Below are 111462 nucleotides of genomic sequence, written 5' to 3'. Positions count from 1 at the left end.
CCGAACATCCCGCCGCCGGGATTGCCGGCCCTTGGATCATTCATCCGCGGATCGTTCATGCGCGGGTCGCCGCCCATGCGGGCGTCGGCCTGATTGAGCGCCTGACCGCTGTTCCAGACCGGACCGCGCTGCGTGCCGTCACCGGGACGAACGCTCGGTACGGAACCGCGTCCCTGGCCGGGGCCGAGAATCGCATCGCGCATCGAATCGAGAAATCCGCCGGAGGGCTGCGGTTGCTGCGCTCCGCCTTCGAGTTCCTGGATGCGAGCCTCGGCGCGTTTGAGCGCTTCGTCCTGCACCAGCACGGTTTGCACGAGGGCGTAGACAGCGTTCGGTGCGCGGCGCAAACCCTGCATGATTGCGGCCTCCGCGTCCGGCTCGCGCGGTGAATTCTCGACCTTGGCGAGACGGTCGAACAGATCGTCAACCAGTTGGCGTTCCTGCGGTGTCATGATTCCCTCCTCAAGCATCCGGCATGCGAATGCGCGGAAAGATGTAACGCTGCATTGTGTCGGGGTAAGTCCCGGCGTGAATTAAATTTAGGAAAGTTGGCGCTTGCGGTGCGACAAAAAGCGCCTTCTCACCTCTCCCCGTTTACGGGGAGAGGTCGGATCGCCCTTGCGATCCGGGTGAGGGGCGTTTGAATTTCGAGTGATCTAGGTGGCCCCTCACCCCAACCCTCTCCCCGCGAGCGGGGAGAGGGAGCGCATCATGCACGGTCGAGCGTCACGTTGCTTGCTGCCAGCAGCCGGGGAAAGTCATCGCTGCTCAGAAACGCGAATTCGCGTTCGCGCTGATGCGTGACGTCATCGAGGCTGACAAGCGTTTCGTCGACGAAGCCGGGATGGCACATCACCAGGCCGCGGTCGGGAAGACCGTCGAGAAAGCCTTTCATCGCATCGGCGAATTCGCGGCCCCGGACCATGTTATACGCGCCGGAAAATCCCGGATTGAAGGCGATGCCAGCGCGCGCGCTCTTCTTGCGAAACGTTTCGCTCAGCACATCGAGCAGCAGCGCTTTCGGGCTGTCGAGCCGCTGCGCCAGCGGCAATGAGCGGCCGCACTGGCGAACCCATGCGCCGGGCGCAGCCTCCTTTACCGCGACGAGAAACGCATCGCGAATTTGCGGAAACAGTTGCACGTGCTGGTGTCCGTCGACGTAGTCCGGCGCGCGGCCGAACATTTGTCTGAAGGCGGCGATCTGAGCCAGCAACTCGGCCTGAATGATTTCCGGGTCGAGCCGCCGCAGCAGGCTCGCACGCAGCAGCCTGCCGAGGGGCAGAAACTGTCCGCCATTGAGAGGGTTGAAGTGCATGGTCAGCGGATGAAACGGCGCAGTCAGCGTCGCGTGCAATCCGATCGCGCAGTCGGGATTGGCCGCAACCGCCTGTGTCAGGGCTTCGATCTCGGTGCGATCCACGGCGGCGCCGACCACCATGACGGAGGTGGCGTTGATCCTTTTCTGAACGATCAGATCGCGGATTGCACGATTGACGCCGGGACTCATGCCGTAATCGTCGGCGCACAACCAGATGTGGCGCGGCGGCGAACCCACTCTCATTCAGCCGCGGTCTGCGGTGTCTTGTCGGCGGCAGCAGACGTGTCGGCGCTTTTCACGCTGTGCTCCGCGACGAAGTAGATCGGCCGCGCCTTGATCTCGGACAGGATCTTGCCGATGTATTCGCCGACCACCCCGATCATGATGAGCTGCACGCCGCCGATGGTCATCAGGCCGACCACCAGCGAGGGATAGCCGGGGACCGACTTGCCGTCGATAATCGTTTCCCAAAGTATCGACAGGCCGAACAGGAACGCGACGAACGCGAGCAGCAGCCCGAGCAGGCTCGCCACGCGCAGCGGCGCAACCGAGAACGACGTCAGTCCCTCGATGGACAGACCGAGCAGGCGGCCCGGACTGAAGCTGGTGACGCCATGCGCGCGCGCTTCGGGTTCATAGTCGACGCGAATCTGCTTGAAGCCGATCCATGTTGCGAGGCCCTTGAAGAAGCGATTGCGCTCGGGAAGCTGACGCAGCGCGGCTGCCGCTCGCGGCGACAGCAGGCGGAAGTCGCCGGCATCCTCGGGAATTTTCTGCCGTGAGCCCCAGTTGATCAGCGCGTAGAAGGTGCGCACGCCCATGCGCCGCAGGACCGATTCATTGTCGCGATGCGCCTTCGCGGTATAGACGACGTCATAGCCGTCATCGATCCAGTGGCTGACCAGCCGCTCCACCAGTTCCGGCGCGTGCTGGCCGTCGCCGTCCATGAACAGCACCGCGCCGCGCCGGGCATGATCGAGCCCGGCCATCAGCGCCGCTTCCTTGCCGAAATTGCGCGACAGCGACACCACCTGCACGTCGAGAGCGGTCGGCGGCAGCCCGCGCGCGATGCTCAGCGTCGTGTCGGTCGAGCCGTCGTCGACATAGACGACTTCGCAGGCAAGTCCGTACTTCTGCTTGAGCGCAGCGGCGAGGGCGCAGAGACGCTCGTGCAGCCGCGCCAGACCTGCCGCTTCGTTGAAGGCGGGCACCACGATCGAAAGGCCTTGCGCAGCCGTAGTTCGGCTGCTGCCTGACAGGTTCGATACATCGGCGCTCGGCGTCATCGGGTTGGTTTCCTCAGCATCCTTCAGGGGCATGATGTCATCCGGCATCACGCGCGCTCAAGTATCATATGGTAGTTGCCGGTTGCTGTCGCCACGGTGTGTCGGCAGCGTGCGCCGCCGCAATCTCCGAACCTTATTGTCCCAGGAATGTCTGGAGTTTGGCGAAAAGCGGATTGTCGCGGTCGAACACATATTCCAGCGATGCGATCGACACCGTCTCGGCGCCATAGTCGCGCAGGAAGCTGCTGAGCGCGTAGAGCTGCGTCGGCGGACAGTGCAGCGTCACCATGCCCGATGAGGTCGGCCCGCCGAACGGCGACACCACGCCGAACCGGCTGTGGGCCTCGGCGAGCAGGGCGTCGTTGCAGGCCGCGAAACGGGTGCGGACTTCCTTGTATTTACGGGCGCGGGCGCTGGCCGCGATGTGATCGAGGATAACCCGCGCGGTTTCCCGCGCGCTGTCCGACCAGTCGGCGTCGCGCGAGGCGACGAGGTTGGCATGGCTGCGCAGCATGACACCGTCGTCGAGCACCTTCAGTCCGTTGGCGGCAAGCGTTGCGCCGGTGGTGGTGATGTCGACGATCAGTTCAGCCGTTCCCGCCGCGGGCGCGCCTTCGGTGGCACCGGCGCTTTCCACAATGCGGTAATCGACCACGCCGTGGCTGGCGAAGAAATTGCGCGTCAGATTGATGTATTTGGTCGCCACCCGCATACGGTGATTGTGCTGGGCGCGGAACGAGGTCGCGACATCGTCGAGGTCCGCCATGGTGCGAACGTCGATCCACGCCTGCGGCACGGCCACAACGACATTGGCACTGCCGAAGCCGAGACTCTCGATCAGCATGACGCGCTTGTCGGCGTTGTGAATGTTCTCGCGGATCAGATCCTCGCCGGTAATTCCCATGTGCACCGCGCCGCGCGCGAGCTGTGCCGCAATCTCGCTGGCCGAGAGATAGGCGATCTCGACATTGGCGAGGCAGGACATGGTGCCGCGATACTCGCGCGAGCCGCGCGGTTTCGAGAGCGTCAGGTTCGCCTGCGCAAAGAAGGCTTCGGCGTTTTCCTGGAGACGTCCCTTGGACGGGACGGCGACAACGAACGGCGTGCTCATGCGGCGCTCCCCTGCGAAAGCGCTTCCATCCAGATCGAGAAACCCACGGCCGGGATCGGCTCGCGCGCACCGAGCCGGGTCAGCAGCCCGTCATAGCGTCCGCCGCCGACCAGCGGCTCCGAGCCGCCGCCTTTGGCGTGCAGCTCGAATTCAAAGCCGGTGTAGTAGTCGAGGCCGCGGCCGAATGCCGTGGAGAAGCGGATTGCCTTGGTATCGATGCCGCGCGCAGCCATGAAGCCGGTGCGGCTTTCAAACTGGTCGATGGCGGCGCCCAGATCGAGCTTCGCGTCCGCTGCGAGCGTGCGCAGTTGTGCCGCCGCGTCATCCGGCTCGCCGGCGATGCCGAGAAAACGCTCGATCAGTTGCAGCGCATGAAGCGGCAACGCGCCGCCCTTCAGTGTGGACTGCTCGAGAAAGCGGTCGGCGATTTCCGACACCGTGCGGCCGCCGACATTGCTGGTGCCTGCGATCGACATCAGGTCGGTGACCAGCGCCAGCGCCGCCTTGCGGTCGGAGCCGGCGAGCGCGGCCAGAACGCCTTCATATTCGTTGCGGGTCTTGCCGGTTTCCAGCGTCAGGCGCTGGAGATCCTGCGCGAGCGAAATCTTGCGGTTGAAATCCTTGATCAGGCGCCGCTTCCACACCGGATACAGGTCGAGCGCGTCGATCAGTGCGGCGAACAAGGCGACGTCGCCGGTGCGGATGTCTACGCCGGTCACGCCGAACGCTGCGGCGGCTTCAAGACCGAGCGCCAGCATCTCGGCGTCGGCAGCCGCGCGATCCTGACGGCCGAAGGATTCCACGCCGGCCTGGTTGAATTCGCTGGCCGCTCCGCCGCGATACCGGAACACCGGGCCGAGATAGTAGAATCCCGCCGGCGCGCCCGCGCGCGATGAGGCGAGGTAGTCCCGCGCCACCGGAATGGTGAGGTCCGGCCGCAGGCACAGTTCCTCGCCGCTGGCGTCGGTGGTCAGATAGAGGCTCTTTCGGATGTCTTCGCCGGACAGATCGAGAAACGGCTCTGCCGGTTGCAGGATCGGCGGGCGCGCATGGGTGTAGCCAGCCCGCGCAAATGTCTGCAGCAAGGCCTCCGCCCGTGCGGCGGACCCGGTCGCGGTTGCGGCACTGGTCTGGCTCATTCTTCGGTATCCAACGAGATGTAAAAGGCTTGAATCGGCAGTCCCTTAACACGGGAATACCCGGGTTTCGACGACGATCCGGAAAAGGGCTTAATGAGAGGTCTTCCGGAATGCAACCTCAGCGTGCATCTGGTCAGCCCCAGTCGCCGAGCGCGGTCTGTACCACGGCGAGCGCCGCGACCGCAGCGGTATCGGCGCGCAGAATCCGGGGACCCAGCGACAGTTGCACCAGGCGGGGCTGCTTGAGGAGAAGCGCGCGTTCCTCTTCCGCGAACCCGCCTTCGGGTCCGATCAGCACATCGATACCGCTGGCGCCGCCGTTGCCCGCCTGTGCGAGGGCGGCGGCGGGGTCGGCCGCCGGAGCGTCTTCATCGCAGAACACCAGCAGCCGCGCACCATTACGCGCGCCGAGCCAGCGCTCGAGCGGTTCGGGGTCGTGCACCTCGGCGAGGCTGAGAATGCCGCACTGTTCTGCGGCCTCGATGACATTGGCGCGCATCCGCTCGACATTGACGCGGCTTGCCTGGGTAAACCGGGTTGTCACCGGCCGCAGCGCCGAAACCCCCATTTCAACGGCTTTTTGCACCATGTAGTCGAGCCGCGCGTGCTTCAGCGGGGCGAACACGTAATGCAGATCGGGCAGGCCGTCCTGTGGCCGGGTCTGGCTGACGATCTCCGCGCGGTCCGGCCGTTTGCGGCCTGCGAGGGTCGCCTGCCACTCGCCGTCACGGCCGTTGAACATCAGGACGGTATCGCCTGCGGCGAGCCGCAGCACATTGCCGAGATAGTTGGTTTGATCGCGGTCCAGCGCGATACCGGCACCGGCCGCAAGCGGTGCATCGACAAAAAGCCGCGGGCTGCGGAAATCGAGTTTGGGCATTACGCCAATCCATTCATTTTTCAGACTTCTAGCCGAATGATTCAGGATTGGCAGCCGTTTGCATGACGAGCCGCCGCGCTGCTGCCAGATTCAGCGGGTTGTTAAGGGGCGGCGAGAATCGTAAAAGCCACCTTCGCTGTGGTGGCAAATCCGCATTGGAACCCGCCGGAGGAAAATCCGTGACCGCCTACCGTTCTATCGCATTGCTGGCTGCCGCCACCTTCGTCCTGCATGCTGCGGATGTCCGCGCACAGGGCGCCTTTCCGGCACCGCTGCCAGGACAGGCCGCACCGGCTCCAGCGAGCAATGCATCGCCGTTTCCTCCGGTGAACAGCGCACCCGCCACATCGCCATTTCCGCCCGTCAACGGTGCAACCGCTGCGCCGGTTGGACCGCAGCCGTCGCCGAGCGCTTTTAGTACCGGTGCTCCGCCCGTTGGCGGCGGCGGTTTCGGCGGGCCACCCCAGCAACAGGCCGGTCCGCCGCCGGGCGCGGAAGAGTGTCAAAAGGGCTTCCTGCCGCTGCGCGCGGATGTGGAAGCCAAGGGCAAGCTGGTTCAGGCCGCCGGCAAGCGCAAGGCAACGCCGCAGGAAGCCTGCAAGCTGATCGGGAATTTCGTGCAGGCCGATGCGAAGATGATCAAGTTCGTCGATGCCAACGCGCAGAAATGCGGCATCCCTCCTCAGGTCGGTGAGCAGATGAAGAAGGGGCATGCCAATTACACCCAGCTTCAGCAGCGGGTTTGTTCAGCGGCGCAGCAGCAGCAGGCAGGACCTGCGGGCCCGAGCCTGAGCGAAGCGCTCGGCTCCGCAACGTTGCCCGAGGCCAAGCCGTCCAAGCGTGGCGGCAGCACGTTCGATACGCTCAACGGCAACGTCCTGACCCGCTGATCTGAGAAGGGTTGCGATGAGCAACGCCGCAGCCCCCGTCGCCGACTCGACCGCCAACTGGGTCGATACCCATGCGCCGCTATGGGCGCGGCCTTACCTTCGGCTCTCGCGCTTCGACCGCCCGATCGGCTGGTGGCTGCTGCTGATGCCTTGCTGGTGGTCGGCGGCGCTGGCCGCGGGCATCGCGCATGACGTGCGCGGACTGCCGCTGGTTATCGTACTGTTCTTCATCGGCGCGGTGGTCATGCGCGGCGCGGGATGCACCTGGAACGACATCACCGATCGCAAGCTCGACGCGCAGGTTGAGCGCACCCGATCGCGGCCGATTCCGGCAGGACAGGTGACGGTCCGGCAGGCCGCAGCCTTTCTCGTGCTGCAGGCGCTGATCGGGCTCGCGGTGCTGCTGCAGTTCAACGGCTTTGCGATCCTCACCGGCATCGGCTCGCTCGTGGTGGTTGCGATTTATCCCTTCATGAAGCGGGTCACCTACTGGCCGCAGGTGTTTCTGGGTCTCGCGTTCTCATGGGGCGCGCTGATGGGATTTGCGGTTATCCTGGCGCGGATCGATGCCACGGCGCTTTTTCTCTACGCAGGCTCGATCGCGTGGGTGATCGCCTACGACACGATCTATGCGCATCAGGACACCGAGGACGATGTGCTGATCGGCATCAAGTCGACGGCGCTGCTGTTCGGGGAACGGACGCAGCTCGCGCTGACGATTTTCTACAGCATTGCTGTCGTGCTGATCGGCGTCGCGCTGTGGCGCGGCGGCTCGCAATGGCTCGCGTGGATCGGACTGGCGGCGTTCGCCGCCCATCTGGTCTGGCAGGTGCGGACCATCCGGATCGATGACTCAGCGCTATGCCTGCGGTTGTTCAAATCGAACCGCAACGCGGGATTGCTGCTGTTCGCCGGATTGCTCGCCGACGCCGTACTGCGAAGTTTGTAGATTTCAGTGACGGGCGATGATCTCGCGTTCGCCGCGATGAATGGATTGCTCCATCGCAGGGCGGCCCGCCTTGCGGCGCACGAGAAACTTCGGACGGCGATCCTTGATGATGTTGCGGCGGCGGCGGCGCGGCGCGGGCTCGCGGGTGTCGCCCGTTTCGTCTTCGATCTGCGGCAAGGCAAACAGATCGCCCCACATCTGCCAGGCCATGTCCAGATGCAGATCGTCCGCGGTGACCAGCAGCGGCACCGACAAGGACGGATCGCTGTGAACCAGAACCAGCGCGCGTCCGTCATTGGTTTCGCGGCAGGCGATGCCGAGAAATTCGCTGACGCGGACATTGATCGCCATGCGGATGCCGCCGACGGCACGGCGCACGGTGACGCGTTCGCGATTGATTTCGATATGCCTGACGCCGCCATCGGCGCGGCCATCGCGCGCTTCAAAGCTGACCGGCAAAGAATGGGGGTCGAGCTGCAACATGCAGCTCGACCCGACGGGTTGCACCCCGCCGACTCCGAATTGACGCCTCACGGCTTTATCTCCCACGCCGGAATTATGTTCCCGGTCGATGGGAGGAGCATGCCAGAGCCGCGTCCGAATCCGCTTAAGAAGGCTGGTTAATCGTCTCTCACTGTGTTTGCTTCAGTTCTCATGATTGACGAGACGTTGGCGCGGATGATTGACGAGACCTTGCCAGCGCCCCGAATCCGATGTTCGCCTCACGTGAAATATCTGCCTCGCGGGCCTCGAAAACGCTTGAAGTCCGCGTAAAACAGGCACATCTCATGATGTGTTGCATTCGTATCCAAGCCTCGGGAAATTGTTTGTGAACTCTTCACCAAACGCATCATTGTCGCCATCACCGAAATCAACGACATCCGGATTGCTCGATCAGACCGCGTTGAGCGATCTGGCACAGCGTCTCGTGGAAGCGGCGAAGCGTGCGGGCGCTGACTCGGCGGATGCCATCGCAGTGCGCGGCGTAGCGCAGAGCATTGAGGTTCGTGACGGCAAGGTCGAGGAATCGGAACGGTCGGAAGGCGACGACGTCGGCTTGCGCGTGTTTGTCGGCAAGCGGCAGGCAGTGGTTTCAACCAGCGACATCGGCGGCGATGTTGCAAGACTGGCCGAGCGCGCGGTTGCGATGGCGCGGGTCGCGCCCGACGATGAGTACGTCGGTCTCGCCGATCCGTCGCTGCTGGCGAAGCAGTTTCCCGATCTCGATCTGCTCGATCCGCAGGTGCCCTCTGTGGACGAATTGGAGCGGCGTGCGCTGGAAGCGGAAGCTGCGGCACTTGGAGTCAAGGGCGTGTCGAAGTCCGGCGGCGCCTCTGCTTCCGCGGGGATTGGCGGCATGGTGCTTGTGACCTCGACCGGGTTTCACGGATCCTATCTGCGTTCGAGCCAAAGCATCTCGACGGTGGCGATCGCGGGTGAAGGCACCGGCATGGAGCGTGACTACGATTTCACGTCGGCGATCCACGGCTCCGATCTCGAATCGCCGGCAAGCGTCGGGCGGCGTGCGGGCGAGCGCACCGTGGCGCGGCTCAATCCGCGCAAGGTGGCGACCTGCAAGGCGCCGGTGGTGTTCGACCCGCGTGTCTCGAATTCGCTGGTCGGTCATCTGGTCGGCGCGGTGAACGGGACATCGATCACCCGCAAGACGAGTTTTCTGAAGGATCGTCTCGGTCAGCAGTTGTTCGACAAAGGAATTCGCATTATCGACGATCCGCTGCGCGTGCGCGGGATGCGGTCGCAGGCCTTCGACTCCGAAGGCGTGGCGACCAGGAAGCAGGCCATCATCGACGACGGTGTGTTGACGACATGGCTGCTGGATTCCGCGACCGCGCGCGAACTGGGCCTGGCGACCACGGGGCACGCCCATCGCGGTGTCTCGTCGTCGCCCTCGCCCGGACCGTACAATCTTCACCTTGAGGCCGGTCAGCTTTCGCCCGCTGAGCTGATCGCCGATATCAAGGAAGGTTTCTATGTCACCGACCTGATCGGATCCGGCGTCAACGGCGTGACCGGCGACTACAGCCGTGGCGCTGCGGGTTTCTGGATCGAGAACGGCCAACTGACATATGCGGTGAGCGAAGTGACCATCGCGGGTCACCTGCTGGAGATTTTCAAATCGATGATTCCCGCCAACGACCTTGCGTTCAAGTACGGCGTCAACGCACCGACCGTGCGCGTGGGGGAACTGACGATTGCCGGTCGCTGATTCCGATATGATCAGCGATACCGCCCTGACGCGCGACGCTGAACTCCTGGCTGGCGTGGTTCGCGAAGCCGGTGCGCTGGCGCTCGATCTGTTTCGCACCGAGCTGAAAACCTGGATCAAGGGCAAGTCGTCGCCGGTGTCCGAGGCCGACATCGCGGTCAACGACCTGATCGAGACGCGGTTGCGTTCCGCGACGCCGGATTACGGATGGCTCTCTGAGGAAAGCGCCGACGATCCGTCGCGGCTCGGCAAATCGCTGACATGGATCGTCGATCCCATCGATGGCACCCGCGCCTATCTCGCGAAGCAGGACGACTGGTCGGTCTCTATCGCGCTGGTTGCAGACGGATCGCCGCTGCTCGGCGCGGTCTTCGCACCCGCGAGTAATGAGTTCTTTTTCGCAACGCGCGGGCGAGGCGCCGTGCTGAACGGAGCGCGGATAACAGCCGCGCCCGGCGCCGCGATCGATTTTCCGAAGATTGCGGGGCCCAAACCCCTGGTTGAGCGTCTCGGCGGCATGCGCGAGGGCGAAACCCTTCATCCGAGAATCGGATCTCTCGCCTTGCGGCTGGTGCGGGTGGCCGATGGGCGGCTTGATGCCGCATTTGCCGCCGGGCATAGCCGTGACTGGGACCTTGCCGCGGCCGATTTAATCGTGCACGAAGCGGGCGGGGAAATGACCTCACTGGCCGGAGAACGTCTGGTTTACAATCAGACCGACGTTCGTCACGGGTTGCTGGTGGCGGCGGGGCATGCGCGGCACGCGCATATCGTGAAACATTTTCGGGAAAACCCGATTCCGTGGTGATTGCGAGCATGGTTTTTGCTTGAATTCATCGGCCGGTCCTTGCTTTTTGGGAAAGCACCTCATGTCCGAAACTGTGCAACCGCAGTTGCTTCACCTTGTGATCGGCGGCGAGCTTCTCGACCTCGATCACGTGACTTTCAAGGATCTCGACAAGGTCGAGGTCGTCGGCCTGTTCCCGAACTACGCCACCGCCTATGCGGCCTGGAAGAGCAAGGCCCAGCAAACCGTCGACAACGCCCACATGCGTTACTTCATCGTCCATCTCCACCGGCTGCTCGATCCCGGTCAAGATTCAAAGTCGGCCCATTGAAACGATTTCTTCGAGATCTCGGCCGCTCGAGATGGGTGCAGCGTGCTGCGGGTACGACCGCGGCGGAATTTTTGCGTTTTGTGTGGTGGACGAACCGTTTCACCCTCGACCCGCCGAACGTCTATAAGTGCATCGAACCGGATATGCCGGTCATCATCGCGTTCTGGCATGGCCAGCACTTCATGATGCCGTTCCTGAAACTGAAGCAGTATTCCGCCAAGGTCCTGATCTCCCGTCATCGCGACGGCGAAATCAATGCGATCGCAGCGGAACGCCTCAATGTAGGGACGGTGCGCGGCTCGGGCGATCACGGAACGGAGTTTCACCGCAAGGGTGGTGTCGGCGCGTTCAAGATGATGCTGCGGACGCTGGAAGATAACATCAACATGGCGCTGACCGCGGATGTGCCGAAGGTTGCGCGCAAGGCGGGCCTCGGCATTATCATGCTGGCGCGCGAGTCCGGACGGCCGATCCTGCCGGTGGCGATCGCCACCAGCCGGTTCAAACGCCTCAACAACTGGGACCGCTCTGTCATTCATTTGCCATTCGGGCGTGGCGTCATTGCCGCGGGCGAGATTCTCTGGGTGCCGCGCGATGCGGACACCGAGACGATGCAGAAGCTGCGCCTGCAACTCGAAGAGCGGTTGAACGACGTGACGCGCCGCGCCTACGACCTGGTCGGCCTCCCGAACGAGGGTCTTCATGCCTAGCGCGCTCCCAGCGACGCTCGCGGCGTACCGGCGGCTGTCGGCTCTTGCCGCGCCGCTCGCAGCGCCGCTCATCGCGCGCCGGCTGAAGCAGGGCAAGGAAGATCCCGAGCGGCTCGGCGAACGCCGCGGCGTTGCCAGCGTGGAGCGCCCGCCCGGACCGCTGATCTGGATTCATGGCGCGAGTGTCGGCGAGGTGCTTGCGGCGGCGGGACTGATCGAGCGGCTGCGGGCGCTGAATGTCCGCATCCTGCTGACCTCGGGCACGGTCACCTCGGCCGCTATTGTGGCGCGGCGGTTTCCGCCCGACGTCATTCATCAATACATCCCGTTCGATTCGCCGCGCTTTGTGTCAGCCTTTCTCGATCACTGGAAGCCCGGCCTGGCGCTCTTCATTGAGTCGGACATCTGGCCCAATCTGATCCTGTCGAGCGCCGAGCGGCGCATCCCGATGGTCATCATCAACGGCCGCATGTCGCCGCGCTCGTTTCCGCGCTGGCAGAAACTGCGCGGCACCATCTCCACACTGCTGGAGTGCTTCGATCTTTGCCTCGCGCAATCCGACCGCGACGGCGAACGCTTCGCGGCGCTGGGCTGTCCGAACGTCGTGACATCCGGAAATCTGAAGCTCGATGTCGAGGGGCCGCCCGCAGACGTGAAGAAGCTGGAGCGCCTCAGGGAGGCGACGCAGCGCCGGCTGGTGTTCCTCGCAGCCTCCACGCATCCCGGCGAGGACGAAATCATTCTCGATGCGCATCGGCGTCTGGCGGCGCGGATGCCGAAATTGCTGAGCGTGATCGTGCCGCGTCATCCCAATCGCGGCGCGGCCATCGCGCGGATGCTGACGGATGGCGGCATGCAGGTGGCCCTGCGCTCGCAGGACGAACTGCCGGGCGCCGGGACGGACATCTACGTTGCCGATACCATGGGTGAACTCGGGTTGTTCTACCGGCTGGCGCCGGTGGTGTTCATGGGCGGTTCGCTGGTGGCGCACGGCGGGCAAAACCCGATCGAAGGCATCAAGCTGGGTGCTGCGATCCTGCACGGACCGCACGTGTTCAACTTCGGCGACATCTACGACGCGCTCAATCAGGCCGGGGGGGCTATTCGCGCCGAGACCGGCGAGGAATTCGTGAAGTCGCTCGGGCATCTCCTGGTGAACCCGATTGCGCGGCAGCGTTCGGTCGGTGCGGCGGAAACCGTTGTCAGCCGGCTTGGCGGCGCGCTCGACAAGACGCTCGCAGCGCTGGAGCCATATCTTCTGCAACTGCGGCTGGAGAGCGGGGGCTCCGATGCGTGAGCCGGCCTTCTGGTATCGGCCGCCATCATTGCTATCGCGATTGCTAGCGCCGCTTGGCGCGATTTACGGAGCGATCACCGCGCGGCGGATGTCGCGCGCCGGAGCGTCTCCAGGAATTCCGGTTCTTTGCGTCGGCAATTATCATCTCGGCGGTGCAGGCAAGACGCCGACGACGCTCGCGCTTGTGAAACTCCTGCGCGAGCTGGGCGAGCAGCCGTTCGTGGTCAGCCGTGGTTACGGCGGAACGCAGCAGGGACCCCTGCGCGTCGATCCGGCGTCGCATTCCGCTGCCGATGTGGGCGATGAGCCCTTGATGCTGGCCTCAAATGTGTCCGTCATCGTATCGCGCGACCGTGTCGCCGGCGCGTCACTGGCGCGAACGTCCGGCGCCAGTGTTGTGCTGCTGGATGACGGCTTTCAGAATCCGGCGCTTGCGAAGGATGCGTCGTTGATCGTGATCGATGCTGCGCGCGGTATCGGCAATGGCGGTGTATTTCCGGCTGGTCCGCTGCGCGCGCCTGTCGAGCCGCAGGTCGCACGCACCGACGCGCTGATCGTGATCGGCGCAGGCGATGCGGCCGATCATATCGCAGCAGTGCTGGCGAAGCGCGGCGCACCCGTGTTGCGCGCGCGGCTCGTGCCGGGTCAAGCCTCGGTCGATGCGTTGCGCGGTCAGCGCGTGCTGGCGTTTGCAGGGATCGGCGATCCGGCGCGGTTCTTTGCGACGCTGCGTGCCAGTGGCGTGGACGTGATCGAGCAAAGGGCCTTCGCCGACCACCATCCATTCACGCCGGACGAGATCGGGCGGCTGGTGTCGGACGCCACAGCAAAAACTCTTAAGCTGGTGACCACCGAAAAGGATATGGCACGCATCCGCAGCGATGCACGCCTCAAGGCCTATGCAGATCGCATCGCGACTTTCGCGGTCACGCTCAGGTTCGACGATGAAACAGCGTTGCGGGATTTCGTGACGGCGCGGCTGGCAAAAGCGCGCGCGATAAATCTTTAGGCCTTCTTCAACTGCGCGGGATAGTGCCGCTGCAACACGGCTTCCGGCGTCGCATAGGCTTCCTGCCGGTCGACGCTCCAGTACTTCAGCTCGTCCAGCGGAATGTGTTCGCCGGTGATGGCGCAGCGGACGTAGGAGCCGGGAGAGGTCACGCGAAAATCGCCGTCGAGATATTCGACCTGCGCTTCGCCCTGGCCGGAAGGCCCGAATTTATTGAGCACGATAACTGTCCTTGTGGAATCCGGCAGATTGTCGTCCGGAGAGATAGCTCAAATATAGGCATGATCCAGAAGAGTGGAAACCGGTTTTCGGAGAAGATCATGCCAGCAAAGCCGGCAGGAGAGGCGCTGAACCAGCTTTGGCAGATCAAAAAAGGTCGCCCTGAACCTTTTTGACGCCAAAATCGGTGGTCCGCTTCGATGCAGGCTTTGCCGGCGCGGCTTTCGGCTTCGCCGCGGCTGTTCCCTCGCCATCTGCGGTTGCGCCGATGCGTCCGTCGGCGAACTCAATGGTGAGATGCTGGCCGGAACCGACATGGGCCGCCGCATGCAGCGGCTGGCCGTGTTCGTCGCGCACCAGTGCGAAGCCGCGATCCAGCACGCCCTTGTAGGACAGTGCATTCAAAAGCTGCGCGACATACTTCAGCCGCGTCTCGCGCTGCTGGATATGCAGATCGGCGCAGCGCCGCGCGCTTGTGGCGAGCCGCGCGACCTTTTCCTTTCCGCGATCGATCTGCGCGCGAAGGGCCGTCACCGTCAGCCGTCCGCCGATCGCAGACAGCCGTCGCTCGTACAAATGAGCGTTGGCGCGCAAGGCGCGGGGCAGTTGCGCGCTGGCGCGATCGAGACGCTGGCGTGGAATGTTGAGCAGGTCGGTCGCCTTCGGCAACGCGCGCGCCGCCGCGCGCAGTTCGCTGCGGCGATGTTCCTGGCCGCGCTGCCAGCACAGCATGGTGCGACGTTCCAGTGATGAGACCTCGACGAACAATTCGGCGCGCACGGGCACTGCCATCTCGGCTGCCGCGGTCGGCGTCGGTGCGCGCTTGTCGGCGGCGAAATCGATCAGGGTGACGTCGGTCTCGTGGCCCACCGCTGAAATCAGCGGGATCATGCTCTCCGCCGCGGCACGCACCACGATCTCTTCGTTGAACGACCACAGGTCTTCCAGCGAGCCGCCGCCGCGTGCGACGATCAGCAAGTCAGGCCGGGGAATCCGGCCGCCCTCTTCAAGTGCGTTGAAGCCGCGAATGGCGGCGGCGATCTGCTCGGCGGAGCCTTCGCCCTGAACGCGCACCGGCCACACCAGCACACGGCGCGGGAAACGGTCTTCCAGCCGGTGCAGGATGTCGCGGATCACGGCGCCGGTCGGCGAGGTGACAACGCCGATGACCTCCGGCAGCCATGGAAGGAGTTGCTTGCGCGCTTCGTCGAACAGGCCCTCCGCGGCGAGTTTCTTCTTGCGCTCTTCCATCAGCGCCATCAGCGCGCCGACACCGGCCGGCTCGATCGCCTCGATCACGATCTGGTATTTCGACGAGCCCGGAAAGGTGGTGAGCTTGCCGGTGGCGATGACCTCCAGGCCTTCCTGCGGCTTGAACCGCATCCGGCCATGAACGCCCTTCCAGATCACCGCCTCGATCTTGGCGCTGTCGTCTTTCAGGGCGAAATAGCAGTGGCCCGACGAATGGGGGCCGCGAAAGCCGGAGATTTCGCCGCGCACCCGCACATGGCCGTAGGCGTCCTCAACCGTTCGCTTCAGAGCCGAGGACAGCTCCGAAACGGTAAATTCCGGTGAATTGGGCAGCGGTTCGGCGGCAGTGGCTTTCATCGCGACTCGAATCTATTGCGGTGATCAAACACCATGTTAAACCCTTCTATCATCCCAGAAACGCCGGTTCGACCCTTATCCATGAATATCCTTTTGATCGGTTCCGGCGGGCGCGAACACGCGCTGGCGTGGAAAATGGCGGCCTCGCCACTGCTGACGAAACTGTGGTGCGCGCCTGGCAATGCCGGCATCGCGCAGGACGCGGAGTGCGTCGCCCTTGATGTCGCGAATCATGCGGCGGTGATCGATTTCTGCAAGATGAACAAGGTCGACCTCGTGGTGGTTGGCCCTGAGGCGCCGCTGGCAGCCGGCATCGTTGATGATCTCGCCGCAGCCGGCATCAAGGCGTTCGGGCCGAGCAAGGCTGCGTCGCAACTCGAAAGCTCCAAGGGCTTCACCAAGGATATCTGCAAGGCGAACAACATTCCGACCGCGGCCTATGAGCGGTTTCGCGATGCGGACGCCGCGAAAGCCTATATCCGCAAGCAGGGTGCGCCGATTGTCGTGAAGGCTGACGGTCTCGCCGCGGGCAAGGGCGTCGTGGTGGCGATGACGCTGGCCGAGGCTGAAGCCGCCGTCGATGCGCTGTTCACTGCCGCGGGAGCGGAAGCGGTCGTTGAGGAATTCATGGAGGGCGAGGAAGCCTCGTTCTTCGTGCTGTGCGATGGTGACAACGCGTTGCCGCTGGCCGCCGCGCAGGATCACAAGCGCGCCTTCGACGGCGACAAGGGACCGAACACCGGCGGCATGGGGGCCTATTCGCCGGCGCCGGTGTTCACCGACGCGGTGCGCGAGCGGACGATGAGCGAGATCATCCTGCCGACGCTGCGCGCGATGAAGGCGATGGGCATGCCTTACAAGGGCGTGCTGTTCGCTGGCCTGATGATCACCAGGGATGGCCCGAAGCTGATCGAATACAATGCGCGCTTCGGCGATCCCGAGACGCAGGTGCTGATGATCCGTTTGATGTCAGACCTCGTGCCGGCGCTGCTTGCTTCGGTCGAAGGTGAATTGAAGCATTTCGACCTGCGCTGGTATCCCGAGCCCGCGCTCACCGTTGTGATGGCCGCGAAGGGCTATCCCGGCGACTATGCCAAAGGCACGGTCATCGAAGGTCTCGGTGATGCTGCGAAGATCGAAGGCGTCGAGATCTTCCATGCCGGCACCAAGGCCGCCGGAGATAAAATTCTCGCCAACGGCGGACGGGTGCTGAATGTCACTGCAACAGCCGGGACCGTCAGCGAGGCGCAACGCAGGGCCTATGAGGCCATCGATCGAATCCGGTGGCCGGAAGGCTTCTGCCGCCGCGATATCGGGTGGCAGGCGGTGGCGCGGGAGCAGAAGTCCTAAACCGGGTGCTGTTTCGTGCACGCATAGGACCCATAACCACGTTATCGAGCTGAAATTTTCGCCGCGGTGCGGTGTTGTTGCAGGACTGACGTTAGATCATTGAATTCAGTGAGTATGGGTCCCCGCAATAGCCGGGATAATAACAAGGGTACAGAAATCCCATGTCCGATCTCGCCGATCTTTTTCCTGGCTTCAAATCCGAATGGATCAGCACACGCGGCGGGCGCATTTTCGCCCGCGTCGGCGGCAATGGACCGCCGTTGTTGCTATTGCACGGCTATCCGCAGACCCATGTGATGTGGCATCGCGTCGCGCCGATGCTGGCTTCGAGGTTCACGCTCGTGATCCCGGATTTGCCTGGCTACGGCTGGTCGGACGTTCCGACGACCGACGAGAACCATACGCCGTTCACCAAGCGGGTGATGGCGCAGGTGATGGTCGAGGCGATGGAAAAGCTCGGCCATGTGCATTTCAGCCTCGCGGGTCACGACCGCGGCGGCCGCGTCGCTTACCGGCTGGCGCTCGATCATCCGGGGCGGCTGTCGCGTTTCGCGACGCTCGATATTCTGCCGACCTACGATTACTGGGCGAAGATGGATCGCGGTTTCGCGCTCCGGATCTATCACTGGGCGTTTCTGGCGCAGCCGCATCCGTTGCCGGAGAACCTGATCGCGTCGAATCCCGACGATTATTTCGGCCGCACCTTCAAGAGCTGGGCCAAGAAGGATGCGCCCAATCCGTTCGATCCGCGAGCGGTGGAACATTACCTGACGGCGTTTCGCGATCCGCTGCGCATTCATGCGGCGTGCGAGGATTATCGCGCCGGGGCCTATGCCGATTTCGATCAGGACAAGGCCGACGTTGAGGCCGGCAACAAGATCACGGTGCCGCTTTTGGCGCTGTGGGGCGGGGCGGGCATTGCGTCCTCGGCTTCGAGCCCGCTCGACACCTGGCGTAACTGGGCGACGAACGTCAGTGGACACGCCATCGATGCGGGCCATTTCCTTCCCGAGGAAAACCCGCAGGAAACGGCCAGCGCATTACTTGAATTCTTTCAGGGGCAGGATTGATGGCATTACGGGAGGCAAGGCGAGAAGACATCCGGCGGATTGTTGAAATGCTGGCGGATGATGAGATCGCGCGCGGGCGCGAGGATTTCTCCAGTAACATGGCGGCGTATTGTGCCGCGTTCGACGCCATCGCGGCGGACCCCAACAACACGCTTTATGTGTGGGATCACGAGGGCACGGCGATGGGGTGCCTGCAACTGACCTTCATTCCCGGCATGTCCTATCATGGTGCCTGGATTGCGAAGGTCGAAGGTGTGCGGGTCGACCGTTCACTGCGCGGGCTCGGCATCGGCGAACAGATGATGGAGGCGATGATCGCCAAGTCGCGTGCGCGCGGCTGCAAGCAATTGCAGCTCACCACCGACAAGCGGCGCGTCGATGCGCAGCGCTTCTATGCGCGGCTTGGCTTCGACGCCTCGCACGAGGGCATGAAGATCAATCTGATTTGAAATATTGCGGTTTCGTGCCACGGCCACGAGCGTTGTCATTGCGAGGAGCGATAGCGACGAAGCAATCCATCCTTGACTTGAGAATGGATTGCTTCGCTTCGCTCGCAATGACGGTTTGGCTTACCGCCGCGCCTTAAAGAAATTCGTCAGCAGCGCGGCGGCTTCGCTTTCGCCGACTGAGGGATAAATCTCCGGCGCATGATGACAGGTCGGCGAGGCGAAGAATCGCACGCCGCTGTCCACCGCGCCGCCCTTCGGATCGGCCGCGCCATAGTAAAGCCGCCGGATGCGGGCGAAAGAGATCGCCCCCGCGCACATGGTGCAGGGCTCCAGCGTCACGTAGAGATCGCAATCGGTCAGGCGCTCGCTGCCGGTGACGCGGGCGGCCTCGCGGATCGCCAGAATCTCGGCATGTGCGGTCGGATCGCGGTCGGTGAGGGTGCGGTTGCCGGCCTGCGCGATCACCGTGCCGCCCCGCACGACGACGCAACCGATCGGCACTTCCCCGGCGGTTTCGGCGATTTCGGCCTGTTTCAGCGCCAAATCCATGAAAGATCGTGCCGTCATGCCTCGTTTCCGGCAATAAACTCTGTTAGTACGACGCCTTCAGCAAACGCGAGAACCGGTTTTGCGCGAAAATGCGCCCTGATTTACAAGGGCGCGTGCCGCCAGCCAATTTCACGTTGTGCGACAGTCCGATATTCTGCCCAACGTCCTGAGAGATCATTCATGCCCCGCGACAACGATAAAAACAACGGCCGTCCGCCGCGCCGTGAAGGCGGAGCGGGTGGAGGCTACAAGGCCGGCGGCAGAGACCGCCCCGGTGGAGGCGCGCGCGGCGGAGGAAGTTCGCGCGACGAGCGGCCGGCACGATCCGGCGGCCCGCGCGGCGACAAGAAATTCGGTGACCGGAAGTTTGGCGACAAGCGTCCGTCCGGCGACAAGCGGCCCTATGCGCCGAAGCCCTATGCCGGCAAGCGCGACGATTTCCGCAAGGACGGACCGGATCGCGGTCCGCGCAAGGACTTCGGCTCGCGGGATCGGGGCGAAGCGCGGTCATTCAAACCGCGCGAGGATCGTGGCGAAGGCCGTCCGTTCAAGCCACGTGGCGATCGTCCCGAAGGACGTTCGTTCAAGCCGCGTGAGGATCGCGGAGAGGGCCGTTCCTTCAAACCGCGTGGTGATCGCAGCGAAGGGCGCCCGTTCAAGCCGCGTGAGGATCGTGGTGAAGGCCGTTCCTTCAAGCCGCGCGATCGCGACGACCGCGCACCACGCAGCGCCGGTGCCGGACGTTTCCAGGATAAAAAATTCGGAGACAGGAAGTTCGGCGAGAAGCGGCCCTACACGCCGCGCGGCGAAGGCAGAGATGACCGTCCCGCCCGCTTCAACCGGGACGACCGTCCGCAGCGTGACGAGCGCCCCCGTTTCAATCGCGGCGACCGGCCCGCGCGTGGTGCGCCGGATCGCGGACCGCGCAAGGATTTCAGCCGAGGTGAAGACCGCGGTGCCGACAAGCCCTGGCAGAAGCGCGGACCCTCGCGCGATGGTGACAGCCGTCCGCCGCGCCGTGAAGGTGCTGGTGGTTTCGACAAGCCCCGTTTCGACCGTGGCGATCGCGATTCCAGCGAGCGTCCGCGTTTTTCGCGCCCCCGCTTTGACAAGCCGCGCGAGGACCGCGCACCGCGTGGCCGCAGTGACTGGCAGGAACATCCACGCAGTGAAGCCGGTGAACGCCCTCGCCGCGACAACGAGGACGACAGCAAGGTCTTCGCCAAGCGGCCCGCGTTCGGCGGCCGCGGCGAATACCGCGAGCGCAAACCCGATTTCGACCGGCGCGCGCCGCGTGCGGCACCGGAAAAGAAAAAGACCGGCGAGCGCATCGCCAAGATCGTCGCGCGCGCCGGGCTATGTTCGCGCCGCGACGCCGAGGACTGGATTGTGCAGGGCCGCGTTGCGGTGAACGGCCGCGTGATCAATTCGCCGGCGCTCGACATCACCGACAACGATGTCGTCACCATCGACGGCAAGCCGTTGCCGGAGCGCGAGCGCACGCGGCTGTTTCTCTATCACAAGCCGCGCGGCCTGATGACGACCCACGACGATCCCGAGGGCCGTCCGACAGTGTTCGACAATCTGCCTGAGGGACTTCCGCGCCTCATCAGCGTCGGCCGGCTCGACTTCAACACCGAAGGCCTGCTGCTGCTGACCAATGACGGCGGGCTCGCCCGCGCGCTGGAACTGCCGGACACCGGCTGGCTGCGGCGTTATCGCGTCCGCGCCCACGGCGAAGTCACGCAGGCCCAGCTCGACGAACTGAAAAAGGGCGTCGAGGTCGACGGCGTGAAGTATGGTTCGATCGATGCGACGCTGGAGCGCGACAAGGCGGCCAACGTCTGGATCGTGTTTGCGATCCGCGAAGGCAAGAACCGCGAAGTCCGCAACGTCATGGCGCATCTCGGACTTGAAGTGAACCGGCTGATCCGCATTTCCTACGGGCCGTTCCAGCTCGGCGAGATCGAGGAAGGCCAGGTAGAGGAGATCAAGTCGCGGGTGCTGCGCGACCAGCTCGGCGAGAAGATCGTCGCGATGTCCGGCGCGCAGTTCGACAAGCCGGTGAAGCAGGCCGCGGAGGACGAAGACGCGCCTCGCATCAAGGGCCGCATCAAGCCTGCGGGAAAGAAGAGCGGACTGATCGCGGATCGCAAGGGCCGCAAGATTCTTGTGACCCGTGCGGGCAGCGACGAAGCTCGTGCGCGCAACGAGGAAGCAGCCGGCGGCTACGGCCCGCCGCGCCGTCCGCAACGCGGCTACAAGGGCAAGCGCGATCTGAAGCCCAAAGACGGCGTCACGGAAGACTGATGCATGATCCGGAAAAGTGGGAACCGGTTTTCCGATAAGATCATGCTCGGAGTCTAGCATGCGTGTCGTCGGTGGTCGTCTGAGAGGCCGCAACATTGCCTCGCCTTCGTCGAATGACATCCGTCCGACGCAGGATCGTCTGCGCGAGTCGCTGTTCAACATTTTGATGCATGCGTATGAGAACCCGATCGACGGCGCGCGGGTGCTCGATCTGTTCGCGGGCACCGGTGCGCTTGGTATCGAGGCGGTGTCGCGCGGCGCGGCGTTCACGCTGTTCGTGGACAACGGCGCGGAGGCGCGGGCGCTGCTGCGCAACAATGTCGAAGCGCTCGGGCTCGGCGGCGTCACCAAGGTCTATCGCCGCGATGCGACCAATCTCGGCCCCGCCTATCCGGTCGAGCCGTTCTCGCTGGCGTTCCTCGATCCGCCCTACGGGCGCGGACTGGCCGACAAGGCGCTGGCTTCCCTGCGTGACGGCAAGTGGCTGACGCCGGAGGCGCTGGTGGTGGTCGAGGAATCGAAGGCGGCGGCGTTCAAAGCGCCCGAGGGCTTCGAAGAACTCGAGCGCCGCGCCTATGACGACACGGAGTTTGTGTTTTTAAAGAGCGCTTAGATCAGGGCAGATTCTTCCAAATGCCGCGTGTTGAGGTTTTGTCGAGTTTTCCTTCACGAGCTAGCTGGTTTGATGCCCATCGCAATTCGTATTGCCATACGTAAAAGAAATCACCTGACGCTCTGAGGTCGGCTTCGTGGTGGTCCCATATATATCTACCAACCTCGGCTATCCGAGCCGTACCACCACGAGTCCGAATAGCATCAACAATAAGCCTCTTTAAGTCATCTCGCTTCATTCCGAGCAACTCCAAATAAGATCAATTACCGCCGTCCGAACAGCTTCTCAATATCCGCGAGTTTCAGTTCGACATAGGTCGGACGGCCGTGATTGCACTGGCCGGAATTCGGCGTCACTTCCATCTCGCGCAGCAGCGCGTTCATTTCCTCGGGCTTGAGGATGCGCCCGGCGCGCACCGAGCCGTGGCAGGCCATCGTGGCTGCCACATGCATCAGCCGCCGCTCAAGCGGCAATGCTTCGTCCCATTCCGCCATATGCTCGGCGAGATCGCGTAGCAATGAGGCTGCATCGGTCTTGCCGAGCAGCGACGGCGTTTCGCGCACGGCGATTGCGCCGGGACCGAACGACTCGATACTGAGCCCGAATTTCTCCAGTTCGTCCGCGCGCGCCACCAGCCTCTCCACAGTGGCCTCGTCCATCTCGACGATTTCGGGGATCAGTAAAATCTGCCGTTGCACGCCGTTGCGTTCGAGCGAGGCTTTCAGCCGCTCATAGACAATGCGCTCATGGGCAGCGTGCTGATCCACGATCACGAGGCCGTCGCGGGTCTGGGCGACGATATAGTTTTCGTGAATCTGTGTGCGCGCTGCGCCGAGCGGGCTGTCGATCAGGCTTGTCGCAGATGTCGGCTCATGGCGAACGTCGGCTGTCGGTGCGCCGGTATCGAACGCGGCCTGCGCGGCTTCCGCGAAAGCGTTCGAGGTAAATGCGTTGGTATAGGCGAGTGCAGCGGGAGCCGTCGGGAAACTCGGCGAGCGCCGCCAGTCCCAGCCGCGGCTGGACGGAATGCTTCCCGGACGAAAAGCCATGATCGCGGCGCCGTCGGAATTCGCAGCGGTGCGCCTGCCTTCGCGGGCGAGGCCGTCTTTCAACGCATGCACGATCAGCGCGCGGACAAGCCCGGCATTGCGGAAACGTACTTCGGTTTTCGCCGGATGAACGTTGGCATCGACCTCCTGGGTGTCGAGGGTGACGAACAGCGCCACCACAGGATGCCGGTCGCGCGGCAGATAATCGGCATAGGCCGCACGCACTGCCCCGAGGATCAGCTTGTCACGCACCGGCCGTCCGTTGACGAACAGATATTGTCCGAGCGCGTTGGCGCGCGTGAGCGATGGAGCGGCCGCAAAGCCTTCGACGCTTACACCATCGCGTTCGGCGCGCACCTCGATGGCGCTGGCGCGAAAATCCGCCCCCAGAATATCGCCGAGCCGTGTCAGACGGCCGGGAGCGCCGGGCAGCGCCGCCGCCCATGTGACCGGCGCGCGCTCCTCGCCGGACAATGAAAACGCGATATCCGGCCGCGCCATCGCCAGACGGCGCACGACTTCGCGAACAGCTTCCGCCTCGGTGCGGTCGGTTTTGAGAAATTTCAATCGCGCTGGCGTCGCGTAGAACAGATCGCTGACCTCGACCCGCGTTCCGGCAGTCAGGGCGGCGGGGACGATATCGGACTTCGCTCCGGCGTCGACACTGAGCGTCCATGCATGGGGCTCGCTGGCGTGCCGGGTGGCGATGTTGAGTTTTGACACCGCGCCGATCGAGGGCAGCGCTTCGCCGCGAAAGCCCAGCGTGCGGATGCGCAGCAGGTCCTCGTCGTCGAGCTTCGATGTTGCGTGACGGTCGACCGACAGCGCGAGATCGTCATGCGTCATGCCTGCGCCGTCGTCGGTGACGGCGATGCGGCGGCGTCCGCCACCTTCGGTGAAAATATCGATGCGCGACGCGCCGGCATCGATGGCATTCTCCACCAGTTCCTTCACCGCGCTCGCGGGCCGCTCAACCACCTCGCCGGCGGCGATGCGGTTGACGATTTGAATGGGGAGCTGGCGGACGGGCATGGGAATTCCGGGGCGATTCGATGATCCGGCGTATTTTACCCGGGGATCGGCTCGATTGTACGGCCGAACAGGTATGTTTTACCCGCTAATTCTCAATCGTCGAAACTGCGCGTATTGCGCTTTGCCTTGACGTCGCTGCGGCGCTTCTTGCCGTCGAGACGGCGCATCTTCGAGCCGAGGGTCGGCCGCGTGGCGCGGCGCGGTTTCGGGCGAACGGCAGCTTCGCGCAACAGCTCCAGCAACCGGTCGATGGCGTCGGCGCGGTTGCGCTCCTGGGTGCGGAAGCGCTGGGCGTGAATGACGATCACGCCGTCCTTGGTCATGCGCTGGCCTGCAAGCGTTGTCAGCCGCGTCAGCACGTCCGGTTCAAGCGCGATGCGCCCGACATCGAAGCGCAATTGCGCCGCGGTCGAGAGCTTGTTGACATTCTGTCCGCCCGGGCCTGAGGCGCGAACGAACGCAATGTCGAGGTCCTTCTCGTCAATGGTGATGTCGCGTGTGACCCGGATCATGCAGCACGCCTAGCACGGTCAGAGCCAACGGGCACCGGTTTTCGCGTCAGTGCGTTGCCGGGACCGCCGTCTCGCTGTGGATTCGCGCCACCATCTCGCCCGCGAGATAGATACCGAGCAGCAGCATCGCGATCAGAAACCAGCGCCGGAACGTATCCGCATCCATGCGCGAGCGGAGCAGCTGGCCGAGGTACATGCCGGCGAAGGCGGTCACCATCGCAACAAGGCCGGGAATGGCGACGGTCGCATTCAGCAGCCCCGCGCCAGTGAGGTTGAACGCCAGCGCCACGGTCGCGGTGGTGAAGAACACACCGAGCGCCTGGACAAGTTCGTCCTTCTCCATCCCGATGGCCTGCATGAAGGGCATCGAGGGAATGACCTGCACCCCGGTCGCCGCCGAGATCACGCCGGTGACCAGCCCGACGATGCCGCCAACCCATTTCTCGTTCCCGCGCGGCACGCTGAAGCGGACCCTGGACAGTCCGATGATGGCGTAGATCACCAGCAGCACGCCGAGCACGATGGTGCCGTAGCGCGCGTAGGGGCCCGTCATCAGGCCCCCGCCTGACAGGATGCCGAGCACGGTGCCGACCATCAGCGGCCACAGCCGGCGCACGATGTCGCGCAGGTATGGGCCGACGAAGGTCTGCCAGATGTTGGTGACGATGGCGGGCACGATCACGATGGCGAGCGCATGCGCGGGCGGCATCCGCGTGGCAAGGAGACCCATCGCCACGGTGGGCAGGCCCATGCCGATGGTGCCTTTGACGAAGCCCGCCAGCAGGAAGACCGCGGCAATGACGATCAGGAGAATCGGATCGGAGAGGGAGCTGGACATGGCGCGTACATTGACCGAGGGCGGCAAACTGCACAATCTGGAGGTTACGGAGCAAGCCTTCGGCTCTGGCCAAGGCAGTGTAAAGGGCCCTGGCCATGCATTTCGATCTGGTGGATATGCGGCTGTTCGTGGCGGTCGCCGAGGCGCGCAGCATCACCCATGGCGCCGAGCGGTCGGCGCTGGCCCTGGCATCGGCCAGCGCGCGCATCAAGGGCATGGAAGCGGCGCTGGGCGTGCCGCTGCTGGAGCGGCAGCGGCGCGGCGTCAGGCTCACGGCCGCGGGCGAAAGCCTGCTCGATCATGCCCGTATCGTGCTGCATCAGATGGCGGCGATGCAGGGCGAACTCAGCGCCTATGCGCGGGGCCTGAAGGCGCGCATCCATATGCTGGCCAATACGTCCGGCGCGAGCGAGCATCTGCCGAAGGCGCTCGCGTCGTTTCTGACGAAATATCCGGCGATCAGCGTCGATGTCGAGGAGCGCGAGAGCGTCGAGATCGCCACGGCACTGGCGTCGGGCGCGGCCGATATCGGTCTCGCGGTCGATGCGATGCTGCCCGAGTGGCTCGACCGGTTTCCGTTCTGTGACGATCGTCTGGTGCTGATCGTGAGGCCGGACGACGAGATTGCCCAGCGCCGTCAGACAAATTTCCGCGACGTCGCTGCCCGTGATTTCGTCGGACTGACCGAGGTCAGCGCGCTGCAAAGCCATATCGCCACTCATGCCGCGCAACTCGGAGTCCGTCTGCGGGTGCGGGCGCGGCTGCGAAGCTTCGATGCGATCTGCCAGATGGTGGAAGCCGGCGTCGGCGTGGCGATCATTCCGGAGGCTGCCGCGCGCCGATACAGCCGCTCAATCAAGATCAAGACAATCAGGATGACCGATCCATGGACCAGCCGCAGGCTGGCGATCTGCACGCGCGGCCGGCAGTCATTGCCCCGCCCGGTGCAGCAGCTTGCGGATCACCTCAGGATGTTTGCGAAGGTGTGATGCCGAAAGCTGCGGCGTCTTAGGTATTCAGGATCTTCAGCGCTTCGTCGTGGATGCGCTTGTCACCCGCTGCGACGATGCGGCCCCCTGACTGCGCGGGCTTGCCCTCCCACGTGGTGATAATGCCGCCTGCACCGGTGACGATCGGAATCAGGGCGGCGACGTCGTAGGATTTCAGCTCGGTCTCGATGATGAGATCGAGATGTCCGGCGGCAAGCATGCAATAGGCATAGCAATCGCCCCCGTAGCGGGACAGCCGCACGCCGGCTTCGACGCGCTCGAACTGCGCGCGGTCCGGCGCCTTCATCAACCGCGGACTGGTGGTGAACAGCGTCGCCTCTGCGAGCGACGCGCAGCGGCGCACCGACAATTTGCGTTTGCCGGAGGGGCCGTCATAACGCGCGGAGCCGCCGTCGCCGCTGAAGCGTTCGGCGATATAGGGTTGATGCATCATGCCGAACACCGGCGTGCCGTTGTGCATCAGCGCGATCAGTGTGCCCCAGATCGGCAGGCCGGCGATGAAAGACTTGGTGCCGTCGATCGGATCGAGCACCCAGACATATTCCGCGTCGGCGCGTTCGGATCCGAACTCCTCGCCGACAATGCCATGAAGTGGAAAGCTGTCCTTGATCATCCGGCGCATCACCGCTTCAGCGGCGCGGTCGGCTTCGGTGACCGGATCGAGATCGCGTCCAGTATTCTTGTTCTCGACGCTGAGCGAGGTGCGGAAGAAGGGAAGGATGGTGTCGCCCGAGGCGGTCGCCAGTCGTCCGATAAAAGCGGTGAAGTCGATGACCGTCACGGGGATTCCTTTAGAACGACCACGAAGCCGATGGAGTGTAAGTGCGAACCTGTTACGGCCCTATAAGAGTCCGGACAGGGGATCAATCGCCCGAAGTTCTGACAGCGCGCCACTAACCGGAGTGTTCATTCCTTACTTTCCGATTCCAAAGCGAAGGTGCAAATGAAAGCCTGATCGCCGATGAATAGAATTAATTATTCATTTCTTGGGCGCGCTTTCATGCTTTTTTGGCACCGTCCGCTTGTCATATTTCTCGATAAGCTGTTGTTATATCAGAAGAATGTAGTTTTTAGTTGAGCGGAAGGCCGCAAGTCTGTTATGCGCTGAGGGCATGACTAATTCTTTAAAAATACTTGCTCTGAGTGCGCTGCGGCTGCATATTGTTGCGGTGCGATAACGCCTCGCGTTATTGCTGCCCTCCTTGGGCGTTTCCTCCCTAGACTTGGGCCACTTGCTTTCGCGAGTGGCCCTTTTTTCTTGGGCGGGGGGAATCGGCAACGCCGAGGCGTCCTGTGCGAGGAGATTCGCATGAGGAAATTTATTCTGCCGCCGCCTGGAACGGTCCGAGGCTGTCGAGCGGGATCGCGGCCAGCGCCTCTGCGAGAACCATGAAATCATCGGCGACCTTGCGGAATTGCGGGCCACGCTCGCGCCGCCGTTCATCCATGTAGATTGCGCGATTGAGTTCAAGCTGGATTGTATGCAGTCCGCTGGCCGGGTTGCCATAGTGCTCGGTGATGAAGCCGCCGGCGTAAGGTTTGTTGCGGCCCGCCGAGTATCCCAGACCGGTGAGCGTTTCCTCGACCACATCTGGCAGCAGGCTCGCGCAACTCGTGCCGTAGCGATCGCCGATCACGACGTCGGGGCGTCTGGGCTCATCGCGCGTGACGCCGACCGATGGCATCGAATGGCAATCGACCAGAATGACCGTGCCGAAGGCCTGATGTGCCTTGTTGATGAGGCGGCGCAATGCGCGATGATAAGGCTTGTAGAGCGACTCGATGCGGTTCAGTGCGTCCTCGACGTCGAGGCGTTCGAAATAGATTTCCTGACCGTCGCCGACCACGCGCGGAATCGTCCCGAGGCCACCCGCGACCCGCATCGAGCGGGTGTTTGCGAAGCTCGGCAGCCTTCCGGCGAACATGCGCGGATCAAGCTCATAGGGCTCGCGATTGACGTCGACATAAGAGCGCGGAAAATTCACCCGCACGATCGGAAATCCTCGGCCGGTGAGATCCGCGATGATCTCGTCCATGAACGAATCTTCCGAACGTCGCAGCGCCGCCTGATCGATGCGGGAAGCGGCCAGAAATTCGCGCGGATAGACCGATCCTGAATGCGGTGAGTTGAAGATGATCGGCGCGCGCCAGACGGCCGGCTCGATGATCTCGAACGGAGGCGACAACTCGTCCTCGAACTGGGTCATTGCCACCTCTTTCCTCGCCATTTTCATCTGCGGTGTTATGCTCACCGCTGCTGAAATGCCTGCCCGGGCAACACATTTCGCCGGAAAAGCAGGTGTTTTGTTCGACATCATTGTCCGCAAACCTAACTGATCTGCCAATAGGAACTTCGCCTTCACCCGAAATTTACTCTCCATCGGCCAAATAGGCGGCGGGGACTTCTCCATTCACGATCAGACGACCAGTGACAGGCCATGCAGCACAAAATTCTCCTCGCCGAAGACGACAACGACATGCGCCGCTTTCTGGTCAAGGCGCTGGAGAATGCCGGTTTTCAGGTCTCGTCCTACGACAACGGGCTGTCAGCCTATCAGAGGCTTCGCGAAGAGCCTTTTGAAATGCTTCTAACCGACATCGTGATGCCGGAAATGGACGGCATCGAGCTGGCGCGCCGCGCGTCTGAACTGGATCCCGATATCAAGATCATGTTCATCACCGGCTTTGCCGCCGTGGCGCTGAATTCGGACTCCGAGGCGCCGAAAAACGCCAAGGTCCTGTCCAAGCCGGTCCATCTGCGCGAACTGGTCAGCGAAGTGAACAAGATGCTGGCGGCCTGAGGGCAGTCGATTCGGGGTTAATTTGCCCCCAAAACACGTCTTCCCGTCCTTGCCTGCGGCGATCCAAGCCGATATAGGGACGCATCCCGGCACTAATGGTTTTTAAGGGCGCGTAGCTCAGCGGGAGAGCACCTCGTTGACATCGAGGGGGTCACAGGTTCGATCCCTGTCGCGCCCACCATCGCTTCTCAATACACGCAGTCTCGTGGCATTGTGGAGACAGCGCGTATCTGAAGCCGCCGCTGGGACTTGCCGTAGATTGTCCCTTTCCAGACGTCGCAATAGGATTCCCCGGGGAACTGGGGGATTTCATGACCAAAACAGCCGTGTTTTCGGCGATTGCGCTGCTTGCCTTTTCGGCGCTCCCCGCATCCGCACAAACATCCGACCGTCAATCGTCAGCGCAGCGTGCCGCGGCGATCCAGAATTCGACCGCGCGCGACGCAATGGCCGCCCAGCCGGCGGTCCCTGCGGATCCGGCGGCTGCCAAGCTGTGGTCGTGGGGCGGCTTCTACTTCGGTGCGGGGTGGGGCCGCGAAAAGAAATCGCTCGATCAGGGAACGGCGTATCAAACGCTTGTACCCGGCGGGCCCGGCCAACCGTCGAACGAACCGGTTCGGCTGGATTCCATCAACTATCTCAATCGCGGTCACATCCTCGGTGGATACCTCTGGCAGTATGAGCGGTTTCTGCTCGGCGCGGAGGGCGATTATTCGTTCGGCGACCGTGTTCTGGCATCAATTCCGTTCGGACCCGAGCCCGGTTATTGCGGCGTCGGCACGACCGGCAATTATATCTGCGGAAGCCCGACCTCGTTCGGTTCGGTCGAGACCAGGGGGCATCTGCGCGGTGTCGCCGGCTTAGCCATTACCCCCGAATTGATGGCGTTTATCAGCGGCGGCGCTGCGTTCGGCCGAAGCGACACCGTCGGTTCTCATGTCGGCTTCGCGCTGGGGAGCAGCCCGTCTGCACCTGTCATCGTGTCCGGCACCTCGTTCGCTCCGAACAAGAACCTGGTCGGTACGTCAATCGGCGGCGGCATTCAGGTGAAAGCCAGCGATAACCTCATCGCAAGGCTCGAATATCTGAAGGATACGTACACCGATGTGGTGACGAGCGGCGCGACTGTTCAAGCCAACGTCAACGGCAACATCGTGACGATGACTTCTCCGAGCGAGAAGGTGAAAGTGACCAACGAAACCATTCGTGCGTCGCTGATCTATCGCTTCGATCCCAATGTCTCGCCGTCGGCGGCCGCGGCTCTCAACTGGAAGTCGTTCACGACCGATCCGAGGCTCTATGCCAACACATGGGCCGGCTTCTATGTGGGCGGCGGCATCACCCAGAACAACTACGAGGTCAAGCAGGAAGGCGGTATGACGATTACCGTCGACGACAACACCACGGCTGGCACGGATTTTTCAAGGCAAGAGGGCTTCTCGCGAAAAATGGATCGCACCGGCAATCATCTTCTTATCGGTTATCGCGCGCAGTGGAACAGGTTCTGGCTGGGTATCGAAGGCGACTTTGAGTTGAACTCGCTGTCCAGCCTCGTGAATGGCAAGAGTCCCGGCATGTTTGGAAGCGCTTGGGGAGCCAACATGACGTGCTACATATTTCCAACAGCAACCTCCTGCGTTGGTCTGGCGATGGCGGGCAACCTTTCCGTCGAGAGCAAGAATCATCTTCGTCTGATGGGCGGCTTTGTCATCACGCCTCAACTCTCGGGGTTCTTCAGTTACGGAAAGTCCTACGGCACGGTCGCGGGCAGCATCGGATCGAGTGCCGGCGGCTTCACGATCTCGCCGCCGAGTGCGCCGCTCCTTGGTGCGGCGTCGGTGACACAGACCTTTGCCCCCGAGAACCTGATCGGCACCTCCATCGGCGGCGGGTTTGAATTCAAGGCGACCGACGATCTGTCCATCCGCGGCGAATATCTGCGGGACACTTACACATGGAGCCATCTCCCGATTGGCGGAGCAGGCTTCGGCGGAACGATTGGCAATATTACGACCAACTCGTTCGCCGCGGCATCCAACGTCCATCAGATTGTGAACGAGGCCTATCGCGTCTCGCTGGTGTATCGCTTGCTGAATCCGCAGGGCGACCGGTTCTGTTCTTTCTGCTGGTGATCTTCCTACAGGTAATCGCGCCCGCCGGTCATTTGATCGGCGGGCGTTTTCGTGTCTGGAACTCTCGCAGCCTTACGGCGTTGCATGTGCTGGAGGACGATCATATGCGAACTCTTCTGGGAATGGTGCTGGGCTGCCTGCTGACCATTGGCGTGGTCTACATTCACGACTCGATGGCGACATCGACAGTGGCCAGCGGCGTATCCGCCGGCACATCACGCCAGATCGTGAACTGGGATGTGGCCGCCAGCGAGTGGGGACAGGTCAAGGAAAACGTCCGCACCACCTGGCTGAAGCTGAAAGCCAGCAGCGGCTGATAGTTTAACCGCTGATGATTCATGTGATCAAGGCCTGGCAGCAATGCCGGGCCTTTGTTCGCGCAAGGATCACACGTCCGTTGTTTTCTTTTCGAGCATGCGCGTGGCGCGGGAGCGGATCGTCGCCTGGATGCCATGCGCCAGACCTGCAAGCAGCCAGGGCAGCATCACCTCGAGCTTGACGTGATCTTCAGCCACCTCGATCGTTCCGCCGACCTGTTGCTTCAACGCGGTCAACTGGAATGCGAGGCGATCGCCGCTCCAGATTTCCTCATTGATCTGAAGAATCTTTCCGTACTCCGATCGCACGCTGCCGAGTCCGGTCTTCAGGCGGCGAGTCGCTTCTTCCTTCCCCAGCCTGTGGGGAATGGAGACGATGAACGGTTGAGCCAATGTCGTGCCTCGAGCGATAGGTTCGGAGGCCGACTATAGCAACCGAACCCGATGCGGGCTCAAGGAAATTTCAAGGTTCATTAACGCTGAGAGGCGCGGCCGCATGCGGGAAGGGCGGTTCCGTGATATTTTAAGGCATGCTCCGCCTTGTGACAGTCGCATCCGTGCTGTCGTCGAATCTCGGTGCGCGTCCCGCACCTGTGATCGATACGACGGATGACGCCTCCACCGGCTACTGGGCTTACCGTCTCAGTGTATCGCCGCAGGATCTTGCCGCCGCAATCGATGAGGTCGGCCCCTCTGTCGCCGCGGTGCGCCGGCATCTTGGCAAATAAGCGTTGAGCGGGCCAAGCAAAAGCCCGGCGCGAGGCCGGGCTATATTCGCAAGTCAGAATGACCGGCTGAGCGGTCGGATCAATCACATTGCTGGTAGCCGGACGATGCACACTTCTGCGCCCTTGCCCGTGCGTCTGCGATCTGCTGGGAGCTGAGCTGGCTGGACACGGCCGCGAGTTCTTTCTTGGCCTCGTCGTTCCCCTGCATCGCGGCGACGTCGTACCACATGTACGCCTTCTCGATGTCTTCGGATTCCTTGCCTTCGCCTGTGTAGTACAGGCTTCCGAGCAACACCTGAGCGTCCGCATTGCCCTGCTTCGCCGCGAGTCGGCCCCACTTCTGGGCCTGCTTGCGGTCCTTGGAAACCCCGAGACCCATTTTATGCATGAGGGCGATACGATACTGCGCGACGGCGTTCCCTTTTTCCGCCAGCGGTCGAAACAGCTTCGCGGCGGCGGCGTATTCCTTCTTCGCAAAAGCTTTCAGCCCGTCTTCCCATTTGCCTGCGTGCGCGGCAGAGGCATTCATCGTCAATCCGGCGGCAATGATAGCCGCAGCCAATCCAGTAAATCGGAACATTGCAAAGCCCCATCCCTAATAAACTATAGGACTTCCCTATATCGCGGACGCCGAGGCGGCACAACGCGAACACGCTCGTCCATTCGTTGGAGCGAGCAGCGGAGGACTCAGAGTGCAATGCAAAACATTCTCAATCTGCGCACGCGCGAAAGGCGCGCGTCGAAACGCACGCCTTTCGTTCAGTCCGATTTCGTATCAGTAGTAGCCGCGCAGCGGCCGCCTGCGGGGCTGCCGGTTCAGCATCAAGGCCAGCGCGAAACCGACCGCACCTGCGATCAGCAGGGCGCCGAGCGGTTGCTCCCGAACGGCAGAGGCGACCGCCTTGTTACCGTCGCGATAAATATCGCTGCCCGTATCGAGTGCCTCCTTGGCGTATCCGCTTGCTGCATCGCCGATATCGCGTGCCGCGTCCTTCGCCTGGCCGTACAGGTTCTGCACGGTTCCTGCCGCCTCGCGCGCACGTCCCGACGCCTCGGTCGATGCGTCGCCTGTTGCGCGGCCGAATGCACCTTCAACTTTTCCTGCGGCGTCTTTTGCTGCGCCTGTGATCCGATCCTTGTCCATCGTCATGTTCTCCGGGGGTGATGGACCAACAACAATCTGACCTGCCATGGGTTCCGTCGGATGCCGAAAATGCCGCAGCAGCCGAACATTTTTCGATTCGTCTCGTTGATAAGGGCACAGCAAGGGAGTTGCACATGGCAGACGTATCGAAAATCAAGGAACATATGGACGTGATCGATTCCACCGGTAAAAATATCGGTCAGGTCGATCACCTTGAAGGTAGCGACAGGATCAAACTCACCAAGAGCAGTTCGCCCGATGGGGTACACCATTTCGTTCCGGTCGCGTGGATCGATCATGTCGACACGCATGTTCATCTGAAGAAGCCGGTCAACGACGTCAGCGAGTTGCAAAGGGCGTCATAGTATTCTCAAACAGAAAAGGCCCGCTCATTGAGCGGGCCTTTCGCGTTGCGGCTGATTGGCCGTCAGCCCTTGATGAAGGCCAGCAGATCGTTGTTGATGACGTCCGCATGCGTGGTGATCATGCCGTGCGGATAGTCCTTGTAGGTTTTCAGCGTGCCTTTCTTTAGCAGCTTGGCGCTGAGCGGGCCGGATGCGACGTAAGGCACGATCTGATCGTCCTCGCTGTGCATCACCAGCACGGGAATGTCGATCTTCTTCAGGTCTTCGGTGAAATCGGTCTGCGAGAAAACGACGATGCCGTCATAATGCGCCTTGGCGCCGCCGATCATGCCCTGACGCCACCAGTTGCCGATTGTGCCTTCGTTGGGCTTCGCGCCAGGCCGATTGAAGCCGTAAAAGGGCCCTTCCGGCAGATCGCGATAGAACTTGGCGCGGTTGGCAGCGAGTTGCGCCTGCAGATCGTCAAACACGGACTTGGGCAGACCGAGCGGATTTGCGTCGGTCTTGACCATCAGCGGCGGCACCGCAGAGATAATAGCTGCTTTCGAAGCCCGGCTTGTGCCGTGACGTGCGAGATAATGCACAACCTCGCCGCCGCCGGTCGAGTGGCCGACATGGATTGCATCTTTCAGATCGAGATGAGTGACGACGGCGGCCAGATCGTCGGCGTAATGGTCCATATCATGACCGTCGCCCACCTGGGTGGAGCGCCCGTGGCCGCGCCGGTCGTGTGCAACGACGCGAAAACCCTTGGAGAGAAAGAAAAGCATCTGCGGATCCCAGTCGTCCGCAGACAGCGGCCAGCCGTGGCTGAACACGATGGGCTGACCGGAGCCCCAGTCCTTGTAGAAAATGTCAACGCCGTCTTTGGTTTTGACCATAGGCATATCGTTTTGTCCTTTCAGCTTCCCGAAAACGAGCCGGCTAATCGGGTGACACCCTTGATACGATAGCTCGTCCACTGTTTCGATGACATGGGCGGGTGCCGTTATTTGCGCGGAAAATCCAGGCAGTCTCCTGTTACGCCTGAAAATGTCATATTGGCCTCTTTTTGAGACGCGGGCTTTCGACAAACCTATCGTGTCTTTTTCTTTTTGCTCTTTCGTTTTTTTCGATGCAGGAGCATGAAAAAAAGCGGCGCTGTTGCCAGCGCCGCCTTTTGTTGCGTGTCTATGCCGCTTCGATCAGCCGTGCAGCTTCTTCGCGGTTTCCGCGATGGTCTTGCCCTGATAGCGGGCGCCGGCAAGTTCGTTCGCGCTCGGCTGGCGGCTGCCGTCACCGTCGGTGATGGTGGTCGCGCCGTAGGGCGAGCCGCCGGTTACTTCCTTGACACCCATCTGTCCGGCGAAGCCGTAGTTCAGGCCGACCACGACCATGCCGAAGTGCAGCAGGTTGGTGATGATCGAGAACAGCGTGGTCTCCTGGCCGCCGTGCTGCGTGGCGGATGAACTGAACGCGCCGCCGACCTTGCCGTGCAATGCGCCCTTCGCCCACAGGCCGCCGGCCTGATCGAGGAAGTTGGCCATCTGCGACGAGATGCGGCCAAAGCGGGTGCCGGTGCCGACGATGATCGCATCGTAGTTCGCAAGATCCTCGATCTTGGCAACGGGCGCCGCCTGATCGACCTTGTAGTACGACGCCTTGGCGACGTCGGGCGGTACCAGTTCGGGAACGCGCTTGATGTCGACAGTCGCGCCGGCTTCGCGTGCGCCCTCGGCGACAGCGTTCGCCATCGCTTCGATGTGTCCGTAAGCCGAATAGTAAAGAACAAGAACCTTGGCCATGATGGCCTCCTTCAGTTTTCAGGGTTGAATGGGGATTGGCGAGAGAGAATGGATGCGGCTTAAGCCGCATCCACGAGAACGAGTTCGGTGTCTTCGAGCGCGGTGACCTTCACCGACGCTTCTTTCTGGACCGCGACGCCGTCGCGGGCATTGGCGCGCACGCCGTTGACCTCAATGCTGCCGGCCGCCGGAACGAGATAGCCGTAGCGCGTCTCGCCGAGCGCATACTCAGCGGTCTCGCCGGCCTTCAGCGTTGTCGCCAGCACGCGGGCGTCGGCGCGGATCGGCAGGGCATCGTTGTCGGCCTTGAAGCCGCTGGCGATGGTGACGAACTTGCCGGAGCGGTCGGCCTTCGGGAACGGCTTGGCGCCCCAGCACGGCTGTCCGCCTTCCTGCGTCGGCTCGATCCAGATCTGGAAGATCTTGGTCGTTACCGGTTCAAGATTGTACTCGGAGTGGCGGATGCCCGAGCCTGCGCTCATCACCTGCACATCGCCGGCCTCGGTGCGGCCCTTGTTGCCGAGCGAGTCCTGATGCGTGATCGCGCCTTCGCGAACGAAGGTGATGATTTCCATGTTGGCATGGGGATGCGCAGGGAAGCCGGTGTTCGGCGCAATCTCGTCGTCGTTCCAGACGCGCAGGCTGCCGTGATTCATATTGTTCGGGTCGTAGTGGCTGCCGAACGAAAAGTGGTGCTTTGCCTTGAGCCAGCCGTGATTGGCGCTGCCGAGTTTGTTGAATGGCCGAAGTTCGATCATGGGATATTCCTTCGTTGAATGTGCTTGAGGTGACCGCCGGGTGCGTGGTGCGCCGTGGGTAACCTCGAATTCGATGGGTTATGGATAAGCGCTCCCGAATGGTGCATAAATAGAAACTATGGAAACTCATTGTTTCCATATATGACACATGAGGGATGGCTCGCATGCCCAGGCTTCCGGACTTCGAAGGGCTGGCGATCTTCGCCAAAGTCGTGGAAATGCGGTCGTTTGCAGGGGCCGCGACCGAACTGGCGCTGTCGAAGGCGACTGTTTCCAAGGCCGTCAGCCGTCTTGAGGACCGGCTCGGCGCACGGCTGTTCAACCGCACCTCGCGGCAACTGGCGCTGACCGATGCCGGCCAGAGACTGTCCGAGCGTGCGGCACGACTTCTGATGGACGGCGAGGCGGCGGAGAACGAAGCGCTGGCGCAATCGTCCGCGCCGCGCGGTCTGGTGCGCTTTGCTGTGCCGATGACCTATGGCGTCCGCGTCATTGCGCCGCTGCTGCCGGAGTTTCTGAGCGCCTATCCCGAAGTGTCGATCGACCTGCATCTGAGCGATGCCATGGTCGATCTGATCGGCGACGGCTTCGACGCCGGCATCCGCATCGCGCGCCTGCCGGATTCATCGCTCGTTGCGCGCCGGTTGAGCGACATGCGGCGCTACACGGTGGCGGCGCCGTCCTACCTGAAGAATTACGGCCGGCCGACGCATCCCATGCATCTCGCTCAGCACAAATGCTTCGGCTACGCATATCTCTCGACGCCGGGCGTGTGGCACTACGTCAATGCGGCGGGCGAGCAGGCGACGGTGCGGCCGTCGGGGCAACTGCGCGTCAACAACGGCGAAGCCACCATGCCGGCGCTGCTGGCCGGGCTCGGCATCGCCGATTTGCCGGATTTCATTGTCGGCGACGCCATTGCGTCGGGACAACTCGAAGTCATCCTCAAGGACTGGAAACAGCCCGAGGGCGCCGTGCATCTGGTGATGCCGCCGGGCGGCCCGCGCCCCGCGCGTGTCGAAGTGCTGGCGGATTTTCTCGCCGACAAGCTTGGCCGCACCAGACGCGCGGCCCGCTAAGTCCATCACGTTCCTGTTCCGCACTGGATTGGCAGGCCAAGTCTGCGTAACATGGGTTTCCATCCTCGAAGGTTTCCCTGAATGCGCAATTTCATCTCGCCGTCCCGCTCCATCGCAGTGGGGGAACGCGGCATGGCCGCGACCTCGCACCCGCAGGCGACTCTCGCCGCACTCGACATTCTGAAAGCCGGCGGCAATGCGATGGACGCTGCCATTGCGGCGGTCGCCTTGCAGGGCGTGGTCGAGCCACAGATGACCGGCATCGGCGGCGACTGCTTTGTGATCTATTCGCCGAAAGCAGGCACGCCGGTTGCGCTGAACGGATCGGGCCGTACACCCGCGAAGACCGATCTCGCTGCCACGATGGCCAAGGGCGCGAAGGCGCTCACACCGACCTCGATCGAAGGCGTCACCGTTCCGGGCGCGATCGATGCATGGTGCAAGCTTGCTGCGAAGCACGGCAGCAAATCGCTGGACGAGATCTTCAAACCGGCCATCGATGCCGCCGAAAACGGTTTCCGCATCACGCCGCGCGTGGCGTCGGACTGGTCGCGCAACCGTGCGAAACTCGAAAGCAATCCGGCGGCGACAGCGCATTATCTCCCCGGCGGTATCGCGCCTGCGATTGGTGACCGGCGCAGCCAGCCGGCACTCGGAAAGACGCTGCGCCGCATCGCGCGCGAAGGCCGCGCGGCATTCTATGAGGGCGAGGTCGCGGAAGAGCTTGCAAGCGTGCTGCAAGGCCTCGGCGGTGTGCACACGGTGGAAGACTTCGCCGCGAACACGCCCGAAGACGTGACGCCGATCTCTACGAGCTACGGCGGCCATGACATTCTCGAATGCCCGCCGAACGGGCAGGGCCTGGCGGCGCTGATGATCCTGCGCACGCTGGCGGGCTACGACATCAAGGCGCTCGCGGAAGTTGACCGCGTGCACCTCTTGGCGGAAGCGACCAAAGCGGCGTATCGCGCGCGCGATGCGTTCTTCTGCGACCCCGCACACGGCAAGGTCGATGCCGCGCATTTTCTTTCGGACCAGTATATCGGCGCGATCCGCAGCAAGATCGATATGACGCGGGCCAGCGCGGCTGTCGACTGGGACGACATCGAGCACAAGGATACGGTCTACGTCACCGTGGTGGACCGTGATCTCAACGCCGTGTCGTTCATCAATTCGCTGTTCCAGCCGTTCGGCAGCGGCATCTATGCGCCGAAGTCCGGCGTGCTGCTGCACAACCGCGGCTGGGGCTTCCGGCTTCAGCCCGGTCACCCCAATGCGCTCGGCCCGAACAAGCGGCCGATGCACACCATCATTCCGGGCATGGTGATGAAGAACGGACGCTGCATGATGCCGTTCGGCGTGATGGGCGGCCACTATCAGGCGACCGGTCACGGCAACTTTCTCTCCAACGTGTTCGACCTCGGCATGGACATTCAGGCCGCATCCGAAGCGCCGCGCTCGTTCGCGTTCGAGGGCGTGCTGTCCCTGGAGCCGACATTTGGAAAAGAGGTCGGCACGGAACTCGCGGCGCGCGGGCACGACGTGAAATGGGCCGATGTCGCCCTCGGCGGCTGTCAGGCGATCTGGATCGATCACGAACGCGGAGTTCTGCTCGGCGCCACCGACCATCGCAAGGATGGCGTGGCGCTCGGCATTTGAGCACTCGTTCCGGACGCACGTCGTGCGTCCGGCGGCACATCAACCGGCGCGGCTATCATCCGCGCACGATTGGCATTGTCACGTATTGCCGTACTTCATGAAAAAGCACCGCCTCTCACCCGAGAGGTTGTGGCATCGCCATGTCTTGCCGTCCTCGCTTGGCGTCGCCTGCTCGAACGGAACCAGTTCCTTGAATCGCGTCAGCCAGATTCCGTCGGGCCGGACCTGAACCTCGTCGGAACTCAACTGTTCGCAATCGCTCGGTCCGCAACAGTGAACGCCATCGGAACCTCTGTAGGCCCCTTCGGCGATCCAGTTCGGACGTCCATCCGCATCATGCGCGAAGCAGACGCGGGTTATCAGCAGTCCCACTGTCAGGAACAAGAAAATGACTGATCGCATCACATCACCTCCTTGAGGAAATGCGAAGCATCAATCGTGCCAGATGGAAGGCTTATCGATCTCCCGCGGCATGCTTGAACTGCGAAGACAGTGCCGGCGAATCAATTCGGCAACACCTGCGGCTTGCCCGCGATTTAGGGGTGTGCGGCGAGCAGTTTCGGCAAATCCGCCAGCGCGCCAATGCGATAGTCCGGTTCCCAGCCGAATTCATCCATCTGCATGCGGATCGCCTTGAACATCGACAACGGCCGCACGAGGTCGGCTTTCACAAATTCGGTAGCCATCGCCCGTGGTGTGACGCGTTCGATCCAGGCCACGTTCAGGCCGAACGCCTTGGCGCCGCAGGCATCGAACGGATTGGAGGAGACGAACAGCACCTCATGCGGTTTCACACTGAGATTTGATTCGATCAGGTCATAAGTGCGCGGCGACGGCTTGAAGACCTTCGTCGTGTCGATGCTGATGGTGGCGTCGAGAATGGTATCGAGGCCGGTGTTGCGCACCAGCGCGTTCAGCATATCGGTGCTGCCGTTCGACAGGATCGCGAGCTTGCGGTCTTTCATCGCCGCAAGAGCTTCCTTCGCATCGGGGTAAAGATCGAGGTGGACGTACTTCTCCATGATGCGCTCGAAGGCCTTCTCATCGAACGTCAGGCCGAGCGCCTTGAGGGTGAACGTCAGCGATTGCCGCGTGATGACCGAGAAATCCTCGTAGCGCCCCATCAGTGAGCGAAGCCAGGTGTATTCGAGCTGCTTCATGCGCCAGATCTGGGTGATCAGCTCGCCATAGCCGGGAAACGCCTCGTCGGTGACAGCGGCGACCGACTGCACGTCATAGAGCGTGCCGTAAGCATCGAATACAACGGCCTTGATCGTCATCTGCGCTTCCTTCAGGGTATGGCGACAAAGAATAAAAACAAATTCTCAGGGAGGCATCATGAATCGGCGCGAGCTTCTGAAAGCGGCTGCAGTTGTGCCGCTGTCACAGGTTGCATTGCACACGCTGTCCGGCAACGCCAATGCGCAGGCGGCATGGCCGTCGCGCAACATCACCATGATCGTACCGTTTCCCGCTGGTGGGCAGGCGGATCTCGCGGCCCGGCCGGTGGCGCTGGCACTGGAGCGCATTCTGGGAAAACCCGTTATTGTCGATAACCGCGCCGGCGGCGGCGGCGGTTCGGTCGGCAATGCTGCGGCTGCGCGCGCTGAGCCCGACGGCTACACGCTGCTGATGACACTCTCGTCGCTGGCGGTATTGCCGGAAGCCGACCGGCTGTTCGACCGCCCGGTGGCTTATGAGATGTCGCAGTTTGCGCCGGTGGCACGGGTGCTCGCCGATCCGACCATGCTGGCGGTACCCGCATCCGCGCCATGGAAAACGGTCAAGGAGTTCGTCGAGGACGCGAAGGCGCGGCCGGGCCAGATACCTTATGGCTCGTCCGGTCCTTACGGGACGCTGCACATCGCGATGGAAATGTTTGCGGCCAGCGCCGGGATCAAGCTGCTGCATGTGCCGTTCCGCGGCGCAGGTCCGGCATTGACGGGATTGCTGACCGGCACGGTGCAGGCGGTGGCCTCGGCGCCGGGCACGCTGCGCGCGCAGGTCGATGACGGCAAGATGCGCGTGCTGGCCGGATGGGGCGCAAAGCGCGTCGCAAGTTTCCCCGACGTGCCGACGTTTCAGGAGCTCGGTTACAAAGACGTCGAGTTCTACATCTGGGCGGGTTTGTTCGCGCAGACGGCATTGCCTGCACCGATCATGACCAAGCTGCGCGAAGCCATGGGCGAGGCGGTGCGCGCACCGGAGGTAGTGAAAACATTCGAGACCGCGGGCAGCCCCGTCGCCTACCTCGATGCGCCGGAGTTTACGAAATTCGTCGAAGCCGACAGCGCCCGGCTGATCGCGGCAGTGAAGAAGATCGGCAGGGTGGAGTAGCGCGTGCTTGCGCCATTATGCCACTTCGCTCTGCTCCCGGATTTCGCTCACGTCGATCCATTCGGCGCCGGTCAGTTCGGCCATGCGTGCTGGCGAGATGCGAACGGCGCTGTTGATCGAGCCGGCAGCCGGCACGACTTCACTGAAGGCTTTCAGTGAAATGTCGCAATAGACCGGCAGCGGCGTCTTCAGTCCGAAAGGGCAGATGCCGCCAACCGGATGGCCGGTGGCATCGAGCGCTTCCTCGGCGCTGAGCATGCGCGGCTTGCCGCCGAACACCGCGCGCGCCTTCTTGTTGTCGAGCCGGGCGGTGCCGCAGGTGACCACCAGCAGCACGCGGTCACCCACGCGCAATGACAATGTCTTGGCGATCTCCGCAGGTGTCACGCCATAGGCTTCGGCGGCCAGCGCCACCGTGGCGGAACTTTTGTCCGATTCAATGACGGTAATATCGGGCGCATTTTTCGCGAAAAACGCGCGAACCGTTTCGAGGCTCATGCTTTGTCCTGTCGGCAAACCTGTATTCCGACCGAGGACCTACCATGGCCAGAGCCGCGCGCAAATCGTCCGCAAGACGGACGCGAAAGACATTATCTGCAGGAAAAGCATCCTCAAGGAAGGCAGGTAAGAGGCGCACGTCGGCCAAGCGTTCCGTCCGTAAATGGTCGGGCCGTGTCACAGCCACCAGCGATGCGCTCGATCTCAAGCATCATCTGTTCAAGCAGCGGAGTCCTGCCGCCATCGCGCGTTCGTTGAAGCGCTCGGCGGAGCGCAGCCATCGCCGCAAGGCCAGCCCGTACCAGTCGGCGATGTCGATGCTGAATTTTTACATCAACCGGGGCGGCAAGAATCTGTCCGCAGCTCGCAAGCGCAAGCTCGAAGCGGCCAAGTCCGAGCTGCGGAAGGCGTTCGGGAAAAAGGCCGCCTGACGTCGGGTCAGCCATTGGCGGTGGTCTGGGTCCGGATATCCTGCGCGGTGCGCTTGAGCGCGACCAGAAATTTCTTCTTGGCTTCGGTCTCGGTCACAGTGCCCGAAATGGTGTTGATGCTGACAGCGGCCACGACATGGCCGGCCTGGTCGCGCACCGGCACCGCGATGCCGCAGATCGCAGGATCGAGTTCGCCGTCGATCCAGGCATAGCCCTGCTGCTCCACCCGCGTCAGTTCTTCACCAAGTTTGATCGGGCAGGTGAGGGTGCGGGGAGTCACCTGCTTGAATTCGATCTCGGAGATATATCGTGCACGCTGGTCGGGCGGCAGTGCGGCGAGCAGCACACGTCCCAGCGAGATCAGATGCGCGGGCAGGCGGCTTCCAATGCCGAGATTGGCGGAGAGGATGCGTCGCGCCGGCAGGCGAAGCGCATACACGATTTCGGTTTCATCCAGCACCGCCAGCGCGCAGGATTCTCCGATCTCGTTGCGCAGGTCTTCGAGCGCGCGCTGGGCATAACCCCAGTAGGGCAGCGCGTTGAGATACGACAATCCGAGGCCAAGCGCGCGCGGACGCAGGCTGAAGTAACGGCCGTCGGCTTCGCAGTATTTCAGCGCCACCAGGGTTGCGAGCATGCGCCGCGCGGTTGCGCGCGTCAGCCCCGCGAACGCCGCGGTCTCCGACAGCGTGTGCCGTCCCGGCGGCCGTCCCAGCGCTTCGACCACGGAAAATCCTCTCGCGATGGCGCGGACGAAACCGTCACTCTCCTTGGGCATTCAGACATCCTCTCAAAACCGGACTTGTCAGGATCGAAAAGCCGGACCATAGTGTTCGTACAGTGACTATAAAGTTCGCCTGATGAACATAGATGAGAGATTGCCATGGCGCAAGCACAAGCTTTCGAGACCGACTTCTGGAAGGACGAAAATTTGCGAAAGGTCTGGGACGAGATCGTTCCGGGTGAACCGCGCAAGACGATTCCCTACCTGCTGACCAAGGAAGCCATCGCGCTCCTGTGCAAGGCCGTCGGTGAAACCAACCCGCTTTACCTCGATGAGGCTTATGCCAAGACCACGCCCTGGGGCGGCATTATCGCGCCGCCATCGATTCACATCCTGCTGATGTTCGCCTGCACCGAGGCTGACGACTGGATGCGCTCACCCGGCACCGTGAATGCGGGCCAGTCCTGGAGCTACAACAAGCCCGCACGGCCCGGCGACACGATTACGCTGCAGGCTCGCGCGCTCGACAAGTTCATCAAGCGCGAGCGGCTGTTCGTGGTCCACGACAACGTCTTCTTCAACCAGCACGGCGACGTGATCTGTTCCGGCCGCGGCCAGACCATCCGGCCGATGTAACGCGAGGAGTTCAAACATGACGACCACATTCGAAACCCTCTCGGTTGGCGACAGCATCGACGGCCCGAAGTTCTCGGTCTCGCGCGAATCCATCCGCCTGTTCTGCGATGCATCGCTCGACTACAACCCGCTGCATCTCGACGACAACTACATGAAGGGCGATTTCGGCAAGACCAATTTCGGCGGCATCATCATGCACGGCATGAACAATTTCGGGCTGATCACCCGTATGCTGACCGACTGGGCCTATCCCGCGGGCGCCATTCATCGCCGTCTGGAAACGCGCTGGGTCAAGCCGGTGAAGCCGGGCGATACCATCCAGCCGGAAGGCATCATCAAGGCGAAGCAGACCACCAAGAACTCGCGCTTCGTGCTGATCGACGTGCTGGTGAAGAACCAGAACGGCGACAAGGTCGCTGTCGGCGAGGCGATGGTCGAATTCCCGCGCGCAGCCGCAGCAGCCTGACCGGGAGTTGAAGCGCGATGTCGATCGCGATCATAGGCGCGGGAGTTGGCGGACTGACGGCGGCGTTGTCTTTGCACGCCGCCGGCCAGGGCGACATTCTCCTGCTGGAAGCAGCGCGTGAAATTCGCGACGTGGGCGTCGGCATCAACCTGCCGCCGCACGCCGTCCGTGAATTGAGCGAACTGGGCCTTGGCGATGCGCTCGCGAAAGTGGGCGTGCCGACCAAGGAGCTGGCTTACTACGATCCCAGAGGCCAGTTGATCTGGGCCGAGCCGCGCGGGTTAGACGCCGGTTACAAATGGCCGCAATACTCCATTCATCGGGGCACGCTGCAACGGCTGCTCGTCGATGCCGTGCACGAACGGCTGGGTGCGTCCACGATCCGCGTCGCGCAGCGGGTGACGGGCCTCAGCGCCACGGGCAACAAGGCCGTCATTGCAGCGACCGATCTGATCGAGGATCGTCCGGTGTCCTATACGGCCGATGTCGCGATCTGCGCTGACGGCATCCGCTCGCCGTCGCGCGACAGTCTTTATGGCGCGGTCACGCCGCTCGCATCGAACGGCTGGGTCATGTACCGCGGCGTCACCAAGGCCGGGCCGTTTCTTTCCGGACGCTCAATGGTGATTATCGGCGATGAGACCCAGCGCGTGGTGGTCTATCCGATCGCGGATGGCGTCATCAACTGGCTGCTGGTTCGACCGAAAGATACGACGCGCGCCGAGACCGAACTCGGCAACTGGAATCTGCCGGTGCCGACCAGTGTCATTGCGGAGTTTGTAAAAGACTACCGCTTCGATTGGCTGGATGTGCATCATCTGGTGTCGTCGTCATCGGAATCCTACGAGTATCCGATGGCGGACATCGATCCGTTGCCGCGCTGGATTTTCGGGCGATGCGCGCTGCTCGGCGACGCTGCCCACGCGATGTATCCGTTCGGCTCCAACGGTGCGTCGCAGGCGATACTTGATGCGCGGGTGCTGGCTTATGAGCTGGCGACCGCTGCGACCACCGATGACGCATTGCGCGCTTATGACGCGCAGCGCCGGCCGGTTGCGAGCGAAGTACAGCTCGCAAATCGGCGGCAGGCAGGTGATGTGATGGCGCGCGTGAGCGCGCTGGCGCGCAGCGGCGCGCATGGCGATGCGAAAGCCGAGTTGCAGGATGTCGAACGCCGCTACAAGCAGCTTGCGGGTTTCGATGTCGATGCACTGAACACCCGGAAATCGTGGAGCGTTTCTGACGTTTCGCGATAACCGACAGATCAAGAACCGGAAACAATCCGGAACAGGAGGGAGACGTAAATGCGGTATTTGGATGTGATGCGCTCTGCATTGGTTGCAGTGGGCTTGATGGCTGCGACATCGCAGATCGCGATAGCTCAGGATGCTTATCCGACCCGGCCGATCAGATTGTTGGTCGGCTTCGCGGCTGGCGGCGCGACCGACACCACATTCCGCAAGCTTGCCGAACTCGCTGCAAAGGATCTCGGACAGCCGATCATTGTTGAAAACCGGCCGGGCGCAGGTGCAACGCTGGCCCCGTCGACGATGGCCAAAACAGAAGCGCCCGACGGTTACACCATCGCGGCGGCGACTGCGGGATTGCTGCGTTACCCTTACATGCAGAAAGTTGACTGGGATCCGATCAAGGATTTCACCTGGATCGCGGGTCTTGGCGGCTACACCTTCGTGCTCGCGGTCAACACCGACTCGCCGCTCAAGACACCTGCCGATTTTTTCGCTTACGCAAAGAAGAATCCCGACGTTCTCACGGTCGCAACCGCAGGCGCCGGCACCACCATGCATCTGCTCGCGGAAGCGCTGGCCGGAATGGCGGACGTGAAGATCACCCATGTCGGATACAAGGGCAGCAGCGAAGCCGTGACCGCGGTTCTCGGCGGTCACACCATGTCGACGGTCGATGCCATCGGCACCATTCTGCCTTATGCCGAATCGGGCAAGATGCGCGTGCTGCTGTCGTTCGATCCGCAGCCGGTGGCGTCACTGCCCGGCGTGCCGACAGCCAAGAGCCTCGGCTACGATCTGGTTTACCCTGCGCCGTATGGACTGGTCGGACCGAAGGGAATGCCGGCCGCCGTCGTTGAGCGGCTGTACAAGGCCTTCAAGGCCGCGGCCGACAGCGACGAATACAAGAAGCTGCTGGTGACCCTGGGTCAGACGGAGTGGCAGAAGCCGCCCGGCGAATATCAGCAGTGGGCCGGCGAATTTTATCTCTCCGAACGCTCGCTGGTTGAGCGCGCCAAGTTGCTGCGTCAGCCCTGAACGGTTGGATCGAACCCACTGGCGAGGACCATGCTCGCCATACAAACTCAAGTCAGGTTGAAATCATGAAGTCACTATTTGCCGCGATCTGCTCCGTGTTCCTGCTGGTCACCACGCCCGGCAGCGCCAGCGAGCAGTTTCCCGTCAACAATGTGAAGATCATCGTGCCGTTCCCGGCCGGCGGCACCACCGACATTCTGGCGCGCTTTGTCGCCCAGTATCTCGGCGAGAAGCTCGGCGTCACGACCATTGTGGAGAATCGCGCCGGCGCTTCGGGCATCATCGGCTCCGAAGTGGTGGCGAAGTCGCCGAACGATGGCAGCGTGTTGCTGCTGACCGCGACGCATCACGTCATCAACCCGAGCCTCTACAAGCAGCTGCCGTTCGATCCGCGCAAGGAGTTTTCTCCGGTCGCTCTGGTGGCGAGCGCGCCGAACGCCCTCGTTGTCACGGCGAACTTCCCCGCCAAGAACGTCGCCGAACTGATCGCGATGGCCAAGAAGGAGCCCGGCAAGTATTCGTTCGGCTCCGCCGGCATCGGCGGCGCCAATCATCTGTCGGGCGAACTGTTCAAGCAGATGGCCGGCGTCGACATCGTGCATGTTCCCTACAAGGGCGCGGCGCCTGCGATGAACGACCTGATTGGCGGACATATTCCGATCATGTTCGACACGCTGCCGACGGTGCTGCCCGCAGCGTCCGGTGGCACCATCCGCGTACTTGCAGTGACCAGCAAGGAGCGCGTCGCTTCGCTGCCCGACGTGCCGACCCTGGATGAGGCCGGTGTGAAGGGTTTCGAGGCGACCGCGTGGTTCGGCCTTTATATGCCGGCCGCGAATGGCAACCCCGCCTACACCAAGCTGGTTGCGGCCATGAAGGAGATCCTCGCCTCGCCCGCCACGCGCGAGAAGTTTGCCGGACAGGGCGTCGAGCCCGGAAAGCTTTCCGGCCCGGATTTCACGAAGTTTGTGGATGCCGAGATGGACAAGTGGGCGAACGTCGTGAAGACCGCGAACGTGCCGCAGCAATAGCAGCCGGTCTCAAGGATTGCAGAAAGCCCGCTCCGGATTGTCCGGGGCGGGCTTTTGATTGGCTGGACCGGAGACGCGCCGCGCCTAGTGGGTCGGGGTGCCGTCAGGACCGTGCGTCGTGATGGTCTGGCCCGCGGTGGCCGCGGCCTTCATCACATACGGACTTGGTCCGACAACATCGGTCGCAAGTCCGAGCTTCTCGAACAGGCGAATGGTCAGCCAGGTGGTGTCGAACTCCCACCACTTGTGGCCGTGACGCGCCGAACGCGGATCGGCGTGGTGATTGTTGTGCCAGCCTTCGCCGTGCGCAAGGAGACCGATGACCATATTGTTCCGGCTGTCTTCGTCGGTCTGGTAGTTCCGGTAGCCCCACAGATGGGTGATGGAGTTCACCGCCCAGGTCTGGTGCCAGACGAACACCGTGCGCACGAACACACCCCAGATCAGGATGCTCAGCCCGAACTGCAACGCCTGCATCGCAGTCCCGCCCATCGCCAGCTCAGCGAGAAAGCCGAGGCCGAAAAACACCAGCCATTGAATGAGGATGATCTTGAGCTGAAGCCAGTTGCGCTCGAGCGCGACATAGAAGGGATCGCGCAGGATGTCCTTGGCGTAGCGCTCGTAGATTCCGAGGCGGTTGAGCTCGGGATTCTTGATGATCAGCCAGCCGATGTGCCCCCACAGGAAGTTCACCAGCGGGCTGTGCGGATCCGGCTGTTCGTCGGCGTGCTGATGATGACGGCGATGCACAGCGACCCAACGGGCCGGCGTATCCTCCACACAGCAAATGGCGATGACCACGAGCACATGCTCGAACCATTTCGGACAGCGGAAGCCGCGATGGGTCAGCAGACGGTGATAGCCGATATTGATGCCGAGCAATCCGCTCAGGCGGGCAGCAATGACGGCCACGATCACCCCGGTCCAACTGAAATACCAGGGGATGAAGGCGAGCAGCGCGACCAGATGGTAAAACAGGATGGGGAGGGCGGCCCCCCATTCAATGCGGTTGAGATTGACCCCGGCGGGCAGCGGCAGACGGCCGGACAATCCGGGCTCCGCGGTGCCGGGGAGGGGGACGGCTTTCGCGGCCGCCGGACGATTGTTAGTCATTTCAGCGGTCAAAGGGTCCAAAACTGCCTTCCGGGTGGGGCCAAGGCCGTGTTTAACGCATGCGCCGCCGAAGATGAAGGACGGGGGACGCGAACGGTTCTAGATGTTTGATTAGAGAGACATTTGGGCCGGGAAAAGTCCGAAACCGGGTTCCGTTCGGGGCAATTTGACCCGGTTGCAGGGGGCTGAATTTGCCTGATCGGATTGACATTTGTGCCACCGATGGCATAGAAACCGCCCTGTCCCGCGCGGCCTGGCCTGCGGGATATGCCCATCAACCAACGGTTTCATACTCGGCCTGCAACGCGGCCTTCCAGAGAGCATTGTCCCATGAAGGTCCGTAATTCGCTGAAGTCCCTGCGCGGCCGTAACCGCAACAACCGTCTGGTCCGCCGCAAGGGCCGGGTTTATGTCATCAACAAGGTTCAGCGCCGCTTCAAGGCGCGCCAGGGCTGATTCGCCGCCCGATTGTTCGATGATGTCGCCAGCCGCCAGCGGCTGGCAGGTCTAGCCCAGAACTTCCCCCATATCACAGCCGTTTGACGCCGCTGGTGCTTTGCACGCGGCGCTTTCCGCGTTTAGACTTTCCGTCATGGCATCCAAGACGGAATGGACCACGGCTGTCCTGAAACTCGCGATCGTCGCTCTGACGCTCGTGGCGTTCGCTGCGACCCCCGCCGCGGCACAGGCTCCGCAAATCACCCCGCCAGGCAAGCAGAAGAAACTGCCGCAGCCGCCCGCCAAGCTCCCGCGCGTGATCGGCGACAAGGCCAAGAATCTCGATTTTCTGTTCGGCGCGCTGAAGGCCGCGCCGGATCAGGAGAGCGCCAAGGCCGTCGAAGCCCGAATCTGGGCGGTATGGACCGCGACGCCGAGCGATACGGCGGCGCTCTTGATGGCGCGGGCCAAGCTTGCGCTGGACAGCAAGGATACCGATGTGGCGCTGAAACTGCTCGATGCGGTCATCAAGCTGCGCCCCGATTACATCGAGGCCTGGAACCGGCGCGCGACGATCTATTACCTTCAGAACGACTACAGCCGCTCGATGGAAGATATCCGGCAGGTGCTGATCCGCGAACCGCGCCACTTTGGCGCCCTGGCGGGTCTCGGCATGATCATGCAGGAGACCGGCGACGAAAAGCACGCGCTGGACGCCTTCCGCAAGGCGCTTGCCATCAACCCGTACCTTGAACGTGTCCCCGATCTCGTGAAGACCCTGTCCGAGAAGGTTGAAGGCCGCGATATTTAACCAGTCATTTATTGTATTCTGACCGGCATACCGGCCGGTTTGTTTTGACGTGAAACCTATTCATCGGTCGTTCGTATTTCCCGCCGTGAAGAAAATTCCCCGGATTCTTTCCATGATTGTTCTGGCGGCTGTGGTCACGCTGGCGGTGCTGGCGCTGGTCACACAGGCCGGCGTTCTTGTGCTCGAACGCACCTATCCGGCGCAGGGCAAGTTTGTGGACGTCAAGGGAGCGCGGCTTCATGTCGTCGAACTGGGCCCGACTTACGCGCCCGGTCTGCCGATCGTCCTCATTCACGGCGCGAGTTCGAGCTTGCAAACCATGCGCCAGCCGCTCGGCGAGCGGCTGGCGAAAGATCATCGCGTCCTCCTGATCGACCGGCCGGGCCACGGCTGGAGCACGCGCGACCGCACCGAGGATTCGACGCCCGCGATTCAGGCCCGGATGATCGACGAGGCGCTGGGCAAGCTCGGTGTCGATCAGGCCATTTTCGTCGGTCATTCGTGGGCCGGCGCGATGATGCCGGCGCTGGCGATGCAATATTCCAAGCGGGTCGCGGCCATCATGATGCTGTCGCCGGTGGCGTATCCCTGGCCGGGTGGGGTCGGACGGTTCAACAGGATCGCGACCATTCCGGTGATCGGCCCGCTGCTCGCCTATACGATCACGCTGCCGCTGGGCATGTTTCTCGTTGATGGCGGAACGCGTTATGTCTTCGCGCCACAGACGATGCCCGACGGCTATATCGATGCGACCGCGGTGCGCATGGTGTTGCGGCCGCAGGTCTTTCTCGACAATGCTCGGGATCTCACGACGCTGAAGGCGGAAGTGGCGAAGCAGTCACCGAATTATCCGTCGATCCGGGTTCCGGTGACGATCATCGCTGGCGACGCCGACAAGACGGTTTCGACCGATATTCATTCCCGCCCCTTTGCGGAGGCTGTGCCGCAGACGAAACTCGTGGTGTTGCCGAATGGCGGCCACATGCCGCAGGTTTATGCAACAGACCTGATCGTGGCGGAGATCGAGGCGATATCCGCAAAAGCGCAGGCGGTCTCGGCCACCGCGCGCAGGTCTGATTGATTCGCTCGGACTGCCGTCACTGACACGCCCACGGGGCAGATTGCCACGCAACTGCAAGCAATTTTGGTGGCGACGGACCCGCGCACGTTGATTTTTGATCCCGCCATTGCTAGTTCGGCGTCTTTCGCAGCGGCGCGTGCCGCATTTCTCAATTTTGATTTTGATTGGAGATTTCCGTGAAAGCTTCGTCATTGAGTTTTTTCGCCGCTGTCATCGCGGTTCTCATCGGCATGTCCTGGGGCATCGTCATGGCGATGTCGCAGGACCATTCCTCCATGCCCGCGCACGCTCACCTCAACCTGCTGGGCTGGGTGTCGTTGTTTCTGTTCGGGATTTTCTATCGCCTTCATCCGGCGCTGGAAGTTTCGCGTATCGCGCTGGCGCAGGTCTGGATCTGGATCGTCGGCACGATCGCCTTGACCGTGGGTGTTGCCATGCTGCACGCGGGCAACAAGGCCGGTGAGCCTTATGCAGGCATCGGATCGCTTGTCCTGCTCGGCGATATGCTGCTGTTCGGCTGGCTGGTGGTTCGGAACGAACTCCGCACGGCCGCCACGCCGCGATAGATCGTTCGCTCGGCTCGCACGCGCAACATGCACGTGCATCGGAGGAGAAGTTTCTCTTTTGATCACGATGCGCTGAACATCATACTGCTGCCATCGATCGATGATCGAGTGTCGTCGTTATACGCGTCCTTTTCTCGCTCCAGCAGAATGAAGGTCGGACATGACAACCTCATCGAACAATGACAATGCTTTCAGCAAAGTCGCGGAAACGATTCCGTTTCCCGATCTCGCGCGCGTCAGCGAGATGAACGGAACCATGCTGAACGAAATCGCGAAGTTCAACGCCCAGGTCAGCACCAACATGCAGTCGGTCGGCAAGGAATGGTCCGAGTTTGTCGGGATGAGGCTCCGCGAGGATGCCCAGTTATTCCGCTCGATCCACGATTGCCGCTCGTTGCAGGATCTGCAGCAGGTGTACGCGCAGTTCTGGCAAACCGCATTCACCCAGTACGGTGAAGAAGCCCAGCGTATGATGAAGCTGACGCAGGGGACTGTCGAGGATGCGACCCGCAACGCGCGGGAACTCCGCGATACGGTCATTCATACCGACAAGGCTGCCTGACTCCGGCATTCGCCGGGTGCCACGGAGGTAGTGCCCGGCCGCATGCCGGCGCAACAGAATTTTTGCTCGTCGCCGATCGTGCTTTGCTCACAACGGAATTGTTGTGGTCTCGAATGGTCATTCAACCTGGCGATGCGTCTCTACGGTCCTCAGTCGGACGCGTTGACTGGAAAATGGAATCCCCCCGTGACATGGGTCAGGAGACGGCGGGCCAGTCAGCGAAGTAGAGCCGAACTGGCGTCAGATGTCGGCTTCGCGGTCGGGGCCGACATAGGCGATACGCACCATGTTGGTCGTGCCCGGCGTGCCGAGCGGGACGCCCGCAACGATGATCACGCGCTGGCCGGCTTTCGCAAACCCGTCACGGAACGCGATGCTTCCCGCGCGGTCGATCATGTCGTCCTGATCGTGCGCGTCTTCCGCGATCACGCAATGCACGCCCCACACCAGCGACAGTTTGCGCCCGGTATTGACGCTCGGCGTGATGGCGACCACTGGCGGCCTCGGCCGCTCGCGCGCAACACGCAGCGCGGTGGAGCCTGAACTGGTCCAGCAGATGATGGCGGAGAGATCGAGCGTCTCGGCGATCTGGCGCGCTGCATCGGCGATGGCGTCGCCTGCGGTCGCTTCAGGATCGGGCCGCTGCGCAGCGATGACGCCGCGATAGGTCGGGTCGCGTTCGCATTCCTCGCCGATGCGGTTCATGGTCAGCACCGCCTCGACCGGGAATTTGCCCGCGGCGGATTCCGCCGACAGCATGATGGCATCCGCGCCTTCGAATACGGCGTTGGCGACGTCCGAGACTTCGGCACGCGTCGGCACCGGCGACGTGATCATCGATTCGAGCATCTGTGTCGCGATCACCACCGGCTTGCCGGCGCGCCGCGCCATGCGCGTCATCTGCTTCTGGAGTCCGGGCACGCGTTCGGCCGGCAATTCGACGCCAAGGTCGCCGCGCGCAACCATCAGCGCGTCGGAGGCCTCCATGATTTCGGCGAGACGGTCGATCGCCTGCGGCTTCTCGATCTTCGACATGATCGAGGCGCGGCCGCGCACCAGCTTCTTGGCCTCAATCACGTCCTCGGCGCGCTGCACGAACGACAGTGCAACCCAGTCGATGCCGGTTTCCAGCGCAGCCTCCAGGTCGGCGCGATCCTTCGGTGTCATTGCGGACACCGGCAGATCGGTGTCGGGCAGGCTGACGCCCTTGCGGTCCGACATTTTTCCGCCGGTCACCACGCGCACGAGGGCGTGGTCAGGCGAGGTCTCCTCCGCGATCAGGCGAAGCTTGCCGTCGTCGATCAGAAGAGCATGGCCCGGCCGCAACGCTTTCAGAATTTCAGGATGGGGAAGATGGACACGGGTCTTGTTGCCCGGCGCCGGATCGGCATCGAGGGTGAACATCGCGCCGTTGTTGAGTTCGACAAAGCCGTTCTCGAAATTGCCCAGCCGCAGCTTCGGCCCCTGAAGATCGACCAGAATGCCGATCGGGCGGCCGTAACTGCCTTCCACGCTGCGGATCGTCGCCACAAGCTCACGCATCTTGTCGTGCGGGGTGTGGCTCATATTGATGCGGAACACGTCCGCGCCGGCCTCGAACAGCTTGCGGATGGAGGCGCTGTCCGACGATGCCGGTCCAAGCGTGGCGAGAATTTTAATGCGTCGCAGACGTCTCATTTAGGATTTCCAGGAGCTGCACCGGGAAGTGCGCCGGGTTGTGCAGCCCCCGGCGCATTCGGCATGCCGGGAAGGCCTGGCGAGCGCGGGTTCTGTTCGTTGGATTCGGTCAGTTGCACGGTCCATGCGCGCTGGTCGCCGGTATCGACCTCGAAGTAGCCGGTGCGGTCGAAACCGCGCGCCAGGCAGTCTTCCGTGCCTTTGATGGTGAATTCCTTGTCGCGCGAACACATGAAGGCTTGCCCCGACCACTCTCCGCCGCGGTCATAGTCGATGGCGTAGATATAATAGTAACGTGCGACAAGCGTTCCACGCAGGAGGGTTTCGCAGGCCCGGGACGACACGTTCCACCAGCCCTCGGTGACCCAGCCTTCGTTGTCCTTGTAGCCAAGTGCGATGCCGACCCGGCTCGACGTGTTGTTGCAGAGCCGGAAATCCGCGGCTGCGGGCGCGCTCCACGCACACAGCCCGATCAGCGCGACAAGCCCCGTGAGGGCGGCGGTGATCGTGCGGGAAAGCGTCATGCGGCGGGAGATTGTGGCTGTCATACCAGGTACTATCAACCGTTCGTTGATTTCGCGTAACACATTGACCATGATCGGCAAAAAGCTGAGATTTCATGTCCGGTCAGGTCCCGTCACTATAAGGGGGCTTGGCGGTTTCGCCAAACCGTGCGCAAGCATTAATAGGCCACTTGCCGCGTTGCGATGTGGGCTGGTTTGGTTTTTTCCGCCATATGGAAAATCACCGGATACGGTCCCATGTTAGAAGCCCTTATGGGACGGCTCATACGACGGATGAAATGGCGGAAAAATGACCATGGCCATGGATGACAAGACCCGGACGGAGTTGGAAGCAGCGGTTTTCCGACGGCTGGTCGAGCATCTGCGCGGACGGACCGACGTGCAGAATATCGACCTGATGAACCTTGCGGGCTTCTGCCGCAATTGCCTGTCGAACTGGCTGAAGGAGGCCGCCGACGCGAAGGGCGTGGCGCTGAGCAAGGACGACAGCCGCGAGGCGGTCTATGGCATGCCGTACGAGACCTGGAAGGCGACCTATCAGACCGACGCGACGCCGGAGCAGCAGGCGGCGCTGAAGAAGAGCCACGCCGGTCACTGAAACACGCAAGCGAAATCGGCGCGCCGGCGCCGGCTTTTCTTTCTTCTGTGGGTCACTGTGGATGACCGCGACTCCGCCTTGACGGGGCAGCCCCCACTCTTGAGTGTGACCCGCCAATGACGTGCCTCCGCGCACGCTTCCCTAAAGCCTCATATCGAGTTCAGGAGTATCTCCGATGGCCATGCCTGCCGAGAAAGACAACGACGACACCGCGCACAGCTTCGCGAAGGGGCAGCTCAAGGCCATCATCGAGCGCATCGAGCGTCTCGAGGAAGAGAAGAAGACCATCAGCGACGACATCAAGGACGTCTATGGCGAGGCCAAGGGCAACGGTTTCGACGTCAAGGCGCTGCGCACCATCATCCGCATGCGCAAGCAGGATGCCGACGAGCGTCAGGAACAGGAAACGATCCTGGAGACGTATATGCAGGCGCTGGGGATGCTGTGAGGCATTCACACACTGTCTGTCATGCGCGGGCTTGACCCGCGCATCCATCCAAGGATTTTGAGAGAAGAAGAGGGATTGCCGGGTCATAGGCGAGCGAAGCGACGCCGTTCTTCGAACGGCTATTGCCCGGCAATGACGGTTTACCGCAGCGAGGCGGTGCGCATTGCAAACGACGTGGTCGACAGCGTCGCCGTCGCCGGGCCGGTGAACTTCTCGCAGACGATGCCCATCTGCGGATCTTCCGAGAACGTCATCGCTACTGCGGTGTTCGGTTTGACGAAGTGAACGCGCATCACGGTCATGTCCTGATCGCCGAGCGACGAGACTGACAGCGACGTGCTGGCGCTGGGCGCGAGGATCATCGCGCGCATCCAGATGTCGTTGGTCTGGGAGGCCTGCTTGATCCGCGCCGAGGTTGCGATCGGGCCCTGGCGGGTTTTCCCGATCGCCGCATCGTTGGCCTTGATCTCCGCGCCGGACATCGGATTGGGAGCGAGCGCCGCGACGCGCGAGTTGCTGCGCGGAACGGGCGCGCTGGCGGCGACGATCTGGGCGCGGTCGAGCGGAGCATTGGCCGGCGCATAGGCGAGCGCCTGCGAGACGTTCTGCGGCAGGCTTGCAGTGAACTGCGGATCGGCGGCGACGACAGCGCCGCGGGCCTTGAGGGCTGCGATCTGCGCCTGCGCTGCTGCAGGCTTCGGCGCCGGCTCGTTATCCCAGAAACCGCGGGCGTTGATGATGTCGATGGGTGATTGCGGGGCGTATTCGTCGGTAGGAACTGGTTTAAGCGTAGGTTGGGCTTTCGCGAGGGCGACGGCCTTGGGTTCGGCCGAAGCGACCTGATAGGACGCTGCGCCTGCGGGTTTCGCGCGCGGCAGCGGCACGCGTTCGAGAACCTTCTCGGCGGCGGTGACGGTGGCTTGTGCGGCGTCCTTGGCCTTGTCGGCTGCGGCCATCGCCACCTGCGTGACCTTGCCCTGTGTCACAGCGTCGTTGCCGGCTTCTTCCTCGTCATCCGCGGTCTTGCGGCCGAACAGCGAGGCCAGGAAAGTCTTCGACTTCGACGGCGCGGCGACATCCTCGCCATTGCCGCGGCGCTGAATGTCGGCCAGTGCGAGCTCATAGCCCTTCAGCGGCTTGCCGTCGGTCGGCACATGCACGGTGCGGCCATCGGGGAAGACGCGCGCGAGCTGGTCGTGGGTCATGCGCGGCCAGTGGCGGATGCTGCCGACATCGAGATGCACGAACGGCGATCCGGAGGTGGGGTAGAAACCGACGCCGCCGCGTTGCAGGCGAAGTCCGGCGTAGCGGATCTGTTCGAGGGGCACGCCGGGGATGAAGAAATCCATCGCGTGGCCCTGCATGTGCTGGCTGTGACGCGCCACGCCCGAGGAGCGGCGGCGGAGCATGGCGTTGGTGGCGGGCGAGCGATAGGCGGAGATGATCTGGATCGGCTGCTTGCCGTCGACGTCGCGGTAGACTTCCCAGACGATGTCGAACAGACGGCGGTCCATCGTGGTCTGGTCCTGGCTGCGCCAGTCGCGGAGGAAGTAGTTCAGTTTCTTTAGCGCGGCTTCGTCGTAGCGGCCGCTGCGCTTGAAGGTGACCGTGAGGTCTTCCCCGGAATGGGTGTGGTGGAAGGAGAGGGTGCGGGTGTCGCCGTCGGCGGTGGCGTTGTGGACGGAGCGGGCGTTGGTCGCGACCAGCAGCAGCGAGGCGAGGCCGACGCGCACCGAGGTGCGCGAAAGCCATTCAAAGCCAATGCTGCGTGGAAAACCGCCCGCCACTCAGAATCCCGTCAGCCGTCAGTCTGTTAGGTGATCCCCCGCTACCCCACGCAACGGGAGAGGATGAACATAGTCCTAAGGCAGGAGGGTTAATCGATATTTACCAATCCCTGCCTGAGGCCTCTCAGTCAGCTTCCCAAGTCTCGTCTGCCCAAGTCTTTAGTTGCCCAAGTCTTTAGCGATCCCAAGTCTTAATCAGTCTTGCCCAAGTCTGTCACAGGCCCGTGAAGGCCAGTATGCCGCTGCGAGTATGGCAAAAAAGGGCCGGTAGGCCGATCCGGGGCGGAATGCTTTGTGGGCGATGGTTAACAAAAAGGGCCCCGCGGTTGGCGGAGCCCTGGAACTTGTAAAACCGGGTAAAATGGACCCGTTTTCGGCCGAATCCGTCGCTTAGCGAACCACGCGGCGCTGGCCGCGGACCGGCGCCGGCGGGGTCGGCGCTCCAAACAGGCGTTCGAAGAAGCCCATGCCGCTGTTGCTGGCGAAGCTGTCGCCGGGAACCCGGACGTTGGTCGGGCGGACATAGTTCGGCTGGGCGTGGGAGACGGCCATTTCCATCTCCTTGCCCTCGCTGCCCTTGAGCAGCGAAATTACCCGGGCGTCGCGGCCGTAGATGTCCTTGCGGAACTCGAGCTTGCCTGCGTCGTCAACGAACGCCGTCTGATAGGTGATATTGACCGGGATTGGCGTCGGGAAGTTGATGTTGAGTTCGCTGCGGCCGTACAGGGCTTTGATCTTTTCCGGCGTGTAGCCTTCCTTCGGCAGCGCGATGCTCAGCAGATTCGCCGCGTACTGATCCGGATTCTGCACGCGCATGCAGCCGTGGCTGAAGGCGCGCTCCTCCTTGGCGAACAGGTGCTTGTCCGGCGTGTCGTGCTGATAGACGAGGAACTTGTTCGGGAAGTTGAAGCGGATGCGGCCGAGCGCGTTGGCCTCGCCCGGCGGCTGCGAGATGCGGACGCTGCCGTCGGCGGCGCGCGCGAGCTTGAGTCCCATGCGGTCGAGCACGGTCGGGTCCTGCGCGAGCGCGGGCAGGTACTCGTTGTAGATGATCGACGGCGGCACGTTCCACGTCGGGTTGACGGTGATGAACTTCATCGTCTCCGTCAGTTCAGGGGTAGCGTGCTTGCCCGGCTTGCCGACGACCACGCGCGTGGTCCAGACCTGCTTGCCGTTGTGCATCAGCTTCAGCGTGTAATCAGGAATATTGAGGATCACGTAGGCATCGCCGAGCTGCTTCGCGCCGAGCTCACGCGGCAGCCAGCGCCAGCGTTCCATGTTGGCGCGCACGATGTCGATCTTGCGGTCGTTCTTCGGGCCGTTCATGGCGCGGACGGTGGCGTTATCGAGCACGCCCGTCGCCTTCAGATCGTTGTTCGACTGGAACTTGCGAACCGCGTCCGCAACCGCCGCATCGTAGCGCTTGTCGTCGGAGTTTTCGGTGACGTGAAGCTTCGCGCGCAGCGCCGGCACGCGCTCGTCTTCCATCACGACGGGGTTCGCGTTCTTCTTCGTCGGCTTGACGAACTTCAGCGTGTCGCCTTCGGCGATGTGCTTGGAGGTGTCTTCGGTGATGCCGCGCAGTTCGGCGAGCTTCGCCTTCAGGCCCTTGTAGCCCTTGTGCGGCGGGTTATAGCCCTCGAGCGCTGCCGAGGCGTCCTTTGCGGTCGAGACGTTGATCAGAACCTCGACCGGATCGACCGGATGTTCGGGATAGGAAATATCCGCGCTGACGCGCGAGAAGTGCATGCGGCCGCTCTGGGCGTGGCGCGCGTAGTCGAGCATGCTTTCGGTCAGACGCAGTTCGGCTTCGGCCTGTGCATCGGGCGTGGTCGCGGCAGCGAAATCCGGTGTCGGATAATCAGCAGGATTGAGGCCCTCGCTGCCCGCGTCCTTGAGACGCGTGATCACGCTCTTGGCGCGCGCGGTGGCTGCGCCGCCTTCGCTCCAGAGCGGCGCGTAGTTGCGATCCTTGTAGAAATTCTCGACGGCGGTGCGCTCGTTCTTGCGGTCGAAGTAGCGCGCGCCCTTGGTCGCGATCAGGTCGCGCAGCTTATCGGCGACCGGCTGATCGGCGGCGGCAACAGCGGGAGCGGCTTTGGCGGGCTCAACGGCCGGCGCTGCTGCTGCGGCTGCCGGCGGCGTGGTGGCTGGCGGCGTTGCGGTCGGCGCTGTCGCAGCGGGAGGAACGGTTGCGGTGGTGACAGGAGCCGCAGCCGGTGCTGCAGCTTCGTCCTTCTTCGGAGCCGTTGCGGCAGGCGCGGCTGCTGCGGCGTCGGGCTTGAAGTCGCTCGCGGTTGGCGGCGGTACGTTGGCAGGTTCGGGAAGCGGAACGGCAGCGTCGATGGCGAGATCTGCGGGGCTCTTTGCCGGACCCGACTGAGCCATGGCGCTGGTCGCGGCCATGGTGAGGAAGGTGGCTGCAACAGCCATCAGGACCCGGTCGAAGCCTGTCGGGCCCTTGCGGTGGCCGGTCGAAAAGTCATGCATTCTCGCACCCCTTGGACGACACTGCCCCGGCATGGAACAGCTCATGTTGGTTTCCGTCAGTACCTGTTGCAAAAGCGCCGGCTTGATCGGACTTTGCTACGCAATCCCGCATTGAAAACACTGCGAAACGGTACACGCGCCAGCTTGACGCGGCCAGTCGCCGCCGGATCAACTCGAAGTCAACTCCAGAGAAATGACTTCAATTCGGCATTTCTTGCAACGATTTGCGCGCATTGCCGCGCGCTTTTCCTCCGTCTGTCACCGGACCGCAACGGTTCAATGAGAGAAGCGAAAAAGCCGTGGATTCGTTCCATGGGGCGGTGATTCGCGCGTCAGCGCGTGGGGTCGATAGGTTCCCTGCCGGAGGCCGCAGCCTCGTCGATTTTCCGGTACAGCGTCGAGCGGCCGATCTTCAGCCGCCGCGCAACCTCGGACATTTGTCCGCGATAATGGGCGATGGCGAAGCGGATGGTCTCAGCTTCCATATCGTCAAGCGGCCGGACCTCGCCGTCTTCACCGAGCATGGCCAGGGTGCCATACGCCGGCGCAAATTTGTGGGGCACAGGGGCAGGGGCAATTGGTATCTCGGCACCGGAAACCATATCCGTCGGCGAGGAGGGCGGGCTGTCCAAAATCACCGGTTCGGCGTCGGGCGAAACCGGGAACATTCCGCCGGTCTGGGGAAAGTCATCCGGTCCGAGCTGGCCGCCGTCGCCCATCACGATCGCTCGGTAAACCGCGTTTTCGAGCTGACGGACATTGCCCGGCCACGGCATCTGTCCGAGCAGCGCCATGGCTTCGCCGCTGACGCCGGTGACCGGCCGGTTCTCTTCGGCGGCGATGCGCGCCATGAAGTGACGGACCAGATGCGGGATGTCCTCGCGGCGCGTCCGCAACGGCGGAATCGTCAGCGGCAGCACATGCAGCCGGTAAAACAGGTCTTCGCGGAAGGCGCCGGCCTTCACCTGATTGAGCAGATTGCGGTTGGTCGCCGATACGATCCGCACATCGACCTTCACCGGCTTGCGCCCGCCAACGGCTTCGACCTCGCCCTGCTGCAAGGCGCGCAGCAGTTTCACCTGCGCGGCCAGCGGCAGCTCGCTGATCTCGTCGAGGAACAGTGTGCCGCCATTGGCTTCAACGAATTTGCCGGCATGGCGCTCGGTGGCGCCGGTGAACGCGCCCTTCTCGTGGCCGAACAGCAGCGACTCCACCAGATTGTCCGGGATCGCGCCGCAGTTCACCGTGATGAAAGGCTTGGCGCTGCGCTCGGAGGAGCCGTGGATAGCGCGTGCAATCAGTTCCTTGCCGACGCCGGATTCGCCTTCAATCAGCACCGGAATCGTGGACCCGGCGGCCTTCTTGCCCATCGCGATGACGTGATTCATCGTTTCGGATCGGGTGACGATGTCGGCGAAAGTGAGCTTGCCTTCGCGGCGATGTCGGATGCGCTGAAGTTCGCCCTTCAGTGCGCTGGCGTTGAGCGCATTGCGCAGCGACACCTGCAGACGTTCGATGCCGACCGGTTTCACCACGAAATCGTGCGCACCGGCGCGCATCGCCGACACCACGTTGTCGATGCCGCCGTGCGCGGTCTGCACGATCACCGGCAGATCGAGGCCGATATCGCGAATCTTGGCCAGCACGCCCATGCCGTCGAGGCCGGGCATGACGAGATCGAGCACCAGGGCATCGACGGGTTTGGTGTCGGGATCGATCAGATGGGCGAGGGCGGCATCACCGCTGTCCACTGTCACGGCGTCGTAACCGCAGCGCTGCACCATATTCTCGACGAGGCGCCGCTGTACGGCATCGTCGTCGGCGATCAGGATGGTGGCAACCATGGCATTCCCCGCAACTCTGGACTATCTCAACAACATGTCTCGAATCGGGGCACTCTGGCCGATGCCGATTAACGACCTCTTAAGAGTTGGCTTTGTCCACAACCGCTGCAATCGTCACGCGTTCTGTAAGTTCTTGAACATCACGGATTGAAATATGGCTTCGCGCACATCTGCTCTCCGCAAATCTCCGGCAAAATCCAAACCTGCGACCAAAACCGCTTCCAAGGCGAAAACCTCCGCCAAAAAGGCGGCTGGCGCGTCAGGCAAGGCAGCCAAGCTGCCGGAGTGGAATTTGACCGACCTCTACCCGGCGATCGATGCGCCGGAGGTGGCACGCGATCTCGATAAGCTCGATGCCGACTGTGTGGCGTTCGAGAGCGCCTACAAGGGCAAGATCGCGGAGCAGGTCGCGGCGCCGAACGGCGGTGAGTGGCTGGCCGAGGCGATCAGGAACTACGAGGCGATCGATGATCTTGCCGGACGGCTGGCGTCCTATGCGGGGCTCGCGCACGCGGGCAATACGGTCGATGCGGCGATCTCGAAGTTCTACGGCGACGTGTCCGAGCGCATCACCGCGGCCTCGACCCATCTTTTGTTTTTCGCGCTCGAACTCAACCGTGTCGATGACGTGGTGATCGAGCGCGCGATGGCGGTGCCGTCGCTCAATCACTACCGGCCCTGGATCGAGGACCTGCGCAAGGACAAGCCGTATCAGCTTGAGGACCGCGTCGAGCAACTGTTCCATGAGAAGTCGCAGACGGCTTACGGCGCCTGGAACAGGCAGTTCGATCAGACCATTTCGGCGCTTCGCTTCAAGGTCGGCGGTAAGGAACTCGCGATCGAGCCGACGCTGACGCTGTTGCAGGACCGCGCCCCGGAAAAGCGCAAGGCTGCGGCGCAGGCGCTGGCGAAAACCTTCAAGGCCAACGAGCGCACCTTTGCGCTGATCACCAACACGCTCGCCAAGGACAAGGAAATCTCCGACCGCTGGCGCGGCTTTCAGGACATCGCGGATTCGCGCCATCTTGCGAACCGGGTCGAGCGCGAGGTCGTCGATGCGCTGGTCGCCTCGGTGCGCGCGGCGTATCCGCGGCTCTCTCACAGATATTACAAGATGAAGGCGCGCTGGTTCAAAAAGAAGACGCTGCCGTACTGGGACCGCAACGCGCCGCTGCCGTTCGCGGCAAAAAGTCAGATCGGATGGAATGACGCCAAGAGCACGATCCTGAAAGCCTATGGCGATTTCTCGCCGCAGATGGCGGGCATCGCAGAGCGCTTCTTCGATGACCGCTGGATCGATGCGCCGGTGCGGCCGGGGAAGGCGCCTGGCGCATTCTCGCATCCGACCACGCCGTCGGCGCACCCCTATGTGCTGATGAACTATCAGGGCAAGCCGCGCGACGTGATGACGCTCGCGCACGAGCTGGGCCATGGCGTGCACCAGGTGCTCGCTGCCAAGCAGGGCGCGCTGATGGCGCCGACGCCGCTGACGCTGGCGGAAACCGCCAGCGTGTTCGGCGAGATGCTGACCTTCAAGCGGCTGCTGGCCCAGACCAAAAACGCGAAGGAGCGCCAGGCGCTGCTCGCCGGCAAGGTCGAGGACATGATCAACACGGTTGTGCGCCAGATCGCGTTCTACTCGTTCGAGCGCGCGATCCACACCGAGCGCCGCAACGGCGAACTCACCGCCGAGCGCATTGGCGAAATCTGGCTCAGCGTGCAGGGCGAAAGCCTCGGGCCGGCGATCGAGATCAAGCCGGGCTACGAGACGTACTGGATGTATATCCCGCATTTCATCCATTCGCCGTTCTACGTTTACGCCTATGCCTTCGGCGACTGTCTCGTGAATTCGCTGTATGCGGTCTATGAGAACGCCTCGGAGGGGTTTGCCGACCGCTATCTCGCGATGCTGTCGGCCGGCGGCACCAAGCATTATTCCGAACTTCTTCAACCGTTTGGGCTGGATGCCAAGGATCCCAAATTCTGGGACGGCGGGCTGTCGGTGATCGAAAACCTGATCGCCGAGCTGGAGGAGATGGGATAGCCTCTCTTATCGAGGCAATTGCCGGGCGGGCCGGACTTCCCGTTCCGCATCGCGGAAATTTCCGCCGGGGCCATTGCATGGCTTGCATGCGGACGTGTTTAATCCTTGGAATCGGCCTACGACGAAAGTTGCCCTTGTCTCGCAATTGGGCTAATTCGCGTCACAATTGGGAATGGCGCTGGAGGGGATTGATGTCTGACCATAACGAAGTTGCGTACACCACGGCGGATGGCATGGACTATCCCGCGCACGAGCAGACCTACGAAGGTTTTCTCATGATGACGAAGTACGGCACGATTGCCGTCATCGCCATCGTCGCCCTGATGGCGATCTTTCTCACCTGATTGAATTCGTTGTACCGGCGGCGTAGCCGGTGATTAAGTCATGCGCGGCCGAACGGCTGCGGGAGGCGTCATGAAGATTGCGATAGCCAAGGAAGTCGATGCGGCCGAGCCGCGTGTTGCGGCGACGCCCGACACAGTCAAGAAATTCAAGGCATTGGGGATTGATGTCGCGATCGAGCCGGGCGCGGGCATCAAGTCCGGCCTGCTGGATGCGGATTATGAAGCGGCAGGCGCTGTCGTCAGCGCCGACGCGGTCAAGGACGCCGACATCGTCATCAAGGTGAAGCGCCCGGAAGCCTCCGAAGTTACGAAATACAAGAAGGGCGCCCTGGTCATCGCGATCATGGACCCCTACGGCAACGAAGCCGCGCTGAAGGCGCTGGCCGATGCCGGCGTCTCCGCCTTCGCGATGGAACTGATGCCGCGTATCACCCGCGCCCAGGTGATGGACGTGCTGTCCTCGCAGGCGAACCTCGCCGGCTACCGCGCCGTGGTCGAAGCGGCCGAAGCCTTCGGCCGTGCCTTCCCGATGATGATGACCGCGGCCGGCACCGTGCCCGCTGCGAAGGTTTTCGTGATGGGCGTCGGCGTTGCCGGATTGCAGGCAATCGCCACCGCCCGCCGTCTCGGCGCCGTGGTCACCGCGACCGACGTGCGTCCGGCGACCAAGGAGCAGGTCGAGTCGCTCGGCGCCAAGTTCCTCGCCGTCGAGGACGAGGAATTCAAGAACGCGCAGACCGCCGGCGGCTACGCCAAGGAAATGTCGAAAGAGTATCAGGCCAAGCAGGCCGCGCTCACCGCTGAACACATCAAGAAGCAGGACATCGTCATCACCACGGCGCTGATCCCGGGCCGTCCAGCGCCGAAGCTCATCACCGCCGAGATGGTGGCGTCGATGAAGCCGGGCTCCGTGCTGGTCGATCTTGCGGTCGAGCGCGGCGGCAACGTCGAGGGCGCGAAGGCCAACGAAGTGGCTGATGTCGGCGGCGTGAAGATCGTCGGCTACACCAATCTGGCCGGCAAGGTCGCGGCATCGGCGTCGAGCCTTTATGCCCGCAACCTGCTGTCGTTCATCGAGACGCTTTACGACAAGGCCGCCAAGTCGCTCGCCGTGAAGTGGGACGACGAACTGGTAAAGGCCACCGCGCTGACCAGGGACGGCGCTGTCATCCATCCGAATTTCCAGCCGAAAGCATAAGGAGAGCCGACATGCATGGAATTGAGGCTGTCGACCCGTTTGTGTTCCGGTTGTCGATTTTCGTTCTCGCGGTTTTCGTGGGTTATTTCGTGGTGTGGTCGGTGACGCCTGCGCTGCATACGCCGCTGATGTCGGTGACCAACGCGATTTCGTCGGTCATCGTGGTCGGCGCGCTGCTGGCGACCGGCGTCGCGCTGGTCGGCAACGACGACGGTCCGCTCTGGGCGCGCGCGTTCGGTTTCGTCGCGCTGGTTTTTGCATGCATCAACATATTTGGCGGCTTCCTTGTGACCCAGCGCATGCTGGCGATGTACAAGAAAAAGCAGAAGTGACGGGGCAGGGAACATGAACGCGAATCTCGCAGCGCTGCTCTATCTCGTCGCTGGCGTCCTCTTCATCCTGTCCTTGCGCGGTCTGTCGAGCCCGGCGTCGTCGCGCCAGGGCAATTTCTTCGGCATGATCGGCATGGCCATCGCCATCGCTACCACGCTGGCAGCGCATCCGCCGACGAGCGCGACCGGCTGGATCCTCGTGATCCTCGGCATCGCCATCGGCGGCGGCATCGGCGCGGTGATTGCCCGCCGCGTGCCGATGACCTCGATGCCGGAACTGGTCGCAGCCTTCCACTCGCTGGTCGGTATGGCGGCGGTGCTGGTCGCAGCCGGTGCCTTCTACGCGCCCGCCGCGTTCGACATCGGCACCCGCGGCAACATCCATGCATCGAGCCTCGTTGAAATGTCGCTCGGCGTCGCCATCGGCGCGCTGACCTTCACCGGCTCGGTGATCGCGTTCCTGAAACTGTCGGGGCGCATGAGCGGCGCGCCGATCATCCTGCCGGCACGCCATATCATCAACATCGTGCTTGCGCTGGCGCTGGTGTTCTTCATCTACGGCCTCGTGGTCTCGCAGAGCTCGTTCGACTTCTGGATGATCACCATCATCGCGCTGGTGCTCGGCGCCCTGCTGATCATTCCGATCGGCGGCGCGGACATGCCGGTCGTGATCTCGATGCTCAACTCGTATTCGGGCTGGGCGGCGGCGGGCATCGGTTTCACCCTCGGCAACTCGGCGCTGATCATCACTGGCGCGCTGGTCGGCTCTTCGGGTGCGATCCTGTCCTACATCATGTGCCACGCGATGAACCGTTCCTTCATCTCGGTAATCCTCGGCGGCTTCGGCGGCGAGACGGCCGCGGCCGGCGCCGCTGGAACCGGCGAAGTGAAGCCGGTCAAGCTCGGTTCGGCGGACGACGCGGCCTTCATCATGAAGAACGCGCAGAAAGTCATCATCGTGCCGGGCTACGGCATGGCGGTGGCGCAGGCGCAGCACGCCCTTCGCGAAATGGCCGACACGCTGAAGAAGGAAGGCGTCGAGGTGAAGTACGCGATTCATCCGGTGGCGGGCCGCATGCCCGGCCACATGAACGTGCTGCTGGCCGAAGCCAACGTGCCGTACGACGAGGTGTTCGAGCTTGAGGATATCAACTCGGAATTCGCGCAGGCCGACGTCGCCTTCGTGATCGGCGCCAACGACGTGACCAACCCGGCGGCGGAAGAAGATCCGAAGTCGCCGATCTATGGCATGCCGGTGCTGCAGGTCTGGAAGGCCGGCACCGTGATGTTCATCAAGCGCTCGCTGGCGTCCGGTTACGCCGGCGTCGACAACCCGCTGTTCTATCGTGACAACACGATGATGCTGCTGGGCGACGCCAAGAAGATGACCGAAAACATCGTCAAGGCGATGTAAGGCGACGCCGCCTTCCATTCGCCGAAACAATCGAGGCCGTGCGCTGCGCACGGCCTCTTTTTATTATTCCCTTGGCAGCCGGTGGATTGCGCAGAGCTTGTTGCCGTCCAGATCGCGCAGATAGGCGATGTACAGCTTCACACCGCCGCCTTCGCGAATGCCCGGCGGATCTTCGCATGTCGTGCCGCCATTCGCGATCCCGGCCGCATGCCAGGCGTCGGCTTCCGCGGTCGAGGCGGCAGCAAATCCGATCGTCCCGCCATTGGCCGGGGTGGCCGGCTTGCCGTCGATCGGCTTCGACACCGAGAAAGTCCCGGTTTTGGTGCGATAGAAGATACGATGCCGGTCGACGATCGCGGGCGGCACGCCGAGCGTCCCCAGCAGCTTGTCATAAAATGTCTTGGCCTTGTCGAGATCGTTCGTCCCGATCATCACATGAGAGAACATTTTTGCGTTTCCTTCCGAGAAATAGTCCTCTTTGGTTACGGTATCCCGCTTCCGGGCGCAAATTTCCTCTGCGCCAGCTATGCCTTTTGCAATCGTGCCGGTAGAGTGAACCAATGAGTGCCCATACACACATGCCGCGGTCAGCCTGGGTTTATCCCGCGCTGGCCGTTTTGCTGTTCGCAAGCACGATGATTCCGGGGATCGGTTTCAGTCATACAGCGGCAGGGTTTGCCTTCGCGGCGGTGCTGCTGGTCATTCTGTTCGGCACCGTGTTTGCCGCTGTCCATCATGCCGAGGTGATCGCCCACAGGATCGGCGAGCCCTACGGCACGCTGCTGCTGACGCTGGCGGTGACCATCATCGAGGTCGCGCTGATCGCCACCATCATGCTCGGCGACAAGTCCGTGCCGACGCTGGCACGCGATACGGTGTTCGCGGTGGTGATGATCGTGTGCAACGGCCTCGTGGGCGTTTGCATTCTCGCCGGCGGGCTTCGCTATCGCGAGCAGGATTTCCAGGTCACGGGCGTCAACGTCTATCTTTGTGTTCTGATCGTTATCGCCACCATCACGCTGATCCTGCCGAACTATACGCTGTCCACGCCCGGACCGGTCTATTCGGCTACGCAGCTTGGCTTTGTCAGCGTTGTCACCGTCGTTCTGTACGGCGTCTTCCTCTACACCCAGACCATCCGTCATCGCGACTACTTCATCGTCGAGAGCGAGGAACAAGCCGCCGATCATGCCTCTGCATCCGGCAGCGAGATGATAGTGAGTATCGCCTTGCTGCTGGTGTCGCTGGTGGCTGTCGTGCTGCTCGCCAAGAAATTTTCCCTGGTGGTCGATGCGGGTGCTGCGGCCATCGGCGCGCCGCCGGCCTTCGCGGGTGTTGTTGTCGCGCTGCTCGTTCTGCTGCCGGAAAGCATCGCTGCGCTCGCCGCCGCACGGAAGAACGACTTGCAGAAGAGTATCAATCTGGCGCTCGGATCGTCGATCGCAACCATCGGTCTGACCGTTCCCGCGGTCGCCATCGCGGCCTATGTGCTGGACAAGCCGCTGGTGCTCGGCCTCGACGCACGTGATATGGTGCTGCTGGCGATGACCATGCTGGTCAGCATGATGACGTTCGGAACGGGGCGGACCAACATCCTGTTCGGGCTGGTTCACATGCTGGTGTTCGCGATGTTTATCTTCCTGGTGCTGGTACCGTAGCGGCATCCAGCCCCCGCCCGGGACTTGCCGGGAACGTCTAAAAATTCCTGACAAAGCCGTTACCCAGCGGTTTCTCGGCATTTGCCACCGATCCGTCGCAGTTGATCCCTCAATCGGCCCAAAAGTTCCCGCATGCAACGTCGCGCGGGGAGTTGCCATGATCAAGAAACTGTTCACCAAGTATTTTTTAGAGGTTATTCCGTCGATCGTGGCGACCGTGGTCGGTGCGTATATCGTCACCCACTACATCAACGCCAAGTCGGAAACGGACAAGCCGAAAGCTGCGATCTCGGCCCCCGGCGGGACCTCGAAGGATGCCGCCCCGCAAACGCTGAAAGCAGACGACTCCGGCGACAAGGTCTCGAAAGAGAGCGCGAAGGCCGAGGCCGCCAGACTCAAGGCGGAAAAGCTTGCCCTCGAAAAAGCTGCCGCCGAGCGATCAGCGGCTGACCGGGCCGAGAACGCACGGAAGGCCGCCGAGAAGCTTGCGGCTGAGAAGGCTGCCACCGAGAAAGCCGCCGCAGAGAAACTCGCCAGCGACAGGGCTGCTGGTGAAAAGCTTGCTGCCGACAAGGCTGCTGCCGAGAAGCGCGAGAGGGCCGCTGCAAAGCCTGCGGCCGTATCGCTGCCAGCCGAAGCCAATGCCGCGCCTGACGACAAGCGCGATGCCAATGACCTCGCACGGGCTGCCATCGAGCGCTTGCGCAGGTCGGGTCCGCAGCAGCCCGCCGAACAGGCGCGCGCACCCGAGGGCGCGCAAGGCCAGGAGCGTGCGAAGGTGAACAGCGTGGTCTACGCGCCTGCCCCACAGCAGCCAGCCGTACAGCCACTGCCGCCTGCAGTGACTGTCGCACCGGGACCCAGCGAAGCCGCGGTCGCGCCGCCGAAGCCATTTCCAGAGCCGATATCAGGACCGTCCGAGATCCGGGCCGACGATGGCTTGCGGCTGACGCCGCCAGCCGACATTCCGCCGCGTCCGATGGATCTGCGCGCCAAACAGGGCCGTCTCTCGTCCGTGACGGACGACGTGGTCTCGGCCGCGAAGTCGGTGTTTCACGCGGTGGTGCCTGAGCAGTCGAACTAGGCGTGTAACAACGTCTGGCATGTCCGCCACATGCCAGACGCGGGCGTCTTGCCGACAGCTTGAAATGAGCGGCGCGCCAAAGCCCGTTAGGGTCCGCCTAATAGCACCGCGTGATGTTCACGCTGACGGTTTCCTCGGCGCCTTCACGCCGGGGGACCTTGACGGTCTGCCTGGTGCATTCCTGTACATAAGGTCTGTCGGACGGTGCGACAGCCGGTGGGAATCGATGTGTCCAATCCCACGGGACATCGTAGGAGTAGGTGTAACGGACATCACCTGATGCCGGCGGCGGCGCGACATCGATGCCGGGTTCGGCATAGGGTGGTTCATAGAAATAGCCGCCAAAGCCGGGCCAGAAAGTTCTGGCGTAGTGTCCCCGGTGCCGCTGCATTGGCCGGCCGGCTGATGGACGGAAAGCTGGATGCGCGGAAACAGATGCTCCGCCAGGCGCAGCAGCCGGATCGGCAAATGCCTCGTTCGAAACAAGCATAAGCGCTGCCACGCCGAGAGAGGCGACAAGCGCTCCATAAGATCTGTTGGTCATGGCACGCACCTGGGTTGGCGAACAGCTTTCCAAGGCACGCTAGGTCTGGCCTTTGTGGCCCGCAAACGCAGAATTAATAATTGGTTAAGGCTTAATCTTAACGGGCGGGCTGGTGGCAGGGCCGACGATGTCCAGAAACTCCTTGACCGTGCTGACCGCTCCGGGGCTGACCGCGACGTAGCCGGGGAGTAGCGTGACGGCGTCGTGAAACGCCTGTCCCTTCATGATATCGAGCACACGCTGCATCGGCTCGGTATCGAGAAACGCCCGGCGGCAAACGAAGAAATAGTCCTCCGTCAGCAGGCGGACGAAATCCAGTCCGAACTGCTTCGCGGCCGCCTCGACGCCGAAGGCTGCGTCCGCCATGCCGCTCGCCACGTAGGCGGCGACAGCGGCATGCGTGAACTCCATCTGTTGCGCGCCATTGATCTTCGCTTCGTCGATCTTGTGCTGGGCCAGCAAACGATCGAACAGCGTGCGCGTGCCGGAATCGTGGTCGCGGTTGACGAAGCGCGCCCTGGTCTCGACGAGGTCGTTCAGCGATCCGATCCTGAGCGGATTGCCGGACTTCACCATCAGGCCCATCTCGCGGGTCACGAAGCTGATGACGCGATCCTCCCGCGGGTCCAGCCACTCCCGGCAGGCCTTGATCGCCTGCGCGCGCAGCTCGCCACGGGGGATGTGCACGCCGGAGAGATCGCAGGCACCCTGCGCCAGCGATACCAGCGAGTTCTGGTTGCTCACATAGCGCAGATCGACACCGATGCCGGGTTCCTTGTCGAGCAGCTCGCGCAGCCTTGAGACCGCGAAGCCGTGGCTGGCGTGCACGCGAATGACTGACGGGCGCTGATGCAGGAACGGCTTGATCTCGGTGGCGAGTTCCTGCGCCAGGTTTTCAAGCTGCGGTCCGAGCCGCGCCTGCATCCGTTGCCCGGCCCATACCAGCTTCTCGCCGAAAGCCGTCAGCGTCGTGCCCTTACCGCGATGGGTTTCGACCAGCGGCACGCCGAAGAACTCGGACCATTGCTCGACCAGATTCCACACATGCCGATAGGACAGGCCGGCGTGGTGTGCCGCGCTGGTGAGCTTGCCGGTGGTGCGGATTTCGTTGAGCACACCGAGCATCACGACGGCGGTCTGCGGGCTGCCCTCCTTGTGAAAGCGCCAGACGGGTTCGATCTCGATTTGCAGCATCGTTCCGTTCTCTTATGAAATTTGCTTCATATGCTCGCGTGCCATTTGTACATCATATCATATTTACTGAGCTATTTCTGGCAAGCATGCTCGGGGAAACAACAGGAGGAATATGATGTCAATTGCATATGACTATTCCCACGAGACGTCCCGCGACGCTGCCGTGATTATCCGCAAGCAGTTGTTGATCGATGGCCGGCACGTCGAGTCCGTCTCCGGCAAGACCTTCAACACTCTCAATCCCGCCACCGGACAGGTGATCGCGACCATCTCCGAAGGCAGCGAAGCCGATGTCGATCGCGCTGTCGCTGCGGCGCGCCGCGCCTTCGAAGGCGTCTGGAGCACCATGCGGTCTGCCGAGCGCGGCCACATCCTGTTCCGGCTCGCCGAACTGATGAAGCAGCACGGCGATGAACTTGCCGAACTGGAAAGCCGCGATGCCGGCAAGCCGATCGCGGCGGTGCTGCGGCAGGATCTTCCCGCCGCCATCGACACGCTGACGTACTACGCAGGCTGGGCCGACAAGATTCACGGCGACACCGTGCCGACCCGGAGCGATGCGCTGACCTACACCGTGCGCGAGCCGGTCGGCGTCGTGGCCGCGATCGTGCCGTGGAATTTCCCGCTGATGATCGGCATGTGGAAGCTGGCGCCCGCGCTGGCCTGCGGCTGCACCATCGTGATGAAGCCCGCCGAGCTGACCTCGCTGTCGGCGCTGCGGATCGGCGAGCTGGCGCTTGAGGCGGGTCTGCCGCCGGGCGTACTCAACATCGTGCCCGGTCCCGGCCGCGTGGTCGGCGATGCGCTGGTCAATCATCCCGGCGTGGACAAGGTGACGTTCACAGGTTCGCCCGGAGTCGGCCGCGGAATCCTCAAGGGTGCGGCGGGCAACTTCAAGCGCGTGTCGCTCGAACTCGGCGGCAAGTCGGCCAACGTGATCTATGACGACGCCGATCTCGATGCGGCGACCAAAGCTGCAGCGGCGGGTATCTTCTTCAACGCCGGGCAGGTGTGTTCGGCCGGCTCGCGTGTATTGGCGCATGAGAAGGTCTATGATGAAGTGGTCGCGCGCCTCACCGCCCGCGCCGAAGCGCTCCGCATGGGCGACACCGCCGACAAGACCACGGCGCTGGGTCCTGTGATTTCCGAGAAGCAGCTGAAGTCGATCCTCGACTATGTCGACGTCGGCCAGAAGGAAGGCGCGACGCTTGTCACCGGCGGCCGGCATGTCGGCGACCGTGGCTACTACATCAGCCCGGCGGTGTTCGCCAACGTGAAGCACGAGATGCGGATCTCGCAGGAGGAAATCTTCGGCCCGGTGGTCAGTGTCATCAAGTTCAAAGATGAAGCCGATGCGGTGCGGATCGCCAACGGCACGGCGTTCAGTCTCGCGGCAGGTGTGTGGAGCCGCGACATCGGACGCACGCAGCGGTTTGCGAAGAAGGCCAAGGCCGGCACGGTCTGGATCAACACCTATGGCTACACCGATGTGCGGCTGCCATGGGGCGGGGCGGGCGACTCTGGCTTCGGCCGCGAACATGGCACTGAAGCGCTGGCTAATTTCACTGAGCCGAAAGCGGTCTGGGTGAATCTGAACGTTTGAAATCTCCCTCTCCCCGCTTGCGGGGAGAGGGTTGGGGTGAGGGGCAAAAGTCTTTGTGCGATTGCCCCTCACCCGGAGTTTTCGTTTCGCTCAATCTCCGACCTCTCCCCGAGAACGGGGAGAGGTGAAGAGACGCACCGCTCAGAACAAAAACGCGGGCCGCAAGGCCCGCATTTTCATATTCAAAACTGTTGAGATCGCTTAGCGCGGTCCGCGCGGACCGGCACCTGCGCCGCCACGGCCACCGGCGGCACCACGGTCGCCGCCCGGACCTGCGCCGAACACCGGCTTCGGCTTCATCGGGAGCAGACCTTCGCGCTGCAGCTTCTTGCGCGCGAGCTTGCGGGCGCGGCGAACGGCTTCAGCCTTTTCGCGGGCCTTCTTCTCGGAGGGCTTTTCGTAATGACCGCGGAGCTTCATCTCGCGGAAAATGCCCTCACGCTGCATCTTTTTCTTCAGCGCCTTGAGAGCCTGGTCGACATTGTTATCGCGGACGAGAACCTGCACGCGGCATCCTCTTTGGTTTCAATCATGAAATTCTGGAGACGACGAAGGACCGGCTAAAGGCCACGCCCTTCTCATCGAAGGCGCGGATGTACCAGATCAAACCGGGAATGTCCACCTGTGGATGGCCTTTTTCACGGGCCTGAAAGCCATGATTCCGGGGCAAATTAGACGGGCCGGGCCCGCGATTCGGGGGAATTCAGAAGGAAGGCTTAAGACTCCCATTTCTACGGTTCCCGCCATTGAGGTGAGCCAACACCACGATTCAGGGGAGACGTGAACATGAATGCGAAGAAATACGCCGCCGAGGTCATCGGAACGTTCTGGCTGACATTTGCAGGCTGCGGCAGCGCGGTCCTTGCGGCGGCTTTTCCGCAGGTCGGCATCGGCCTGCTCGGGGTCTCGTTTGCCTTCGGTCTGAGTGTCGTCACCATGGCGTTCGCTATCGGCCATGTTTCGGGCTGCCATCTCAATCCGGCCGTCACGGTCGGGCTCGCCGCCGGTGGCCGCTTTCCCGGCGGACAGGTGATTCCCTACATCATCGCTCAGGTCGTCGGGGCAATTCTGGGGGCGGCGCTGCTTTACGTGATCGCCAGCGGCAAGGCCGGTTTCGATCTCGCGGGCGGCTTCGCGTCCAACGGCTATGCCGACCATTCGCCGGGCAAATATAGCCTGCTGGCCTGTTTCGTCTCCGAAGTGGCGATGACGGCGATGTTCCTGTTCATCATCATGGGCGCCACCCATGGCAAGGTGCCGGCCGGTTTCGCGCCGCTCGCCATCGGCCTTGCGCTGGTGATGATCCATCTGGTCAGCATTCCCGTCACCAACACCTCGGTGAACCCGGCGCGCAGCACCGGCCCCGCCCTGTTCGTCGGCGGCTGGGCCGTTCAGCAACTCTGGCTGTTCTGGGTCGCGCCGCTGATCGGCGGCGTCATCGGCGGCGTTGTCTATCGCTGGCTGAGTGACGAGCCGGAAGGGATCGTCGCGGGCAGGTAACGCCTGATCTTCAAAGACCAGGGCTGTCGCGAGCGATCGCGGCAGCCGTTTTATTTCTGGTTTTGGGGAGCCTTGACCTCGGTCACATGGCCCATCTTGCGGCCGGGGCGCGGCGCGCCCTTGCCATAAAGATGCACAGTGGCGCCGGGGACGCCCAGCCACTTGCCGTAATCGAGGATGTCGTCGCCGATCAGGTTGGTCATGGTGACGTCGCCATGCCGCACCGGATGCGCCAGCGGCCAGCCGGCGATGGCGCGGATGTGCTGCTCGAACTGCGACACCGACGCGCCGTCCAGCGTCCAGTGGCCGGAGTTATGGACGCGCGGCGCGATCTCGTTGACCAGCAGGCTCGGGCCATCCCTGCCGGGCACCACGAACAGTTCCACCGCCAGCACGCCGACATAGTTCAGCGCGGTCGCGATCGTCTCTGCGATCAGGCGGGCCTGTGCTGCAAGCTCATCGGAAATGCGCGCCGGGGCGTGCGAATACTTCAGGATGTGGTCGCGATGCTCGTTCTCGGTGACGTCGTAGCAGACCACCTCGCCGCTCGCGCTGCGCGCCGCGACCACGGAAATCTCGCGCTCGAACGGCACGAAGGCCTCGAGGATCGCGGATCGCGTTTCGAGATCGGCCCACACCGTTTCCGGATCGTCGCCTTCGCGGACCACGACCTGACCCTTGCCGTCGTAACCGAAGCGCCGGGTCTTGAGCACGGCGGGCAGCCCGATCTGGCCGATGGCGGTTTTCAATTCCTGTGCGGAGGAGACATCGGCATAGCGCGCGGTGGCGATGCCGAGCTTGCTCACAAAATTCTTTTCCGCGAACCGGTCCTGCACGGTTTCCAGCACCTTCGGATCCGGCAGCACCGGGCGGCGGGCCGACAGGATCATCGCGGTCGAGGAGGGAATGTTTTCGAATTCGTAGGTGATGACGGCGACGTCGGATGCAAACAGTTCAAGCGCCTCGACATCGGCGTATTCCGCGCAGGTCGCGTTCTGCACCACATCGAAGGCCGGCGAATCCGGATCTGGCGCAAACACCTGCGCCTTGAGGCCGAGACGTGCTGCGGCGAGCGCAAGCATCCGGCCCAATTGTCCGCCGCCGAGAATTCCGATGGTGTCGCCTGGTTTCAGCGTCACCCGACCTGAAGATGTCACTTAGTTTCTTCCTTTGGGCGCTCGCTCACGGCCTCGGTCTGTTGCTTGCGCCATGTCGCAAGCCGGGTTGCAAGGCCGGCATCGTTGAGCGCCAGCACACTTGCGGCGAGCAGGGCGGCATTGATAGCGCCGGACTTTCCGATCGCCAAGGTGCCGACCGGGATTCCGGCGGGCATTTGCACAATGGAGTACAGCGAATCCACGCCCGACAGCGCCTTGGACTCCACCGGCACGCCGAACACCGGAAGTTCCGTCAACGCGGCTGCCATGCCGGGCAGATGCGCAGCTCCCCCGGCACCGGCGATGATGACCTGGAACCCGGCCGCCTTGGCCCCCTTGGCGAAGCCGTAGAGCCGCTCGGGGGTGCGGTGTGCCGAGACGATGCGCGCCTCGTGGGCGACGCCGAGCGCGGTCAGGGTCTCTGCGGCATGGCGCATGGTCTCCCAGTCGGACTGGCTTCCCATGATAATGGCAACGGGGGTGGTCATCTGGAATCTTCAAAAAGGGCCGGAAAAGAGGGCGGATTATAGGGTTGCCCCCCTGCGTGGCAAGCTTGCGCGAATCCGTTATCCTTTCATGGTCAATGGCCGAGCCGGTCAAGCGGATTAGAGGCGGAAACTTGAAGAAAGCGCGCGGCAAAATGGCGTCACGGGGGCGGGCGGCGAAGAAACCGGCAGGCCGGAGCAAAACCGCAAAATCCGCCCCGCCGAAGCCCGCGCGCAAGCCGCCGGCCGATCCGCTGGCCAGGGCCAGGCGGCAGGTCGCGGCCCTGAAGGCGGAACTCGCCGCTGCCGAGGCCCGGATCGACGAACTTCAGGCCTGGGCCGATACCGACTTCCTGCTGAACATCTACAACCGCCGCGGCTTCGAGCGTGAGCTTGACCGCTCGATCGCCTACATCCGGCGCTACAAGGCGAGCGGCGCGCTGATCGTGCTCGACGTCGACCGCCTCAAGCCGATCAACGACACCTTCGGTCACGCCGCCGGCGATATCGTGCTCAAGGGCGTGGTCGCAGTCCTGATGCGTCACGTGCGCTCGTCGGATGTGGTGGGCCGGCTCGGTGGCGACGAGTTCGGATTGCTGCTGTGGAATCTCACCGAGGCCGATGCGCTGGCGAAGGCCGCTGCTCTGGAGCAGGCCATCGATCAGCTCACATTCGTTTTCAAGGGCCGGCCTGTGGTCGCCGGCGCATCCGCGGGTATTGCGCTGATCGGTACCGCGGACAGCGCCGCCGATGTAATGGAGGCCGCGGACCGCGCGATGTATGCGCGAAAGGCATTGCGGCGCGGAGGCCGCGCGCAGGTTGCGCTCTGAAATCATGCCGCGGCGTCATGACGCAAGATCAGGCGATGATGTCAGGCGTGATCTGGTCTTCGATAAATGAAATCCGGTCGCGCAACTGAAGCTTGCGTTTTTTCAAACGCTGCAGTCTGAGCAGGTCCGGTGCGGGCGACTGATGCAGCGCCTCGATGGCGGCGTCCAGGTCGCGATGCTCCTGCTGCAACTGCGCCAGTTCAAGCGCGTATTCGTTGTTGTCCTGATCTACCATAACCGTCATTTGACTGAATTCGCCCAGACTTTCAGGTAAGTGTCTCAGAACGCTTCCGCATGACCCGTCATTGCAGAAAATCGTTACCAACTCTAGTGGCGTACCAGCGACGGTATCGTGGGGCGGGTTCCGTCACAATTCGTTTCCTCTGTGCACGAAAATTTTGAACGCTGGTTTTGACTCCGCTGTCGACAGACGGCTCCGGTCATGTAGACTTGGCCGTCCAGATCCGATCTGAGGTCCACTCACAAAGGAGACTTCTATGGCGATTCAGGCGCATCTCGTTGAACTGGAACGTAAACACGAAGTTCTGGAAAACGAATTGCACGATGCTCTCCAGCATCTTTCCACCGACGACCTCCAGATTATCGAACTCAAGCGCCGCAAGCTGGTGCTCAAGGACCAGATCGAGCGTATCAAGCTCGCAACGGTCCACTGACTTTTCCACACCCGAATCCCACTGCAATGCAACGCGATGCTCGTAACGGCAAAACTTGCCGTTGCGAGGTACTGCGGTGCGCGTGGCCAAGAGGCTACACCGCTCCGGCGCGTTGAGCCACGTCGTCCGCAATGGCGAGGGATGAGGTCAGGCCGGGTGACTCGATCCCGAACAGGTTGACCAGCCCCGCAAGACCGTTGTCCTGCGGGCCCTGGATCACGAAATCCTGCCGCGCCACCGCGGGCGGCACGATCTTTGGCCGAATTCCGGAATAGCTCGGGCTGAGCGCGCCATCGGGGAGCGTCGGCCAGTACCGGCGGATCGCCGGATAGAACCGCTCGGCCCGTGCGGGATCGACAGCGTAATCGAGCGTGTCGACCCATTCGACGTCGGGGCCGAATTTCGCCTGTCCGCCGAGATCGATGGTGAGATGCACGCCAAGGCCGCCGGGTTCCGGCACCGGATAGATCAGGTGCGAGAACGGCGCGCGCGTGCTGCAACTGAAATAGTTGCCCTTGGCGTAATAGCTCACCGGAATGCGGTCGGCGGGCATGCCGTCGATGGCGCGGGCGATGGCAGGCGCATTGAGCCCGGCCGAGTTGATCAGGATGCGGCACGCAAGTGTCATCGGCGTATCGCCGCCGATCTCGACTTCAAAACCGTCAGCCACGGCTTTCGCGCGGTTGAACGGTGCGTGAAATGCGAGTGCGCCGCCGGCATCCTCGATCTCGCCGCGCAGCGCCAGCATATAGGCATGGCTGTCGACGATGCCGGTGGATGGCGACAGCAATGCGCCGGTGCAATGCAGGGCGGGCTCCAGCGCGCGCGCCTCGGCAGCCGACAACACCCGCATATCGTCGACGCCGTTGGCCTCGGCGTGCGACTTGATCGAGACCAGCTTCTCGTCCTCATTGGCCGCGGTCGCCACGATCAGCTTGCCGCAGCGCCGGTACGGTACGCCATGGGCGTCGCAATAAGCATAGAGAGCCTGTTTGCCGGCAACGCACATCCGGGCCATCAGGCTGCCCGCCGGATAGTAAATCCCGGCGTGGATCACCTCGCTGTTGCGCGAGGATGTGCCGGTGCCGATGTCCCCGGCGGCCTCGACCACCACGACCTCAAGACCCGCGCGCGCCAGTTTGCGTGCAACGGCGAGTCCGACGACGCCGGCGCCGACCACAACACACTCAATTCTGTCCATGGATGCTTCGCCTTGCCGGAACGATTCGTTTCTTGCTCATTCTATGTTCAGCGCGCCGCTTTGCGATGCTGTCCGCGTTAGGGCTTGGTTAAGCATAAGCGGCCAATTGCCCGCATTTAAGTCACAATGTGACGGACCGCGATTACGCGTTTACCCGATCCAAAGAGGTACAGCCAGACACTGCCGGATGAAGAATTCCGCGGAATGGTAATGACCGGCTGGCAGAAGCAAGCACGAGCGACCACAGCGAGCCCGGTGTGGGTCGCTGTATGTCTCTGCGCCATTTTGGCGCCGGGCAGCGCCGCCGCGCAGATCGTCGCCAATCCCGATGGCTCGTTCTCTGCAACGGCTCTGGAAATCTCGAACACCGCGCTCGTATGGCAGGTGGCGATGGGCGGCCTCGTGGTCGCCGCGTTTCTCGCCGCCATCATCCTCTGGGTTTCGAGCGCGCTGCGGCGCGCGCGTCACTCCAATATCAGGCGCGCGGCTTTCGTTTCCAGCGCGCTCAACAGCCTGACGACCGGCATCGTCATGGTCGATGCGCGCAAACGCATTGTCTTCTGCAACGACCGCTATCTGGAAATGTATGGGTTCTCCCGTTCGGACCTCGTGCCCGGTATGACCGGCCGCGATCTCACCGCGCTGCGTGCGACGCGAGGCATGCTGTGCGACGACATCGACGAGTACTATCGCAACGTCAAAAGCCCGGAGGGGCATGTCTGCGAGTTGCTGGACGGACGCTCGATCCTGGTCAAGCATCGCGAACTGTCGAACGGCGGAATTGTATCGACCCATGAGGATTGCACCGCGCGGCGCAAGATGTCCCGGCAGCTTGCGACCACCACGCCTTCCTTGAATCGGTCATCGACAACATTCCGGTCTGTGTCGCGGCGAAAAGCATCGAGGACGGCAGGTACATCCTCGCCAACCGCGCGTTCGAGCAATTCTCCGGACTGAGCCGCGATCAGATCATCGGCCAGACCGCGGAGAAGGTTTACGTGCCGGAAGCGGCGCAGATGGTCACGGAGGCGGACCGCGACGCGATCGCTTCTCCGACCGGGCAGACGCGCACCGAATTGTCCATCGAGCACAAGGGCGGCAGACGCCTGATCGCCTGCAACCGCATGATCGCGCGCGACGAGAAAGGCAAGCCGGAATTCCTGGTCTCCTTGTTCGAGGACGTGACCGATCGCCGGTCCCTGTCGCGGGAAGTCCAGAGCGCGAAGAAATTCCTGGAACAAGTGGTCGACAACATCCCGGTTTCGCTCGTCGTCAAGCGGCTCAGCGATGGCCAGTACGTGCTCGCCAACCGCGCCGCCGAAGCCATGCTGACTCGCCGGCGCGAGGATGTGATCGGCTCCACGCTCGAGGACATCTACAACCCGGCCGACGTGCAGTTTATTCTCAAGCGCGACGAGGATGCCGTCCGCAAGAAGGGCGTCGTCACCGAGGAACATCCGATCCAGACCGAAAACGGGCTGCGTCTGTTCCTGACCCGCCGTGTGACCGTTCTCGATGAGGCCGGTGAGCCGCAATATCTCATCAAGACCAGCGAAGACATCACGGACCGGCGCGAGACCGAGTCGCGCATGGCCCACATGGCCTATCACGATGCGCTGACGGAATTGCCGAACCGTGCGGCGTTCCTGCAGGCCCTGGAGCAGATGATCGACGCCTGCGAGGAAACCGACGAGGAATTCGCGGTGCTCTCGCTCGATCTCGACCGGCTGAAGGAAATCAACGATGTGTTCGGCCACGAGGTCGGCGACAAGTTGCTGATCGAATTCTCGCGGCGTCTTGAATCGGTCATTTCCGGCGGCGTCGTCGCGCGTCTCAGCGGCGACGAGTTTGGTCTCATCATCGACGGTCTTCAGCCCGATTCCGCCAAGGCGCTCGCCACACGCCTGATGCAGTCGATGCAGACCGAATTCATGTTCGATGGGCGCGCAGTCCGCATCGGTCTCACCATCGGAATATCGGTGTATCCGCGCAATGGCCGCGACGCCGAAACATTGCTCACCAACGCCGACGCCGCCCTGTTCCGGGCCAAGACGAAGGCGCGCGGCTCGATCAACTTCTTCGATATGGAGCTCGACCAGCAGCTCCGCGACCGCCGCGCTCTGCATCAGGATCTGTCGACTGCGATCAGGAACGGCGAACTGTCGTTGCATTATCAGCCGCAGGCCCGTGCGCGCCACAAGATGAAGTCCGATCACGTTCTCGGTTTCGAGGCGCTGGCGCGGTGGACTCATCCGGTGCGCGGCTTCGTTCCGCCCGGCGACTTCATTCCGCTGGCGGAAGAAAGCGGCCTGATCGTCGAGATGGGCGAGTGGATTCTGCGCGAAGCCTGCCGCGAGGCGGCGTCGTGGCCGAAGGATTTGCAAATTTCGGTCAATCTGTCGCCGGCGCAATTCATGCACGGCGATCTCGTCGGGCTGGTCCATTCCATCCTGATCGAAACCGGTCTCGCGCCGGGCCGGCTTGAGCTTGAGATCACCGAGGGCGTGCTGATCGAGGATTTCGACCGCGGGCTCTCGTTGCTGCGGCGGCTGAAGGCGCTCGGCGTGCGGATCGCGATGGACGATTTCGGCAGCGGCTATTCCTCGCTGACCTATCTGCAGGCGTTCCCGTTCGACAAGATCAAGATCGACCGCGCCTTTGTCATGAATCTCGGACGCAATCCGCAATCGGCCGCCATTATCCGCGCGATGATCGGTCTTGGCCACGGGTTGAACATTTCCATTGTTGCCGAAGGCGTGGAAACCCAGGAACAGCTGTCCTTCCTCGCCGATGAGGCCTGCGATCAGGTGCAGGGCTATCTCCTTGGCAAGCCGGCGCCGATCGAGACCTATGCAGAGTGGATCGGCCGCAACAAGAGCGTTTCCAACGTCTCGAACCTCCCGCGCAGGGTAGGCTGACGAACATCCGTCACTAATCCTCGGGCTTGACTTGCGATGATCGCCATCGGAGATCATCGCGGCATGGCTGATGTCGACATTGCGATCATCGGGGGCGGCCTCAACGGCACGAGCATCGCGCGCGATGCTGCCGGGCGCGGTCTGCGGGTGGCCTTGTTCGAGCAGACCGACCTCGGCAATGGCGCGGCGGCCGCCGCGCCCCATCTGATGCACGGCAATTTCATCGATCTTGAACGGGGGAATGCGCTGCGCGTGCGTGCGGCGCTGGCGGAGCGGGACATCGCGCTGCGCAACGCACCGCAACTGGTGCGGCCGGCCCGTTTCGTGCTTCCGGTTCATTCCGATGAACGGCCTCCGGCCATGCTGCGCGGCGGGCTGTTTGTTTATAGCCGCCTTGCCGCGAGGAGCCCGCTTCCACGTTCCGAAGTGCTGGACCTGACCATCCATGAGGCGGGTCATCCGCTCAACCGGTCGCTCGGGCTGGCGCTGGCCTATTCCGACTGCACCGTCGATGAATCGCGGCTTGTCGTTCTGAATGCCGTCGATGCGGCCGCGCGCGGCGCTGCGATCCGCACCGGCGCCCGCTGCGTGTGGGCCGAACGCTCCGAGGTCTGGCGGCTGGCGGTGGTCAACCGCGGCCAGCGCGAAACCGTCACAGCGCGGGCGCTGGTGAATGCGAGCGGGGCGTGGACGCGGCCGGTCGCCGAAACCGTCTTGCATTTGCCAGCCGTTCAAGCGAGCTTCGCGAAGGTCAGCCAGATCGTCGTGAGGCGGATGTTCGATGGCGACGATGTCTACGTGCTCCAGAACGACGACCGCCGCATGGTTTATGCCATTCCCTTTCACCGCGACTTCACACTGATCGGCACGTCCGAGCGGAGCTTCACCGGCGATCCGGCGATGACCTCGGCCGGTGCGGACGACATCGCCTATCTGTGCGCGGCCGCGAGCCGTTATTTCCGTGTGCGGATCGAGGCGGCGGATGTCGTGCATGCGATGGCCGGCTGCAATGCCACAGGGCATCGCGACGGCATCGTGAAACTGGGCCGGAAATCCCGCAAAGCACCTCTTTTGACGATGATCGGCGGAGCAACGACAAGTGCACGGCGACGCGCGGAGATCGCGCTGGCGCGGCTTGCATCGTTTCTCAAGATGCCGCCGTCCTGGACGGCAGACGAACCTTTGCCCGGCGGCGATTTCTCGTGGGACGCGTTCGACGATCAGGTGGACAGTGCGCGAAAGCGCTGGCCATTTTTAAGCGAACATCATGCCCGGCGGCTGATCGCCTCATACGGCACGCGGACCGAGCGGATTCTGGGTGCGGCAAAAAGCATGGATGACCTCGGCCCGAGGTTCGGCGATGACCTCACCGGCGCGGAGGTCGAGTACTTGATGAAAGAAGAATTTGCCCGTTTCGCCGACGACATTCTCTGGCGGCGTTCTAAACTCGGCCTGACGATGCCGCGGCAGGATCGCGAGGCGCTTGAAACATTCATGGCGGCGGCATGATAACGTCAAGATGGAAGGGGGAGCTGACCATGTTGCGAACGGTTGTGATGGGCGCATTCCTGATCGGCGTTACAGCTTTGACGGCTGGTCACGCCAGATCCGAGGAGATTGTGCGGCCACCTGTTGGCGGCATCGGATCGCTGCCTGACGCAATGGTTTTCTACGTGGCGCGCGGCCCGGTCGGCGCCTGCGGACAGAATTGCTCTGAATGGATTGCCGCCGAGGGAACGGTCCAATGGGATACCTATAAGCGGCTGATCGCGATTCTCGATCGCTCCCCGGGGCGAAAACTCCCCGTCATTCTCAGAGTCTGGGGCGACGGAAACCTTAATGTTGCAACGTCGATGGGCAAGATAATCCGCGAGCGCGGGTTAGATGTCAGTGTCGGAGCGACGCTGGTCGATAAGGCAGCCTGCCGGACAGACGAAGAATGCTTCACGTTAAAGCGCCAGGGTGGGCCTCTGAATGCGAGTATCAGCATATCCGGCGCACGATGTGATGTGGCGTGCGTGCTGATCCTGGCGGGTGGCGTTCATCGGAGCCTTCCCACCACGACCAGGGTCGTGCTGGGCAGCATGCAGATACGAAACAGACTCGGCCTCAACGTGTCCGATGAGCGGCGCGAGGGCTTGACCGCGCTGTTCGGCAATCAATTCCGGCTCTATCTTACGCAGATGGGGATCGACGTTGAGCTTCTGAACGTCATCGAACAGAACTCCAAAAGGTCGAGCGGAACCGAACTCTACCCGGATAGCTGGACGAAACTTGGGATCATCAATGTCCCGGCACTATAAAGCTCAGGGGCAGCTATTTCGGCATCAGGCCCCGGACGAGGGGCGATGACGACCGGGACGGAAGAGAAGCAGACAGGGTTGGGAGCGGACGCGCGTCCATTGCTCCAGATCGCATCGGTGGTGAAGCGCTTCGGCGGCTTCACGGCGGTGGACGATTTGTCCCTTGATATTGCGGCCGCGGAATTCTTCGCGCTGCTGGGGCCATCAGGCTGCGGCAAGACCACGCTGCTCCGCATGCTGGCGGGTTTCGAAGCGCCGGATGCGGGTGCGATCTATCTCGACGGCGCGAACATCGCGCATGTGCTGCCGCATGAGCGGCCCGTGAACATGATGTTCCAGAGCTACGCGCTGTTTCCGCACCTGACCGTCGAAGGCAATATCGCGTTCGGTCTCAAGCGCGCTGGACTGCCGAAAGACGAGATCGCCGCCCGCGTCGCCGAGATGGTGGCGCTGGTCCGGCTCGAGGGTCTTGAGAAGCGCCGCCCCGATCAACTGTCGGGCGGCCAGCGCCAGCGTGTGGCGCTAGCGCGGTCGCTGGCCCGCCGTCCGCAGGTGCTGCTGCTCGACGAGCCGCTGGCGGCCCTCGACAAGAAACTGCGCGAAAGCACGCAGGCCGAGCTGAAAGAGGTGCAGCGCCGTCTCGGCATGACTTTCATCATTGTCACTCACGATCAGGAAGAGGCGATGACGGTCGCCGACCGGATCGGTGTCATGGATAGAGGCAAGCTGGTGCAGGTCGCGCCGCCCCGCGAATTGTACGAAGCGCCGAATTCGCGATGGATCGCCGGTTTCGTCGGAGACATCAATCTGATCGAGGGACAGGTGGCCGCGCGTCAGGCTGGGCACTTCACGATCGCGACGCAGAGTGCGGGTGCGATCGTCGCGTCGCATGCGCCGTCATCGGGAACCAGCAGCGTCTGCGTTGCGATCCGCCCGGAAAAAATCCGGATATCCAAGGCGTTGCAAGGTGAATCCGCCGTCAACACATTCAACGGCGAACTGACATCCACCGGCTTCCTCGGCGGTGTGTCGGTCTACACGGTCAAACTCGATGGCGGCGCGGTGCTGCGCGTGGCCGCGGCGAACGCGACGCGAGCGGCAGCGGACGGCTTTGTAACCGGACAGCGGGTGACCGTTTCATTCACTCCTGACGATGTCGTGGTGCTGGACCGATGAGCGGCCGGCGCATCTTCACCCGGCCGGCGCGGCTCGCAGCCATTGCGCCTTATCTCTGGATGGCGCTGTTCTTTCTGGTGCCGTTCGGCTTCGTGCTGAAGATCGCGCTGTCGCAGACCGCCATCGCGCAGCCGCCTTATGTCCCGGTGTTCGATCTGGCCGCAGGCTGGGACGCGTTCAAATCGGCAATGAGCGCGCTGTCGTTCGACAACTTCAAGCTGCTGATGTCGGACGATCTCTATATCTTCTCTTATGTCCGCAGCCTCGTGGTCGCGATCACATCCACCGCCATCCTGCTGCTGATCGGCTATCCGGTGGCGTACGGCATGTCGCGGCTGCCGCAGCGCTGGCAGCCGATCGCAATGATGCTGGTGATCGTGCCGTTCTGGACCTCGTTCCTGATCCGCATCTATGCCTGGATCAACGTGCTCCAGCATGACGGCCTGCTCAACAAGGCGCTGCTCGCGCTCGGTATCATCGACACGCCGCTGGTCTGGCTTTCGACCGATGCGGCGATGTATCTCGGCATCGTCTACTCATATTTTCCGTTCATGATCCTGCCCCTCTACGCGACATTGTCGAAAATGGACGATGCGTTGCTGGAAGCCGCCGCCGATCTCGGCGCCTCAAAGCTGAAGGCTTTCTGGCTGGTGACGTTTCCGCTGTCGCTGCCGGGCATCGGCGCGGGCGTGCTGCTGTGCTTCATCCCCATCGTCGGCGAGTTCGTGATTCCCGATCTGCTGGCGGGCTCCGACCGCATGATGATCGGCCAGACGTTGTGGCTGGAGTTTTTCACCAACAAGGACTGGCCGGTGGCGTCGGCGATCGCCGTCGTGTTGCTTGTCGTGTTGCTGGTGCCGCTGCTGGTCTATGAGAAGCTGCAACGCCGCCATCTGGAGCAGCACTGATGGCGGCGCGGCAAAACCATTTCTCCGCATTCAATCTCGCCTCGATCGCGCTGGGGCTGGCGTTCCTGTATCTGCCGATTGCGATCCTTGTGATCTATTCGTTCAATGCCTCGCGCCTTGTCACGGTGTGGGGCGGCTGGTCGCTGCGCTGGTACACTGAATTCTTCAATGATGAGGCGATGCTGTCTGCGGCCTGGATGAGCCTGCGCGTGGCGTTCTGCTCCGCCACTGCGGCAACGCTGCTCGGCACGCTGGCGGCGCTGGGGCTGGCGCGCGGCGAGCGATTCAAGGGGCGCACGCTGTTCTCAGGCATGCTCTATGCGCCGTTGGTGATGCCCGAAGTCATCACCGGGCTGTCGCTGCTGCTGCTGTTCGTGGCGATCGACGCAGGGCGCGGGTTCTGGACCGTCACCATCGCGCACACCACGCTGACCATGTGCTTCGTGGCGGTGGTGGTGCAGTCGCGGCTGAGTACGCTGGATCGCAGTCTCGAGGAAGCTGCGATGGACCTTGGCTGCTCGCCGGTGCAGGCCTTCATCGCGGTGACGCTGCCGCTGATGCTGCCGTCGATTGCCGCGGGCTGGATGCTGGCGTTCACGCTGTCGCTGGACGACCTGGTGATCGCCAGCTTCACCACCGGGCCGGGGTCGGCGACGCTGCCGATCCGGATCTATTCGGAAGTGCGGCTCGGTGTGAAGCCGGAGATCAACGCGATCTGCACGCTGATTGTCGCGGCAGTGGCGGTGGTGATCGTGGCGGCATCGCTGGCGTCGAAACTGTCGAACGAGCAGGGCAAGAGCGCCGCGCCGCTCTAGTCCGAAAGTCCTGCCGCAACGGCCTGTCTCTGCAATGCGACTCGCCGGTGTGGTGCTGATCCTTGCAGGCGCTGGCGCTCTGAAACTGACGCTGGCCTAGTCTGCCTTGTCGGATTTTGACTCCGAGGTCGAAGGTGGCGCAGAATTCTGAGGCGTCTCGGTGGACGCTGCCGGAGCAGGTGCTTCCGCCGCAGGCGCAATCGGCGCAGGCAGAACCGGCGTCGGCAACACAACGGCGGGCGCGCTGGTTTGCGAAGGGGCTGCGGCCTGAGGCTGCGCCACAGCCTCGGCAGGGGCTTTCTTGCCGCCGGTGAAGCGATCGATCACCGACTTCACCGCGTCGCGCGTCTTGCGGTCTTTGAGGGAATCCAGCAGCGGCGCCGAGGCGGGCGAGCGGCGGATCAGCGAATCCGAATCCGGGAAAACCAGCGGATCGTCCCACGGGCCCTGCACCACGAACGGCAGTTGGAACGCCGGCGGCATATCGCTCGCGACCACAAGGCTGGCAACGCCCTTCAGATCGTATTCACGCGACGGTACCGACGCCGTGCCGGTGAGCAGCACCCGGGTGGTCGGGCCTTCGATCCGCGCATCCTCGGCGGTGGCGACGCCGTCATTGAAGCGGATCGCGATATTCAGCGTCTCGAACGGCGTCGAGCCGCTGCGGAAATTGCCGGCGCCCGACAACGGGCGGCGCTCGAGACGCTTCAGCAATTGTTCGACATTGAGTCCGCTGATCGCGCCGTCATGCGCCGTCAGCGTCGCGGTGCCGTCGAGCGACTGCGCGAGCGCAAACGGGCTGGCGCCCTTGGCTTCCAGCGCGAAGTTGAGATTGCCGCGCCCCGTCAGCTTGTTGACGCCGAACAGTTCCTGAATGCAGCTTGCCAGATCGACATCGGTGAACTGGAACTGGGCTTTGACATCCGCATCGGGATCGGTCCGGGTAATGCCGAACGAGCCCTTGAGGATGCCGCCGTAGATTTGCGCTTCGCCGATGCTCAGCGCCAGCGTACCGTTGCGCAGATTGGCGCCGAGCGCGGTGCGGCCGAGTTTGGAGGTGCCGATGGTGACCTTCGCGGCCGACAGGCGCATGTCGAGATCGGTGGCGGAGAGGCCGCGCAGATCGAACAGTTGCCGGTTCCAGTCGCGGGCGCCGCTGGCGAGCAGGCGGATGGTTTCGATGTAAGGCGAAAAGTCGAGCGCTTCGGCGGCGAGAGTCGCCTGCACGGTCTGGCGATCGTTGTTGCTGTAGGTGATGACGCCTTCGGCGGTGTTGCCGTCGAGTTCCAGATTGACGTTGGTCAGCGCTATGGATTCCCCCACCACATTGGTGCGGGCCTTGAGCGAAAAGCGTCCCAGTCCACCGGTGCCGGGAGGAGCCTGTCCCGCCCAGCGCATGGCGTTGCGCAGCGACGGGCTGTCGGCGCTCAGCGTACCTTCCATCAGCAGGCTGGTGCGGTTGGCGATGGCGCCGTCGAAAGCGAATTTGAGCGGCGCGCTTGCGACCCGGACCTTGATGCCGGAACGGTCACCGGAGAGCGCGGCGATGAAGTCGTTGATGCTGAGGCTGCCGTCGACCAGTTCGCCCCGCCAGTTGAACTGGCCGGTGGCGGCGAAGGAGCGCGAGATCGACGGCCACGCCAGCGACAGGTCGATCCCGTTGACTGTCTCGGCGATGTCGCGTGCGTCGTTCTGATAGGCGAGGACGCCGTCCTTGATGAGGATTTCGGAGAACGACACCGGACTGTCGACGCCTGGCTTCACGGTGCGCGCCAGTGTTTCAATAATGCCGGCCCAGTTGCTGCGGCCATCGGCACTGCGCTTCACGTTGATCCGCGGATTTTGCAGCGTTACGTCGGCGATTTCGTAGCGCCGCATCAGCAGCGGCAGCAGGCGCAGGTTGGCGGTCAGTTCATCGACGGTCAGCGGTTCATCGGCAATGCCGCTGCCGCGTGAACCCGCGCCTTTCAATCCAACCTGCCGCAGGGTGATGGAACTGCCGGGGAAAACCGAGACGCGGACGTCGCCGTTGACCATCAGGTCGAGACCGGTCGCCGCACGAATCTGTTTTTCGACTGAAAGCCGCACGGCGTTCTGGTCGATCATCCAGGAAATGGCGATCAGGCCGATCAGCGCGGCAGCGAGAAATGCCGCAACCGGCATCCCGAGGCGCTTTATCCCTTGGGCCATCGTCAATGAGTTCATCCGGTATGGTTGCGGTGTGCGGCATCGGCGGGCTTCCCTGCGCCGAGCCACTGCAACTTGATTGTTTTTCTTGACGCTTTCAAGGCCATCCCAAGCCCTGACCCCTGCAATCGCGCCCCAAAACCAAAGGTATTCGAAGGTGTTCGGACAAGGCAACGCTCCGGGCGGGGCTGCCGCAAAGCGGGCAGAGCGGGGCGCCGCGCCGCGATTGACGCGCCTCGAAGATTCCGCCTAATAGTCGGCTTGTCCGCCTATTTTCCTCCATCAGGTTGCACCCCCATGAACAAAGTTTACCCCGACGCGAAGTCCGCGCTCGATGGCGTTGTCAAAGACGGCATGATGGTCATGTCCGGCGGTTTCGGCCTCTGCGGTATCGCCGAGACGTTGTCCGACGCGTTGCGCGAAACCGGCGTCAAGAACCTGACGGTTGTCTCGAACAATGCCGGTGTCGATGGCATCGGCCTCAGCCGCCTGCTGGAAACCCGCCAGATCAAGAAGATGATCTCGTCCTATGTCGGCGAGAACAAGCTGTTCGCGCAGCAGTATCTCGCGGGCGAACTCGAACTCGAATTCAATCCGCAGGGCACGCTGGCGGAACGCATCCGCGCCGGCGGCGCGGGCATCCCGGGCTTCTACACCAAGACCGGCGTCGGCACGCTGATCGCCGAAGGCAAGGAAGTGAAGGAGTTCAACGGCGAGAAATACATCCTTGAGACGGGCCTCGTTGCCGATCTCGCCATCGTGCACGCCTGGAAGGGCGACACCGCGGGCAACCTCGTGTACCGCAAGACCGCGCGCAACTTTAACCCGATGATGGCGACCGCCGCCAAGGTCACCATCGCGGAAGTCGAGCATCTGGTGCCTGCGGGCGAGATCGATCCCGATCACATCCACACGCCGGGCATCTTCGTTCAGCGCATCATCGCAGTCGATCCAGCGCTGAAGCGGATCGAGCAGCGCACCACGCGCAAGCGCGCATAACAGATTTCCTTAAGGAGAGCCCCATGGCCTGGACCCGCGAACAGATGGCAGCGCGCGCCGCGAAGGAACTGCGCGACGGCTATTACGTCAACCTCGGCATCGGCATTCCGACGCTGGTGTCCAACTACATTCCCGACGGCGTCGATGTGTCGCTGCAGAGCGAGAACGGCATGCTCGGCATGGGCCCGTTCCCATATGAGGGCGAGGAAGATCCCGACCTCATCAACGCCGGCAAGCAGACCGTGACCGAACTGCCCGACACCAGCTACTTCTCAAGTGCGGATTCGTTCGCGATGGTGCGCGGCGGCCATATCGATCTGTCGATCCTGGGCGCGATGCAGGTGGCCGAGAACGGCGATCTCGCAAACTGGATGATCCCCGGCAAGATGGTGAAGGGCATGGGCGGCGCGATGGATCTCGTCGCCGGCGTCAAGCGCGTCGTCGTCGTGATGGAGCATTCCGCAAAGGATGGTCCGAAGCTGCTGCATCGCTGCAACCTGCCGCTCACCGGCGAGCGTGTCGTCGACATGGTCGTCACCGATCTCGCGGTGTTCACCATCGACAAGCACGGCAAGGACGGCATGGCGCTGATCGAGCTCGCCGACGGCGTCACGCTCGATGAGGTGAAGGCGAAGACCGAAGCGACCTTCCGCGTCGCGCTGAAGAACGCCTGAGCGCCTGAACCATCATGACGGCGCAGCGCGGCCTTGTTGGCCGCGCGATCTGACGCTATCGCCGGCCAAGAAAGCCGGGATTTTGCGCGGACAGCAATTGCGAACGGATGTCGGTGTCGAGGGTCGCGGACGGCTGTACGAACCCGGCTGAAAGCGACAGACTGATATTCGAGGTCGGTTTGAACTCGACTCCGGCATTGATGCTGGTGGCAAGCGTGCTGCTCCGCTCGAAGCCCGGCGTGACGAGCGACGTAAATACGTCCGGCGTCGTTCGAAGCGAGCTGACGCCTCCGAAAAATGTGATCGGCGTGTCGCCGAGGCCCTTGAAGCTGTAGGCGTATTGCGCGCCCTCGGACGACAATCCGCTGCCGGCAGTAAATGCGCCCGCGCCGAAGCCGCCGGTGAATGAATTCACCGGTATGCTGTAGCTGCTGAAAGAAAAGCCCTTGCGGAAGCCGTCCTCATCCGGCGCGCTTCCCCAATATTGCGTCGTGGTGTCGCCGCCCAATCCGAAAGGTCCACCCGGAATCCAGTAGCGGATTGGCGCCACCTGGGCCTGAGCGGCAGGCGCCGCCAGACAAAGCACAGCGGCGAGGGCTGCGACCCGATATTTCAGAGCATCCATCATCGCGCACACTATACCGCTGCGGCGGGCCCAAGCACAGCCGGTTCAGACCAAATTATGCCGGGCCCTGCGGAATATCGGAGAACCGCGTCAGCCACGCCACCGGGCCGATGCTCGCCGCCACGATCAGAAGCGCGGCGAGGGCGCCGTCCTCGAAACTGCCGCGGCTGGCATACTGATAGATCGAGGTCGCCAGCGTCTCGACATTGAGCGGACGCAGCAACAGTGTCGCCGGCAATTCCTTCAGGCAATCGACGAACACCACGATCGCGGCACCGAGTAGCGCTGGGCGCAGCAGCGGCAGGTGAATCCGCCGCATGGCGGTGATCTGCCCGGCCCCTGCGCTGCGCGCGCTGTCGTCATAGTCGAACGGGATGCGCTCGAAGCCGGCCCGCAGAAATCCGGTCGGCACTGCGAGAAAGCGGATCACATAGGCCGTGACCACGGCCGCGCCCGAGCCCATCAGCACCAGGCCGGGCAGCGATAGCCCGAGCCACGCGGCAAACGTGTTGAGCGCGTTGTCGATCGTCAGCACCGGCGAGAGCAGGCCGAGCGCCAGCACCAGTCCCGGCAATGCGTACCCGGTCTGCGCGATGTTGGCCGAGAACGCGCGCCATGAACCGGGACGCCAGCGCGTTGCAAGAATTGTCGCCAGTCCGAGACCCAGCGCAACGAGGGTGGCGAGCGCCGCGAAACTTATCGAACTGAATGCGTCGCGCCAGATCGCGGTATCCATCGTCACCGAGGACCGGTGGATGCTCTGGTACAGCAGAAACAGCAGCGGCACGACGAAGCCGAGCAACGCCGGCAGGGCGCATGCGGCGAAAGCCAGCCAGCCCTTGAGCCCGGTGAAGGGCGTGCGCGGCGTCAGCCGCGGGCTCTCGGACGAAAATTCCGTGATGGCGTTGCGGCGGCCATAGCGCTCCAGCGCGATCAGTCCGCCGACGATCACCAGCACCAGGCATGACAGTTGCGCTGCGCCCGCAAGGCTGCCGCGATTGAGCCATGTCGTGAAGATCGAGACGGTGAGTGTTCGCACCCCGAGGTATTCGCTGGCGCCGATGTCGTTCAGCGTTTCCAGCGCGACGAGAGCGAGGCCGACCGCCAGCGCCGGACGGGCCATCGGCAGCGAGATGCGGCGAAACACATCCCAGCGTCCGGCGCCGAGCGTGCGCGCGGCTTCGGCAAATTCCGCGCTCTGCAACTGGAAGGTCGCGCGCGCGGAGAGATAGACATACGGATAGAGCACAATGCCGATGATGAAGATCGCGCCCGGCAGGGAGCGCAGGTTCGGTAACAACGCCAGCGCATCGCGCGGCGGAAGCCACAGCATCAGCGTGCGATGGACGAGGCCGAGCGGTTCGAACAGATCGACATAAACATAAGCCGCAATGTAGGTCGGAATCGCCAGCGGCAGCGGCAGCAGCCAGAGCAGCAATCCGCGTCCCGGGAAATCGTGCGATGACACCAGCCACGCGGTGCCCGCACCTGCGAGCAGTGCGATCGATCCGACGCCGATCAGCAGCGCGGCTGTGTCGCGCAGCGCCAGCGGCAGCACGTAGTCGACAAGATGCGACCACAGACCGGGCGCGGGCTGTGCCGCGATCACGACGATCGCCAGCACCGGCAATGCAACAAGCGCCGCCGTGAAGACCGCCAGCGCCGAGACGGCGGGCTCTGCGATGCGCGCTATCACGAGAATTCGGCTTTGCGCGACAAGGACTGGTTTGCGCCTCCCCCGCAAGGGGGGAGGGAACGATGAACATGACTCATCGCCATACGCGGCGAACCTCCTCGGCCCGTCTGCGGGAAGCTGGTTGGGGTGAGGTGCTTTTGGTATCGGTCGGTCAGACTCAATTATCAAACCCGACCTTGTCGGCCAGCGTCGAGGCGGCCTTGCGGCTGGCCGCAATCTTCGAGATCGGCAGCGCGTCGGGATTCAACTTGCCGTAACCGGCAATGGTCGGGTTGACGGCGACACCGGCGCGGACCGGATACTCATAGTTGGCGTCGGCATAGAGATGCTGCGCGTGTTCGCCGGCCAGCCATTCGATCAGTTTGACGGCGTTGGCGCGGTTCGGCGCGTGCTTCGCCAGCAGCACGCCGGAGAGATTCACATGGGTGCCGCCGCCGGCGAAGGTCGGCAGGATCACCTTGGTCGCTTCCGCCCATGGCTTCTTGTCCGGATCGTTGTTCATCATCAGCGCCCAGTAATAGGTGTTGCCGATGCCGATGTCGCACTTGCCAGCCGCGACATCGCGTGCGGTTTCGCGGTCGCCGCCGGAGGGCTTCTGCGCGAGGTTGGCCTTCACGCCCCGCAACCACTCTTCGGCTTTGGCTTCGCCGTGGTGGGCGACGTAGGCCGCGAACAGCGCATTGTTGTAGATGTGCTGGCCGGAGCGGATGCAGATCTTGCCCTTCCACTTCGGGTCGGCGAGCTCTTCGTAGGTGATGGCATCTTGCTTGACGCGGTCCTTCGAGGCGTAGATCACGCGCGCGCGCATCGAGATGCCGGCCCAGTGACCGTCGGGATCGCGGTATTGCGCCGGCACGATCTTGTCGAGCGCCTCGGACTTGATCGGCTGCGTTACACCGGCCTCGACGGCTTCCGCCATGCGGCCGACGTCCACCGTCAGCAGTACGTCGGCGGGGCTGTTGGCGCCTTCCGCCTTCATTCGCTGCTCAAGACCGGAGGATGCCGAAACGACATTGACCTTGATGCCGGTATCTTTGGTGAACGCGTCGAACAGCGGCTGCACCAGCTTGGTCTCGCGATAGGTGTAGACGTTCACCTCGCCGGATTGGGCGAATGCGGCCGCATTCAGGGTCATCGCGGAAGCGACGACGGTTGCGGCGGCGAGAATACGAGATCGTGACATGATGGGGCTCCGGCAGCTTTGATGAGCATCGCGGCGCTGAGCGTTGCAGCGCGCGGTGCCGGTTCTGTAGCGCAGAGGGCGTGCACATTCACGCGACGCGATGTCGCGAGATCGCTGATTTAGAGAGATTCCAGAGTGGCGATCAGGCGATCGCGCTGGCGTGTGAGAACACGACCTCGATCAGCGTGCCCGAATGCGGCGCGGTCTTGATGTGGAATTGCGCGCGGTTGGCTTCGACCAGCGCTTTGGTCAGCGACAGGTTCACAACCGAGCCGTCGGCGGTTTGATCGGACGCGCCCGTTGTGCGGAACGGCGCCATGGCGGCGGCGATCTCGTTGTCGTTGAGGCCGGGGCCGGTGTCGCGGACGCGCAGCACGATATCGCCGAAGTCGGTGGTTGCGGTCGACACAATGACCTGTCCCCCGGCATTGGCCAGATGGATTGAGTTGCCGATCAGGTTCAGCGCGATCTGGCGCAGCGCGCGAGCGTCGGCCTTTACGGTCGGCAGCGCGTGGGCGAGCGATGTGCGGATGATGATGCGTTCGCGATTGGCCTGCGGCTGCATCACCGCGACGCATTGCTCGACCATGCTGTTGAGGTCCTGGCTCGCGAACGACAGTTCCATCCTGCCGGTTTCGATGCGCGACAGATCGAGCAGATCGTCGATGATCGCCATCACACGCTGCCCGGAGGCGCGGATGTCCTTCATGTATTCGACATAGCGCTCGTTGCCGAGCGCGCCGAAGCGCTCGTCGATCATCACGTCGGCGAAGCCGATGATGGCGTTCAGCGGCATACGAACCTCATGGCTGATCCGTCCGAGGATGTCCGCTCGCGCGTTCACAGCGCGCTCGACCTGCCGCTTCGCCTGAGTCAGTTCGCCTTCGCTTTTCCTGGTTTGCGACTGGCTGTTGAAGATCGCGAAAAAGCGCGCGCCGTCCGGCCGTGTCCGGCCCATTGTCACCGACAGCGGGATGGCGCTGCCGTCGCGCGCACGTCCCAGCATGTCGCGGCCGTGGCGAAGCAGACCCGTCACGGCAGCGGCCCTGACCTCGTTCGCGTAATCCTGCACCGCGCGCTGGCTGTCGGCCGCGAACAGATCGGTGAGATGGAGCGTCGCCATCTCGTTGTCGTCGCGGCCGAACAGAATCTCGGCGCTGCGATTGCAGGAGAGGACGCGGCCCTGGCCGTCGAAAACAATGACGCCCTCGGCGGTGTTGTCGAGAATTGTGCCTAGTTCTTCCGCCTGCGTGGTGTCGTCGCTGGCGACGGCGACCGGCGCGATCGTCAAGACGGGTGCAGGTTCGATCCGGGGCTCGGTGCGCGGGCCTGAGAACACCAGCGCATGCGCCGGCTCGTTGTCCCATGTGATGGCGAACAGCCGCGCGTCGGCAGGCTCGCCCCTGTCGGGGCCGCTCTTGCTGGTGGCCGCGATGACGACCGGCGTGCCGGTCTCGGACGTGCTGCTGGCGGATCCCGCACCGGCTTCGACAATCAGCGCATCGAGGCCACCGGCGTCGGTCAGCGCATGAAGGTCGTCATATCCGGTGGAGGCGAGAAACGCCTTGTTGGCGTAGATCAGCCGGTCGAGCCGATACACCAGCACGCCGACCGGCAGGCGATCGAGCAACTGCGAATCCTGCGCGGCATTGGCGCGCGGCAGCACCGGCTCGGGCTGGAGGAAGGCAGGGGGATGTTCAAGCGCAGGCGGTTCGGACACCGGCTCGTGCTGCGGCGTATCGTCAGCGGCGAACAGTTCGGCCACCGAGGCGTCGGTCAGCGTTTCAGTCTCTGCTCCATTCTCGAGGCGCGCGGACAGTCGCCGCGCCAGTTCGTCGAAGGCGTTGCTCTCGACCGCCGTCAGCGCCGGCGATTTCGGCTCGGCGACTGGAAATGGCACGACGTTTTGCGGAGTGTCCACCACAGGCTTCTGCTCGGTTCTCGGGAAACTGTCCCTCGGGAAGTTATCTTGCACGCTGTCCGCGGCATGCACCACCGTCTCTGACGGAGTTGATGGCGGCTCGTTCACAACGTCCTCGGCGACCGGCTCCGGTCTCGTGACCTCATGCGGCGGTGGTTCGCTCGGCTGCGCCGCTGCGGGCGGCTCAGACGAATACAGCATATCATCACGGCGCTGCACGGCCAGCCGTGCCATGCCTTCAACGTCGCGGCAGATGCCGAAGCCGCGATACCCCAGGAAAGTCCCGGCGCGGTCATAGATCGGGAATCCCGACAGTTCCACCGGCAGCCGCGCGCCTGCGCCATCGGCGGGCCAGTTCACGACAATGCCGCTCCAGGTGTCGCGGTTTGCGACCGCAGCCGCGACATGGCCTTCGGGATCGAGGCCGAGCGCATCGGCGATCTCGCCCCAGGGCCGGCCGAACGCGGCGGCGGTGCGCGCGCCGATCAGGCGGGTGAACTCATCGAAGCCCAGCGAGAAGCGGCTGTCTTCATCCATATGCCACATGAAGCGCAGCGGATGCCGCCGCGGCGTCAACGGGCGGTCCATCTCAAGCAGCGTTGCGGACCCATCGCCGGCGCCGAGCGGAGAAGCCGTTTTATAGCGTTCGTCGTCGATATAGATCCGGGTGACGTTTTCTGCGGCCGCGTCATGATGTGCAGGTTCATCGCGCGGCGCGTCGGCGTGCACGGCAGGCGCGGGTTCTTCACTTGCGATGTGTTGAGGCCGAGTTTCGGTGTTCGCGACGGTCTGGACCGGTGCCGCCGGTTCTGACGATTCATCGAACACCGATTCGAAAAGATCGACCGGTGTGACTTCGGCCGGCGCGGCGGCTTGACCGGGCGTCTCTGCGACGGTTTCCGCCGCCGCTTCAGCCGGAGCGGAATCGACCGGCGCGGCAGGCGCAGGCCGTTCAACACCACTCTCGCGCTCTGGCTCTTCGGGAGCGAGCACCACAGGCGTCGGCTTCGGCATTGGCTTCGGCACGATCACAGCGTCGATCAATGCGACCAGCGCGGTGCCGTCTCCGCTGCCGACGCGATGCACCGTCACCCGGCTGGAGTCCACTTGCAGGACCGATTGTCCGTTACGCAGCGCGCCGTTGCGTGCGTCATCGAAACCGGGCCCGGTCAGATCATTGAACAATCCCGGAAAGTTTTTCGCGGCTTCATTTGCGCCGGCGAGTGCGCCGTTCGGCGTGAAGGTCATCGCCGGCATGGTGATGCTGTCGACCAGATGCGCGAGCCGCTCGGTGAGCGGCATCGGACGGCCGACAGGATCGGCGGCGGCAATGAGAATCCCCACGGTGCCGTCCGCGAAGGTGAGCCGCGCGCAGGAGCATGTCAGCAGGCGGCCGAGCGGCGCGCCGAATCCGCGCAGCCGTTCAAGCCGTGGTGCGCCTGACGGTGACAACCGCGCTGCAAGCTGTGCGGCCTGGCGGCGCCGCGGATCGGCGGGGCCGATGGTTTTCTCGGCAAGGGCGGCGGCACTGCGCTCGCCGAACAGCCGCGCTCCGATGGTGTTGGTCCAGAGAATGCGAGCGCCGTTGAGCGACCAGACCCACGCAGGCAAGCTGCTTGTCGCGTGAACCGCAAGGCGCGGATCGCGGATGCCATGGAGCTGGAAGTCGGCTTCGCTCGTCTTGGACAACGGGTCTGTGTCTCGCTTTCGTAGCGCCGATTGTGGCGCGGGAGGTGGATCGGACAGCCTTAACAAATGATTAGTATGGCGCGGCTGCCACAAGGTCCACCGGTGGGGTGTGACACTACCCATCCAAACCGGCGATAACGTTAACTCGCCGGCACACTGAACCCCAGCGCCGCTCGGACGTTGGGTGTTGCAAAAGATGCTCAAACGTTCACGATGGACGGGCAGGAACTGTCGTTGCGCTGCGTCATAGGTGAGATGTCGCCCGGCGGTAAATTGCGGAGCAACGGGGTCCGCTCAGAGACCCAACAGGAGGGTGCGACATGTCAGGCAATCAGTTCGAGATTCCGAAGGAAATGCGGTCGATGGCGGAAGCGAGCCTCGAACAGGCACGCAAGGCATTCGATACTTTCATCAGCAGTGCGCAGCAGACGGCGGCGGCGTTCGGCGGGGCGTCACTCGGCGGCTCCGGCGATGCGGCCAAGGAAATCAGCGCGAAGGCCATCGCGTTCGCGGAAAAGAACGTGCAGACCTCGCTGGCCTATGCGCAGCAGTTGATTCACGCCAAGGACCTCACCGAGGTGATGCGTCTCCACACTGAATACGTTCAGGGCCAGATGCGGGCGCTGGCCGAGCAGGCCAGCGAAATGGGTCAGGTTGTGACCCGCGCCGCCATGGATGCCGCCAAGCCCAAATAGTCCGTGGCTAGCCCCGGTCATTTGGAGGATAGATCCGGCGCTTGCGCCGGATCAGGCATGCGGACGGCCCCGTGGTATTTTGTTGCATCGCACAAAATCTCCCATATAGTGCCAAATAGATACGGACCGGCGTCCGGCCTGTAGGCCTCACGCGGCCGGTTGCGCCGTTCCGGCGATTTCAATTCCAGACATGAGGACTGCCCTATGAGCGCGAACGATCCATTTGCTGTCGTCCCCTTCAAGGTTCCTGAGCAGCTTCGCGCGTTCACCGAGATGGGCATGGTCCAGGCTCGTGACGGCTATCAGAAGTTCAAGGACGCAGCCGTTTCCAACAACGGGGCTCTCGAGGCGCTGGTCGAGCAGGCCACCAAGGGCGCCGGCGATTTCACCTCGAAGATGATCGGCATGGCCCAGACCAACACCGAAGCCGCGTTTGCCTTCACCCAGAGCCTGATGGGTGTGAAATCGCTGCCGGAGGCCTTCGAACTGATGAACACCCATGCCCGCAAGCAGTTCGAGGTTTTGACCGCGCAGTCCCAGGACCTTGCGGCCATGACCCAGAAGGCTGCGGCTGCCGCCGTCGAGCCGATCGCCGCCGGCGCGGCAAAGGCCTTCAAGCCCGGCGTCTGATTGAGGCGTCTGGTCCTGGCAAAGGCCCGGCCGCGCCACTGAACCGTTTCTGTCGCCACGGTCACCCATAACGGGCTGTTGGCGACGCGATTTCGGCAGGTCAAAGCGTCTTGCCAAAGTGCGGCGTTGCACCTAGTTTCCCGCGAAATCGCCGCCCTCGGCGGGGCAGCCGGCCGGCTGCCATAGATTGAAAAATGCAGTTGTAGCTCAGCTGGTTAGAGCGCCGGATTGTGGATCCGGAGGTCGGTGGTTCGATCCCACCCAACTGTACCACTTCCAAAGCCCCGAAAATCCGAAGTCTCAGGCCGACTGCGCCAGCAGGACGCGGATTTCCTCGCCTGTTGCAGGTCTGCTTTCGGGGTGGGTGAGGGGCGCGAAGGTTCCGATCGCGGCGGGCCGCCCGACCAGATAGCCCTGAACCTCGTTGCACAGTTCGGATTGCAGGAACGCCAGCTCCGCCGGTGTCTCGACGCCTTCCGCCAGCACCGGCAGACCGAGACCGCGGCCGAGGCCCAGCACGGCGCGCACAATGGTCGCGGCCTGCTCGTTGGTGTTGACCGACTTGATGAACGAACCGTCGATCTTGATCTTGTCGAACGGGAATGCGCGCAGGTTGGAGAGCGACGAATAGCCGGTGCCGAAATCGTCCATCGCGATATGCACGCCGAGCGCCTTGATGCGCCGGAGTGTGGTGAGCGCGCGGTTGAGATCGCGCACCAGCGCTGTCTCGGTGATTTCGAGTTCGAGCCGGCCGGGCGCGAGGCCGGTTTCCAGCAGCACCTCATGCACGAGCTGCACGAAATTCTCGTTGTAGATCTGGACCGCCGACACGTTGACGGCGATGGTCAGCGGCTGCGGCCAGCTCGCGGCCTGCTTGCAGGCCTCGCGCAGAACCCACTCGCCGATACCGAGAATGGCGCCGGTTTCTTCCGCGATCGGGATGAAAATGGCCGGAGAGATCGAGCCGCGGGTCCTGTGATTCCAGCGGAGCAGGGCCTCGAAGCCGACCACGGTCCTGCTCTGAATGTCTTGCTGCGGCTGATAGACCAGATTGAACTCGCCGCGGGACACTGCCTGCCGCAGATCGTGCTCCAGCACGCGGCGGTCGTGAACTTCCGCGCCCATCTTCGCTTCGAAGAAGCGGTAGGTGGCGCGGCCTTCCATCTTGGCGCGGTAGAGCGCCGTGTCGGCGTGGGTCAGCAATGTCTCGCGATTGTCCGCATCGTCGGGGCAGATCGCGATGCCGATGCTGCACGACGTCATGTTCTCGCTGTCGGATTTATCACCGTCGGATCGCAGCGCCTCGATAATGCGCTCAGCCAGCCGTCCGGCCGTGGCCGGGTTCGACAATCCGGGGACAAGGACCGCGAATTCGTCGCCGCCGAGGCGCGCGACCATGCATGTCTTGTCGAGGATCGCGGTGACGCGTGAGGCGACGGTCTGAAGGACCTTGTCGCCGGCCGCGTGTCCGAACAGATCGTTGACCTCCTTGAACCTGTCGAGGTCGAAGCAGAGCACAGCGCACTTCTGCCCGCCTGCCATGGTGGCAGCGATCTCGTGATCGAGCCGCGCATGGAACGTGCCGCGGTTCGGCAGCGAGGTCAGCGCATCGTGATGCGCGAGATAGCGGATGTGCTGCTCGGCCTTCTTGCGCGCCTGCAGGTTGCGCACGGCGATGACGTGATGCGCCTGCCCGGCGAAATCGATCGGACGCAGGATCAGTTCGACCGGAATCATCGATCCGTCGGCGTGACGAAGATCGGCCTCCACCGGCTGGTTCGGGGCGGCGAACAGTTTCGCGCGCGCGCCGGCGTCCGGAATGTACGATTGCAGGTTCGTACCGATCAGCTTGTCCGATGTTGAGCCGACGAGCTGTGCGAAACTGGTGTTGACGGTCACAGCGACGTCGCCGTCGCAGACCAGAAGGCCTTCGACCGCGGCATTGGCGAGACCGCGCATGCGCTCGGCTTCAAGCATCGAGCGGCGCTGGTCATGAATGTCGAGGGCTGCGGCGCCGATCGCCAGCAGAATGATCGTGAAGCTCGAGACGGCGGCGCCAATGGCGAGCCAGTTGGTGGGGATCGCGGATTGCGGGATCGTGACGGTCGGATCGGGAATGATCGCGACTGCGCCCATCGCCGTGAAATGATGACTGCAAATTGCCAGCGTCAAAAGCACTGCACCCGCAATCCGCCAGCGCTGTGAATCGCCCCGCAAACCAGTCGGCAGCGCCGCTGCGCCGATCAGCGTGCCGAGCAGAATGGATGCGGCAACGAGTGTTGAATCCCACAGGATGACGCCGCCGATCTGGAAAGCCGCCATGCCGAGATAATGCATGGTGGCGATACCGCCGCCGACGACAGCGCCGCCGAGCCACGGGCCGAGCCGCCATTTGGGCTGCATCGACATGGCAAGACCGGCTGCGGTGAGCAGGATCGCAGCGGCAAGGGACAAACCGGTGAGTGCGATGTTGTAGGCGCTCGGAATGCCGGGCGAATAAGCGAGCATCGCGATGAAATGCGTCGACCAGATGCCGAAGCCCGTCGAGATCGCCGAGATCGCGAGCCAGACCGGACGCATCTGGCGCGTCGCGTGACGGGCATGGCGCAGCAGGCCGATGGCGGCAAGCGAAGCCAGCGTGCAGATCACAGCCGCGAGCCCCACGAGCCAGAGATCATGGGCGGTGGCGATACAATTGTAGACCTTGAACATCGAACAGCCTGCACGCGAGAAACAAACGGTTATCTCGGCAGGTAAGTGGAATTGCGTAAGAACGCGTAAATTCCTGATCTGGCGTTTGATCGATACAGGCGCGCTCGATCGGCTAGGATCGGATGCTGTGTGTACGCGAGGCGAACAAATCAAAAAATGGCTGCGGCGCAGGCGTTACTGTCGTGAACAGATCGTCAATAGCCGATGCTGAACAGCTAACACGCGATCAACCATGTTCTGAATACGTCACGATGGCTGTCGTTTCCCTAGCGGTCAGCCCGGCTCACCACATCCATCAGTTCGGCGATCTTGCGCCGCTGGTCCGCCTTGTCGCCCGACGAGATCGCGTGCTCGACGCAATGCGCGACATGATCGCGCAGCACCTCTTCCTCGACCCGCCGCAGCGCTGCACGGGCGGCGGCGATCTGCGTGACGATGTCGATGCAATAGCGATCGTCTTCCACCATGCCCGCGAGACCGCGAACCTGGCCTTCGATCCGTTTCAGCCTCTTCAGGCACGATGACTTGATTTCCTGTCGCATACCGTACTATATACCCCTATAGGGTATAAGTTGCAAGTGGAGAATTGGAATCGTGGCGTCATCGGATCATCAGGAAAGTGGCAAGGCCGGTTGTTGCGGCGGACATGGCAATCAAGGTTCCGGCGGTCACAGCCACGGCAAGCCTGAGTACGGCCACGCTCATCACGGCGCGCATGGTCATTCGCACGCAGCGGATCAGGCGGGCGCAGGCGTCATCGATCCCGTCTGCGGGATGACCGTCGATCCGGCGAGCGCGAAGCATCGATTTGCGTACAAAGGTCAGGATTATTTCTTCTGCTCCGCGGGCTGCCGGACCAGGTTCGAAGGCGATCCGGAAAAGTATCTCGCGCCGAAATCGTCACAGCCTGAAGAGAAGATGCCGGAAGGCACCGTCTACACCTGTCCGATGCATCCCGAGGTCCGACAGGTCGGGCCGGGGAACTGCCCGATCTGCGGCATGGCGCTCGAACCCGAAACCGTCTCGCTCGATGATAAGCCCGATCCCGAACTGATCGACATGACGCGCCGCTTCTGGATCGGTCTCGCGCTGACGCTGCCGGTGTTCGTCATCGACATGGCGGCGCATCTCGGCGGGATCCACCTGCTGCCGCTGCAAACCTCGAACTGGCTGTCATTCGCGCTGGCGACGCCGGTGGTGCTGTGGGCCGGATGGCCCTTCTTCGAGCGCGGCTGGCATTCGGTCAAAACGCGCAATCTCAACATGTTCACGCTGATCGCGATGGGCACAGGCGTCGCTTACGCTTACAGCGTGGTCGCGACGCTGGCGCCGCAGGTGTTTCCGGACGCATTCCGCGATCATCACGGCGCGGTCGCGGTGTACTTCGAAGCGGCCGCCGTCATCACCGTTCTCGTCCTGCTGGGTCAGGTGCTCGAACTGCGCGCCCGGGCGCGCACGTCAGGCGCGATCCGCGCATTGCTCGGCCTTGCGCCGAAGACGGCGCGGCGCGTCTCGCAGACCGGCGACGAGGACATCGATATCGACGCCATCGCGGTGGGTGATCTGCTCCGGGTGCGGCCGGGCGAAAAGGTCCCGGTCGATGGCACCGTCACCGAGGGATCGTCGCTGGTCGATGAGTCCCTCGTCACCGGCGAGTCGATGCCGGTGAAGAAGGCGATCGGCGCACAGGTGATCGGCGGCACTGTCAACCAGAGCGGCGGCCTTGTGGTCCGCGCCGACAAGATCGGCCGTGACACCATGCTGGCGCGCATTGTCGATCTCGTGGCGCGGGCGCAGCGCTCGCGTGCGCCGGTGCAGCGGCTCGCCGATCAGGTCGCAGGCTGGTTCGTGCCGGTGGTGATCGCGGTGGCGCTTGCGGCGTTCGCGGCATGGGCGATGTTCGGTCCCGAGCCCCGATTCACCTATGCGCTGGTTGCCGCGGTGACTGTCCTCATCATCGCGTGTCCCTGCGCGCTCGGTCTCGCGACTCCGATGTCGATCATGGTCGGCGTCGGCCGCGGCGCGCGCTCCGGCATTCTCATTCGCGACGCCGAGGCGCTGGAGCGGATGGAGAAGGTCGACACCCTGGTGATCGACAAGACCGGCACGCTGACCGAAGGCAAGCCGAAGGTGGTCGCTGTGATCGCCGCCGATGGCTTTGATCGGGGTGAACTGCTGCGGCTGGCCGCCAGCGTCGAGCGCGCCAGCGAGCATCCGCTGGCCTTCGCGATCCTGAATGCCGCGAAGGAAGAGAGCATCGAACTTCGCGATGTGCAGAACTTCGACTCGCCCGCGGGCAAGGGCGCGACGGGCACCGTCGGTGGCCGCAAGGTCGTGCTCGGCAATGCCGCGATCATGCAGTTGTCGAACGTCGGCATTCAGACACTGGAAGCCGATGCACGCACCAAGCGCGAGCGCGGGGCCACCGCGATCTATGTCGCGGTCGATGGCCGCGCCGCCGGCGTCATTGCGATTGCCGATCCGGTCAAGCCGAGTGCGCCGGAAGCGCTGAAGCAGTTGCGTGCAAACGGACTGCGCATTGTCATGCTGACCGGTGACAATGTGACGACGGCGCAGGCGGTGGCGAGGACGCTCGGCATCACCGACGTCGAGGCCGACGTTCTGCCCGAGCGCAAGGGCGACGTGGTCACAAGGCTGCGCGGCGAGGGCCGCGTGGTGGCGATGGCCGGTGACGGCATCAACGATGCTCCGGCGCTTGCCGCGGCCGATGTCGGCATCGCCATGGGCAGCGGCACCGATGTGGCGATCGAAAGCGCGGGCATTACGCTGCTGCGCGGCGATCTGATGGGGCTGGTGGAAGCCCGGCAACTGTCGCTGGCGACGATGCGCAATATCCGCCAGAACCTGGCGTTTGCCTTCCTGTACAACGCAGCCGGCATTCCGGTCGCGGCGGGTGTGCTTTATCCGGTGTTCGGGATTCTGCTGTCGCCGATGATCGGCGCTGCGGCCATGGCGCTGTCGTCGGTCAGCGTGATCGGCAATGCGCTGCGGCTGGCGCGCATGAAGCTTCAATCATAAGAGGCTTCACTCGAAGTTGTTCGGGTGATGCGCGCATAGCAAAGGAACATGCGCATGAAAAAAGGCCGGGCTAAAGAGCCCGGCCTGTTTAGTTTTTGGCCACGTGAGGCCGACACAATCACCTTCCAAGAGGGATAACTGAGCGCGCGTTCCGCTGGAGGAGGGGGACAGTGCGCAGAACGCTCATTCAGTGTGGGGAGAGTATGGTCCGCGATTTCCCATGCGGACAACTCCGATCCCGGTATGTCAGTCATGCTCAGGATGCGGGCTCAAACGTTCGTTTGAACCCGCTCAAGGGGGCCGTCAGGACGGCCAGCGCTGCGCCTTACTCACGATAAAATCACGGAAAACCTGCACGCGCGCCACCGACTTCAATTCTTCGGGATAAACAAAATATGTATCCAATTGAATCGAGTCGGCCTCGCTGAAGAGCTGCACCAGCCGGTTGTTGTCCTCGACCAGGTAGTCCGGCAGCGCCGCGATTCCGAGGCCCTGCTGGCAGGCGCGCACCAGCCCGAGGATGTTGTTGACCTTGAACACGGGCTCGCGCGGGCCGGAACCATTGGTGTTGGCCTCGATCAGCCAGTTCCGGTTTTGCAGGTGCTGCGGCACGTTCTGGTCGCTGAGGACGATGATCCGGTGCGCGTCCAGTTCATCGAGCGTGCGCGGGGTGCCGTGCCGCTTGACGTATTCCGGCGAGCAATAGGCATGGAAGCCCATCGAGAACAGCTTGCGCTGAATGAGATCCGGCTGGGTCGGCTTGCGGGTGCGGATCGCCACGTCGGCTTCGCGCATCGACAGGTCGAGTTCTTCGTCGGTCACGATCAGCGAAATGCGGATGTCCGGATACAGCGCGGTGAATTCACCGAGCCGCGGGATCAACCAGTTGATGCCGACGCCCGGCGTGGTGGTGACCTTGAGGTCGCCGCTCGGCCGCTCGCGGCTGTCGGTGAGCTTGGCGCGCGCCGCCTGCAACTGCATGAACACGTCATGCGCGGTGCGGAACAGCAGATCGCCCTGCTCGGTGAGGATCAGTCCGCGGGCATGGCGGTGAAACAATGACACCGCCAGTTCCTGCTCCAGCGCGCTGACCTGGCGCGAGACGGCCGACTGCGACAGCCCGAGTTGTTCGCCGGCATGCGTGAAGCTTCCCGCTTCCGCAGCCGCGTGAAAGACCTTCAGCTTGTCCCAGTCCATATCGCTTAATCCATCGCGTGTTCGAGGCATGGTCACTCCGCCGCTGCGCGTTCGGTGGCGCTGTGCGCCAGGAAGCGTTCCGCTTCCAGCGCCGCCATACAGCCGAGGCCCGCAGCCGTCACGGCCTGGCGATAGGTTTCATCCGCGACGTCGCCCGCGGCGAAGACGCCGGGCACCGAGGTCGCGGTGGAATGCGGTGCGATCTCGATATAGCCGGAGGGCTTCAGTTTGAGCTGGCCGGCGACCAGCTCGGTCGCCGGAGCATGACCGATGGCGACGAAGACGCCGTCGGCGACGTGTTCGGTCACCGCGCCGCTCTTGATGTTTTTCAGGACGACGTGGGTCACCTTGGAGGGATTGTCCTGGCCGCGGATATCCGCGACTTCGCTGTCCCAGATCACCTTGATCTTCGGGTGCTTGAACAGGCGGTCCTGCAGAATGCGCTCCGCGCGCAGGCTGTTGCGGCGGTGAACCAGCGTGACCTGCGAGGCGAAGTTGGTCAGGAACAGCGCTTCCTCGACGGCGGTGTTGCCGCCGCCGACCACGAACACTTCCTTATTGCGGTAGAAGAAGCCGTCGCAGGTGGCGCAAGCCGAGACGCCGAAGCCCTTGAACTTCTCCTCGAAAGGCAGTCCGAGCCAGCGCGCTTGCGCGCCGGTGGCGAGGATCACCGTGTCAGCCAGATAGACGTCGCCGCTGTCGGTGGAGATGCGGAACGGACGCTGGCCCAGTTCGAGCTTGTTGACGTGGTCGGTGACGATCTTGGTGCCGACATGCGCCGCCTGCTTCTCCATCTGCTCCATCAGCCAGGGGCCCTGGATGACGTCGGCAAATCCCGGATAGTTCTCGACGTCGGTGGTGATGGTGAGCTGGCCGCCGGGCTGAATGCCCTGGATCAGCACGGGCTCGAGCATGGCGCGTGCGGCGTAAATCGCGGCGGTGTAACCCGCCGGTCCCGAACCGATGATGACAACCTTGGCATGAATAGGAGCGGCCATAGCCCGACCCTTAGGAGTTTGTTGCATGGATTGATCAGCGAAGAGGCGAGAAATGCCCGCAAAGGCATCGCTGGGGCGTTAAAAGTATCAGTTCCGAATGTAGGCCATCCTGCGAGCTATGCAAGATATGCAACCCCTATCATGAAATTTTCCCCAGCTAGCCATGAGATAGCATATGGCGCGAAATAAAATTGCGCGAAGCCGTGCCGCTGGCTAGAACAGTTTTGCAAAAGGCCGGAAATCCGGTCGCCAGGGGATTAGGTGTCCGTGTCAAAGAGCCTCGACGAAATCGACCTGAAAATACTCAATGAGATTCAGGCTGATGGCCGAATCACCAATGTCGAACTGGCCAAGCGGGTGGGCATTTCGCCGCCGCCCTGTCTGCGCCGGGTCCGCACCCTGGAGGAGGAGGGCTATATCCGCGGCTACCGCGGGCTGCTGGACCCGCCGTCCCTAGGTTTCGACGTCACGGTGTTCGCCTCGGTGCATCTGTCCAGCCAGGCCGACGCGGACCTGCGCGCGTTCGAGGAATTCGTCCGCCACGAGCCGCTGGTGCGCGAATGCTGGATGCTGTCGGGCGAGATCGATTTCATCCTGAAATGCGTCGCGCCGGACATGGCGACCTTCCAGAACTTCGTCTCGCACCTCACCGCCGCGCCCCATGTGCGCAACGTGCGAACCTCGCTGGTGCTGCACAACTCCAAGAACGCGCCGGATGTCCCGCTCGAACTGAAAGTTCCGCACAACTGAAGCGCCTGGCAGAGTGCGCGTTTCGGCATGGTGCCTCATCGGCGCGGAGGCATTCTCCCGCGCAGCGCGAGTCTCTAAAAGCTGAGGGCCGGGCGCTACCCCGGCAATTGCGTAATGGGGCTGACGTGACTTTATTTCAGATCGTTGTGCTGGCGGTGGCGGGATTCGCCGCCGGCACCGTCAATGCTGTCGCCGGTGGCGGCACGTTCATTACCTTTGCAGCGCTCGTCGCCTGCGGACTGCCGACGCTCGATGCCAACGCCACCAGCGCAGTTGCTTTGACCCCCAGCAACCTGACCAGCGTCGCGGCCTATCGCTCCGAAGTCCGCAGCTATTTCCGCGAGATGATTCCGTTCGCGATTATCGGATTGATTGGTGGAGGCGCAGGTGCGCTTTTGCTGATCTGGATCGGCGATGGCGGTTTCCGTCCGCTGGTGCCGTGGCTGCTGTTGCTGGCCACCTTGCTGTTCGCGTTCAGCAACCAGATCCGGACCTTTGTCGAACCCTGGTCGCGCGGACAGCATGCGGGCGCACGGATCGCAGCCTACGGGCTGATGATGGTGGTCGCGGTCTATGGCGGATTCTTCGGAGCCGGCACCGGCATCATGATGCTCGCGGCATTGGCCATCCTCGAAAGCGGCAATTTTCACAAGGCCAACGCGACCAAACTTGTTGTCGCATTTCTGATTCAGATCATGTCGGCGGCGCTGCTGATCGCCGGCGGTCTTGTACACTGGCCGCAGGCGCTGGTGACGATCGCCGCGTCCGCCGTCGGCGGATATTACGGCGTCACGCTCGCGCGCCGGGTGCCGGAAAAGATAATCCGCGCCGCGGTGGTGGCCGTCGGCGCGGTTTTGACTGTCGTGTTCTTTCTCAGGACATGACCGGAATCATGTTCTGACGGTTTGAGAGATCAGGCCTTGCCGCGCGAGGCGTCGACGCTCCATGGGCCTGCACCAGCGCTCGCCAGATAGAGACAGACGAAGCAGAACAGGATCGCCGCGGTGCCGCCGTTGTTCAGCGGATGCCAGACCGGCGCGCCGCTCTTGAACATGTGACCGAGGAAATACGCGAACGCCATTTGGCCTGAGAGGATGAAGGCGGTCAGACGCGTAAACAATCCGACGATCAACAGCGCGCCAAGGATGAGTTCGATCGTGCCGGCAGCGACGATCAACGGCGGGATGTTGGCGAAGTAAGGCAGCACTGGAAACTTGAAGATCTTGGCCACGCCGTACTGAAACAGCAGCAGGCCGGTGATGATGCGCAGCACGCTGAGAAGCTGCGGCTGGTACGGCGCGAGAAATCTGAAGTCCATGGAAGTCCCCCTGTTTAATTCCACACACTTTGTTATCGCGCCGTCCGGCCAAGCGAAAGATGGTCCACGCCCGACTCAATGACGATTTCGTGGGCCGATCTGGAATAATTCGCAAAGCGCAGTGTGTGCCCTGGTTTCCGGCTGGAAACCGCTACTTCTTCTCCGGCTCGCTCTGCGGAATGTCCGTGCCAACGCAGCGGACGGCCTTGGGCTGACAGGCAAATCCGATGTTCGAGCAGGTCGGTCCTTTGCCGTCGGCGCCGCGCGTGCAGTTCACGCAGTCGTCGGTCCAGCGCATGCAGTTCGGCTGGTTGACGTAGACCGACAGTGCTTTCGGTTTGCCGGGCGGCGGGATCTCGATCTCGGCGGCATGCGCGCCGGTGGCGGCAGTCAGCGCAACGGCCAGCATCAGCATTGTCGGGCGGAAGCGCTGCATCGCGTGTCTCATTGCTGCCAACACCTCAACCTTACAGCAAAACAAAAGCAAATGGCCGGGGTGCCCCGGCCATTTTTGTTGAATTGCGTTGCTGCAAACAGGCGGATTACTTCCAGTCCACCTTGGTGATCTCGTAAGCCTTGGCGCCGCCTGGTGCGACGACTTCGACGGACGCACCCTTCTTCTTGCCGATCAGCGCGCGCGCGAGCGGCGAGGTGATCGAGATGCGGCCCTTCTTGGCGTCCGCTTCGGGTTCGCCGACGATCTGCCAGACCGCCTTCTTCTCGGTGTCCTCGTCGATCAAGGTGACGGTCGCGCCGAACTTGATGGTGTCGCCGGAGAGCTTCGAGACGTCGATGATGTCGGCGCGCGCGAGCTTGTCCTCGATCTCCGCGATGCGGCCCTCGTTATGCGATTGCGCTTCCTTCGCGGCGTGATACTCGGCGTTTTCCGACAGGTCGCCGTGCGAACGCGCTTCGGCGATCTGCTCGACGATGCGCGGGCGATCCACCGACTGGCGCTGCTTCAGTTCAACTTCCAGTGCGGCGTAGCCGCTCTGGGTCATCGGTACCTTTTCAACCATTTCGTCGTCGTCCTTCAGTTTCGCGGGCGGCGCTGCCGTGGCCGCGAAACGTTTCGATGTGATCCCGTTGGCAACCGGCCGCTGGGGGACAAAAGGAACATCGCCGCGGCGGGCGGTTCCCGCCGCAAGTCCCACTTTATACTATGCCGGCCAAGCTAGGCGGCTAACAATTCAGAGATCGGGAAAGTAACCTTGCAGGGTACGGACCTCGAGGTCCCCGCCCAGATAGGCCCGGATGCCCTGCGCGGCCGCCAGTGCACCTGAAAGAGTGGTGTAATATGGCACTTTATGCAAGAGGGCAGCGCGTCGCAACGAGCGGCTGTCGGCCAGCGCCTGTGGCCCCTCGGTGGTATTGAAAACGAGTTGCACCTCGCCGTTGGTAATTGCGTCAACAATGTGCGGGCGGCCTTCCAGCACCTTGTTGATCTTTTCCGCCGGTACCCCGTTCTCCACGAGGAAGCGCTGGGTGCCCGAGGTGGCGATCACCTTGAAGCCGAGCGAACTGAGCAGTTTCACCGCGTCGAGGATGCGCGCCTTGTCGGTTTCGCGCACCGACACGAACACGGTTCCCTTGCGCGGCACGCGTGTGCCGCCCCCTAACTGGCTCTTGGCGAACGCGACGGCGAAGGAGCGATCGATGCCCATGACCTCGCCGGTCGATTTCATTTCCGGTCCGAGCACGGTGTCGACGCCGGGGAAGCGCGCGAACGGGAACACGGATTCCTTGACGCCGACATGGTCGAGCTTGCGCGGCTTCAGCTTGAAGTCCGCGAGCTTCTCGCCGGCCATGATGCGCGCGGCGATCTTGGCGACCGGAATGCCGACCACCTTGGCGACGAACGGAACGGTGCGCGACGCGCGCGGATTGACCTCTAGCACGTAGATCTCGCCGTCCTTGATGGCGTACTGCACGTTCATCAGGCCGACGACATCGAGGCCGAGCGCGAGTTCGCGGGTCTGGCGTTCGAGTTCGGCAATCACCGCAGGCTCGAGCGAATGCGGCGGCAGCGAGCAGGCCGAGTCGCCGGAGTGAATGCCGGCTTCCTCGATGTGCTCCATGATGCCGACGACGAAGGTGTCCTTGCCGTCGC

Annotated in this window: 110 protein-coding genes, 2 tRNA genes and 1 pseudogene (2 of these 113 cut by a window edge); 61 read left to right on the top strand and 52 right to left on the bottom strand. The window is 63.0% G+C overall.

Going from position 1 to position 111462, the window contains the following annotated elements; genetic code table 11:
- The 6 genes from HMPREF9695_RS17545 to HMPREF9695_RS17520 all read right to left on the bottom strand — a co-directional run.
- Positions 1-452, bottom strand: partial view of a DUF2076 domain-containing protein gene (locus HMPREF9695_RS17545; RefSeq protein ID WP_006022232.1) — the 5' portion only. It extends 349 nt beyond the left edge of the window; 452 of the gene's 801 nt are visible here — the first part of the coding sequence; it begins with the start codon at positions 450-452; its stop codon lies beyond the left edge, outside the window.
- 257 nt (positions 453-709) lie between these two features.
- Complete coding sequence (locus tag HMPREF9695_RS17540; RefSeq protein ID WP_006022231.1) at positions 710-1561, bottom strand: ChbG/HpnK family deacetylase; 852 nt, start codon at positions 1559-1561, stop codon at positions 710-712.
- Positions 1558-2604: a glycosyltransferase family 2 protein gene (locus HMPREF9695_RS17535; RefSeq protein WP_041712864.1), complete on the bottom strand. Its 1047-nt coding sequence runs from the start codon at positions 2602-2604 to the stop codon at positions 1558-1560. Before HMPREF9695_RS17535 ends, HMPREF9695_RS17540 begins: the two co-directional genes overlap by 4 nt.
- Before the next feature lie 133 nt (positions 2605-2737).
- Complete coding sequence (gene hisG, locus HMPREF9695_RS17530; RefSeq protein WP_006022228.1) at positions 2738-3715, bottom strand: ATP phosphoribosyltransferase; 978 nt, start codon at positions 3713-3715, stop codon at positions 2738-2740.
- On the bottom strand, positions 3712-4854 hold the full coding sequence (locus HMPREF9695_RS17525) for an ATP phosphoribosyltransferase regulatory subunit (protein ID WP_006022227.1): 1143 nt from the start codon (positions 4852-4854) through the stop codon (positions 3712-3714). Before HMPREF9695_RS17525 ends, hisG begins: the two co-directional genes overlap by 4 nt.
- Positions 4855-4987: 133 nt before the next feature.
- Positions 4988-5734 carry a 16S rRNA (uracil(1498)-N(3))-methyltransferase gene (locus HMPREF9695_RS17520; RefSeq protein ID WP_006022226.1) on the bottom strand — a complete coding sequence of 249 codons (747 nt, stop codon included), beginning with the start codon at positions 5732-5734 and terminating at the stop codon, positions 4988-4990.
- A 179-nt stretch (positions 5735-5913) separates the two neighbouring features.
- Between HMPREF9695_RS17520 and HMPREF9695_RS17515 the strand changes: the two genes are divergently transcribed.
- A complete protein-coding gene (locus tag HMPREF9695_RS17515) occupies positions 5914-6624 on the top strand; it encodes a hypothetical protein (protein WP_006022225.1) in 711 nt (236 codons plus the stop codon).
- 16 nt (positions 6625-6640) lie between these two features.
- Entirely contained in the window at positions 6641-7573 is a 933-nt protein-coding gene (gene ubiA / locus HMPREF9695_RS17510) for a 4-hydroxybenzoate octaprenyltransferase (protein WP_006022224.1), read from the top strand.
- Between the two features lie 3 nt (positions 7574-7576).
- On the opposite strand, the gene HMPREF9695_RS17505 is transcribed toward ubiA, so the two are convergent.
- Positions 7577-8107 carry a DUF6101 family protein gene (locus HMPREF9695_RS17505; protein WP_006022222.1) on the bottom strand — a complete coding sequence of 177 codons (531 nt, stop codon included), beginning with the start codon at positions 8105-8107 and terminating at the stop codon, positions 7577-7579.
- Positions 8108-8402: 295 nt separating this feature from the next.
- Between HMPREF9695_RS17505 and HMPREF9695_RS17500 the strand changes: the two genes are divergently transcribed.
- From HMPREF9695_RS17500 to lpxK, 6 genes are all read left to right on the top strand, one after another.
- The gene (locus tag HMPREF9695_RS17500; RefSeq protein ID WP_041712626.1) at positions 8403-9800 is read left to right on the top strand and encodes a TldD/PmbA family protein; all 1398 of its coding nucleotides are present in this window, start codon (positions 8403-8405) and stop codon (positions 9798-9800) included.
- Positions 9787-10608, top strand: coding sequence for a 3'(2'),5'-bisphosphate nucleotidase CysQ (locus HMPREF9695_RS17495; protein ID WP_006022220.1), 822 nt, complete (start codon positions 9787-9789; stop codon positions 10606-10608). Before HMPREF9695_RS17500 ends, HMPREF9695_RS17495 begins: the two co-directional genes overlap by 14 nt.
- A gap of 61 nt (positions 10609-10669) precedes the next feature.
- Positions 10670-10918: a DUF4170 domain-containing protein gene (locus tag HMPREF9695_RS17490; protein WP_006022219.1), complete on the top strand. Its 249-nt coding sequence runs from the start codon at positions 10670-10672 to the stop codon at positions 10916-10918.
- Positions 10915-11628, top strand: a complete 714-nt coding sequence (locus HMPREF9695_RS17485; protein ID WP_006022218.1) for a lysophospholipid acyltransferase family protein — start codon at positions 10915-10917, stop codon at positions 11626-11628. The genes HMPREF9695_RS17490 and HMPREF9695_RS17485 overlap by 4 nt, the downstream gene beginning before the upstream one ends.
- On the top strand, positions 11621-12925 hold the full coding sequence (locus HMPREF9695_RS17480; protein ID WP_006022217.1) for a 3-deoxy-D-manno-octulosonic acid transferase: 1305 nt from the start codon (positions 11621-11623) through the stop codon (positions 12923-12925). The genes HMPREF9695_RS17485 and HMPREF9695_RS17480 overlap by 8 nt, the downstream gene beginning before the upstream one ends.
- Positions 12918-13934: a tetraacyldisaccharide 4'-kinase gene (gene lpxK, locus HMPREF9695_RS17475; RefSeq protein ID WP_006022216.1), complete on the top strand. Its 1017-nt coding sequence runs from the start codon at positions 12918-12920 to the stop codon at positions 13932-13934. The genes HMPREF9695_RS17480 and lpxK overlap by 8 nt, the downstream gene beginning before the upstream one ends.
- Here the strand turns inward: lpxK and HMPREF9695_RS17470 are convergent.
- Both HMPREF9695_RS17470 and xseA read right to left on the bottom strand, forming a co-directional pair.
- Positions 13931-14155 carry a DUF2093 domain-containing protein gene (locus tag HMPREF9695_RS17470; protein ID WP_002713413.1) on the bottom strand — a complete coding sequence of 75 codons (225 nt, stop codon included), beginning with the start codon at positions 14153-14155 and terminating at the stop codon, positions 13931-13933. The two genes, lpxK and HMPREF9695_RS17470, sit on opposite strands and share 4 nt — an antisense overlap.
- 145 nt (positions 14156-14300) lie before the next feature.
- Complete coding sequence (gene xseA / locus HMPREF9695_RS17465) at positions 14301-15761, bottom strand: exodeoxyribonuclease VII large subunit (RefSeq protein ID WP_006022215.1); 1461 nt, start codon at positions 15759-15761, stop codon at positions 14301-14303.
- A gap of 81 nt (positions 15762-15842) precedes the next feature.
- On the opposite strand from xseA, the gene purD reads away from it, so the two are divergent.
- The 3 genes from purD to HMPREF9695_RS17450 all read left to right on the top strand — a co-directional run bounded on the left by purD (position 15843) and on the right by HMPREF9695_RS17450 (position 18630).
- The gene (gene purD, locus HMPREF9695_RS17460) at positions 15843-17111 is read left to right on the top strand and encodes a phosphoribosylamine--glycine ligase (protein WP_006022214.1); all 1269 of its coding nucleotides are present in this window, start codon (positions 15843-15845) and stop codon (positions 17109-17111) included.
- 161 nt (positions 17112-17272) lie between these two features.
- Positions 17273-18181: an alpha/beta fold hydrolase gene (locus tag HMPREF9695_RS17455; protein ID WP_006022213.1), complete on the top strand. Its 909-nt coding sequence runs from the start codon at positions 17273-17275 to the stop codon at positions 18179-18181.
- Positions 18181-18630 carry a GNAT family N-acetyltransferase gene (locus HMPREF9695_RS17450; RefSeq protein ID WP_041712623.1) on the top strand — a complete coding sequence of 150 codons (450 nt, stop codon included), beginning with the start codon at positions 18181-18183 and terminating at the stop codon, positions 18628-18630. The genes HMPREF9695_RS17455 and HMPREF9695_RS17450 overlap by 1 nt, the downstream gene beginning before the upstream one ends.
- Before the next feature lie 120 nt (positions 18631-18750).
- On the opposite strand, the gene HMPREF9695_RS17445 is transcribed toward HMPREF9695_RS17450, so the two are convergent.
- Positions 18751-19197, bottom strand: a complete 447-nt coding sequence (locus HMPREF9695_RS17445) for a nucleoside deaminase (RefSeq protein ID WP_006022210.1) — start codon at positions 19195-19197, stop codon at positions 18751-18753.
- Between the two features lie 162 nt (positions 19198-19359).
- Here HMPREF9695_RS17445 and HMPREF9695_RS17440 point away from each other — a divergent pair, with 162 nt between their 5' ends.
- Together HMPREF9695_RS17440 and rsmD are read left to right on the top strand one after the other, a co-directional pair.
- Positions 19360-21489: a pseudouridine synthase gene (locus HMPREF9695_RS17440; RefSeq protein WP_006022209.1), complete on the top strand. Its 2130-nt coding sequence runs from the start codon at positions 19360-19362 to the stop codon at positions 21487-21489.
- A gap of 58 nt (positions 21490-21547) precedes the next feature.
- Positions 21548-22102 carry a 16S rRNA (guanine(966)-N(2))-methyltransferase RsmD gene (rsmD, locus tag HMPREF9695_RS17435; RefSeq protein ID WP_006022208.1) on the top strand — a complete coding sequence of 185 codons (555 nt, stop codon included), beginning with the start codon at positions 21548-21550 and terminating at the stop codon, positions 22100-22102.
- A gap of 263 nt (positions 22103-22365) precedes the next feature.
- Here the strand turns inward: rsmD and mutL are convergent, their stop codons facing one another.
- The 3 genes from mutL to HMPREF9695_RS17420 form a co-directional block, all read right to left on the bottom strand.
- Complete coding sequence (gene mutL, locus HMPREF9695_RS17430; protein WP_006022206.1) at positions 22366-24183, bottom strand: DNA mismatch repair endonuclease MutL; 1818 nt, start codon at positions 24181-24183, stop codon at positions 22366-22368.
- A gap of 92 nt (positions 24184-24275) precedes the next feature.
- Positions 24276-24695, bottom strand: coding sequence for an alternative ribosome rescue aminoacyl-tRNA hydrolase ArfB (gene arfB / locus HMPREF9695_RS17425; RefSeq protein ID WP_006022205.1), 420 nt, complete (start codon positions 24693-24695; stop codon positions 24276-24278).
- 46 nt (positions 24696-24741) lie between these two features.
- Positions 24742-25533 (bottom strand): sulfite exporter TauE/SafE family protein, encoded by a 792-nt coding sequence (locus HMPREF9695_RS17420; protein ID WP_006022204.1) that lies wholly within the window; start codon positions 25531-25533, stop codon positions 24742-24744.
- 95 nt (positions 25534-25628) lie between these two features.
- Here HMPREF9695_RS17420 and HMPREF9695_RS17415 point away from each other — a divergent pair, with 95 nt between their 5' ends.
- Entirely contained in the window at positions 25629-26522 is an 894-nt protein-coding gene (locus tag HMPREF9695_RS17415) for a LysR family transcriptional regulator (protein ID WP_006022203.1), read from the top strand.
- Positions 26523-26541: 19 nt separating this feature from the next.
- Here HMPREF9695_RS17415 and hisN read toward each other — a convergent pair whose 3' ends face one another.
- Positions 26542-27324, bottom strand: a complete 783-nt coding sequence (gene hisN / locus HMPREF9695_RS17410; RefSeq protein ID WP_006022202.1) for a histidinol-phosphatase — start codon at positions 27322-27324, stop codon at positions 26542-26544.
- A 538-nt stretch (positions 27325-27862) separates the two neighbouring features.
- Positions 27863-28750: an N-formylglutamate amidohydrolase gene (locus HMPREF9695_RS17405; protein WP_006022200.1), complete on the bottom strand. Its 888-nt coding sequence runs from the start codon at positions 28748-28750 to the stop codon at positions 27863-27865.
- 231 nt (positions 28751-28981) lie between these two features.
- Between HMPREF9695_RS17405 and cpdR the strand changes: the two genes are divergently transcribed.
- The 4 genes from cpdR (at position 28982) to HMPREF9695_RS17385 (ending at position 31793) form a co-directional block, all read left to right on the top strand.
- Positions 28982-29344 carry a cell cycle two-component system response regulator CpdR gene (gene cpdR, locus HMPREF9695_RS17400; protein WP_002713397.1) on the top strand — a complete coding sequence of 121 codons (363 nt, stop codon included), beginning with the start codon at positions 28982-28984 and terminating at the stop codon, positions 29342-29344.
- A gap of 106 nt (positions 29345-29450) precedes the next feature.
- Positions 29451-29525 (top strand) — tRNA-Val (locus HMPREF9695_RS17395).
- A gap of 130 nt (positions 29526-29655) precedes the next feature.
- Positions 29656-31476, top strand: a complete 1821-nt coding sequence (locus tag HMPREF9695_RS17390; RefSeq protein WP_006022199.1) for an outer membrane protein — start codon at positions 29656-29658, stop codon at positions 31474-31476.
- A gap of 104 nt (positions 31477-31580) precedes the next feature.
- A complete protein-coding gene (locus HMPREF9695_RS17385) occupies positions 31581-31793 on the top strand; it encodes a hypothetical protein (RefSeq protein WP_006022198.1) in 213 nt (70 codons plus the stop codon).
- 69 nt (positions 31794-31862) lie between these two features.
- On the opposite strand, the gene HMPREF9695_RS17380 is transcribed toward HMPREF9695_RS17385, so the two are convergent.
- Complete coding sequence (locus tag HMPREF9695_RS17380) at positions 31863-32186, bottom strand: polyhydroxyalkanoic acid system family protein (RefSeq protein ID WP_006022197.1); 324 nt, start codon at positions 32184-32186, stop codon at positions 31863-31865.
- Positions 32187-32323: 137 nt separating this feature from the next.
- On the opposite strand from HMPREF9695_RS17380, the gene HMPREF9695_RS17375 reads away from it, so the two are divergent.
- On the top strand, positions 32324-32521 hold the full coding sequence (locus tag HMPREF9695_RS17375) for a DUF3606 domain-containing protein (RefSeq protein WP_024919874.1): 198 nt from the start codon (positions 32324-32326) through the stop codon (positions 32519-32521).
- A 79-nt stretch (positions 32522-32600) separates the two neighbouring features.
- Here HMPREF9695_RS17375 and HMPREF9695_RS17370 read toward each other — a convergent pair whose 3' ends face one another.
- On the bottom strand, positions 32601-33101 hold the full coding sequence (locus HMPREF9695_RS17370) for a tetratricopeptide repeat protein (RefSeq protein ID WP_024919875.1): 501 nt from the start codon (positions 33099-33101) through the stop codon (positions 32601-32603).
- A gap of 195 nt (positions 33102-33296) precedes the next feature.
- Positions 33297-33665 (bottom strand): CsbD family protein, encoded by a 369-nt coding sequence (locus HMPREF9695_RS17365; protein ID WP_006022194.1) that lies wholly within the window; start codon positions 33663-33665, stop codon positions 33297-33299.
- A 134-nt stretch (positions 33666-33799) separates the two neighbouring features.
- Here HMPREF9695_RS17365 and HMPREF9695_RS17360 point away from each other — a divergent pair, with 134 nt between their 5' ends.
- Positions 33800-34030 (top strand): DUF2171 domain-containing protein, encoded by a 231-nt coding sequence (locus tag HMPREF9695_RS17360; protein WP_006022193.1) that lies wholly within the window; start codon positions 33800-33802, stop codon positions 34028-34030.
- Positions 34031-34092: 62 nt separating this feature from the next.
- Here the strand turns inward: HMPREF9695_RS17360 and HMPREF9695_RS17355 are convergent, their stop codons facing one another.
- The 3 genes from HMPREF9695_RS17355 to HMPREF9695_RS17345 all read right to left on the bottom strand — a co-directional run bounded on the left by HMPREF9695_RS17355 (position 34093) and on the right by HMPREF9695_RS17345 (position 36572).
- Positions 34093-34917, bottom strand: coding sequence for an alpha/beta fold hydrolase (locus tag HMPREF9695_RS17355; RefSeq protein WP_006022192.1), 825 nt, complete (start codon positions 34915-34917; stop codon positions 34093-34095).
- A 297-nt stretch (positions 34918-35214) separates the two neighbouring features.
- Positions 35215-35814, bottom strand: coding sequence for an NAD(P)H:quinone oxidoreductase (wrbA, locus tag HMPREF9695_RS17350; RefSeq protein ID WP_006022191.1), 600 nt, complete (start codon positions 35812-35814; stop codon positions 35215-35217).
- 59 nt (positions 35815-35873) lie between these two features.
- Positions 35874-36572, bottom strand: a complete 699-nt coding sequence (locus HMPREF9695_RS17345) for a pirin family protein (protein WP_006022190.1) — start codon at positions 36570-36572, stop codon at positions 35874-35876.
- 164 nt (positions 36573-36736) lie between these two features.
- On the opposite strand from HMPREF9695_RS17345, the gene HMPREF9695_RS17340 reads away from it, so the two are divergent.
- Both HMPREF9695_RS17340 and HMPREF9695_RS17335 read left to right on the top strand, forming a co-directional pair.
- Positions 36737-37651, top strand: coding sequence for a LysR family transcriptional regulator (locus HMPREF9695_RS17340; protein ID WP_006022189.1), 915 nt, complete (start codon positions 36737-36739; stop codon positions 37649-37651).
- A gap of 81 nt (positions 37652-37732) precedes the next feature.
- Complete coding sequence (locus HMPREF9695_RS17335; protein ID WP_006022188.1) at positions 37733-39310, top strand: gamma-glutamyltransferase family protein; 1578 nt, start codon at positions 37733-37735, stop codon at positions 39308-39310.
- A gap of 78 nt (positions 39311-39388) precedes the next feature.
- On the opposite strand, the gene HMPREF9695_RS17330 is transcribed toward HMPREF9695_RS17335, so the two are convergent.
- Both HMPREF9695_RS17330 and HMPREF9695_RS17325 read right to left on the bottom strand, forming a co-directional pair.
- Positions 39389-39712: a hypothetical protein gene (locus HMPREF9695_RS17330; protein ID WP_006022187.1), complete on the bottom strand. Its 324-nt coding sequence runs from the start codon at positions 39710-39712 to the stop codon at positions 39389-39391.
- Between the two features lie 134 nt (positions 39713-39846).
- Positions 39847-40590 (bottom strand): haloacid dehalogenase type II, encoded by a 744-nt coding sequence (locus HMPREF9695_RS17325; protein WP_006022186.1) that lies wholly within the window; start codon positions 40588-40590, stop codon positions 39847-39849.
- Between the two features lie 58 nt (positions 40591-40648).
- Between HMPREF9695_RS17325 and HMPREF9695_RS17320 the strand changes: the two genes are divergently transcribed.
- Complete coding sequence (locus HMPREF9695_RS17320) at positions 40649-41647, top strand: tripartite tricarboxylate transporter substrate binding protein (protein ID WP_006022185.1); 999 nt, start codon at positions 40649-40651, stop codon at positions 41645-41647.
- 15 nt (positions 41648-41662) lie between these two features.
- Here the strand turns inward: HMPREF9695_RS17320 and HMPREF9695_RS17315 are convergent, their stop codons facing one another.
- Complete coding sequence (locus tag HMPREF9695_RS17315) at positions 41663-42145, bottom strand: YbaK/EbsC family protein (protein ID WP_006022183.1); 483 nt, start codon at positions 42143-42145, stop codon at positions 41663-41665.
- Between the two features lie 44 nt (positions 42146-42189).
- On the opposite strand from HMPREF9695_RS17315, the gene HMPREF9695_RS17310 reads away from it, so the two are divergent.
- Entirely contained in the window at positions 42190-42576 is a 387-nt protein-coding gene (locus tag HMPREF9695_RS17310) for a DUF3175 domain-containing protein (RefSeq protein WP_006022182.1), read from the top strand.
- Positions 42577-42583: 7 nt separating this feature from the next.
- Here HMPREF9695_RS17310 and HMPREF9695_RS17305 read toward each other — a convergent pair whose 3' ends face one another.
- Positions 42584-43354: an IclR family transcriptional regulator domain-containing protein gene (locus HMPREF9695_RS17305; RefSeq protein ID WP_006022181.1), complete on the bottom strand. Its 771-nt coding sequence runs from the start codon at positions 43352-43354 to the stop codon at positions 42584-42586.
- 105 nt (positions 43355-43459) lie between these two features.
- Here HMPREF9695_RS17305 and HMPREF9695_RS17300 point away from each other — a divergent pair, with 105 nt between their 5' ends.
- From HMPREF9695_RS17300 to HMPREF9695_RS17280, 5 genes are all read left to right on the top strand, one after another.
- Complete coding sequence (locus HMPREF9695_RS17300) at positions 43460-43936, top strand: MaoC family dehydratase (RefSeq protein ID WP_006022179.1); 477 nt, start codon at positions 43460-43462, stop codon at positions 43934-43936.
- A 16-nt stretch (positions 43937-43952) separates the two neighbouring features.
- A complete protein-coding gene (locus HMPREF9695_RS17295) occupies positions 43953-44402 on the top strand; it encodes a MaoC family dehydratase (protein WP_006022178.1) in 450 nt (149 codons plus the stop codon).
- A gap of 17 nt (positions 44403-44419) precedes the next feature.
- Positions 44420-45658, top strand: a complete 1239-nt coding sequence (locus HMPREF9695_RS17290) for an FAD-dependent monooxygenase (RefSeq protein WP_006022177.1) — start codon at positions 44420-44422, stop codon at positions 45656-45658.
- Between the two features lie 48 nt (positions 45659-45706).
- On the top strand, positions 45707-46687 hold the full coding sequence (locus HMPREF9695_RS17285; protein ID WP_006022176.1) for a tripartite tricarboxylate transporter substrate binding protein: 981 nt from the start codon (positions 45707-45709) through the stop codon (positions 46685-46687).
- A gap of 65 nt (positions 46688-46752) precedes the next feature.
- Positions 46753-47718, top strand: coding sequence for a tripartite tricarboxylate transporter substrate binding protein (locus HMPREF9695_RS17280; RefSeq protein WP_006022174.1), 966 nt, complete (start codon positions 46753-46755; stop codon positions 47716-47718).
- 84 nt (positions 47719-47802) lie between these two features.
- On the opposite strand, the gene HMPREF9695_RS17275 is transcribed toward HMPREF9695_RS17280, so the two are convergent.
- Entirely contained in the window at positions 47803-48831 is a 1029-nt protein-coding gene (locus HMPREF9695_RS17275) for an acyl-CoA desaturase (RefSeq protein WP_041712617.1), read from the bottom strand.
- Between the two features lie 330 nt (positions 48832-49161).
- On the opposite strand from HMPREF9695_RS17275, the gene ykgO reads away from it, so the two are divergent.
- The 5 genes from ykgO (at position 49162) to HMPREF9695_RS17250 (ending at position 52289) form a co-directional block, all read left to right on the top strand.
- A complete protein-coding gene (gene ykgO / locus HMPREF9695_RS17270; protein ID WP_002713372.1) occupies positions 49162-49287 on the top strand; it encodes a type B 50S ribosomal protein L36 in 126 nt (41 codons plus the stop codon).
- 136 nt (positions 49288-49423) lie between these two features.
- Complete coding sequence (locus HMPREF9695_RS17265) at positions 49424-50080, top strand: tetratricopeptide repeat protein (protein WP_006022172.1); 657 nt, start codon at positions 49424-49426, stop codon at positions 50078-50080.
- Between the two features lie 112 nt (positions 50081-50192).
- Positions 50193-51161, top strand: coding sequence for an alpha/beta fold hydrolase (locus tag HMPREF9695_RS17260; RefSeq protein WP_006022171.1), 969 nt, complete (start codon positions 50193-50195; stop codon positions 51159-51161).
- A 176-nt stretch (positions 51162-51337) separates the two neighbouring features.
- Positions 51338-51727, top strand: coding sequence for a hypothetical protein (locus tag HMPREF9695_RS17255; protein ID WP_006022170.1), 390 nt, complete (start codon positions 51338-51340; stop codon positions 51725-51727).
- A 160-nt stretch (positions 51728-51887) separates the two neighbouring features.
- A complete protein-coding gene (locus HMPREF9695_RS17250; RefSeq protein WP_006022169.1) occupies positions 51888-52289 on the top strand; it encodes a phasin family protein in 402 nt (133 codons plus the stop codon).
- Positions 52290-52529: 240 nt separating this feature from the next.
- Here the strand turns inward: HMPREF9695_RS17250 and pyk are convergent, their stop codons facing one another.
- The gene (pyk, locus tag HMPREF9695_RS17245) at positions 52530-53966 is read right to left on the bottom strand and encodes a pyruvate kinase (RefSeq protein ID WP_006022168.1); all 1437 of its coding nucleotides are present in this window, start codon (positions 53964-53966) and stop codon (positions 52530-52532) included.
- On the bottom strand, positions 53963-54514 hold the full coding sequence (locus HMPREF9695_RS17240; RefSeq protein WP_041712611.1) for a DUF1036 domain-containing protein: 552 nt from the start codon (positions 54512-54514) through the stop codon (positions 53963-53965). Before HMPREF9695_RS17240 ends, pyk begins: the two co-directional genes overlap by 4 nt.
- Before the next feature lie 271 nt (positions 54515-54785).
- On the opposite strand from HMPREF9695_RS17240, the gene HMPREF9695_RS17235 reads away from it, so the two are divergent.
- Both HMPREF9695_RS17235 and HMPREF9695_RS17230 read left to right on the top strand, forming a co-directional pair.
- Complete coding sequence (locus HMPREF9695_RS17235) at positions 54786-55088, top strand: DUF1244 domain-containing protein (RefSeq protein WP_006022166.1); 303 nt, start codon at positions 54786-54788, stop codon at positions 55086-55088.
- A gap of 175 nt (positions 55089-55263) precedes the next feature.
- Entirely contained in the window at positions 55264-55536 is a 273-nt protein-coding gene (locus HMPREF9695_RS17230; protein WP_006022165.1) for a DUF2312 domain-containing protein, read from the top strand.
- Positions 55537-55676: 140 nt separating this feature from the next.
- Here HMPREF9695_RS17230 and mepK read toward each other — a convergent pair whose 3' ends face one another.
- The 3 genes from mepK to HMPREF9695_RS17215 form a co-directional block, all read right to left on the bottom strand.
- Positions 55677-57323, bottom strand: coding sequence for a peptidoglycan L,D-endopeptidase MepK (gene mepK / locus HMPREF9695_RS17225; protein ID WP_006022164.1), 1647 nt, complete (start codon positions 57321-57323; stop codon positions 55677-55679).
- 390 nt (positions 57324-57713) lie between these two features.
- Complete coding sequence (locus HMPREF9695_RS17220) at positions 57714-59813, bottom strand: L,D-transpeptidase family protein (protein WP_006022163.1); 2100 nt, start codon at positions 59811-59813, stop codon at positions 57714-57716.
- Positions 59814-60145: 332 nt separating this feature from the next.
- Positions 60146-61657, bottom strand: coding sequence for a sigma-54-dependent transcriptional regulator (locus tag HMPREF9695_RS17215; protein WP_006022162.1), 1512 nt, complete (start codon positions 61655-61657; stop codon positions 60146-60148).
- 154 nt (positions 61658-61811) lie between these two features.
- Here HMPREF9695_RS17215 and HMPREF9695_RS17210 point away from each other — a divergent pair, with 154 nt between their 5' ends.
- The 5 genes from HMPREF9695_RS17210 to HMPREF9695_RS17190 all read left to right on the top strand — a co-directional run bounded on the left by HMPREF9695_RS17210 (position 61812) and on the right by HMPREF9695_RS17190 (position 66989).
- Positions 61812-63701: a M3 family oligoendopeptidase gene (locus tag HMPREF9695_RS17210; RefSeq protein WP_006022161.1), complete on the top strand. Its 1890-nt coding sequence runs from the start codon at positions 61812-61814 to the stop codon at positions 63699-63701.
- A gap of 191 nt (positions 63702-63892) precedes the next feature.
- Positions 63893-64045 (top strand): aa3-type cytochrome c oxidase subunit IV, encoded by a 153-nt coding sequence (locus tag HMPREF9695_RS17205; RefSeq protein ID WP_006022160.1) that lies wholly within the window; start codon positions 63893-63895, stop codon positions 64043-64045.
- Positions 64046-64115: 70 nt separating this feature from the next.
- Positions 64116-65243: a Re/Si-specific NAD(P)(+) transhydrogenase subunit alpha gene (locus tag HMPREF9695_RS17200; protein WP_006022159.1), complete on the top strand. Its 1128-nt coding sequence runs from the start codon at positions 64116-64118 to the stop codon at positions 65241-65243.
- 11 nt (positions 65244-65254) lie between these two features.
- Positions 65255-65575 carry a proton-translocating transhydrogenase family protein gene (locus HMPREF9695_RS17195; RefSeq protein ID WP_006022158.1) on the top strand — a complete coding sequence of 107 codons (321 nt, stop codon included), beginning with the start codon at positions 65255-65257 and terminating at the stop codon, positions 65573-65575.
- Between the two features lie 13 nt (positions 65576-65588).
- Entirely contained in the window at positions 65589-66989 is a 1401-nt protein-coding gene (locus tag HMPREF9695_RS17190) for an NAD(P)(+) transhydrogenase (Re/Si-specific) subunit beta (protein WP_006022157.1), read from the top strand.
- Between the two features lie 63 nt (positions 66990-67052).
- On the opposite strand, the gene HMPREF9695_RS17185 is transcribed toward HMPREF9695_RS17190, so the two are convergent.
- Positions 67053-67436: a VOC family protein gene (locus HMPREF9695_RS17185; RefSeq protein ID WP_006022156.1), complete on the bottom strand. Its 384-nt coding sequence runs from the start codon at positions 67434-67436 to the stop codon at positions 67053-67055.
- Positions 67437-67549: 113 nt separating this feature from the next.
- On the opposite strand from HMPREF9695_RS17185, the gene HMPREF9695_RS17180 reads away from it, so the two are divergent.
- Entirely contained in the window at positions 67550-68647 is a 1098-nt protein-coding gene (locus HMPREF9695_RS17180) for a calcium:cation antiporter (protein WP_006022155.1), read from the top strand.
- Positions 68648-68804: 157 nt separating this feature from the next.
- The gene (locus HMPREF9695_RS17175) at positions 68805-69731 is read left to right on the top strand and encodes a hypothetical protein (RefSeq protein ID WP_006022154.1); all 927 of its coding nucleotides are present in this window, start codon (positions 68805-68807) and stop codon (positions 69729-69731) included.
- A gap of 97 nt (positions 69732-69828) precedes the next feature.
- Here HMPREF9695_RS17175 and HMPREF9695_RS17170 read toward each other — a convergent pair whose 3' ends face one another.
- Both HMPREF9695_RS17170 and HMPREF9695_RS17165 read right to left on the bottom strand, forming a co-directional pair.
- Entirely contained in the window at positions 69829-70275 is a 447-nt protein-coding gene (locus tag HMPREF9695_RS17170; protein WP_006022153.1) for a hypothetical protein, read from the bottom strand.
- 84 nt (positions 70276-70359) lie between these two features.
- Positions 70360-71469 carry a substrate-binding domain-containing protein gene (locus HMPREF9695_RS17165; protein ID WP_006022152.1) on the bottom strand — a complete coding sequence of 370 codons (1110 nt, stop codon included), beginning with the start codon at positions 71467-71469 and terminating at the stop codon, positions 70360-70362.
- 115 nt (positions 71470-71584) lie between these two features.
- On the opposite strand from HMPREF9695_RS17165, the gene HMPREF9695_RS17160 reads away from it, so the two are divergent.
- On the top strand, positions 71585-73072 hold the full coding sequence (locus tag HMPREF9695_RS17160) for an aldehyde dehydrogenase family protein (RefSeq protein WP_006022151.1): 1488 nt from the start codon (positions 71585-71587) through the stop codon (positions 73070-73072).
- 201 nt (positions 73073-73273) lie between these two features.
- Here the strand turns inward: HMPREF9695_RS17160 and rpsU are convergent, their stop codons facing one another.
- On the bottom strand, positions 73274-73579 hold the full coding sequence (rpsU, locus tag HMPREF9695_RS17155) for a 30S ribosomal protein S21 (RefSeq protein WP_006022150.1): 306 nt from the start codon (positions 73577-73579) through the stop codon (positions 73274-73276).
- Between the two features lie 279 nt (positions 73580-73858).
- On the opposite strand from rpsU, the gene aqpZ reads away from it, so the two are divergent.
- Positions 73859-74572: an aquaporin Z gene (gene aqpZ, locus HMPREF9695_RS17150; protein WP_006022149.1), complete on the top strand. Its 714-nt coding sequence runs from the start codon at positions 73859-73861 to the stop codon at positions 74570-74572.
- Positions 74573-74622: 50 nt separating this feature from the next.
- On the opposite strand, the gene HMPREF9695_RS17145 is transcribed toward aqpZ, so the two are convergent.
- Together HMPREF9695_RS17145 and purE are read right to left on the bottom strand one after the other, a co-directional pair.
- A complete protein-coding gene (locus HMPREF9695_RS17145; protein WP_006022148.1) occupies positions 74623-75729 on the bottom strand; it encodes a 5-(carboxyamino)imidazole ribonucleotide synthase in 1107 nt (368 codons plus the stop codon).
- Complete coding sequence (gene purE, locus HMPREF9695_RS17140; RefSeq protein WP_006022147.1) at positions 75726-76217, bottom strand: 5-(carboxyamino)imidazole ribonucleotide mutase; 492 nt, start codon at positions 76215-76217, stop codon at positions 75726-75728. The genes HMPREF9695_RS17145 and purE overlap by 4 nt, the downstream gene beginning before the upstream one ends.
- A gap of 95 nt (positions 76218-76312) precedes the next feature.
- Between purE and HMPREF9695_RS17135 the strand changes: the two genes are divergently transcribed.
- Positions 76313-77044, top strand: a complete 732-nt coding sequence (locus HMPREF9695_RS17135) for a GGDEF domain-containing protein (RefSeq protein WP_006022146.1) — start codon at positions 76313-76315, stop codon at positions 77042-77044.
- A gap of 28 nt (positions 77045-77072) precedes the next feature.
- Here HMPREF9695_RS17135 and HMPREF9695_RS17130 read toward each other — a convergent pair whose 3' ends face one another.
- On the bottom strand, positions 77073-77279 hold the full coding sequence (locus tag HMPREF9695_RS17130; protein ID WP_024574308.1) for a YdcH family protein: 207 nt from the start codon (positions 77277-77279) through the stop codon (positions 77073-77075).
- Positions 77280-77541: 262 nt separating this feature from the next.
- On the opposite strand from HMPREF9695_RS17130, the gene HMPREF9695_RS25875 reads away from it, so the two are divergent.
- On the top strand, positions 77542-77718 hold the full coding sequence (locus HMPREF9695_RS25875) for a YdcH family protein (protein WP_006022144.1): 177 nt from the start codon (positions 77542-77544) through the stop codon (positions 77716-77718).
- A gap of 94 nt (positions 77719-77812) precedes the next feature.
- On the opposite strand, the gene HMPREF9695_RS17125 is transcribed toward HMPREF9695_RS25875, so the two are convergent.
- Entirely contained in the window at positions 77813-78919 is a 1107-nt protein-coding gene (locus HMPREF9695_RS17125; protein WP_006022143.1) for an NAD(P)/FAD-dependent oxidoreductase, read from the bottom strand.
- Between the two features lie 210 nt (positions 78920-79129).
- Here HMPREF9695_RS17125 and HMPREF9695_RS17120 point away from each other — a divergent pair.
- The 6 genes and pseudogenes from HMPREF9695_RS17120 to HMPREF9695_RS17095 all read left to right on the top strand — a co-directional run bounded on the left by HMPREF9695_RS17120 (position 79130) and on the right by HMPREF9695_RS17095 (position 87039).
- Positions 79130-81837 (top strand): annotated as a pseudogene (locus tag HMPREF9695_RS17120) (EAL domain-containing protein).
- Positions 81838-81900: 63 nt separating this feature from the next.
- Complete coding sequence (locus HMPREF9695_RS17115; protein ID WP_041712860.1) at positions 81901-83346, top strand: glycerol-3-phosphate dehydrogenase; 1446 nt, start codon at positions 81901-81903, stop codon at positions 83344-83346.
- A 29-nt stretch (positions 83347-83375) separates the two neighbouring features.
- Positions 83376-84140: a hypothetical protein gene (locus tag HMPREF9695_RS17110; protein ID WP_006022139.1), complete on the top strand. Its 765-nt coding sequence runs from the start codon at positions 83376-83378 to the stop codon at positions 84138-84140.
- Between the two features lie 45 nt (positions 84141-84185).
- Positions 84186-85316, top strand: a complete 1131-nt coding sequence (locus tag HMPREF9695_RS17105) for an ABC transporter ATP-binding protein (protein ID WP_006022138.1) — start codon at positions 84186-84188, stop codon at positions 85314-85316.
- Entirely contained in the window at positions 85313-86224 is a 912-nt protein-coding gene (locus tag HMPREF9695_RS17100; protein ID WP_006022137.1) for an ABC transporter permease, read from the top strand. The genes HMPREF9695_RS17105 and HMPREF9695_RS17100 overlap by 4 nt, the downstream gene beginning before the upstream one ends.
- Complete coding sequence (locus tag HMPREF9695_RS17095) at positions 86224-87039, top strand: ABC transporter permease (protein ID WP_006022136.1); 816 nt, start codon at positions 86224-86226, stop codon at positions 87037-87039. The genes HMPREF9695_RS17100 and HMPREF9695_RS17095 overlap by 1 nt, the downstream gene beginning before the upstream one ends.
- A gap of 96 nt (positions 87040-87135) precedes the next feature.
- On the opposite strand, the gene HMPREF9695_RS17090 is transcribed toward HMPREF9695_RS17095, so the two are convergent.
- A complete protein-coding gene (locus HMPREF9695_RS17090) occupies positions 87136-89229 on the bottom strand; it encodes an AsmA family protein (protein ID WP_006022135.1) in 2094 nt (697 codons plus the stop codon).
- A 294-nt stretch (positions 89230-89523) separates the two neighbouring features.
- Here HMPREF9695_RS17090 and HMPREF9695_RS17085 point away from each other — a divergent pair, with 294 nt between their 5' ends.
- Together HMPREF9695_RS17085 and HMPREF9695_RS17080 are read left to right on the top strand one after the other, a co-directional pair.
- Positions 89524-90225, top strand: a complete 702-nt coding sequence (locus HMPREF9695_RS17085; RefSeq protein ID WP_006022134.1) for a CoA transferase subunit A — start codon at positions 89524-89526, stop codon at positions 90223-90225.
- A gap of 23 nt (positions 90226-90248) precedes the next feature.
- The gene (locus HMPREF9695_RS17080; protein WP_006022133.1) at positions 90249-90899 is read left to right on the top strand and encodes a 3-oxoacid CoA-transferase subunit B; all 651 of its coding nucleotides are present in this window, start codon (positions 90249-90251) and stop codon (positions 90897-90899) included.
- A 55-nt stretch (positions 90900-90954) separates the two neighbouring features.
- Here the strand turns inward: HMPREF9695_RS17080 and HMPREF9695_RS17075 are convergent, their stop codons facing one another.
- The 4 genes from HMPREF9695_RS17075 to HMPREF9695_RS17060 all read right to left on the bottom strand — a co-directional run bounded on the left by HMPREF9695_RS17075 (position 90955) and on the right by HMPREF9695_RS17060 (position 98013).
- Positions 90955-91527: a hypothetical protein gene (locus HMPREF9695_RS17075; RefSeq protein WP_006022132.1), complete on the bottom strand. Its 573-nt coding sequence runs from the start codon at positions 91525-91527 to the stop codon at positions 90955-90957.
- 52 nt (positions 91528-91579) lie between these two features.
- Positions 91580-93220: an ABC transporter permease gene (locus HMPREF9695_RS17070; RefSeq protein ID WP_006022131.1), complete on the bottom strand. Its 1641-nt coding sequence runs from the start codon at positions 93218-93220 to the stop codon at positions 91580-91582.
- 157 nt (positions 93221-93377) lie between these two features.
- Positions 93378-94403 carry a Fe(3+) ABC transporter substrate-binding protein gene (locus tag HMPREF9695_RS17065; protein WP_006022129.1) on the bottom strand — a complete coding sequence of 342 codons (1026 nt, stop codon included), beginning with the start codon at positions 94401-94403 and terminating at the stop codon, positions 93378-93380.
- Positions 94404-94545: 142 nt separating this feature from the next.
- Positions 94546-98013: a PAS domain-containing sensor histidine kinase gene (locus tag HMPREF9695_RS17060; protein WP_006022128.1), complete on the bottom strand. Its 3468-nt coding sequence runs from the start codon at positions 98011-98013 to the stop codon at positions 94546-94548.
- A gap of 320 nt (positions 98014-98333) precedes the next feature.
- Here HMPREF9695_RS17060 and HMPREF9695_RS17055 point away from each other — a divergent pair, with 320 nt between their 5' ends.
- The 3 genes from HMPREF9695_RS17055 (at position 98334) to HMPREF9695_RS17045 (ending at position 99611) form a co-directional block, all read left to right on the top strand.
- Positions 98334-98708: a phasin family protein gene (locus tag HMPREF9695_RS17055; protein ID WP_006022127.1), complete on the top strand. Its 375-nt coding sequence runs from the start codon at positions 98334-98336 to the stop codon at positions 98706-98708.
- Positions 98709-98912: 204 nt separating this feature from the next.
- Complete coding sequence (locus tag HMPREF9695_RS17050; RefSeq protein WP_006022126.1) at positions 98913-99338, top strand: phasin family protein; 426 nt, start codon at positions 98913-98915, stop codon at positions 99336-99338.
- A gap of 196 nt (positions 99339-99534) precedes the next feature.
- A tRNA-His gene (locus HMPREF9695_RS17045) sits at positions 99535-99611 on the top strand.
- Between the two features lie 27 nt (positions 99612-99638).
- Here HMPREF9695_RS17045 and HMPREF9695_RS17040 read toward each other — a convergent pair.
- Positions 99639-102050, bottom strand: a complete 2412-nt coding sequence (locus HMPREF9695_RS17040) for an EAL domain-containing protein (protein ID WP_006022125.1) — start codon at positions 102048-102050, stop codon at positions 99639-99641.
- A gap of 266 nt (positions 102051-102316) precedes the next feature.
- Complete coding sequence (locus HMPREF9695_RS17035; RefSeq protein WP_006022124.1) at positions 102317-102592, bottom strand: metal-sensitive transcriptional regulator; 276 nt, start codon at positions 102590-102592, stop codon at positions 102317-102319.
- A gap of 52 nt (positions 102593-102644) precedes the next feature.
- On the opposite strand from HMPREF9695_RS17035, the gene HMPREF9695_RS17030 reads away from it, so the two are divergent.
- On the top strand, positions 102645-105089 hold the full coding sequence (locus HMPREF9695_RS17030; RefSeq protein WP_006022123.1) for a heavy metal translocating P-type ATPase: 2445 nt from the start codon (positions 102645-102647) through the stop codon (positions 105087-105089).
- Between the two features lie 303 nt (positions 105090-105392).
- Here the strand turns inward: HMPREF9695_RS17030 and HMPREF9695_RS17025 are convergent, their stop codons facing one another.
- Both HMPREF9695_RS17025 and trxB read right to left on the bottom strand, forming a co-directional pair.
- The gene (locus tag HMPREF9695_RS17025; RefSeq protein WP_006022122.1) at positions 105393-106316 is read right to left on the bottom strand and encodes a LysR family transcriptional regulator; all 924 of its coding nucleotides are present in this window, start codon (positions 106314-106316) and stop codon (positions 105393-105395) included.
- Between the two features lie 2 nt (positions 106317-106318).
- Positions 106319-107284 carry a thioredoxin-disulfide reductase gene (gene trxB, locus HMPREF9695_RS17020; protein WP_006022121.1) on the bottom strand — a complete coding sequence of 322 codons (966 nt, stop codon included), beginning with the start codon at positions 107282-107284 and terminating at the stop codon, positions 106319-106321.
- Positions 107285-107551: 267 nt separating this feature from the next.
- Here trxB and HMPREF9695_RS17015 point away from each other — a divergent pair, with 267 nt between their 5' ends.
- Positions 107552-108034 carry an Lrp/AsnC family transcriptional regulator gene (locus HMPREF9695_RS17015; RefSeq protein WP_024919922.1) on the top strand — a complete coding sequence of 161 codons (483 nt, stop codon included), beginning with the start codon at positions 107552-107554 and terminating at the stop codon, positions 108032-108034.
- A 125-nt stretch (positions 108035-108159) separates the two neighbouring features.
- Positions 108160-108918 (top strand): sulfite exporter TauE/SafE family protein, encoded by a 759-nt coding sequence (locus HMPREF9695_RS17010; protein WP_006022119.1) that lies wholly within the window; start codon positions 108160-108162, stop codon positions 108916-108918.
- A 29-nt stretch (positions 108919-108947) separates the two neighbouring features.
- On the opposite strand, the gene HMPREF9695_RS17005 is transcribed toward HMPREF9695_RS17010, so the two are convergent.
- The 4 genes from HMPREF9695_RS17005 to carB all read right to left on the bottom strand — a co-directional run.
- A complete protein-coding gene (locus HMPREF9695_RS17005) occupies positions 108948-109352 on the bottom strand; it encodes a DoxX family protein (RefSeq protein ID WP_006022118.1) in 405 nt (134 codons plus the stop codon).
- Between the two features lie 151 nt (positions 109353-109503).
- Positions 109504-109788, bottom strand: coding sequence for a hypothetical protein (locus HMPREF9695_RS17000; protein WP_006022117.1), 285 nt, complete (start codon positions 109786-109788; stop codon positions 109504-109506).
- 106 nt (positions 109789-109894) lie between these two features.
- Positions 109895-110371 (bottom strand): transcription elongation factor GreA, encoded by a 477-nt coding sequence (greA, locus tag HMPREF9695_RS16995; RefSeq protein WP_006022116.1) that lies wholly within the window; start codon positions 110369-110371, stop codon positions 109895-109897.
- Between the two features lie 171 nt (positions 110372-110542).
- Positions 110543-111462 carry the 3' portion of a carbamoyl-phosphate synthase large subunit gene (carB, locus tag HMPREF9695_RS16990; protein WP_006022115.1) on the bottom strand. The gene runs 2545 nt beyond the window's last position, so the window shows 920 of its 3465 coding nt (coding positions 2546-3465); its start codon lies beyond the right edge, outside the window — the gene reads right to left on this strand; the stop codon is at positions 110543-110545.

Origin of the sequence: Afipia broomeae ATCC 49717, from assembly GCF_000314675.2 — a bacterium.
Taxonomy (GTDB): domain Bacteria; phylum Pseudomonadota; class Alphaproteobacteria; order Rhizobiales; family Xanthobacteraceae; genus Afipia; species Afipia broomeae.
Note: the sequence above shows the minus strand (reverse complement) of the source record. Positions and strands in the feature narration are given on the sequence as shown.

Excerpts from the sequence above, each read along its gene's own strand:
- HMPREF9695_RS17540 (WP_006022231.1), bottom strand. The coding sequence starts at position 1,561 with ATGAGAGTGGGTTCGCCGCCGCGCCACATCTGGTTGTGCGCCGACGAT.
- HMPREF9695_RS17535 (WP_041712864.1), bottom strand. The coding sequence starts at position 2,604 with ATGACGCCGAGCGCCGATGTATCGAACCTGTCAGGCAGCAGCCGAACT.
- hisG (WP_006022228.1), bottom strand. The coding sequence starts at position 3,715 with ATGAGCACGCCGTTCGTTGTCGCCGTCCCGTCCAAGGGACGTCTCCAG.
- HMPREF9695_RS17525 (WP_006022227.1), bottom strand. The coding sequence starts at position 4,854 with ATGAGCCAGACCAGTGCCGCAACCGCGACCGGGTCCGCCGCACGGGCG.
- HMPREF9695_RS17520 (WP_006022226.1), bottom strand. The coding sequence starts at position 5,734 with ATGCCCAAACTCGATTTCCGCAGCCCGCGGCTTTTTGTCGATGCACCG.
- ubiA (WP_006022224.1), top strand. The coding sequence starts at position 6,641 with ATGAGCAACGCCGCAGCCCCCGTCGCCGACTCGACCGCCAACTGGGTC.
- HMPREF9695_RS17490 (WP_006022219.1), top strand. The coding sequence starts at position 10,670 with ATGTCCGAAACTGTGCAACCGCAGTTGCTTCACCTTGTGATCGGCGGC.
- HMPREF9695_RS17480 (WP_006022217.1), top strand. The coding sequence starts at position 11,621 with ATGCCTAGCGCGCTCCCAGCGACGCTCGCGGCGTACCGGCGGCTGTCG.
- lpxK (WP_006022216.1), top strand. The coding sequence starts at position 12,918 with ATGCGTGAGCCGGCCTTCTGGTATCGGCCGCCATCATTGCTATCGCGA.
- xseA (WP_006022215.1), bottom strand. The coding sequence starts at position 15,761 with ATGAAAGCCACTGCCGCCGAACCGCTGCCCAATTCACCGGAATTTACC.
- purD (WP_006022214.1), top strand. The coding sequence starts at position 15,843 with ATGAATATCCTTTTGATCGGTTCCGGCGGGCGCGAACACGCGCTGGCG.
- HMPREF9695_RS17455 (WP_006022213.1), top strand. The coding sequence starts at position 17,273 with ATGTCCGATCTCGCCGATCTTTTTCCTGGCTTCAAATCCGAATGGATC.
- HMPREF9695_RS17450 (WP_041712623.1), top strand. The coding sequence starts at position 18,181 with ATGGCATTACGGGAGGCAAGGCGAGAAGACATCCGGCGGATTGTTGAA.
- HMPREF9695_RS17445 (WP_006022210.1), bottom strand. The coding sequence starts at position 19,197 with ATGACGGCACGATCTTTCATGGATTTGGCGCTGAAACAGGCCGAAATC.
- HMPREF9695_RS17440 (WP_006022209.1), top strand. The coding sequence starts at position 19,360 with ATGCCCCGCGACAACGATAAAAACAACGGCCGTCCGCCGCGCCGTGAA.
- rsmD (WP_006022208.1), top strand. The coding sequence starts at position 21,548 with ATGCGTGTCGTCGGTGGTCGTCTGAGAGGCCGCAACATTGCCTCGCCT.
- mutL (WP_006022206.1), bottom strand. The coding sequence starts at position 24,183 with ATGCCCGTCCGCCAGCTCCCCATTCAAATCGTCAACCGCATCGCCGCC.
- arfB (WP_006022205.1), bottom strand. The coding sequence starts at position 24,695 with ATGATCCGGGTCACACGCGACATCACCATTGACGAGAAGGACCTCGAC.
- HMPREF9695_RS17420 (WP_006022204.1), bottom strand. The coding sequence starts at position 25,533 with ATGTCCAGCTCCCTCTCCGATCCGATTCTCCTGATCGTCATTGCCGCG.
- HMPREF9695_RS17415 (WP_006022203.1), top strand. The coding sequence starts at position 25,629 with ATGCATTTCGATCTGGTGGATATGCGGCTGTTCGTGGCGGTCGCCGAG.
- HMPREF9695_RS17405 (WP_006022200.1), bottom strand. The coding sequence starts at position 28,750 with ATGACCCAGTTCGAGGACGAGTTGTCGCCTCCGTTCGAGATCATCGAG.
- cpdR (WP_002713397.1), top strand. The coding sequence starts at position 28,982 with ATGCAGCACAAAATTCTCCTCGCCGAAGACGACAACGACATGCGCCGC.
- HMPREF9695_RS17390 (WP_006022199.1), top strand. The coding sequence starts at position 29,656 with ATGACCAAAACAGCCGTGTTTTCGGCGATTGCGCTGCTTGCCTTTTCG.
- HMPREF9695_RS17385 (WP_006022198.1), top strand. The coding sequence starts at position 31,581 with ATGCGAACTCTTCTGGGAATGGTGCTGGGCTGCCTGCTGACCATTGGC.
- HMPREF9695_RS17375 (WP_024919874.1), top strand. The coding sequence starts at position 32,324 with ATGCTCCGCCTTGTGACAGTCGCATCCGTGCTGTCGTCGAATCTCGGT.
- HMPREF9695_RS17370 (WP_024919875.1), bottom strand. The coding sequence starts at position 33,101 with ATGTTCCGATTTACTGGATTGGCTGCGGCTATCATTGCCGCCGGATTG.
- HMPREF9695_RS17365 (WP_006022194.1), bottom strand. The coding sequence starts at position 33,665 with ATGGACAAGGATCGGATCACAGGCGCAGCAAAAGACGCCGCAGGAAAA.
- HMPREF9695_RS17360 (WP_006022193.1), top strand. The coding sequence starts at position 33,800 with ATGGCAGACGTATCGAAAATCAAGGAACATATGGACGTGATCGATTCC.
- HMPREF9695_RS17355 (WP_006022192.1), bottom strand. The coding sequence starts at position 34,917 with ATGCCTATGGTCAAAACCAAAGACGGCGTTGACATTTTCTACAAGGAC.
- wrbA (WP_006022191.1), bottom strand. The coding sequence starts at position 35,814 with ATGGCCAAGGTTCTTGTTCTTTACTATTCGGCTTACGGACACATCGAA.
- HMPREF9695_RS17345 (WP_006022190.1), bottom strand. The coding sequence starts at position 36,572 with ATGATCGAACTTCGGCCATTCAACAAACTCGGCAGCGCCAATCACGGC.
- HMPREF9695_RS17340 (WP_006022189.1), top strand. The coding sequence starts at position 36,737 with ATGCCCAGGCTTCCGGACTTCGAAGGGCTGGCGATCTTCGCCAAAGTC.
- HMPREF9695_RS17335 (WP_006022188.1), top strand. The coding sequence starts at position 37,733 with ATGCGCAATTTCATCTCGCCGTCCCGCTCCATCGCAGTGGGGGAACGC.
- HMPREF9695_RS17330 (WP_006022187.1), bottom strand. The coding sequence starts at position 39,712 with ATGCGATCAGTCATTTTCTTGTTCCTGACAGTGGGACTGCTGATAACC.
- HMPREF9695_RS17325 (WP_006022186.1), bottom strand. The coding sequence starts at position 40,590 with ATGACGATCAAGGCCGTTGTATTCGATGCTTACGGCACGCTCTATGAC.
- HMPREF9695_RS17320 (WP_006022185.1), top strand. The coding sequence starts at position 40,649 with ATGAATCGGCGCGAGCTTCTGAAAGCGGCTGCAGTTGTGCCGCTGTCA.
- HMPREF9695_RS17315 (WP_006022183.1), bottom strand. The coding sequence starts at position 42,145 with ATGAGCCTCGAAACGGTTCGCGCGTTTTTCGCGAAAAATGCGCCCGAT.
- HMPREF9695_RS17310 (WP_006022182.1), top strand. The coding sequence starts at position 42,190 with ATGGCCAGAGCCGCGCGCAAATCGTCCGCAAGACGGACGCGAAAGACA.
- HMPREF9695_RS17305 (WP_006022181.1), bottom strand. The coding sequence starts at position 43,354 with ATGCCCAAGGAGAGTGACGGTTTCGTCCGCGCCATCGCGAGAGGATTT.
- HMPREF9695_RS17300 (WP_006022179.1), top strand. The coding sequence starts at position 43,460 with ATGGCGCAAGCACAAGCTTTCGAGACCGACTTCTGGAAGGACGAAAAT.
- HMPREF9695_RS17295 (WP_006022178.1), top strand. The coding sequence starts at position 43,953 with ATGACGACCACATTCGAAACCCTCTCGGTTGGCGACAGCATCGACGGC.
- HMPREF9695_RS17290 (WP_006022177.1), top strand. The coding sequence starts at position 44,420 with ATGTCGATCGCGATCATAGGCGCGGGAGTTGGCGGACTGACGGCGGCG.
- HMPREF9695_RS17285 (WP_006022176.1), top strand. The coding sequence starts at position 45,707 with ATGCGGTATTTGGATGTGATGCGCTCTGCATTGGTTGCAGTGGGCTTG.
- HMPREF9695_RS17280 (WP_006022174.1), top strand. The coding sequence starts at position 46,753 with ATGAAGTCACTATTTGCCGCGATCTGCTCCGTGTTCCTGCTGGTCACC.
- HMPREF9695_RS17275 (WP_041712617.1), bottom strand. The coding sequence starts at position 48,831 with ATGACTAACAATCGTCCGGCGGCCGCGAAAGCCGTCCCCCTCCCCGGC.
- ykgO (WP_002713372.1), top strand. The coding sequence starts at position 49,162 with ATGAAGGTCCGTAATTCGCTGAAGTCCCTGCGCGGCCGTAACCGCAAC.
- HMPREF9695_RS17265 (WP_006022172.1), top strand. The coding sequence starts at position 49,424 with ATGGCATCCAAGACGGAATGGACCACGGCTGTCCTGAAACTCGCGATC.
- HMPREF9695_RS17260 (WP_006022171.1), top strand. The coding sequence starts at position 50,193 with ATGATTGTTCTGGCGGCTGTGGTCACGCTGGCGGTGCTGGCGCTGGTC.
- HMPREF9695_RS17250 (WP_006022169.1), top strand. The coding sequence starts at position 51,888 with ATGACAACCTCATCGAACAATGACAATGCTTTCAGCAAAGTCGCGGAA.
- pyk (WP_006022168.1), bottom strand. The coding sequence starts at position 53,966 with ATGAGACGTCTGCGACGCATTAAAATTCTCGCCACGCTTGGACCGGCA.
- HMPREF9695_RS17240 (WP_041712611.1), bottom strand. The coding sequence starts at position 54,514 with ATGACAGCCACAATCTCCCGCCGCATGACGCTTTCCCGCACGATCACC.
- HMPREF9695_RS17235 (WP_006022166.1), top strand. The coding sequence starts at position 54,786 with ATGGCCATGGATGACAAGACCCGGACGGAGTTGGAAGCAGCGGTTTTC.
- HMPREF9695_RS17230 (WP_006022165.1), top strand. The coding sequence starts at position 55,264 with ATGGCCATGCCTGCCGAGAAAGACAACGACGACACCGCGCACAGCTTC.
- HMPREF9695_RS17220 (WP_006022163.1), bottom strand. The coding sequence starts at position 59,813 with ATGCATGACTTTTCGACCGGCCACCGCAAGGGCCCGACAGGCTTCGAC.
- HMPREF9695_RS17215 (WP_006022162.1), bottom strand. The coding sequence starts at position 61,657 with ATGGTTGCCACCATCCTGATCGCCGACGACGATGCCGTACAGCGGCGC.
- HMPREF9695_RS17210 (WP_006022161.1), top strand. The coding sequence starts at position 61,812 with ATGGCTTCGCGCACATCTGCTCTCCGCAAATCTCCGGCAAAATCCAAA.
- HMPREF9695_RS17205 (WP_006022160.1), top strand. The coding sequence starts at position 63,893 with ATGTCTGACCATAACGAAGTTGCGTACACCACGGCGGATGGCATGGAC.
- HMPREF9695_RS17200 (WP_006022159.1), top strand. The coding sequence starts at position 64,116 with ATGAAGATTGCGATAGCCAAGGAAGTCGATGCGGCCGAGCCGCGTGTT.
- HMPREF9695_RS17195 (WP_006022158.1), top strand. The coding sequence starts at position 65,255 with ATGCATGGAATTGAGGCTGTCGACCCGTTTGTGTTCCGGTTGTCGATT.
- HMPREF9695_RS17190 (WP_006022157.1), top strand. The coding sequence starts at position 65,589 with ATGAACGCGAATCTCGCAGCGCTGCTCTATCTCGTCGCTGGCGTCCTC.
- HMPREF9695_RS17185 (WP_006022156.1), bottom strand. The coding sequence starts at position 67,436 with ATGTTCTCTCATGTGATGATCGGGACGAACGATCTCGACAAGGCCAAG.
- HMPREF9695_RS17180 (WP_006022155.1), top strand. The coding sequence starts at position 67,550 with ATGAGTGCCCATACACACATGCCGCGGTCAGCCTGGGTTTATCCCGCG.
- HMPREF9695_RS17175 (WP_006022154.1), top strand. The coding sequence starts at position 68,805 with ATGATCAAGAAACTGTTCACCAAGTATTTTTTAGAGGTTATTCCGTCG.
- HMPREF9695_RS17170 (WP_006022153.1), bottom strand. The coding sequence starts at position 70,275 with ATGACCAACAGATCTTATGGAGCGCTTGTCGCCTCTCTCGGCGTGGCA.
- HMPREF9695_RS17165 (WP_006022152.1), bottom strand. The coding sequence starts at position 71,469 with ATGCTGCAAATCGAGATCGAACCCGTCTGGCGCTTTCACAAGGAGGGC.
- HMPREF9695_RS17160 (WP_006022151.1), top strand. The coding sequence starts at position 71,585 with ATGTCAATTGCATATGACTATTCCCACGAGACGTCCCGCGACGCTGCC.
- aqpZ (WP_006022149.1), top strand. The coding sequence starts at position 73,859 with ATGAATGCGAAGAAATACGCCGCCGAGGTCATCGGAACGTTCTGGCTG.
- purE (WP_006022147.1), bottom strand. The coding sequence starts at position 76,217 with ATGACCACCCCCGTTGCCATTATCATGGGAAGCCAGTCCGACTGGGAG.
- HMPREF9695_RS17135 (WP_006022146.1), top strand. The coding sequence starts at position 76,313 with ATGGCCGAGCCGGTCAAGCGGATTAGAGGCGGAAACTTGAAGAAAGCG.
- HMPREF9695_RS17130 (WP_024574308.1), bottom strand. The coding sequence starts at position 77,279 with ATGGTAGATCAGGACAACAACGAATACGCGCTTGAACTGGCGCAGTTG.
- HMPREF9695_RS25875 (WP_006022144.1), top strand. The coding sequence starts at position 77,542 with ATGGCGATTCAGGCGCATCTCGTTGAACTGGAACGTAAACACGAAGTT.
- HMPREF9695_RS17125 (WP_006022143.1), bottom strand. The coding sequence starts at position 78,919 with ATGGACAGAATTGAGTGTGTTGTGGTCGGCGCCGGCGTCGTCGGACTC.
- HMPREF9695_RS17115 (WP_041712860.1), top strand. The coding sequence starts at position 81,901 with ATGGCTGATGTCGACATTGCGATCATCGGGGGCGGCCTCAACGGCACG.
- HMPREF9695_RS17110 (WP_006022139.1), top strand. The coding sequence starts at position 83,376 with ATGTTGCGAACGGTTGTGATGGGCGCATTCCTGATCGGCGTTACAGCT.
- HMPREF9695_RS17105 (WP_006022138.1), top strand. The coding sequence starts at position 84,186 with ATGACGACCGGGACGGAAGAGAAGCAGACAGGGTTGGGAGCGGACGCG.
- HMPREF9695_RS17100 (WP_006022137.1), top strand. The coding sequence starts at position 85,313 with ATGAGCGGCCGGCGCATCTTCACCCGGCCGGCGCGGCTCGCAGCCATT.
- HMPREF9695_RS17095 (WP_006022136.1), top strand. The coding sequence starts at position 86,224 with ATGGCGGCGCGGCAAAACCATTTCTCCGCATTCAATCTCGCCTCGATC.
- HMPREF9695_RS17090 (WP_006022135.1), bottom strand. The coding sequence starts at position 89,229 with ATGGCCCAAGGGATAAAGCGCCTCGGGATGCCGGTTGCGGCATTTCTC.
- HMPREF9695_RS17085 (WP_006022134.1), top strand. The coding sequence starts at position 89,524 with ATGAACAAAGTTTACCCCGACGCGAAGTCCGCGCTCGATGGCGTTGTC.
- HMPREF9695_RS17080 (WP_006022133.1), top strand. The coding sequence starts at position 90,249 with ATGGCCTGGACCCGCGAACAGATGGCAGCGCGCGCCGCGAAGGAACTG.
- HMPREF9695_RS17075 (WP_006022132.1), bottom strand. The coding sequence starts at position 91,527 with ATGATGGATGCTCTGAAATATCGGGTCGCAGCCCTCGCCGCTGTGCTT.
- HMPREF9695_RS17065 (WP_006022129.1), bottom strand. The coding sequence starts at position 94,403 with ATGTCACGATCTCGTATTCTCGCCGCCGCAACCGTCGTCGCTTCCGCG.
- HMPREF9695_RS17055 (WP_006022127.1), top strand. The coding sequence starts at position 98,334 with ATGTCAGGCAATCAGTTCGAGATTCCGAAGGAAATGCGGTCGATGGCG.
- HMPREF9695_RS17050 (WP_006022126.1), top strand. The coding sequence starts at position 98,913 with ATGAGCGCGAACGATCCATTTGCTGTCGTCCCCTTCAAGGTTCCTGAG.
- HMPREF9695_RS17040 (WP_006022125.1), bottom strand. The coding sequence starts at position 102,050 with ATGTTCAAGGTCTACAATTGTATCGCCACCGCCCATGATCTCTGGCTC.
- HMPREF9695_RS17035 (WP_006022124.1), bottom strand. The coding sequence starts at position 102,592 with ATGCGACAGGAAATCAAGTCATCGTGCCTGAAGAGGCTGAAACGGATC.
- HMPREF9695_RS17025 (WP_006022122.1), bottom strand. The coding sequence starts at position 106,316 with ATGCCTCGAACACGCGATGGATTAAGCGATATGGACTGGGACAAGCTG.
- trxB (WP_006022121.1), bottom strand. The coding sequence starts at position 107,284 with ATGGCCGCTCCTATTCATGCCAAGGTTGTCATCATCGGTTCGGGACCG.
- HMPREF9695_RS17005 (WP_006022118.1), bottom strand. The coding sequence starts at position 109,352 with ATGGACTTCAGATTTCTCGCGCCGTACCAGCCGCAGCTTCTCAGCGTG.
- HMPREF9695_RS17000 (WP_006022117.1), bottom strand. The coding sequence starts at position 109,788 with ATGCAGCGCTTCCGCCCGACAATGCTGATGCTGGCCGTTGCGCTGACT.
- greA (WP_006022116.1), bottom strand. The coding sequence starts at position 110,371 with ATGGTTGAAAAGGTACCGATGACCCAGAGCGGCTACGCCGCACTGGAA.